A 110,991-nucleotide genomic window follows, 5' to 3' on the forward strand; every position below is an offset into this window, starting at 1 on the left:
GCGCGGTTGAACTGGCTGGCCTTGTAGTCGCGGCCGCCGACCATGGCCACGACGCGGCCGTCGGTGCGCATGGCCACGATCGCGCCCTGGGTGACGTTCAGCACCTTGCCGTCGCGGGCGATGGCGTCGTTGAGGATCTTCTCGGCCTTGGCCTGCAGCTTGGCGTCCAGGGTCGTCTTGACGATGGTCTCGCCGTAGCGGGCGTCATAGGCGGCGCGAGCCTGCGGGAACACCCAGTCGGCGAAGTACGAGCCGGTCGGCAGCTTGTCGCGCGGCGGGATCGGATGCATGTCGCGCTTGGCCTTGTCGGCCTGGGCCTGCGTGATCACCTCGGTCTCGACCATGGCGCGCAGCACCACGTCCATCCGCTCGCGGGCGCCTTCGAAGTTCTCGGTCGGGGCCAGGCGCGAGGGCGCCTTGACCATGCCGGCCAGCATGGCGGCCTGGCCGACGGAAAGCTTCTCGGGCGTGGTGTCGAAATAGTGCCGGGCCGCGGCCCGCAGGCCGAACGCGCCTTCGCCGAAATAGACCGCCGACAGGTAGCGGGACAGGATCTCTTCCTTGGAGAGCCGCGCCTCCAGCCACAGGGCGATCAGGGCCTCCTGCGCCTTGCGGCGCAGATTGCGGTCGTTGCTGAGGAAGGCGTTCTTGGCCAGTTGCTGGGTGATCGTCGAGCCGCCTTCGGACACCCCGCCAGCCTTGGCGTTGGCCCCCACGGCCCGGGCGATGGCCTTCGGGTCGATGCCCATGTGCTTGTAGAAGCGTCGGTCCTCGATGGCGATGAAGGCGCCGGGCACGTAGGCCGGCAGCTTGGCGGCCTCGATCGGGGCCTCCTTGTACGAGCCACGCCGCGCGATCGGCGTGCCGTCCGAGGCCATCAGCACCATGGTCGGGTTGCTGGCCGGCTCCAGGGCCCGGCCCAGCGGCAGCGACCACAGGAGCCAGGTCACGACCGCGACGATGGCCAGCACGAAGACGCCGGCGCCGATCTGCCAGGGCCGCTGCTTCCAGATCGGAACGCGCGGGGCGGGGACGGGCGCTTCCGTCGCGGGCGCCGCCTCGATCTCTTCCGTTTCGGGAGCGGCCGCGTCCACGGTCTCCTCGACCTTGGGGGCGTCGTCGTCGGAACCGGTGTTCGGAGCGGCGGGGTCGGACATGCGCGATGGAACTCGAAAGCGGCCGAGGGAGGCGAAGGCGCGTCAATAGCACAGGCGTGGCGGCCGCCCAGCGTCCGCGTGCCAAATAGGGAAACGCCCGTTCAGGCCGGAGCGCTCCGCCGACGCTCCAGCAGCAGCAGGGTCAGCGCCGCTAGGAAGCCGAAAACCAGCAGCAGGGCCGACAGCTGATGGGCCTTGTCCCATTCCAGGCTCTCGACCAGGCGGTAGATCGCGATCGACAGCACTTCCGTCTCGCCCGGAATGCCGCCGCCCAGCATCATCACCACCCCGAACTCGCCGATGGTGTGGGCGAAGGCCAACAGGGCGGCGACCGCATAGCCGGGCAGGGCCAGCGGCAGGGCCACTCGCCAAAAGGTCGCCGCCTTGCCCGCGCCCAGGGTCGCGGCGGCTTCCAGCGGCTCGTCGCCGATGGCCAGGAAGGCGTTGCGCAGCGGCTGCACGGCGAAGGGCAGGGAATAGACCAGCGAACCGATCACCAGCCCCTCGAAGGTGAAGGCCAGGGTCCGCACGCCGAACGGTTGGAGCAGAAGCATCAGCGGGCTCTTCGGCCCAAGGGCGATCAGCAGATAGAAGCCCAGCACCGTCGGCGGCAGCACGATCGGCAGGGCGACCAGGGCTCCGACCACCGGCTTCAGCATGGAGCGTCCCCGCGCCAGCCACCAGGCCAGGGGCGTGGCCAGCACCAACAGCAACACGGTGACGACCGCGGCCAGCTTCAGGGTCAGCCAGACGACCTCCGCCATGGCCGTCAGCGCACCTCGTAGCCGTAGCGGCGGATGATCGCCTTGGCCTCGCGCCCTTTCAGGAAGGCCAGGAAAGCCTTGGCGGCCTCGCTGCTCTCGCCGGTCTTCAGCAGCACGGCCTGCTGGTCGATCGGCGTGTGGTCGGCCTTCGGCACGATCCAGCGCGAGCCACCCTTGTCGTCGATCACCTGCGACAGGGCCACGAAGCCGAGTTCGGCCGCGCCGGTCTGGACGTACTGGTAGGCCTGGGTGATCGACGAGCCGGTGACGATCTTGGGCTTCAAAGCGTCTTGCAGCTTGAGCTTGGTCAGGGTCTCGACCGCCGCCAGGCCGTAGGGCGCAGCCTTGGGATCGGCGATCGACAGCTTCTGGAACTTGCCGCCGGCCAGCACCGCGCCCTTGCCGTCAACGAGGCCGGGGATCTTGCTCCACAGCACCAGGCGCCCGGTGGCGTAGGTGAAGCGGGAGCCAGCCACGGCCAGGCCTTCGGCCTCGGCCTTCTGCGGTCGTTCGACGTCGGCCGACAGGAAGACCTCATAGGGCGCGCCGTTGGCGATCTGGGCGTAGAACTGGCCCGACGAGCCAAAGCTCAGCGTCGCCTTGTGTCCAGTCTTCTTCTCGAACTGGGCGGCGATGGCCTTGGCCGGCTCGGTGAAGTTGGCGGCCACGGCCACCTTGGTCTCGCCCGCGAAGGCCGCCCCGGCGACCAGCGACAGCGCTCCGGCCACGATGGCGGCGAGCAGGGGGCGGTGGGCGAGGAACATCGGCGGCTCGGTTCGGCGGTTATGCATCGCGAGTACATAACGAGGTTTCGCCGACTGTCAGGCTGTTTTTTCGGCGCTAGCCGGGCGACAAGCGGGCGAACGGAGTCGAAAGGCGTCTCGATGAGCGAAGCGGGCGATCTCAGCGCCAGCCTGATCCTGAGGCGCGGGGCCCTGGCTCGCGTCGGCCTCGAGCGCATCGCCCTGGTCGAGGCGGTGGCCGAGCTTGGCTCGATCAGCGCCGCCGCCAAGCGCCTGGGCCTCAGCTACAAGGGCGCCTGGGACGCCGTGCAGGCGCTGAACAACCTGTTCGACGCCCCGCTGATCGCCGCCAGCGCAGGCGGCAAGTCCGGCGGCGCGGCCCAGGTCACCGCCCGCGGCCACGCGGTCATCAAGGCCTTCCGCGACATGGAGCGCGAGGTCGGGGCGGCGCTTTCGCGGCTTGAGGCGGGATTGGCGTCGGAAGACGGCGCCGACCTCTTCTGGAGCCTGGGCCTGCGCACCAGTGCTCGCAACGCCCTGCGCGGAACCATCGTGGCCCTTGTCCCGGCCGGCGTCACGGTCGAGGTGCGCCTGGCCCTGGGCGGCGGTCTGGAGGTCGCCTCGGTGATCACCCGCCGCAGCGCCGAGGAGCTCGGTCTGGCCGTCGGGCGGCCCGCCGTGGCCCTGATCAAGTCGAGCTTCGTGCGCCTGGCCGCCGAGGCGCCGGCCGCGTCCGGCGACAACCGGCTGTCAGGTGTCGTCCTCGACCGCGAGGACGGCGAGACGGCCAGCGAGGTCGTCGTCGCCCTGGCCGAGGGCAAGACCCTGGTCGCCACGGTCGCGCGAGACCTCGCCGGAGCGTTCGAATCCGGGGCCGGCGTCCACGCGCTGATCGCGCCGTCGGACGTGATCCTGGCTGTCGACTAGGCCGGCGCCACCCTTGGTCGCAGAGGCGAGGGGCCTGATCTGCACTAGCACTATGCAGCGGCGCCTCATGCTTGAGCGGAACTATGTTCAAGCATGGCCATGGGCGCAAAACGCTCCCCCCGCGCCGTCGCGGTCCTTAGGGCGATAGCCATGCGCGTTCTCGTCATCGATCCGGATCCGGCCCGCGCCGCCTTGGTGGCCGAGGGGCTGGAGGGCGTGCACCCGCTGGAGGTCCGTCGTTCGGCTCGCTTCGACGAGCGCGAGGCGATCGAGTTCGCGCCCGACGTGGTGGTGATCGCTGCCGAAAGTCCTGATCGCGACACGCTGGAAAGCCTGCGCGAGGCCAGCCAGGCCAATCCGCGTCCCGTGGTGATGTTCGTCGACCGCTCCGAGCCGGGCCTGGCCGAACAGGCCGTGCGGGCCGGCGTGGCGGCCTATGTCGTCGACGGCCTGGCGCCGGCGCGCGTCCGGCCGATCCTCGACGTGGCCATGAGCCGCTTCGCCCTGACCCAGCAACTGCGCGGGGACCTGGCCAAGGTGAAGGCCGACCTGGAGGCCCGCAAGACGGTCGAGCGGGCCAAGGGCCTCTTGATGAAGGAGCGGGGGCTGGACGAGGACGGCGCCTATCGCCTGCTGCGCAAGCTGGCCATGGACCGCGGCAAGCCTATTGGCGCGATCGCGGCCGACCTGCTGGCTTTCGCGGGCGTGTTGAAGGGGGACGCCTCTTGAGCGGGCTCGCCGATCTGAAGCTGGGCTTCATTCCTCTGACCGACTGCGCGCCGCTGGTGGTGGCCAAGTCCCTCGGCTTCTTCACCGAGGAAGGGCTCGACGTTTCTCTGAGCCGTGAGGCCTCTTGGGCGACGATCCGCGACAAGGTCGCCGTCGGCGCGCTGGACGGCGCCCACATGCTGGCGCCCATGGCCCTGGCCGCGGCGGCCGGCGCCTCGGGCGGGCTGACGCTGGACGTCGGTCCCTCGCTGATCGCCCCTATGGCCCTGAACCGCAACGGCAGCGCCATCACTGTCTCGATCGCCCTCGCTGACGCCATGCGCGCGGTGGATCCCGAGGCCATGGCCGAGCAGCCGGTTTCGGCGCGGGCCCTGGCTCGGGTGATCGCGCAGCGGGCGGGGCAGGGTGCCGCGCCGCTGACCTTCGCGGTCGTGTTTCCGTACTCGATGCACAATTACGAACTGCGCTACTGGCTGGCGCAGGCCGGAATCGATCCGGACCGTGACGTGCGCCTCGTCGTCACCCCGCCGCCGCGCATGGTCGAACAGATGCGGGCCGGCGACATCGACGGCTTCTGCGTCGGCGCGCCCTGGAACGCGGTGGCCGTGCTCGAAGGCCTGGGCGAGGTGCTGATCAGCGCCTCGGCCTTCTGGCCGGGCGGTCCCGACAAGGTATTCGGCGTCACCGAGGCCTGGGCCCACCACTATCCTGACGAACTGCGCGCCGCCTTGCGGGCCATGATCCGCGCCTCGGCCTGGGCCGACGATCCCGCCAACCGCCAGGACCTGATCGACCTGCTGGCGCGTCCCGACCATGTCGGCGTCGCGCCCGAGGCCCTGGCCCGCGCGCTGAACGACGAGATCGTCTTCCATCGCGACGGCGCGGGCTTGCCGCGCCGCGAGCACGCCCTGTGGTTCCTGTCGCAGATGGTGCGCTGGGGGCAGGTCGCGGCCGATGTCGATCTCGAGGCCGCGGCCGACGCGGTCTATCGCCCGGACATGTTCCGCGCCGCCGCTCTTAGCGCGGGGCCGGTGGTCGATCCCGCCCAGGTGTTCGACGACGCACCGCCGGAACTGGCGCCGCTGTTCGAAGGGCCGGCCTTCGATTCCACGCTCGCCGGCCGTTACGCCGCTGGGTTTTCGATCGGCCGCGCTCGCGCCTGAGGCGCTTTCGTCTCTCGCATCTGCACAATGCCTGGGCGCCGTCGGCGCCCTTTTGCTGAGCAATCATGCTGTGGCGACGTTGTGCAGGGCGGCGCCTCTTCGGTTCGTGACATCCGTCCCCGGACCGTTGTTCTGTTAGCTCAAGCCTTCGGACAACGGCGTCCGTGGCTGCCAGAGACGACCGCTCGGATGCGGTCACCCGACGAGGCGACGACGCCTCGCTCTCGCAGACACGCAACACTCCGAGGCGCATCATGATCTCTCGTGACTTCCTCAAGGCCGGCCACACGCCGACCCTGTTCGCCGCGTTCCTCTATTTCGACCTGTCGTTCATGGTCTGGGTGATCCTGGGTCCGTTGGGCGTGGCCATCGCCAAGGACTTCGGGCTCGACCCGGCCCAGAAGGGTCTGATGGTCGCCATTCCCGTGCTGGCCGGCGCCCTGCTTCGCCTCGTCAACGGCATCCTGGTCGACCGCATCGGTCCCAAGAAGACCGGCATGATCGGCCAATTGATCGTGCTCACCGGCCTGGCGGTCGCCTGGGCCCTGGGCGTGCACACCTATCATCAGGTCCTGGCCCTGGGCGTGATCCTGGGCGTGGCCGGCGCTTCGTTCGCCGTGGCCCTGCCGCTGGCCTCTCGCTGGTACCCGCAGGAGCACCAGGGCCTGGCCCTGGGCATCGCCGGCGCCGGCAACTCCGGGACCGCCCTGGCCGCCCTGTTCGCGCCGATGCTGGCCAAGACCTTCGGCTGGCAGAACGTCATCGGCCTGGCCGCCATCCCTCTCGCTGTGGCCTTCGTCGTCTACATGCTGCTGGCCAAGGATGCTCCCGAGCAGCCCGCGCCCAAGAAGCTGGCCGAGTATCTCGACGTGCTGAAGGTTCCGGACGCCTGGTGGCTGATGCTGCTCTACGGCGTCACCTTCGGCGGCTTCGTCGGCCTGGCCTCGTCGCTGACCATCTACTTCAACGCCGAATACGGCCTGGATCCGGTGATCGCCGGCTTCTTCACCGCCGCCTGCGTCTTCGCCGGCTCGTTCATCCGCCCGGTCGGCGGGGGTCTCGCCGACCGCTTCGGCGGGGTGCGCACCCTGACCGTCGTCTACGCCCTGGCCGCCTTCGGCCTAGCGGTGGCCAGCTTCAAGCTGCCCTCGCACTGGCTGGCCCTGGCGGTGCTGATGTTCTCGATGCTGGCCCTGGGCGCCGGCAACGGCGCGGTGTTCCAACTGGCCCCGCAGCGCTTCCGCAAGGAGATCGGCGTCATGACCGGCCTGATCGGCATGACCGGCGGCATCGGCGGCTTCTACCTGGCCTCGACCCTCGGCCTCGCCAAGAAGCTGACCGGCGACTACCAGATCGGCTTCCTCGGCTTCGCCGCCTTGGCGCTGTTCGCGCTCTTCGCCCTGCACGGCCTCAAGGCCCGCTGGCGCGCCGTCTGGCCGACCCTGCACGGCGCCGAAGCCGCTCCGGTTCGCGTCTGATCCTCTTTTCCAAGTGAGCAAAGTCATGACCAAGGAAAAGCTGGTCGTCATCGGCAACGGCATGGCCGGGTGCCGGGCGGTCGAAGAGATCCTCAAGCGCGATCCCTCGCGCTACGAGATCTCGATCTTCGGCGCCGAGCCGCGGGTCAACTACAACCGCATCATGCTGTCGCCGGTGCTGGCGGGCGAGAAGACCTTCGACGACATCGTCATCAACGACGAGGCCTGGTACCGCGACAACGGCATCACCCTGCACGCCGGCCGCTGGGTCACCGGGGTCGACCTGGAAGGCCGCAAGGTGATCGCCGAGGGCGGCCTCGAGGTCGCCTACGACAAGCTGATCCTGGCCACCGGCTCGGATCCGTTCCGCCTGCCGCTGCCGGGCGCGGACCTGTCGGGCGTGGTCACGTTCCGCGACCTCGACGACGTCGACGCCATGATCGCCGCCTCGGCCAAGCCCGGCGCCCGCGCTGTGGTCATCGGCGGCGGCCTGCTGGGCCTGGAAGCCGCCTATGGCCTGGCCCGCAGGGGCATGGGCGCCACCGTCGTCCACCTGATGGACGTGCTGATGGAGCGCCAGCTCGACGAGAGCGCCGGCTACCTGCTGCGCGAGGCCCTGCTGGAGCGCGGCGTCGAGACCGTGCTCGGCGCCCACTCCGAAGCCATCGTCGGCGAGGACGGCAAGGTCACCGGCCTGAAGCTGAAGGACGGCCGCACCCTGCCTTGCGACATCCTGGTGATGGCCGTCGGCATCCGTCCGAACGCGACCCTGGCCAAGGCGAGCGGCCTGCAGGTCAATCGCGGCATCATCGTCGACGACGCCATGCGCACCTCCGATCCGGCGGTGTTCTCGGTCGGCGAGTGCGTCGAGCACCGCGGGAACTGCTATGGCCTGGTGGCTCCCATCTGGGACATGTGCCGAGCCCTGGCCGAGGAACTGACCGACGGGGCCGGCGCCTATGCCGGCTCGGTGCTGTCGACCCGCCTGAAGGTTTCGGGCGTCGACGTCTTCTCGGCCGGCAAGTTCGCCGGTGGCGAGGGCTGCGAGGACATCGTGTTCCGCGACGCCGGCCGCGGCGTCTACAAGCGCGTGGTCATCGAGGACGGCAAGGTCGCCGGCGCGGTGCTGTTCGGCGATGCGGCCGACGGCGGCTGGTACTTCGACCTGATGAAGGCGGGCACCGACGTCGCCGACATCCGCGACACGATCATCTTCGGCCAGGCGATCACGGAAGGTCTGTCCGGCCTGGACCCTAGTGCGGCCGTTGCGGCCATGCCCGATACGCAGGAAATCTGCGGCTGCAACGGCGTCTGCAAGGGGGCGATCACTTCCGCCATCACCACCCAGGGCCTGACCAGCCTGGATGACGTGCGCGCCGTCACCAAGGCCTCGGCCTCGTGCGGTTCGTGCACCCCGCTGGTCGAGCAGGTCATCCGAGCCACGCTCGGCGACGGCTTCAAGGCCCAGACCGGCCCGAAGCCGATGTGCAAGTGTACGCACCACCCGCACGGCGTGGTGCGCGAGGCGATCCTGGCCCAGGACCTGAAGTCCATGCCCGCGGTCATGCAGGCCATGGAATGGACCACGCCCGACGGCTGCGCCTCGTGCCGTCCGGCCCTGAACTACTACCTGCTGTGCGCCTGGCCCGACGAGTACAAGGACGACAGCCAGTCGCGCTTCATCAACGAGCGCGTCCACGCCAACATCCAGAAGGACGGCACCTATTCGGTCGTTCCGCGCATGTGGGGCGGCATGACGACGCCGGACGAATTGCGCGCCATCGCCGACGTCGCCGACAAGTACGCCATCCCCTCGGTCAAGGTGACCGGCGGCCAGCGCATCGACCTGCTGGGCGTCAAGAAGGACGACCTGCCGGCGGTGTGGGCCGACCTCAACGCCGCGGGCATGGTCAGCGGCCATGCCTACGCCAAGGGCCTGCGCACGGTGAAGACCTGCGTCGGCAGCGACTGGTGCCGGTTCGGCACCCAGGACTCCACGGGCCTCGGCATCAAGCTCGAGAAGTTCATGTGGGGCTCGTGGGCGCCGGCCAAGGTCAAGCTGGCCGTGTCGGGCTGTCCGCGCAACTGCGCGGAATCGACCTGCAAGGACATCGGCGTGATCTGCGTCGACAGCGGCTATGAGATCCATGTCGGCGGCGCTGCCGGCCTGCATATCCAGGGCACGCAACTGCTGACCAAGGTCGCCACCGAAGAGGAGGCGATCCAGCTGATCTCGGCGGTCATGCAGATGTACCGCGAGGGCGGCTGGTACCTGGAGCGGATATACAAGTGGATGGCCCGCATCGGCCTGGAAGCCATCCATGCCGCCACGGTCGAGGACCTCGACAACCGCGCGGCGCTCTTCGCCCGCTTCGTGAAGTCGCAGGAGACCGCTCAGGTCGACCCGTGGGCCGAACGCGCCTCGGGCGGCGTCGAGGCCGGTGAATTCAAGCCGATGGCGACGCTTCCGATGGGGATGGCTGCGGAATGACGATCCAGACTTTCGACATCGACCCCGACTGGCACGACGTCGGCGCCGTCACCGACATCCCGGAGCGCGGTTCGCGTCGGGTGGCGACGGCGCAGGGCGACGTGGCGGTGTTCCGCACCAGCGACGGCCAGGTCTTCGCCCTGGTCGACCGCTGCCCGCACAAGCACGGACCGCTGAGCCAAGGCATCGTCCACGGCCACGGCGTGACCTGCCCGCTGCACAGCTGGGTCATCGACCTGAAGACCGGCCATCCCACCGGCGCCGACGCCGGCAAGGGCTGCACGCCGGTGGTGCCGGTGCGGGTGCAGGACGGCCGCGTCCTGCTGGCCCAGCCGGTGATGGCGGACTGACGCCATGGCCGACGGCTCCGGCGTCATCGCGACGGTCAGGACCACCTGCCCCTATTGCGGCGTCGGTTGCGGCGTCGCGGGCGCGGCGGGCGGCGGCAGGACGCTGGCGGTGTCCGGCGACGCCGCTCACCCGGCCAACAAGGGCCGGCTGTGCTCCAAGGGCTCGGCCCTCGGGGCCACGGTCGGCCTGCAGGGGCGTCTGCTGGAGCCGACGATCAACGGTCGTGTCGCGACCTGGGGCGAGGCCACCGCACTGGTAGCTAAGCGCTTTCGCGACACCATCGCCCGCCACGGCCGCGATAGCGTCGCCTTCTACGTCTCCGGCCAGCTGCTGACCGAGGACTACTACGTCGCCAACAAGCTGATGAAGGGCTTCATCGGATCGGGCAACATCGACACCAACAGCCGGCTCTGCATGGCCTCGGCCGTCGCGGCCCACAAGCAGGCCTTCGGCGCCGATCTGGTGCCGGGCTGCTACGAGGATCTCGACGAGGCCGACCTGGTGGTCTTCGCCGGCCATAACGCCGCCTGGACCCATCCGATCCTGTTCCGCCGCCTGGAGGCCGCCAAGGCTCGCGGCCAGAAGCACGTGGTCATCGACCCGCGCCGCACCGATACCGCCGAGGGCGCCGACCTGCACCTGGCCCTGGCCCCGCAGAGCGACGTGCGCCTGTGGAATGGCCTGCTGGCCGAGCTCGACCGTCGCGGCCAGCTCGACCTCGACTACATCCGCGAGCACGTGAACGGCTTCGACGCCGTCCGCGAGGCTCTAGCCCAGGATGATCAGTCGCCCGCCGCCGTCGCCGCCGACTGCGGTCTGGCGATCGAAGACCTGCTGGCCTTCTACGACCTGTTCGCCGCCCATCCGAAGACGGTCAGCCTGTTCTCGATGGGTTCCAACCAGTCGGCCCAGGGCGTGGCCAAGGGCCTGGCGATCATCAACACCCATCTGGCCACGGGCCGGATCGGCAAGCCGGGCGCCTGCCCGTTCTCGATCACCGGCCAGCCCAACGCCATGGGCGGCCGCGAGACCGGCGGCATGGCTAACACCCTGGCCGGCCACATGGACTTCGCTCCCGAGGACCGCGACCGTGTCGCCCGCTTCTGGGGCGCGCCCAACACCGCCCGCGCGCCGGGCCTCAAGGCCGTCGAGATGTTCGAGGCCGTGCGGTCGGGCAAGATCAAGGCGATCTGGGTGATGGCGACCAACCCCGCCGTCAGCCTGCCCAACGCCGGCGCGGTGCGCGAAGCCCTCGAAGCTTGCCCGTTCGTCGTCGTTTCCGACTGCGTCGAGACCGACACCACGGCCTACGCCCACGTGAAGCTGCCGGCCCTGGCCTGGGCCGAGAAGGATGGCACGGTCACCAATTCCGAGCGCCGCATCTCGCGCCAGCGGGCGCTGTTCCCGGCGCCGGGCCAGGCCCGCGCCGACTGGCGGATCATGGCCGACGTCGCGCAAGGGATGGGTTTCGACGGCTTCGGCTGGCCCTCGCAGGCCTCGATCTTCCGCGAATGGGCCCGCCTGACGGCCTATGAGAACAAGGGCTCGCGCCTGCTCGACCTCTCGGGCCTGTCGGCCATGACGCCCGACGACTACGCCGCCATGACGCCGATCCAGTGGCCGGTGCGCACGGCGGGGCAGGGGACGCCGCGCCTGTTCGTCGACGGTCGCTTCCAGACGCCCGACGCCCGCGGCCGCATGGTCCCGGTGCGTCCCAAGGGGCCGGCCGACGCGGTCAGCGACGCCTATCCGATGTCGCTCAACACCGGCCGTATCCGCGACCAGTGGCACACCATGACCCGCACGGGTCTGGCCCCCGACCTGTGCCGTCACGCACCCGAGCCCTTCGTCGAGATCCACCCGCGCGACGCCGAGGCGGCCGGGATCAAGGACGGCGCCCTGACCCGCGTTTCCACCGTGCGCGGCGAGGCCGTCGCCCTGGCCAAGGTCACCGACCGCCAGCGGCCGGGCGGCCTGTTCATGCCGATGCACTGGACCGACGCCTTCGCGCCGTCGGGCAAGTCCAACCACCTGATCGCGCCGAACCTCGACCCCACCTCCGGCCAGCCGGAGTTCAAGCACACCCCGGCCCGGGCGCGGCCCTATCGCGAGACCTGGAAGGGCTTCTTCCTGACGCGTGACAGCATCGCCGCGCCGGCCAATCTCGATCTCGTCTGGCGACGCATCCCGCAGGACGCCGCCCAGCTGCATGAGTTCGCCGGGCGGGGCGACGCCTCCGAACGCGACGCCCTTCGCAAGCGCCTGACCAAGGGTCTGACGGGCGAGACCACGGTGTTCGAGGACGTCGGCGCCGGCTCGCGCCGCGAGGCCTGGATCGAGGACGGCCGCCTGGTCGCCGTGCTGTTCCAGACCGCCGCCGGCCGCCTGCCGCCGCGCGACTGGCTGGCCGATCTGTTCGCGCTCGATCAGCTGTCCGCGCAGGACCGCTCGTCGCTGCTGATCGGCCGTCCGCCCGGCGCGCCGGTCGACAAGGGGCCGATGGTCTGCGCCTGCCTGAAGGTGGGCGCCAAGGCCGTCGACGCCGCCATCGCCGCCGGAGCCGCCACCGCCGATGCGGTCGGCGCGGCCACCGGCGCCGGCACCAATTGCGGCTCGTGCCGTCCGGAGATCGCCCGGATGATCGCCGCCGCCGCCGCCGCTTCCCTCAAGGCCAAGGAAACCGCCGATGCGTGACGCTGCTGCTCTGGGTGACGTCCTGCTGGTCGGCGCCGGTCCCGGCCCAGTCGACCTGATGACCCTGCGCGCCGCTCGCGCCGTCGAGGGCGCTCAGGCGCTGCTCTATGACGCGCTGGTCTCGGATGAGGCCATCGCCCTGGCCCCGGCCGGCTGCGTGCGCATCCTCACCGGCAAGCGCTCGGGGCGGCCCAGCATGAAGCAGGAGGCGATCAACCGCCTGATGCTGCGCCTGGCCCGTCGCGGCCTGCGCGTGGTGCGGCTGAAGGGCGGGGATCCGTCGGTGTTCGGCCGGGTTGGCGAGGAGGCCGAGTTTCTCCGTGCGCACGGCGTGTCGGTCGAGGTCGTGCCCGGCGTTACCGCCGCCAGCGCCGCCGCCGCCCAGTTCAACTTCCCGCTCACCCATCGTGGCGAGGCCCGCCGGGTGATCTTCACCACGGCTCGGGTCGGCAGCGGCGACGTCATCGAGGACTGGGCCGCCGCTTCGGATCCCGAGGCCACGGTCGCGGTCTACATGGGCGGAGAAGCCGCCGCCGAGCTCGGTCGCCGTCTGATCGCCGCCGGGCGTTCGCCCAGCACCCCGGCCCTGGTCGTCGAGCGCGCCGGCGATCCGGCCGCGGCCCTGCGCACCGGCCGTCTCGACACGCTGCCGCAACTGCTGGCCGGCGGAACGGGCGGCCCCGTGCTGATCGTCATCGGCGCCGTCGCCCGCCGGGCTCAGGACCTGCGCTGGACGCCGGAACTGGCCCAGATAGAGGCCGAGGCCATCCGCGCCTGAGGCTTCAGGCCGCCGCCATCGCGGCGGTGCTTTCTTCCTCGTCCTCGCGACGGCGCGGCTGCGGACCGGCCGCACGGCCATAGGCTTCGCGCAGCAGGCGCGAGGGCGATTGCTCGCACGGCGCGACCAGCAGGCCCCGCTTGCGCAGGGCCATGCCCCAGCGTGCGCTTCCGGTCAGCACCGAGGCGGCCGGCGCGATCAGCAAGCCCACGGCGGCTGGCAGGATCCAGATTCCCAGCGACGGGCCGGCGATCGCGGCGCAGACCAGCAGCACGAGGCCGGCGATCATCTCCGGCGCATGCCGCTTCAGGGCCTCGCGCCAGGCCATCTTGTCGACGTCGCGACGTTGGGCGGCCCAACCGGAATCTCGGCCGGCCAGTATGTCGAGCAGGCAGCGGGCGTGGCCGAACAGCACTGTCGGCGCCGTCAGGGTCGAGTGCACGGTCTCCAGCGCCACCGAGGCCCATAGGCGCCGGACGCCGCCGAAGCCGTCGGCGCGGCCCTCCATGCAGGCAAGAACGACGGCCAGCAGCTTGGGGACGGCGAGGAAACCCAGCGACACGGCGAAGGCCGCGCCGGCGCCTTCCTCGAGAAAGAGTTCTTCCTGCGCGCCGCCCAGCACGGGGAAAGCGGCCAGCAGGGCGCTCAGCACCACCAGCAGCAGCCAGACGGGCGCCAGCGCATAGGCCAGGGCGCCGCGCAGCAGGTGCAGGCGGCTGACCGGATGCAGGCCCTTCACGCCCAGGATTCCCAGGTGCTGCAGGTTGCCCTGGCTCCAGCGGCGGTCGCGCACCAGCATGTCCGACAGGGTGGGCGGGGCCTCCTCGTGCACGTCCTCCAGCGTCGGGGCCATGCGCACGGCCCAGCCGCCGCGGCGCAGCAGGGCCGCCTCGACGAAGTCATGGCTGAGGATCGCGCCCCCGAACGGCGCCTTGCCCGGCAGGTGCGGCAGGCCGCAGCATTCGGCGAAGGCCCGAGTGCGGATCATGGCGTTGTGGCCGAAATAGTTGGCCTCGGCCCCGCTCCACCAGGCCAGCGCCCAGGTCGCCAGCGGCCCATAGGCCCAGGCGGCGAACTGCTCGACCCGGCCGAACAGGGTGTTGCGGCCGACGATGGTCGAGCCGGCCTGGAGGACGCCCAGCGTCGGGTCGGTCTCCATGGCCCCGGCCATGCGGCGCAGCGAGCGGGCGCTCATCAGGCTGTCGGCGTCGAGCACCGCCATGCACTCGTAGGCCCCGCCGAACCGGCGTACCCAGTCGGCGAGGTTGCCGGTCTTGCGGTCGGTGTTGGCCTCGCGGCGGCGATAGTAGAGGCGGGTGGGCGAGGGGCCGGCGCGGGCGGCGAGCACCGCGCGGCGCTCGGCCTCGGCGATGTCCGGATCGCGGGTGTCGCTGAGCACGAAGACGTCGAAGGTCGACGATAGCCGCTCGCGGTCGAGATCGGCGCGCATGGCCTCGATGCGGGCGAAGACCGCCGAGACGTCCTCGTTGTAGATCGGCGCCAGCAGGGCGACGCGTTTGCGCAGATGCGGCGGCGGATCGTCCAGCCGCCGCTCCCAGCTGTCGGGGTTCAAGGCCAGCTGGAAACCGCCCAGGGCCGCGGCGCAGGAAAAGCCGGTCCAGGCGAGCAACGCCGCGACCAGCAGCGCGTCGATCCATTCCAGCAGGGTGACCCCGCCGCCCACGAAGGCGTCGAGCATGGTCGTCAGGCCAAAGCCGAAGGACAGCAGGGTGAAGGCGGCCAGCGCCAGCCGTCGTCGCTGGCGCGAGCGCGCTAGCCGTCGCCTGGAGGGCGGCGCCGACAGCGGCCGGACCGGCATGTCGAGCGCGGATTCCTGCGGTAGCCAGGCGTCCGGCGTCGCCTCGTGGGGAATGTTGCAAGGCGGAAGCCGGTCGGCGAGGCGTATGTCCATCGAGGGTCCTTTCGCGCGAAGAACCCTCACCCAGGCAATGGGTTGCGATGCGAAGGAAATATAACCACGGTCACGTTTCGCGAGCCGTGATCAGGCTCTCAATCTGCTGAAACGAGCAGCAGATTCAGCGATTTGGCCGCAATCGCGCCTTGTTCTCGGCGATGGTTGCGGCGCGGAAAAGAAGGTGGGCGCGGACGAATTCGCGCCCTGTCAGGCCGCCGCTAGGGCCGTGAAGCCACGCTCGAGATCGGCGATCAGGTCGGTCGGATCCTCCAGCCCGATGTGCAGACGCAGCAGCGGTCCTTCCAGGTTCAGCGGCGTCGAGCGGCTCTTCAGTTGCGGGTCGCAGTGGATCGCCAGGCTCTCGAAGCCGCCCCAGGAGAAGCCGAGGCCGAACAGGGTCAGGGCGTCGAGGAAGGCGTGCACCGACTTCTGCGAGGTCGGCTTCAGCACCAGGCCGAACAGGCCGCAGGCGCCGGAAAAGTCGCGCTTCCAGATCGCGTGGCCGGGATCCTCGGGCAGGGCCGGGTGCAACACGCGGGCGACTTCAGGGCGCTGTTGCAGCCAGCGGGCCAGGGCCAGGCCGTTCTGCTCGTGGCGCGGCATCCGCGTGGCCAGGGTGCGCAGGCCGCGCAGCATGGCGTAGGCGTCGTCGGGCGACACCGACCAGCCCACGTCCCACATGGCGTTGCCCAGCTCGTCGCCGATCACCGGGTCCATGGTCGTGGCGCTGCCCATGAAGCAGTCCGAATGGCCGCCGACATATTTGGTCAGGGCCTGGACGCTGATCGTCACCCCGTGGGCCAGCGGCTTGAAGAGGAGGCCCGCGCCCCAGGTGTTGTCGATCAAGGTGATAATGCCACGCGCGTTAGCGGCGGCGGCGATGGCCGGCACGTCCTGCATCTCGAAGGTCAGGGAGCCCGGGGCCTCCAGCAGGATCAGCCGGGTCTTCGGGCCGGCCAGGGCCAGCAGGGCGTCCGCGTCCAGGGCCGGATCGTAATAGCGGGTGGTGACGCCGAAGCGGGTGAGGAAGCGGTCGCAGAACCGGCGCGTGGGCTTGTAGGCGCTGTCGACGACCAGGACGTCGTCGCCGGCCTTGAGCACCGCCATCATCGCCCCGGTGATCGCCGCCAGGCCCGACGGATAGAGCGTCACGTCCGGCGAGCCCTCCAGCTCGGCCAGGGCCGCCTGCAGGGCGGCGGGCGAGGACAGGCCGGTGATGCCGTAGGTCAGCTGGCTGTCGTCGTACAGCGAGGCGGCGTTGGGCAGCAGCACGGTCGAGCCGCGCTGGATCGGCGGGTTGACGGTCCGCGCCAGCGACTGGGCCTGCAGGCCCGAACGGATCAGGCGGGTCTTTTCGTCCATGGCGGCGGGACTCGTGAGCACGGGAAGGAACGCCTCGTTTAAGAGCGCCGGCGGTTGCGGTTCAAGGCTTTGATCGTCGCCGTGGCGGCGGGCCGTGAGAATCTGCCATCCAGGCGCGAGCGCGTCGGCGGCGGCCGGCGCATGAGGGGTGATGGCATGAGAGTTTCGGGTCTGGTCTTGGCGCTGACTTGGGCGCTGTCGTCGGCGTTTTTCGGCGGTGTTGCTATCGCTGACGAGGCGCCCGTCGGGCCGCCTGCGCAGGTCAAGGCGTTGGCCGGCTGCTGGAGCGGCGAGGGCGCGGTGATGGGCAAGCCGGTGACCATCGACCTGACGGTCGGGCCGACGGCGGGCGACGCCATGATCCTGGTCGAGGCCGACAGCCGCGCCAAGGCCGATCCAGCGGATGCGTACGCGGCCCACCTGCTGTTCGGCGGCCGTACGGTGAAGGCTGGCCAGCCGGCGGCGATTGTCGGCCTGTGGGCCGACAGCTTCGGCGGCGACGGAGCCTCGATGGGAACGGGTGCGGTCACCGCCGATGGGTTCGAGGTGGCGTATCCCTATGGCGCGTCCAGCTTCGTCAATCGCTGGGCGGTGAAGGGCGGCAAGCTGGCGTGGTCGATCGTGGTGCGTGATGCGATTGGCAAGGAGCAGACCTTCGCGAGCTATGAGCTGGCCAAGACGACGTGCGCGGCGAGGCAGAAGTAGTCCCTTCTCCCCTTGCGGGAGAAGGTGGCGGCGAAGCCGACGGATGAGGGGTCTCTCAGACTTGAGACGCCTACCCAGCCCGACCGTCGCATGCGGTTTTGAGGTCTGAGAGACCCCTCACCCGACCTGCTTCGCAGGCCACCCTCTCCCGCAAGGGGAGAGGGAACGGGTGGGCGATCTCACGCGCGATTGCGCTGAGTTGGTGAAGGAGAGCGGAGCGCCCGGGCGACGCCCGGAGTGCTTTGTGTTGTTACCGTTTCGACGAAGCCCGTTCGCTCCGCGCGGTCGTTGGACTGCCGGCTTCCCGGGCGGCGGCGCTCTTAACGCCTTACCAGGGCCGCCTTCGAGGTTTCCCTGTTGGGCGGCGACGAGGAGAGGGGCGCTCTGTAATCCTCGTCCAAGCCGACGGCGGGCGGGCCTGGCCAGCGCCAGGTCCCCGGACACGACGGATCTTCCCAATCCGCCCCAGTCCCGCTCGATCGCATCCCGCCGCCGCATGGTCGCTGGCCGCGCGCCCCTTCGGTGCGGCGAGACCCAGTGATTATGCAGGTGGTTTGAGCGCGTCTGATCCAGAGCGGTGAGAAAGTTTCAAGCGGTTGGATTGGTTGGGGTTTGCCGTCCGCCCGACGGGGATAGAGCGCCGTTTGTCCCCGTCCGTAGACCCCCCAACCGTAAAATCCCCGCGAAAGCGGGGACCCAGGCTTTTTCTGAAACCCAGGGCGCTCGACGATAAAACACCTGGGTCCCCGCTTTCGCGGGGATTTTACGGGGGAGGGGCGGCCGGCGGTTTTGAAGCTGAAAACGGCCCCCTCCGGCCCTTCGGGCCACCTCCCCCAGAGGGGGAGGATCAGGCGTCTGCCCGGATTCCGGCCAACAGCCCTCGGGCCTGCTCGATCAGCGCCCGGCGGCGTTGAGCGGCTTCGGCGTGCTGGCGTTCGACCAGGTCGAGGTCGGCCGCGCAGTGGGGGCAGTCGGTCTCGTGGGGCCAGACGTACTGGTCGCAGGAGCGGCAGACCTTGAGCTTGGGCGGCAGGGCGCCGCCGGCTTCCGAGCGCTCCCGATGATGCACGTGCACGGCGGCCGGGTCGCGGACGGGCAGGGGGACGGTCTGGGCGCCGGGGATCGGCTCGCGCACCAGGGCGAACTCGCCGATGGCGAAGCTGGCGGCCGGGGCGTCCTTGACCTTGGTCACCCGCTCGCGCCAGCCATGCCTGGCCAGGTCGAGCACTCGGTGGTGGCAGTAGGGATTGTCGCCGCGCTTGCCCAGCAGCGACTCCGAGGTCCAGGTGCAGCCGGCCCGGCAGACGTCGGCGTAGTAGCAGGTGCGGCAGTAGCCGTAGAGCTCCTGGACGTCGCGCACGCGGCCGAAGGCCATCTTCTCGCTGTAGCGCCAGATGTCCTCGATGCTCATCTCGCGCACGTTGCCGGCGGCGTAGAGCGAGGTGGCCAGGGACGGGCAGCCCTTGATCGTGCCGTCGGCCTCGATGCCGATGCCGCCCTGACCGGCGGCGCAGCCGGTCCAGTGGTCGGTGTCGTCGCCCAGCCCGCGCCACATGCGCTCGTAGGGGCCGAAATAGCCGACATTGTTGCCGACGATCATCAGCAGGCCGCGTTCCTGCCCCTCGCGATAGAGGCGGGCCAGCAGGGGCATGACCTCCAGCAACTGATAGGGCTGGAGCAGAAGGTCGGGATTGTCGACCGCGTTGCCCATGGCGACGGTCAGCTGGATCTGCCAGTGCGTCGCGCCCGCGGCGATAATCCGCTCCATCAGTTCGGGCAGGTGCTGCGCGGTCTCGGCGCCGATCTGGGTGTTGACCGAGACGGCCAGCCCCCGGGCCTTGGCCCGGTGCAGGGCGCTGATCGCCTGGTCGTAGGAGCCGGGCACGCCGCGCACCCGGTCGTGCAGGTCGGGCAGGCCGTCGATCGACACCCCGATCCCCTGCAGCCCGGCCTCGGCCGCCTCGTCCAGGCGCTTGTCGGTCAGGTTGCGGGCGCCGGTCTGGACGGCCGTGCGGATGCCGTTCTGGCGGCTGCGGCGGATCAGCTCGATCCAGTCGCGGCGCAGATAGGCCTCGCCGCCGATCAGGGTGATCTCGCGCGTGCCCAGGGCCGCCAGGTGGTCGATCAGGTCGAGGGCTTCCTGGGTGTTCAGTTCGTCCGGCCGGGGGCGGCCGGCGCGCGAGCCGCAGTGCTGGCATTTGAGATTGCAGGCCAGGGTCACTTCCCAGACCACGTGCACCGGCACCAGGTCCATATGGTCGCGCTCGGTGCGGAAGCGCACCGACTTGCCCTCGGGCGGCGCCCGGACGACGGATGGCTGAATGGCGGATGGCAGGGTGTCGGTCATGCGCGGTCCTCCCCTGGGACGCGGGCCCTAGAAAGCGGGCTCTGGCGCGGGCCCCCAGACGAGGGGCGTGGGGCGCTTCCGCCGGCTCGACGCGGAGCCACGGAAGCGCCGGCGCGTCAGTAGCTGGACTTGGCTTCCAGCTTGGCGATCTCGAGCTTCAGCAGGGTCAGGGCCGTGGCGACGTCGCCGTACTCGGCCAGATGGGCCTCGGCGGCGGCGTGGGCTTCCTTCAGGCGCGAGAGGTCGCCGGAGGCGATGGCGTCGGTCACGGCGACGCCATAGGGCTTGATGTTCATGGTGATCAGCCCCCGAGCTTGGCGATTTCGATCTTCAGGGCCGCCAGCAGGGTGGGCACGTCGCCATACTGCTGGATGTGGGCCTCGGCCTCGGCCTGCAGCTTCTTCAGTTCTTCGAGCTCGCCGGAGGCGATGGCGTCGGTGATGGTGACGGCGTAGAGCGGTCGGAACGAGGACATGACGGTCTCTCCCCACGGGCGCGCCGGTCGGTTCGCCGGTCGCGCGGTTGCGTGCTCGGCGCGGCTGGCGCGCCGATGGTCCTTAAGCTGACGGGCACTGGTGGGAGAGGCTCGCGGCATGGCCGCGGTCCGACGCGGCGCATGGCCGACCCCACGCATCGAGGGTCAGCCAGCCATCTCGGATTGTCAATTTAAGATTGTATATCGAAAATGTGTAATCTTGAGTGTTTTTACACAGCCGAGGCGTTGGCGGGCCCGGTTTCCACTGGCGCGTCGTCGCGGCCGCCCCATTCGGTCCACGAGCCGTCGTAGACCGCCGCCCGGGGCTTGCCGAGGCGGTGCAGGGCCAGCGACACCACCGAGGCGGTGATGCCCGAGCCGCAGGTGGTGGCGATCGGCTTTTCGATGTCGACGCCGGCCTCGGCGAAGACGGCCTTCAGCTGTTCGGCGGGCAGCATGGTCGCGTCGGCCGCTAGGATCGCCGCCAGCGGAATGTTGCGCGAGCCGGGGATGTGGCCGCTCTTGAGGCCGGCGCGGGGTTCGGGAACCTCGCCGTTGAAGCGGGGCGCGGCGCGGGCGTCGATCACCTGCTCGCGGCCGGTTTCCAGGTTACGCTTGATCTGGTCGAAGCTGCGGACGAGATCGGCCTGCAGGCGCGGGGTGAAGTGGCGCTCCTGCGGGGCGGCGGGACCATCTTCCAGCGGACGGCCCTCGGCGACCCACTTGGGCAGTCCGCCGTCCAGCACCACGACGTCCTCGTGGCCCATGACGCGGAAGTTCCACCATACCCGGGCGGCCGGCAGTATGCCGGTGCTGTCGTAGACGACGATGCGGGCGCCGTCGCCGAGGCCGAGCTTGCGCACCCGCGAGGCGAACTTCACGCCGCTGGCCAGCATGTGCGGCAGGGGCGAGGTCTGGTCGGAGATCTCGTCGATGTCGAAGAACACCGCACCAGGGATGTGGCCGGCCTCGAACTCCTCTTTCGGGTCGCGCGGCGTGCCGGGCATGAACCACGAGGCGTCGACGATGCGCACGTCCGGGGCGTCGAGATGGTCGGCCAGCCAGGCGGTCGAGACGAGCGGATCGATGAGCGTGGCGGACATGACGGGCCTCTTGCGGGCTTGGGAACGCGAGGGCGGCAACTTCACGTGCGTCGCTCGCCCACGCAAGCGCGCCCTTACAGCCAGGGCGGCGTCGGCAGGCCCTTTTCGGCCAGGAAGGCGGGGTTGAAGAGCTTGCTCTGGTAGCGGGAGCCGTGGTCGCAGAGGATGGTCACGATGGTGTGGCCGGGGCCCAGGTCGCGGGCCAGGCGCACGGCGCCGGCGACGTTGATCCCCGTGGAGCCGCCCAGGCACAGGCCCTCGTGCTGCACGAGATCGAAGATCTGCTCCATCATCTCCTCGTCGGAGACGCGGTAGGGATGGTCGATGGCCAGGCCTTCGAGGTTGGCGGTGATCCGGCCCTGGCCGATGCCCTCGCTGATCGAATTGCCCTCGGCCTTCAGCTCGCCGGCGGCGTACCAGTTGTAGAGCGAGGCGCCGCCCGGGTCGGCCAGGCCGATCTTCACGTCCGGCTTGCGCTCGCGCAGGGCCTGGGCCACGCCGGCCAGGGTGCCGCCCGAGCCGACCGCGCAGATGAAGCCATCGACCTTGCCGCCGGTCTGCTCCCAGATCTCCGGGCCGGTCGTGCGGTAGTGGGCCTCGCGGTTGGCGACGTTGTCGAACTGGTTGGCCCAGATCGCGCCGTTGGGCTCGGTCTTGGCCAGCTCTTCGGCCAGGCGGCCGGAATAGCGGACGTAGTTGTCGGGGTTGGAGTAGGGGACGGCGTCCACCTCGACCAGTTCGGCGCCGAGCAGGCGGATGGCGTCCTTCTTTTCCTGGCTCTGGGTGCGTGGGATGACGATGGTGGTCTTGTAGCCCAGCGCCGAGGCGACCATGGCCAGGCCGATGCCGGTGTTGCCGGCCGTGCCTTCGACCACCCGGCCGCCCGGACGCAGCAGGCCCTTGGCTTCGGCGTCGCGGATGATGCTGAGCGCGGCGCGGTCCTTCACCGACTGGCCGGGGTTCATGAACTCGGCCTTGCCCAGGATCTCGCAGCCGGTGGCCTCGCTGGCGCGGTTCAGGCGGATCAGCGGCGTGTTGCCGATGGCTTCGAGAACGTTGGGCGTGACGGGCATGGTCGAAATCTTGGGTCTTCGCGCGGGAAAGCGCCGTTAGGGCCAGGGTAGATCGCGATGCGGCCGCCCGGATCAATCCAGATTTCCTGAAAGCGCCGGTTCGGGCTCCAGCTTCAGTGCGTGGTCGGCTGGGTCTGGATGACGTTGAGTAGGGCAAGGCCCCCGGCCGTGGCCGTGGCCGCGCACCAGGCCCCGCACAGCCCTTCTATGCCCACGAGGCTGTTCTCGACGGCGTCGGCCATGATGCCCTCGGCCACCAGAGACGAGGGCTCGCCCAGTAGCTGGTTGTCGTGCAGCTCGCGGCACCAGGCGCCGACCGCCTCGGTCGGCGTGTCGGCGTCGAACTGCGAGAGGTAGGTGCCGCCGTGATAGTCCAGGACCAGGGTGAAGAGCGACACGGCACGTCTCCTAGCTGCGGCTCATCCTAATTTCGGCTCAGGCCCAATTGAATGACATTGGTCCGCTCCGTGCGGAAGCCCGCTTCGCAATAGGCCAGGTAGAACTTCCAGAGCCGGCGGAAGCGTTCGTCGAAGCCGAGCGGGCGGATGTCGTCCCAGGCGGCCTCGAACCGCTTGGCCCATTCGGAGAGGGTGTCGGCGTAGTCCTGGCCGAAACGGCGGACGTTTTGCCAGGAAAGGCCGGCCCTGTCGGTCTCCTGCTTCAGGCGCTGCTCGCTGGGCAGCATGCCGCCGGGGAAGACGTAGCGCTGGATGAAGTCGGTCTGCCGCCGATAGTGGGCGAAGAGCTCGTCGCGGATGGTGATGATCTGCAGGCCGGCCAGGCCGCCGGGCGCCAGCAGGTCGTGGATCCTGCCAAAATAGGTCGGCCAGTATTCCTCGCCGACCGCCTCGAACATCTCGACCGAGACCACCCCGTCGAAGCGGCCCCGGACGTCGCGGTAGTCGATGAGCTGGATGTCGACCTTGTCGGCCAGGCCCTGGGCGAACAGGCGCTTGCGGGCGAACTCGTGCTGGGCGGGCGAGATGGTGATCCCGGTGACCTTGGCGCCGACCGCCTTGGCCGCATACTCGGCGAAGCCGCCCCAGCCGCAGCCGATCTCCAGCACGTGCTTGTCGGGCGTAAGGGCGATGGACTGGGCGAGAGCCTCGTACTTGCGGGTCTGGGCGGCCTCCAGCGAGGCGTGGCGGTCCTGGTCCCAGAGGGCCGACGAATAGGTCATCGTCGGGTCCAGCCACTGCGAATAGAAGGCGTTGCCCAGGTCGTAGTGGGCGTGGATGTTCCGCCTGGAGCCTTCGCGGTCGTTGCGGCGCGAGCGGTGGAACAGCAGGTTCATCAGCCGCGTCAGCGGATTGCCCTGCACCAGGGCGGCCAGCTTGTCGAAGTTCAGGGCGAAGGCGGTCAGCACGGCCGGAAGGTCGGGCGTGTCCCACTCGCCGGCCATGTAGCCCTCGGCGAAACCGATGTCGCCCGAGGCGAAGGCCCGCCGGATGAAGCGGTAGTCGCGCACCCGCACGACGGCCTCGGGACCCGGCGTGCGCCCGTCGATGCGGATGGGCTGTCCCGTAGGAAGGACGAAGGTCAGGGACCCGATCGCCCAGTTCTCGCACGCGACGCGGATGGCGGCGCGGAAGGCCGCCGGCGCGGCGCGGAGGTGATCGTTACGCCAGCGGGCGTGCAGGGTGTCGGTCATCGGCGCTCCCGTCCTGTCACTAGGACAACTCAGACCCCCAAGAACCGTATCCTCAGATGGGCGCGCACGCGGCCGTTCGCCAGGGGATCAGTCCCCGGCAGGTTCGCCGCGTAGCTGGCGGTAGGCTTCGAGAGCCCGCGCCCGCGCCCGTCCATGGTCGACGATGGGTCGAGCATAGCTACGCTTGGCCTCGGCGGAAAGATGCGCGGGCGCCGTCCAGGGCTGATGAATGACGCTGTCGGGCAGGTTGGCCAGCTCCGGAACCCACTTGCGGACATAGGCGCCCTTGGGGTCGAACTTCTCGCCCTGGCCGATCGGGTTGAAGATCCGGAAGTAGGGCGAAGCGTCGGCGCCGCTGCCGGCCACCCACTGCCAGTTGCCGACATTGTTGGCGAGGTCGGCGTCCACCAGGGTGTCCCAGAACCAGGACTCGCCGTCGCGCCAGTCGACCAGCAGATGCTTGATCAGGAACGAGGCGGTGATCATCCGCACCCGGTTGTGCATGAAGCCGGTGGCCCACAGCTCGCGCATGCCCGCATCGACCAGCGGATAGCCGGTGCGGCCCTCGATCCAGGCCTGCAAGCCCTTGGGGTTCTCGGCCCACGGAAAGGCGTCGAACTCCGGCCGGAAGTTGCGCTTGGGAAGCTCCGGCCAGTTGAACAGGATCGAGTGGTTGAACTCGCGCCAGCCCACCTCGGACAGGAACTTCTCGATCTCGCCGTGGGGCGCGTCGCCGGCCTCGGCGGCGTTGCGGGCGGCCATCCAGACCTGGCGGGGGCCGATCTCTCCGAAATGCAGGTGCGGCGACAGGCGGGAGGTCGCCTCCAGCCCCGGAACGTTGCGGCCCTCGCCATAGCCGTCGACGGCGCCTGACAGAAAGTCGTCCAGCCGTTGCAGGGCGCCGGCCTCGCCGGGCGTCCAGATGGAGAAGCCCTTCGACCAGTCGGGCTTCTTCGGATGCAGGCCCCAGCCGTCGAGCGCGTCGCTATGGGGCCAGTGCTCGGGCGCTTCCAGACGCCTGGGCGCGGGCTCGACCTCGACATGGGTCAGGTGCGCGCGAGCCGCCCGCCAATAGGGGGTGAAGACCTTGTAGGGCTGCTTTGAGCCGTTCACGACGGTCCAGGGCTCGTTCAGCAGGCCGGCGAGGCAGCTTTCCACCACGACGCCGTCGGCTTTCAGCGCGGCCTTGATCTCGGCGTCGCGGGCGATGGCGGCCGGTTCGTAGAGGCGGTTCCAGACCACGCCGGCCGCTTCAGCGCGGGCGACCACGTCCTTCAGCACGTCCATGGCTGGTCCGCGCCGCAGCACCAGCTTGGAGCCGACAGCCTTGAAGCTTTCGGCGAGCGCCCGCAGCGACTTGTCGAGCCACCACAGAGAAGCCGCGCCCATCGGCCGCACGCCGCTCGTCTCGTCGAGGATATAGAGCGGGATCACCGGCCGGCCCGTGTCGGCGGCGGCCTTCAGGGCCGGGTTGTCGGCCAGGCGCAGGTCGTTGCGCAGCCACACGATGACGGGTCCGGGGACGCCTGGATCGATCCGCACTTGCACCTTTCCGCCGTTGGGGCCACCTGTGGGCCAAATTCTGCGCCCACCCTTATTCGCCACTCTCTAACTCGGAAGTCCTGCCTTGAGTCAGCCCGTCGCCCCGAACGCCGTCGTCGAAGTGAAGACCGAGACCGGCAAGGCCGTCCGCATCGGCAACGCCGAACGCCTGACCTTCATCGCCGGTCCGTGCCAGATGGAAAGCCGCCAGCACGCGCTGGAGACGGCCCACGCCCTCAAGGAGATCGGCGAGCGCCTGGGCGTCGGCCTGATCTACAAGACCAGCTACGACAAGGCCAACCGCACCTCGGCCACGGCCGCCCGCGGCATCGGCCTCTATGACAGCCTGCCGATCTTCCAGGAGATCCGCGAGGTCACCGGCCTGCCGACCCTGACCGACGTGCACGAGATCAGCCACTGCGATCCCGTCGCCGAGGCCGTCGACGTGATTCAGATCCCGGCCTTCCTGTGCCGCCAGACCGACCTGCTGCTGGCCGCCGCCCAGACCGGCCGGGCGATCAACATCAAGAAGGGCCAGTTCCTGGCCCCTTGGGACATGAAGAACGTCATCGCCAAGGTCACCGGCGCTGGCAATCCCAACGTCCTGGCCTGCGAGCGCGGCGCCTCGTTCGGCTACAACACGCTCGTCTCCGACATGCGGTCCTTGCCGATCATGAAGGAGATCGGCTGCCCGGTGGTGTTCGACGCCACCCATAGCGTGCAGCAGCCGGGCGGGCAGGGCACCTCCTCTGGCGGCCAGCGCGAGTTCGTGCCGGTGCTGGCCCGCGCGGCCGTCTCGATCGGCGTGGCCATGGTGTTCATGGAAACCCACCCCGACCCCGACCACGCCCCGTCGGACGGCCCCAACATGGTGCCGCTGAGCCAGTTCGAGGCCCTGGTCGCCGAACTGCTGGAGTTCGACGTCCTGGCCAAGCGCAAGCTGGCGGCTTGAGGCAGGGCTGCTGGGCGGCGCGCACTCGCGCCGATCGGTGGCTTCTCGATCCAATCTATCCAAACAAGTTCGCCTCCCTCGCCCTTGTGGCGAGGGCCCATGCCGGCGGCCGCTCAAACCTCGGTCATTCTGACAAGGTCTGAGCGGCGGAACCATGGATCCTGGGCACAAGGCCCAGGAAGGCGGGATTGGGTTAGTCAGGGGGAGGGGAAGCTCCTTCACGAGAAGCCCTCGCTATTGCCCCTCCATTCCCCTGTGCCATAACCCGCCCATGTCCAGACGCATCGTTCTCGTCACCGGCGGCGCCGGGTTCATCGGCTCCAACATCGTCGCCAAGCTTTGCGAGGATCCGGCGCTCGACGTCGTGGTCTGCGACTGGCTGGGCCAGGCCGCCGAGGGCAAGTGGCGTAACATCGCCAAGCACCCGATCGCCGACTTCGTCGCGCCCGAGCAGCTGTTCGACTGGCTGGCCGTACGCGGCGACGAGGTCGAGCTGGTGATCCACATGGGGGCGATCTCCTCGACCACCGAGCCGGACGCCGACCTGATCGTGCAGTCCAACTTCGTGCTGTCGCGCGACCTCTGGCGGTGGTGCGCCAAGAACCAGACCCGCCTGATCTACGCCTCGTCGGCCGCCACCTATGGCGATGGCGACCAGGGCTTCGACGGCAAGGACGACATCGACAGCCTGATGGCCCTGCGGCCGCTGAACGCCTACGGCTGGTCCAAGGCTCTGTTCGACGTCTTCGCCGTGCGCGAGGCCGCCCGGGGCCATGCGCCGCCGCAGTGGGTCGGGCTGAAGTTCTTCAACGTCTACGGCCCCAACGAGGACCACAAGGGCGGCATGAAGTCGGTGGTCTGCCAGATCTGGCCGAAGATCGCGGCTGGGGAAGGCGTGCGCCTCTTCAAGTCGCACCACCCGGACTACGAAGACGGCGGCCAACTGCGTGACTTCGTCTATGTGCGCGACGTGGCCGACGTGATCGCCTGGCTGGCCAAGAGCCCGCACGTCAGCGGGGTCTACAACCTGGGCTCGGGCCACGCCCGCTCGTTCAAGGACCTGGCGCTGGCGACCTTCGCCGCCGTCGCCCGCGAGCCCGAGATCACCTATTTCGACATGCCCGAGGTGCTGCAGGGCAAGTACCAGTACTTCACCCAGGCCGACATGAGCCGCCTGCGCGCGGCGGGATACAATGCGCCCATGACCTCGCTGGAGGACGGCGTCGCCGACTACGTCGCCGGCTTCCTGAACACGGACGACCCCTACCGTTGAGGTTGACCAAGGGGCACGCTTGCGGACGCTTGCCGCGCGCGTAACCTGAACCCTGATAAGTCGCCGGAACAGGCGTGCGTCAGGGAGTGGAACATGGTCGGCATCGCCGCCTGGGGCGCCTATGCGCCGCGCCTTCGCCTCAGCCGCAAGGCGGTGGTCGCCGCCAACGCCTGGATCGCGCCGGGCCTGGCCGGCAAGGCCAAGGGCGAACGCTCGATGGCCAACTGGGACGAGGACGCCCTGACCATGGCCGTCGAGGCCGCTCGCGACGCCTTGGGTCCGGAAGACGAGGGCCGTGCGGCGGTGGACACGGCGATCTTCGCCTCGACGACCGCGCCCTTCGCCGATCGCCAGAACGCCGGAATCCTGGCCGCCGCCCTGACCCTGGAGCCCTCGATCGCCTCGGCCGACGTCACCGGCTCGCAGCGCTGCGGCCTGACGGCCCTGGGCCAGGCCCTGGACGCGGCGGCCGCCGGCAAGCGGGTGCTGGTCGCCGCCGGCGAGCACCGCCGGGCGCGCGCCGCTTCGCCCCAGGAGCTGGACTTCGGCGACGCCGCCGCCGCCTTCGTCGTCTCGCCCGACGGGGGTGCCGCAACGTTCCTGGGCCGGGGCACGGTCACCGACGACTTCGTCGATCACTTCCGGGGCTCGGACGCGGAGTTCGACTATGCCTGGGAGGAGCGCTGGATCCGCGACGAGGGGATCGTCAAGCTGGTCCCTCCGGCGATCCGCGATGCGCTGGACGTGGCTGGCGTCTCGGCCGCGCAGGTGGATCACTTCTGTTTCCCGTCGGTCTTTCCCGGCATGGGCGCGACCCTGGCCAAGACGCTGGGCGTTCGCCCCGAAGCCGTCCGAGACACCCTGGCGGGTCAGTTGGGAGAGGCCGGCGCGGCCCACGGTCCGCTGCTGCTGGCCCATGCGCTGGAGCAGGCCAAGCCGGGCGAGATCATCCTGGTCGCCCAGTTCGGCCAGGGAGCCGAGGCCCTGGTGTTCCGCGCCGGCGATGGCGTCGGAAACGGCGCGCCGGCCCGCGGCGTGACCGGCGCGCTCGCCGACCGCCAGGAAGAGACCAACTACCTGAAGTTTCTCGTCTTCAACGACCTGGTCGAATGGGACCGGGGCATGCGGGCCGAGAAGGACAACAAGACGGCCCTGACCACGCTCTACCGCAATCGCGACCAGATCCTGGGTCTGGTCGGCGGCCGCTGCCGCGAGACAGGCGTCGTGCAGTTCCCCCGCACCCGCATCTCGGTGGCCCCCAACAATCCGGCCGTCGACACCCAGGAGCCGTACCGCTTCGCCGAGCGCCGGGCGCAGGTGCTGACCTATTCGGCCGACTACCTGACCTTCTCGATGAGCCCGCCCAACCACTACGGCATGATCGTCTTCGAGGGCGGCGGGCGGATCATGCTCGACATCACCGACGTGGCCCTCGGCGAGGTCGAGACCGGCCTGCCGGTGAAGATGGTCTTCCGCATCAAGGACCGCGACGAGAAGCGCGGTTTTACCCGCTATTTCTGGAAAGCCGCGCCGGACCGGGCGGCGGTGGCGGCGTCGACCGCCCAGGCGGCGGAGTAGGCGGTGTCAGAGCGCGCGCTTCACGTCCGTGGCGGCGAAGTCCTCGCCCTTGAACAGCAGGGGCAGATCGCGCGCCTTGGCCAGGGCGTAGCTGAAGCAGTCGCCGAAGTTCAGGCCATGGCGGCCGGAGCGATATTTCTCGTAGGCGGTCTTGGCGATCGTCAATTGGTCCTCGTCGAAGGGCTCGATGATCACGCCGAGGTCGGACATGAACCGCTCGATGATTTCGGTGTCACCTCGGCGGCGCAGGCAGACGGCGTGGAGTTCAAGCCGCGTGCTGGCCGACATGAGCACTCCTGCGGCCACGGAGACGGCCCGCATGAAGTCTTCCGCCTCGGGCTCGTTCCAGATGATGGCGAGCACCGCCGAGGTGTCGAGTACGATCACTTCGGCAAGCCGTGTTCGTCGTACAGGATATCGTCGGGGTCGCGCGGGTCGAGCACCGGCAGCTTGGCGCTGCGCTCCTGCAGCATGCGCATGAAGGCCATCTTTTCCTCCGGCGTGCGCGGCTTGGCGGACGTGCGGTCCAGCCGCTCACGCAGGGCCAGAACGACCGCCTGCGTCAGGCTTTCTCCCGTTTGTTCAACGAGTTGTCGTGCGAGGCGATCAGCCTCCGCATTACGGATATAGAGCGTCATGGCTCCGTATATACACCTGATCAATACGCCCGAGAAGGCGAGCTAAGGGAAACCCACGATGGCCAGCGGCATCCGCGACAAGGTCGCCATTCTCGGCATGGGCTGCAGCAAATTCGGCGAGCGGTGGGACGCCGGGCCCGACGACCTGATGGTCGAGGCCTATGTCGAGGCGATGGCCGACGCCGGGATCGAGGCCAGCCAGCTCGACGCGGCCTGGTTCTCGACCCACATCGACGAGATCGGCACGGGCAAGGGCGGCACGCCGCTGTCGATCGCGCTTCGCCTGCCCAACATCGCCGTCACCCGGGTGGAGAATTTCTGCGCCTCGGGCTCGGAGGCCTTCCGCGGGGCGGTCTACGCCGTGGCGGCCGGCGCCGCCGACATCGCGCTCGCCGTCGGGGTCGAGAAGCTGAAGGACACCGGCTATGGCGGCCTGCCGTTCGGCGCGCCTGGCACCCTTACGCCGCAGGTGATGCCCAACGGCTCGGCTCCCGGCAATTTCGCCCAGCTGGCCAGCGCCTATCGCGCCAAGCACGGGGTCTCGAAGGAGGACCTCAAACGCGCCATCGCCCACGTCTCGGTCAAGAGCCACGCCAACGGCGCCAAGAACCCCAAGGCCCACCTGCGTAAGCCCATCACCGCCGAGCAGGCCCTGAACGCGCCGATCATCGCCGAGCCGCTGGGCCTGTTCGACTGCTGCGGCGTCTCCGACGGCGCGGCCGCGGCCATCGTCACCACGCCGGAGATCGCCCGGGCCCTGGGCAAGCACGACCTCGTCACGGTCAAGGCGCTGCAGCTGTCGGTCTCCAACGGCTACGAGAGCCAGTACAACGGCTGGGACGGCAGCCACTTCCACACCGCCCGCATCGCCGCCGGCAAGGCCTACAAGGAGGCCGGCATCGAGCGCCCGCGCGAGCAGATCTCGATGATGGAGGTGCACGATTGCTTCTCGGTGACCGAGCTGGTCACGATGGAGGATCTCTTCATCTCGGCCGAGGGGCGGGGCTGGCGCGACGTGCTCGACGGCTTCTACGACGCCGACGGCGGGGTGCCTTGCCAGATCGACGGGGGGCTCAAGTGCTTTGGCCATCCGATCGGCGCGTCTGGCCTGCGCATGCTCTACGAGATGTACCTGCAGCTCCAGGGGCGGGCCGGCGAGCGCCAGCTGCGTGATCCCATAATCGGCATGACCCACAACCTCGGCGGCGCGCCGGCCAGCAATGTCTGCTCGGTGGCCATCATCGGGCGGGAAGGGGCGTAGTGCGCCGCCGCGCTCTGGTGTAGTCGAGGGGCATGGCGGGACGCTTCAAGGGTTTCAAGCGCTGGATCTTCGTCGGATGCGTCCTCTTCTTGGGGACCGTCCTGACGGCGGCGTTCTATTGGCGCTACGACATCCTGCGCACCACCCTCGACCCGAAGGTGCCGTTCCAGACCTACGATCCGCCGCCAGCCCCCAACTACGCCGATCCGGCCGCCTGGGCGCTGCTGCCGCGCGGGGCGACCGGCATGGACCGCGCCGCCGACGTGTTCTTCGTGCACCCGACCACCTTCGACGGCGGGCGCGACTGGAACGCGCCCTACGACCAGCCGAAGGCCAGCCGCTATCTGAACCGGGTGGTGCTGCCCAACTACGCCGCGCCGTTCGCGCGGGTGGGGCGGATCTTCGCGCCGCATTACCGGCAGGCCAGCCTCTACACCTTCCTGACCCTGCGCGACGACGCCCGCGAGGCCCGCCGCTTCGCCTATGGCGACGTGCGCGAGGCCTTCCGCGCCTGGCGCGACCGCTACGACAAGGGCCGGCCGCTGGTGATCGTCGGGGTGGAGCAGGGTGGAAGCCTCGCCGCCCGCCTGGTCGCCGAGGAGATCGCGCCCGATCCGGTGATGAAGGCGCGCCTGGCCGGGGTCTATCTGATCGAGACCGCCGTGCCGGCCGACGAGTACGTCTCGACCTCGCCGGTCCCGGCCTGCGTGCGCCGCGACGAGGCCGGCTGCGCGGTGGCCTGGGCCTCGTTGACCGACGGCGACTTCCAGAAGGCCCAGGAGCTGCTGGCCCGCTCGCTCACCTGGATCGGCGGGGACCAGCTGGAGAACCTCAACGGCCGCCAGCCGCTGTGCGTCAACCCGGTGTTCGGCGCCCGCACCGACGAGCGTGCGCCGGCTCGCCTGAACCTCGGCGCGGTCAACGCCACGGGCCTGGAATGGGGCGCGCGCCCGGCCTTCCTCAAGCGCCAGGTCTGGGCCCAGTGCGAGAACGGCCTGCTGCATACGGGGCGCCCCAAGTCGCCGTCGCTGCGGGACACCGGCTCGTGGACGGATCGCCGGAAGGTGGACGGTTACAACCTGTTCTGGGCGGATATCGAGGCGGATGCGGCGGCGCGCGTGGCGGCGCTGGGGAAGCGGTGAGCGGCTGAGGTCCTAAGGGATCTCTCCTCCCGTAAAATCCCCGCGAAAGCGGGGACCCAGGCTTTTTCTAAAGCCCACGGCGCTCGACGATAAAACACCTGGGTCCCCGCTTTCGCGGGGATTTTACGGGGTGGGGGACTGACGGGAGTGGGGTCGCCGTAGGCGGCTACCCCGCGTCGTTCAGGCCTGAGGCGGGCTTCCAGTCGAACAGGGCCTGCAGGGTGCGCACCGCTTCGCCGCGCGGCGAGGTCAGGCCAGGATCGCGGGCGAGGATCAGGCGGGCGTCGTCGGCGGCCACCGCGATCAGGTCGCGGTGGGCGACGGGGTCGGCCAGGCGGTAGGCGGGGAAGCCGCTCTGCTTGAGACCCAGCGGGTCGCCGCCGCCGCGCAGCTCCAGGTCCTTCTCGGCGATCTCGAAGCCGTCGTCGGAGCGGCGCAGGATGTCGAGCCGCTGCTGGGCGACTTCCGACAGCGGCGGGTCGTAGAGCAGCACGCAGGAGCTTTCGCGCATGCCCCGGCCCACGCGCCCGCGTAGCTGGTGAAGCTGGGCCAGGCCGAAACGGTCGGCATGCTCGATGACCATGATGCTGGCGTTGGGCACGTTGACCCCGACCTCGACCACGGTGGTGGCGACCAGCACCCCGACCTCGCCATCGACGAAGGCCTGCATGACCGCGTCCTTCTCGGCCGCCGGCATCTGGCCGTGAACGAGACCGACGCGCGAACCGAGGATCTTCTTGAGGTCGGCCGCGCGATCCTCGGCGGCGCGCAGGTCGACCTTTTCGGATTCCGAGACCAGCGGACAGATCCAGAAGGCCTGTGCGCCGCCCTCGATGGCGACCCGCAGGCGATCGACGATCTCGGGCACGCGCGGCGTCGGCGCGGCGCGGGTGGCGACCGGCGTGCGGCCCGGCGGCTTTTCGTCGATGCGCGAGACGTCGAGGTCGCCGAAGACGGTCAGTTCCAGGGTGCGCGGGATGGGCGTCGCTGACATCGCCAGCAGGTGCACGCCGTCACCCTTCTCCTGAAGCCGGCGGCGCTCGTTGACGCCGAAGCGGTGCTGTTCGTCGATGATGGTCAGGGCGAGCGACTTGAACGCCACGTCGTCCTGGAAGAGGGCGTGGGTGCCCACGGCCACGGCCGCCGAGCCGTCGGCCAGCTTTTGCAGCTTGGCGGCCCGCGCCGCGCCCTTGTCGCGGCCGGTGAGCAGCACCACGGCCAGGCCCTGGGCTTCCAGCGGCGGGGCGAGGGTCTCGTAGTGCTGGCGGGCCAGGATCTCGGTCGGGGCCATCAGGGCCGACTGGAAGCCGGCGCCGGCCGCGTCGGCCATGGCCAGCATGGCCACGACGGTCTTGCCCGAGCCGACGTCGCCTTGCAGCAGGCGGCTCATCCGCTCGCCATGGGCCAAGTCGCCGCGCACTTCCGACAGCGCCCGCACCTGGGCGCCGGTCAGGCGGAAGGGGAGGGCCTTTTCCGCCGCTTCGGCCAGGTCGCCGGAGACGATGCGCGGGCCCGGCTGGGCGCGCTTGCCGGCCTTGCGCTGGGCCAGAGCCAACTGGTGGGCCAGCAGCTCGTCATAGGCCAGGCGCCGGCGGGCGCGCGACAGCGGCGACAGGTCGGCTTCGCTTTCCGGGCCATGCAGCCGCTCGAAGGCCTCGCGCCAGGGCGGCAGGCCCTCGCGCTCCAGCCAGGCGGGGTCCTGCCACTCGGGCAGCTGCGGCGCGCGCGACAGGGCCTCCAGGGCGAACTTGCGGAAGGTGCGCGAGGGCAGGCCGGCCGTGGCGGGATAGACCGGCTCCACCGGTGGGATCTCGTCGACCCGCTCGGCCTCGAGCATGTAGTCGGGGTGGGCGACCTGGATCTCGGAACCGTAGCGCTCGACCTTGCCGCTGACCGCCCGGCGGGCGCCCACCGGATGCTGGCGCTCCAGGTGCGGTCCATGGCCCTTGAACCAGGTGAGGGTGACGAAGCCCGTCTCGTCCCAGCCCCGGATCCGCCAGGGCTGGCCCGCGCGCTGGGGCGGCAGGTGGGCGTCGATGGTGACCACAAAGGTCGCCACTTGGCCATCCTGGGCCAGGGCGGCCGTGGTCGGGGTGCGGCGGATCAGAGCCTGGGGCAGGCTGAACAGCACGTCGCGCACCAGCGACCCGGCCAGCCTCTCGACCAGGGGCGCGACGCGAGGCCCCACGCCCTTGAGGGTGGAGATCGCGGCGTACAACGGAAAGAGCGACTCGGGGCGCATCGGCGGCAGGATAGCCAAGCCGCGCTGTTCCCGTCCCGTTCGCCTTGCGCGAATTTGTGGATCGGCTCGACTGGCGCCTCATTCCACCGAGAATCGTGCATGCCCTTCGCCACCCATCGCGGCCAGAAGATCCACTACACGGTCGAGGGGCATGGGCCGCTCGTGGTGCTGCAGCACGGCCTGTTCATGGACGCCGCCAGCTGGCGCGCCAACGGCTTCGTCGCCGCCTTGGCTGGGCGCTTCACGGTGGCCTGCGTCGACTCCCTTGGCCATGGGCTCAGCGACAAGCCGTCGGATCCCTCGCTTTACGGCCAGGAGCAGCGGGCGGGCGACATCATCGCGGTGCTCGACGCGCTGGGCGCTGAGAAAGCCCATCTGGTCGGCTATTCGATGGGCGCTTGGATGGCGGTGGGCGTGGCCAAGCATTACCCCAAGCGTCTGGCCTCGCTGACGGTGGGCGGCTGGGATCTGGTGGGTGGCGTGCCCAAGGGACCGGCCGGGCCGATCCGCTTCGACATCTTCTGGGGTTTCTCGCAGCAGGTCGCGCCGGCGCTGGTGGCCTGGGTCACGCCGGAGATCGTTCCGGCCATGCAGGCCTGCTTCGAGGCCCTGGGCCAATTGGACGGGGCGCCCGAGGCGGTGCTCGGGGCGGGCGTTCCGGTGCTGCTATGGGACGGGATCGCCGATCCCTATCACGGGCCGTCCCAAGCCTTCGCGGCGGAGAACGGTCTACCGTTCGTGTCGACGGCCGGCGATCACCTGGGGGCGATCATCACGCCGGCCTCAGACGTGGTCGAGCGGCTCGGCGAGTTCTTCGCCGAGGCTCGGGATTAGTCTTCGGAGTTTTCGGGATTGCCGACAGGAGACAGCGCCGCCAGCAAGTCGGCCAGTTCGTCGGCGCGGGCGGCGCCCGACACGTTTAGGCGGATGTAGAGATATTCGGCCGCGTGCTTCTCGGCGGCTTCGGAAAAGCCGCGCGTGGAGTCATGCAGATTGTTGGCTTCACCAGCGAACACCACGTCGCCTTCGGCGTTGAGATACAGGTAATTGCCGGCGATCGTGGTCCGCGGGTCGCGATCCTCGGCCAGCTTGTAGCGATAGACGGCGCCGGAAGCGCCTTTCAGGTCGATATAGGGTTTCACGAATCCTCGCCTCTAGACACACGGCGTAGCCCGGAGGCGTGCCGGGCGCCAGAGGCCAAATTATGGCTGCAAGCTTCGCAATTTACTGAGAAACCTTTGGGTACGTTCCTGGCGGGGCGACGCGAAAAGCTCCGCCGACGGTCCCGCTTCGAGAATGCGGCCCTCGTCCATGAAGATCGTGCGGTCGGCGACCTCGCGCGCGAACTCCATCTGGTGGGTGACGATGACCATGGTTCGCTTCTCGGCGGCCAGGTCGCGGATCACCGCCAGGACCTCGCCCACCAGCTCCGGATCGAGGGCCGAGGTCGGCTCGTCGAACAGGATGACCTCGGGGTCCATGGCCAGGGCCCGGGCGATGGCGCAACGCTGTTGCTGGCCGCCGGAGAGGGCGCGGGGATAGGCGTCGGCGCGGTGGGCGAGGCCGACCTTGGTCAGCAGGGCCAGCGCCTTCTCGCGGGCCTTGGCGGGCGGATCGCCGCGCACCACGATCGGCGCCTCGGCGACGTTCTGCGCCGCCGTTTTGTGCGGGAAGAGGTTGAAGCTCTGGAACACGAAGCCGACCCGGCCCTTCAGCGCCCGGGCCAGCGGAACCTTTCCGCCCGCCGCGACGCCGGCGATCGACAGGGTTCCGCCGTCCAGCGCCTCCAGCCCGGCCAGGCATCGCAGGAGCGTGCTCTTGCCCGAGCCGCTTGGGCCGATGACGGCCACCACCTCGCCGGGGGCGACATCCAGGTCGACGCCGTCCAGCACCGTCGTGTCGCCGAACCGCTTGACGAGGCCCTGGGCCAGGATGGCGCTCATCGGCGGGCCTCCGCGCGGCGTTCCAGCCAGCCCTGGCCCAAGGCGAGCAGGCTGGAGACGATCCAGTAGATGGCCGCGGCGCTGAGATACATGGCGAAGATCTCGTAGGTGCGGGCGGTGATCAGCTGGGCCTGGCGGAACAGTTCGGGCACCTGGATGGTGGCGGCCAGCGAGGTGTCTTTCACCAGGCTGATGAAGCTGTTGGACAGCGGGGCCACGGCGGTGCGGGCGGCCTGGGGCAGGATGATGCGGCGCATGGCCTGGCCGCGGGTCAGGCCCAGCACGGCGGCGGCTTCCCACTGGCCTTTGTCGACCGCCGCGATGGCGCTGCGCAGGATCTCGCCGGCGTAGGCGGCCACGTTCAGCGAAAAGCCGATACCGGCCGCCACCAGCGGCGGCAGCTCCAGCCCCAGCTGCGGCAGGCCGTAATAGATCAGGAAGAGCTGCACCAGCAGCGGCGTGCCCCGAAAGGCCGAGACATAGACCGCCGCCGGCCAGCGCAGCAGCGGCGATCGCGACAGCCGCATCAGGGCCAGGCCAAAGCCGAGCACCAAGCCCAGGCCCATGCCGATCAGGCTGAGCGCCACGGTGTAGACCGCGCCCTTCAGCAGCAGCGGGGCCGACTGGGCGATGAGCTCGGCGGCGGTCATCGACTACTTCGTCACGTCCTGGGCGAACCATTTCTGCGAAATGGCGGCCAAGCGGCCGTCGGCCCGCAGGGCGTCGATGGCCTGGTCGACCAGCACCTTCAGGGCCGGGTCGCGCTTCATGACCACGCCCTGGCTCTGTGGGGCGAAGGGCGGGCCGGCGGCCACGAGGTCGGGCGCGGTCTTCAGGAAGTCGGCGGCGACCAGGCGGTCGTTCAGCACCGCGTCGATGCGGCCGGCCCGCAGGTCCTGGTACTTGGTGGGATCGTCGTCATAGGTGCGGATCTCGGCCTTCGGCTGGTTGTCGCGCAGCCACTGCTCGTAGTGGGTGCCCAGGCCCACGCCGACCTTCTTGCCGGCCAGGTCGGGGGGACCGACGACGCCGCCCTTGCCCTTGGGGACGATGATCAGGATGCCCGAGACCGTGTAGGGCTTGGAGAAGTCGTACTTGGCCTCGCGCTCGGGCGTGATGGTGATCTGGTTGATGACGACGTCGGTGCGGCCCGATTCCAGCGCGCCCAGCAGGCCGGCGAACGGCGCGGCGACGAATTCGGCCTTCACCTTCATCTGCTCGGCCAGGGCCCGGGCGAAATCGACGTCGAAGCCGGTCAGCTGGCCGTCGGTGCCTTGGAAGTTGAACGGCGGATAGGTGCCTTCCAGGCCGATGCGCAGGGTCTTGGTCGCCTCGACCCGGGCCGCGCCGCTCTGGCCCGCGCCGGCGTCCTTGCCGCCGCAGCCGGCCAAGGTGAGGGCGCTTCCGGCGCCCAGGCCCAGCAGGACGTCACGACGGGCAAGGAATCGCATGGCGGGCCTCGAAGCAAAGGTCATCCGCGCAGTTCTATACCGAGGCTTCGCCGCCGCCAGGGGGAAGACGCTTGTATGACCGTCGACGCGCGACCTGACGGCGATTTAACCTGACGCGGACGATCAGCTCTGGCTTCCTGCCGCCAGTTTGTTTGCGGGGGAACGCATATGGCTCAGACCTTCGACCCGGCCGCGGCCACCGCCGCCTATCTGGCGCAGTTGCCGCCGGAGGCCCACGCCAAGGCGACGGCCTACACCCAGGGCGGCCACTGGCTGCTGCTGTGGGGCGCGTTGGTCGCCGTGCTGGTCTCGTTCCTGATCGTGCGCAGCGGCCTGCTCACCGGGCTGCGGCGCAAGGTCGAGGGGCGGCGCACGCGGCCCGTCCTGGCCAGCTTCGTGGTCGGGGTGGTCTATCTGGTGGTCGACAGCGTGCTGTCGCTGCCGTGGGCGGTCTACAGCCAGTGGTGGCGGCAGAAGCAGTACGGCCTGACCAGCCAGGCCTTCAGCGGCTGGCTGATCGAAGGGACGATCTCGCTGGCCATCACCGCGGTGATCGGCGGCCTGTTCTTCACCGCCCTCTACGCCCTGATCCGCAAGGCCCCGCGCACCTGGTGGGCGTGGAGCGGCGGCCTGACGGCGGTGTTCATCGCCGCCAGCCTGCTGCTGGCCCCGCTCTACATCGAGCCGATCTTCAACCACTACACGCCCGCGCCCGCCGGTCCGGTGCGCGACGAGGTCGTGGCCATGGCCAAGACCGTCGGCGTGCCGTCCGACAAGATCTTCGTCTATGACGGCTCCAAGCAGTCCAACGCCTATACCGCCAACGTCTCGGGCCTGTTCGGATCGGCGCGCGTCGCCATGAGCGACACCATGTTCAAGAAGGGCGCGGACATCGCCGAGGTGCGCGGCGTGGTCGGCCACGAGATGGGCCACTACGCCCATCAGCATTCGATCTGGATCGCCGGGGTCATGAGTTTGCTGGCGATCGCCGCCTTCTTCCTGGTCGACCGCCTGTTCGCGCCGGCCGCGCGCCTGCTGGGCGCCGACCAGGTCAGGGGCGTGGCCGATCCGGCCGGCCTGCCGGTGCTGAGCGCCGTGCTGACCGTGCTGTTCCTGCTGGCGACGCCGGTGACCAGCAGCCTGATCCGCATCGCCGAGAGCGACGCCGACCGCTTCAGCCTGACGCATTTCAACGAGCCGGACGGCCTGTCCAAGGCCCTGGTCAAGACCATCGAGTACCGCGCCGCCACGCCGGGCCGGCTGGAGGAGATCATCTTCTATGACCATCCCGCCGTCGGCCGCCGCATCCAGCGGGCGATGGAGTGGAAGGCGGCGCATCCGAAGGCTTCGCCGACCGCGGCGCTCGACGCGGCGGCCAGGGCGGCCTTCGTGGGGCGGATGGTCGATCAGTCGTCGCCCGCGCCGGCCGGCTACGGGCCGCTGATCCTCAAGCCGGACGGCTCGTGGTTCCAGCGCTACGACTTCGGCTCGGGCCAGGGGAAGTACGTCATCGAGGGCGGCAAGCTGTGCCTCAGCGCCGACGGCGCCGCCACCCATTGCCGCGACCTGGTTCGCCTTGGCGAGGGCTGGGCGCTGCGCGGCGAGGACGGCGTTCCCGCGCCGGTCGTGTTGAAACCGATCGAAGAGACCGCTCGGGCGGGCTGATCGCTTCGCGGCCGTGCGCGTTCTCCTCGCCGAGGAGGACCTGCATGGCCGCAAGCATCGTCAGCGAGATCACCGTAGAGGCCCTGCCGGCCGAGGCCTTCGCCCGCTTCGTCGGCGACATGGGGCGCTGGTGGCCGATGGCCTACAGCCGCAGCGGCGCCCGTTTCGCCGCCGTGCACGTCGAGCCGGTGGCCGGCGGGCGCTGGTTCGAGGTCGACAAGGAAGGCGGGGAAAGTCCATGGGGCGACGTCCGCGCCTATGATCCCGGGCACCGTCTGATCGTCGGCTTCAACATCGCGCCCGATCGCGGCGTCGAGCCTCTGGAGCGTCAGAGCGAGGTCGAGTTCCGGTTCGAGCCGTCGGGTGAGGGGACCCGGATCGTGGTCGAGCACCGCGACCTTGACCGTCACGGCGAGGGCGCGCAGGCCATCCGCCAGGGGATGGCCTCCGACCATGGCTGGCCATTGATCCTGGCCAGCTTCGCCCGCGAGCTCAAATACCCGCGGGCCGCGCCTTTGAGCGCGTGAGGGGGAGCGCGTGAAGGGGCTCAGCGCTTCCTGACGAACACCGTGCCGGCCGAATAGCCGGCGCCGAAGCTGCAGATTAGGCCCGTGTCGCCGGCGACGAAGTCGTCGTTGGCGGTGTGGAAGGCGATGATCGAGCCGGCCGAGGAGGTGTTGGCGTACTCGTCGAGGATGATGACGTTCTCGCCGGCCTCGGGATCGCGGCCCAGCACCTTGCGGGCGATCAGGTCGTTCATGTTGATGTTGGCCTGGTGCAGCCAGAGGCGCTTGAGGGCGGTGGCGTCCAGGCCGATGTCGCCGGCGTGCTCGACGATCATCTCGCTGACCATCGGCACGACCTCGCGGAACACCTTGCGGCCTTCCTGCACGAAGAGCTTGTCCCGCGCGCCGATCCCTTCGGGAGCGGCGTTGTTGAGGAAGCCGAAGTTGTTGCGGATGTTGTTGGAGAACTGGGTCTTCAGGCGCGTACCCAGGATCTCCCAGCCGCCCGTGGCCTGCGAGGCCTCTTCGATGATCACGGCCGTGGCCACGTCGCCGAAGATGAAGTGGCTGTCGCGGTCCTTGAAGTTCAGGTGGCCCGAGCAGATCTCGGGATTGACCATCAGCACGGCCTTGGCGCTGCCGGTGGCGATGAAGTCGGCGGCGGTCTTGATGCCGAAGGTGGCCGACGAGCAGGCCACGTTCATGTCGAAGGCGAAGCCCTCGATGCCCAGGGCCTGCTGGACCTCGATGGCCATGGCCGGATAGGCGCGCTGCATGTTCGAGGCCGCGCAGATCACCGCGCCGATCTCCGACACCGGCTTGCCCCAGGCGGCGATCGCCTGCTGCGCCGCCTTCACCGCCATCTCGGCCAGGATCGAGATCTGGTCGTTCGGGCGTTCGGGCAGGTTCGGGCGCATGACCTCGGGGTCGATGATGCCGTCCTTGTTCATCACGAAGCGCGACTTGATGCCCGAGGCCTTCTCGATGAATTCGGGCGAGGAGGGCGCCAGGGCGGTCACTTCGCCGGCTTCGATGGCCTGAGCGTTGGCGGCGTTGAAGCGCTCGACATAGGCGTTGAAGGCGTCGACCAGTTCGGTGTTCGAGATGCTGAACGGCGGGGTGAAGAGCCCCGTGGCGGCGATGACGGCTTGATGCAAGGCGACTGTCCCGATGGCCGGCGCGCGACATGGGCGCGCCGATCTGATCACTGTTTGGTCGGGATCAATAGCACGCCCCGCGCCCGCGTCACCTGCTAGCGACCGTGTCCCCGGCGCATCGGCCGCGGCTATTCGCCCTGCCGTCGGGGAACCTTCCGGGGCCGGCCACAATCCCCGGTGCAAATGTCGGAAACGACACGCAATGGCCCCAAACAAGTCCGCGGACGGTCAAATACGGGCCGCGTTGGCCCCATACCCAGAGGAGGCTGAGGGAGCACAAGAAATCCCAGTACCATGGAGTAAAAAAATGAAGGTTCTCATGTCTGCGGCCCTGGCCGCCGCGTCGGTCACTGCTGTTCCGGTTCTGGCCCATGCTCAATCGACGTCGCCGGAGATCTACGGCAACCTCGGTTACAACAGCTCGCGCGCCGAAGGCGCCGACACCGGCGCGATCCAAGGCCGCCTGGGCGCGAAGCTGACCCCGCACTTCGGCGTCGAGGGCGAACTGTCCGGCGGCGTGAAGGACGACAACATCGACCGCGCCGGCGTCCGCTCCAACCTCGAGCAGACCCACTCGGCCGCCGTCTATGGCGTGGGCTTCCTGCCGGTGACCCCGAACATCGACCTGATCGGCCGCGTCGGCTACGGCAACACCCAGTTCAAGCAGACCACGGCCGGCGTGCAGAGCAAGTACGACGCCGACAGCGTCAACTACGGCGTCGGCGCCCAGTACAAGTTCGACGACAAGAACGGCGTGCGCGTCGACTACACGCGCCAGCAGTTCCGCGACAACGACGCCGACGACGCCAACGTCGTTTCGGTGGGCTACGCCCGGAAGTTCTAAGCTCCAGGCCTGAAATGAAGAAAGGCGCGTCGTCCTCGCGGGCGGCGCGCCTTTTCGTGTCCGGCTTCCGAGAGCGCGGTCAGACCACGGGCGGAGCCTGTTCGGCCGTCGGGTAGTGATAGTGGTGATGGACGGTCCCGGGACCGTTGAAGCCGTCGCGACCCTTCGGGTCTGGCCCGTAGCGGTTCGGACCGGGCGTGCCGTCCAGCAGGTCGAAGATGAAGACCACGAAGCCGCCGAAGGGGATGAAGCCGAGCAGCAGCCAGAAGCCCGACTTGTCGCTGTCGTGCAGGCGGCGGACGCTGACGGCCAGGGTCGGAATGAACAGGGCGAGGGTGACGAGGCCGAAGACGCTGAACAGCAGCACGGCGGCGACGCCCGCGGCGGTGTCAGGCTGCGTCGATCCGTTGACACCCAGGCCGGTGAACGAGATGGCGACGACGCCCGCCACCGTCAGAGCCAGGTACACCAGCGTACGGAACAGAAAGAACAGCCAGTATTCCGAGCGCGTGGCCCGACCCTCGAACTCGGCGTACTTGCGCAACGGCTCCAGCATCTGCATCGAAAAGGTCCAGAATTTCGCGCGGAACGCGCATGGGTCGGTTTCGTCAAGTCTAGGGGGTTGCAAGCCTCGCCGTAAAGCCGCCTTCGTCGCCGAGGCTTGACCCGGCGGTTCCCGCGTCCGAACGTTCTTGGAAAACAAGAGCATCGGGGGAAACGTTGAGCTTGATCATGGTCATTCAGCTGGTCGGTTCGGCCGTGGCCGTAGCCGCCTTGGTGGCGCTGGCCGCCTGGGCGCGACTCGCCCGGCCCACGCCGCCGCTCGATGTCGACGCGGCCATGCGCCTGCTGGCCGAGGAGTTTCCGGATCACCGCATCGACAGCGTCTGGCTGGCCGGCGACGGCGCCGGGCTGGTCGCCCGCTCGGGCGCCGAGGCGCTGGTGCTGTGGCGGCGCGGCGACGGCTATGTCGCCCGCAGCGCGCCCTGGGCCGGGGTCGTCGCCAGCGGGGCCCGGGACGGGCGGATCAGGCTGCCCGGCGTCGATGGCGCGCCGCGCCTGGTCCTCGGCGACCGGCCCTGGCCGCCGGTGGAGACGGCCGCGTGAAGCCGGCCTTCGATCCCGTCCAACTGGCCATCCCGTTCTTCGTGATCGCGATCGTGCTGGAGGTGCTGCTGGCCCGCTTCGGCAAGGCCAAGGCCAATTACGAGCCCCGCGATGCGGCCACCTCGCTGATGATGGGGCTGGGCAACAGCATCGTCGGCCTGCTGACCGGCGGCGTCATCTTCGCCGCCAGCCTTTGGGTCTACGAGCATCGGATCTTCACGATCCCCATGGGCGCCGTCTGGGCCTGGGTGGCGCTCTTCTTCGCCGAGGACCTGACCTACTACTGGTTCCACCGCCTGAGCCACGAGCGGCGGTTCTGGTGGGCCAGCCACGTCAACCACCACAGCTCGACCCACTACAACCTGACGACCGCCCTGCGGCAGACCTGGACCGGCGGCGTGGCCGGCACCTGGCTGCTGTGGCTGCCGCTGTCTTTCCTGGGCTTTCCGCCGGCCATGGTGGCGATCCAGAAGGGGATCAGCCTCGTCTACCAGTTCTGGATCCACACCGAGGCCGTGCGCCGCATGCCGGCCTGGTTCGAGGCGGTGTTCAACACGCCCTCGCACCATCGGGTGCACCACGCCCGCAACGCCCGCTATCTCGACGCCAACTACGCCGGCATCCTGATCATCTGGGACCGCCTGTTCGGCACCTTCATCCCCGAGGACGACGCCGAGCCGTGCCGGTATGGGATCGTGCGGAACCTGGCGAACTTCAACCTCTTCACCAACGTCTTCCACGAGTGGATTGGGATCGGGAAGGATCTGGCGGGGAGCCGGTCGCCGCGCGAGGTGCTGGGTTATCTGTTCGGGCCGCCGGGGTGGAGCCCCGACGGTTCGCGCGAGACCTCGCATACGCTGAAGGCGAGGTGGCGGGCGCGGGAAGAGAAGGCGGCGGCTGCCGACAACCTCCCGTAAAATCCCCGCGAAAGCGGAGACCCAGGTGTTTTATCGTCGAGCGCCGCGCGTTTCAGAAAAAGCCGAGGCCCCCGCTTTCGCGGGGGTTTTACGGATTTTGGAATGGCCTCACTTAGCCGGAGCGGGCTTCGCCAGCTCCACCGCATAGACCTGCTGGCCGCCGTGCATGTTGGAGCGGAACACCAGCCACTTGCCGTCGGGCGTGAAGTTGACGTTGGGCTCCAGGCGGTAGTCGTGGCCGCTCATGTTGACCAGGCGCTCGGCGTCGATGACGCCCGGGCGGATCAGGTGCTCGGAGTCGGGGGCGTGGATGCCGGCGACGTCCGGGATGCCGCGCGGATGCATCAGGTACAGCCACTTTCCGTCCGGCGCGTGGGCGACCATCTCGGCGTCGCCACCGTCGCCGGCGAACAGCTTGCCGTCGGGGCTGGAGTTGAAGTGCACAGACCAGGCGTTGCGCTCGACGTGGTACCAGGTGCGCTTGCCGGTGGCGATCTCGTAGCCGGCCACCCAGAAGTCCTCGCCGCGCGGGGTCTGCAGGTCGTACCAGACGGTCTTGCCGTCGGCGCTGAACCATTCGTGCCCGGCGATCTCCATGTTCATGGTGCGGGTGTGGATCTTCACCGGCTTGGCGTTCGCCTCGTCAGTGCGCAGCAGCCACAAGCGGTCGACCTTGTGCCAGGGACCCTCGTGGCAGAACATCAGAAGGTTCGGGTCGGTCGGCGAGAACTGCAGGTGGTTCAGCCAGTCGGTGGCGGCGTGCACCACGCGCTTCTGGCCGGTGCGCAGGTCGATGACGAACATCTCCATCGGGATCTTCGAGTCGAGCCGCTCGTTCAGCCGCACCTCCTTGGCCTCGGCGAAGGGCAGGGGCTTGCCGTCCGGACCATTGGCGGCGTAGGCGGCCTGATCATAGCGGTTGTCGCGCTTGAGCACGCCGTCGGGGCGGGTCTCGATCTTGGGGTCGCTGACCACCACCCCGCCCAGCAGGGTCTCGTCGGAATTGATGGTCTGGATGTCGCCGCGATCGAATTTGGCGACGACGCGGACCTTCTTGCTGTCGATGTCGACGGCCTTGACCACGCGGGTCTCGCCCTCGGTGACGATGAAATAGGCCGAGCGCGTCTTGCGGCCGACGAACAGGAACTTGCCGTTCTCCTCGACCAGCGGCGCCAGCTTGCGGGTGGCCAGGTCGACCGTGCTCAGGCCCTTGGGCGTGGAGATCACCAGCTTGTCGCCCTGGGGCGTGTAGCCGTTGAAGTTGAAATAGAGGCTGCTCGAGCCCGGCTCGTCCGACAGGCGCACGACGCGGTGGCCGGTGTCCTTGTCGATCCACTCGCGCGGCGGCTCGGCGGCCGGCGTTTGGGCCAACGCGGAGGGGGCGAAGGCGGGCAGGGCGATGGCGAAGGCGGTCGCCAGGCCGATCAGGGCGTTCTTCACGGCTTCACCTTCACGATGGCGATGTTCGGACGGTCCGGGTTCTTCATGCCGTCGCCCAGGAAGAAGCTGGTGTGCGGCGGCTGGTTGTAGGCGGTGTTCTGCCAGGCGATCCCGGCGCGATAGACCGGATCGTGCATCAGGGTCACCAGACGGCGGTCGGTCGGGTAGGGCGTGACGTAGATCCGCAGGAAGGTGTTGTCCTCCGAGCGTAGGATCAGCTCCTCGCGCCAGTCGCCCAGGATGTCGGCCGACAGGGTCGGGGTGGCCTTGGTGCCGTTGTTGGACAGCATGCCCTCGGCGGTGAACAGCACCTTGGTCTGGCCCGTGGTCCAGTCCCACTTGGAGATCTGGTTCTTGTCGAGTAGCTCGCGCAACTCGTCGCCGTCCCACCAGATGCCGAAATTGGTCTGGCGCGGATGCTTCACGCCTTCGATCGGCTTGCCCTTCACGGTGTAGAGCACGTCGGAATTGCTGGCCCAGACCTCGGCGCCGGGGAAGCGCGGGTCGATGTCGAAGGCCACGCCCCGGCCGGTGTCGCTTTCGGTGGGCGTGGTCCACAGCACTTCGCCGGTCCTGGCGTCGACCATGGCCGAGCCGATGCCGCCGTTCATCTTCGGGCTCTCGTTGACGCCGAAGCGCTCCAGGCCCGGACGGGTCGGGTCCAGGTCGCCCAGGTGCAGGGTGTCGCCGTGATAGAGCTTGGCGGTCCACAGCGGCTTGCCGTTGTCGTCGATGGCCATCGAGCCGTAGACCACCTCGTCGCGGCCGTCGCCGTCGACGTCGGCCACCGCCAGCTGGTGGTTGCCCTGGCCGCCGAAGCCCTCCGGCACGCCGGGGGCGGCGCTGTCGAACAGCCAGCGCTGGACGATCTTGCCGTCGCGGAAGTCCCAGGCGCTGACCGTGGTGCGGGCGTAGTAGCCGCGGCCCATGATGATGCTGGGGCGCTGGCCGTCGAGATAGGCGGTGCCGGCCAGGAAGCGGTCGGAGCGGTTGGCGTAGCCGTCGCCCCAGAGCTTGGTCATCTGCTCGGCGGTCGGCTTGTCGGTAGTGGGGTCGCGCGGAGCCGAGAACGGAACCGAATCGAGCGCCGCGCCCGTGCGGCCGTCGAACACGGTCAGGAACTCGGGACCCTTGAGGATGCGGCCGGTGAGCTTGGCCACCTTGGTGCCGTCCGGCTTGATCTCGGAGCCGGTCTTGTCGTTGGTCGGCCGCTCTTCTGGGCCTTCGCGCCAGTCGGCGTTCGGGTCGCCCAGCACCTTGCCGGTTCCGTCCACCGTGCCGTCGGAGGTGCGCACGGCGATCTCGGCCCGGCCGTCGCCGTCATAGTCGAAGACCTGGAACTGGGTGTAGTGGGCGCCGGCGCGGATGTTGCGGCCCAGGTCGATGCGCCACAGGCGCTTGCCGTCCAGGGTGTAGGCGTCCAGCAGCACCGGGCCGGTGTAGCCGGCGAAGGCGTTGTCCTTGGAGTTGGTCGGGTCCCACTTGAGGATGATCTCGTAGCGGCCGTCGCCGTCCAGGTCGCCCACCGAGGCGTCGTTGGCGGTGTATTCGTAGGCCTGTCCGTCCGGAGTGACGCCGCCGGGGGGCTTCTGCAGCGGGATGGTCAGGAAGCCGTCCTTCAGGGCGGCGGTCTCGCCGGCCAGGGCGACTTCCTTGCCCTTGATCACGGTCTTGAGGCTGTAGTGCGAGCCCGCGACGCCGGTCTTGTCGACGAAGTTGGTGGCGAAGGCGAGCGGCTTGGCGTTCAGCTTCTTGCCGTCGCGATAGAGGTTGAAGGCCAGGCCCAGGGCGTCGTCGCCGCTGAGCCGCCAGGACACCAGCACGCCGCCGTCGATGGCGGGGGCGGCGACCAGGCCGCGGTCGAGGCGTTCGGCCTGGCGGGGCGCGGCGAGGACGGGAAGCGCCAGCAGCGAGGCGGCGGCGGACGCCAGCATGGCGGCCTTGCGGAAGCGACGAGGCATGATTTCCCCCCAAAGGGATCTTGAACTTTGTTGCCGCGATCTTCGCACGACGGCCGAAACGCGCAACACATTTCCCATAAATTGCATCATGACTTCACATTGTGAAACTTGTCTGGCGGCGGTTGAGCGATCGGCCGAATTCGCTTCGCGGTTTCGAGGCGCGAGGGCAGGGTGGCGGCGAGACAGATTTTCTGCGGGGTTCGCCCGCTAAATCTCAATTGACCCCACAGAGGTGGTGGGGATTTAAGCGGTCCAGCTTGACGCCGCGCCGGCGCCGGGAGGATGGCTGGCGCATTCTTATCTTCCAAGGCCTTCGGCCGCAGACGGATCCAGGACGACGATCAGACGATGACCGCCGATTCCCCCGCCGCGCAACGCCCCGTCGCGGCGCGCCGTCCCTTGTTCCGCCGTCGTTCGGCCATCCCGGGTTTCGGCCTGACCCTGGGCGTGACCCTGTCGGTGCTGTCGCTGATCGTGCTGATTCCGCTGTCGGCCGTCGCGCTGAAGGCCGCCGAGCTGTCGCCGAGCGAATTCCTGGCCGCCGCCTTCTCGCAGCGGGCGCTGGCCGCCTATCGCCTGACCTTCGGCGCGGCCCTGGTCGCCGCCGTCGTCAACGGCGTGTTCGGCGTGCTGACCGCCTGGGCGATGGTGCGCTACGAGTTTCCGGGCAAGACCATCCTCAACGCCCTGGTCGACCTGCCGTTCGCCCTGCCGACCGCCGTGGCCGGCATCGCCCTGGCCACCCTATACGCTCCCAACGGCTGGGTCGGGCAGTTCCTGACGCCGCTGGGGATCAAGGCCGCCTACAACCCGATCGGCGTGACCATCGCCCTGGTCTTCATCGGCCTGCCGTTCGTGGTGCGCACCATCGAGCCGGTGATGCGCGACCTGTCGGCCGACGTGGAAGAGGCCGCCGCCAGCCTTGGCGCGGGGCGCCTGGCCACCATCTGGCGGGTGATCCTGCCGGCCCTGGGGCCTGCCTGGCTGACCGGCTTCGCCATGGCCTTCGCTCGGGGCGTGGGGGAGTACGGCTCGGTGATCTTCATCGCCGGCAACATGCCCTACAAGTCCGAGATCGCGCCGCTGCTGATCATCATCCAGCTGGAGCAGTTCCAGTACGCCCAGGCCGCCACGATCGCGGTCGTGATGCTGGTGGTCTCGTTCGTGATGCTGCTGGTGATCAACGCCATCCAGGCCTACTCGCGGAGGTTCGTCTGATGGCCCGCGCCCGTCACCCCACCGAGGATCCGACCTGGGTCAAGGCGCTGGTCCTGGCCGTCGTCGCGGCCTTCCTGGCGCTGGTTCTCATCCTGCCGCTGGCCGCCGTGTTCGCCGAGGCCCTGCGCAAGGGCGTGGGCGTGGCCATCGACGCCATCGCCCACGAGGACGCCCTGGCGGCGGTCAAGCTGACCCTGCTGACGGCGGCGATCACCGTGCCGTTCAACGTGGTCTTCGGCCTCTGCGCCGCCTGGGCCGTGGCCAAGCACGACTTCCCCGGCAAGCCTTTCCTGATCACCCTGATCGACCTGCCGTTCTCGGTGTCGCCCGTCGTGGCCGGCCTGATCTACGTGCTGGTGTTCGGACTGCAGGGCTGGTTCGGCGAATGGCTGCTGGACCACGACATGAAGGTGATCTTCGCGGTGCCCGGCATCGTGCTGGCCACGATCTTCGTGACCTTCCCGTTCGTCGCCCGCGAGCTAATCCCGCTGATGCAGGAGCAGGGCGTCAGCGAGGAGGAGGCCGCCATCTCGATGGGCGCCTCGGGCCTCTACACCTTCTGGCGGATCACCACGCCCAACGTGCGCTGGGGCCTGCTTTACGGCGTGTTGCTGTGCAACGCCCGCGCCATGGGCGAGTTCGGCGCCGTGTCGGTGGTCAGCGGCCACATCCGCGGCCTGACCAACACCATGCCGCTGCACGTCGAGATCCTCTACAACGAGTACGACTTCGTGGGGGCCTTCGCGGTCGCCGCGCTGCTCTGCCTGCTGGCCATCGTCACCCTCGTGCTCAAGACCGCCCTCGAAGTCGCCCAACCGGCCGTGCGCCGGGGCGGCCACTAACGGAACGCCGCCATGACCATCTCCATCCGTTCCGTCCAGAAGCAGTTCGGCCGCTACCCGGCGCTGAACAATGTCGACCTTGAGATCGCCGACGGCGAACTGCTGGCGCTTCTGGGGCCGTCGGGCTCGGGCAAGACCACGCTGCTGCGCGCCATCGCGGGCCTTGAATTCCCCGACAGCGGCCAGGTGCTGTTCCACGACAACGACGTGACTTACGCCTCGGCCGCCGCGCGCCGGGTGGGCTTCGTCTTCCAGCAGTACGCGCTGTTCAAGCACATGACCGTGGCCAAGAACATCGCGTTCGGCCTCGATGTGCGGAAGGGCAAGGACAAGCCGCCGAAGGCCGAGATCGCCAAGCGCGTCGACGAACTGCTGAAGCTGGTCGAGCTGGACGGCCTGGGCGGCCGCTATCCCTCGCAGCTGTCGGGCGGTCAGCGTCAGCGCGTGGCCCTGTCGCGCGCCCTGGCCGTGCAGCCCAGCGTGCTGCTGCTGGACGAGCCGTTCGGCGCCCTCGATGCGACGGTCCGCAAGTCGCTGCGCAAGGAGCTGCGCCGCGTGCACGACGCCACCGGCGTCACCACCATCTTCGTCACCCACGACCAGGAAGAGGCCCTGGAACTGGCCGACCGCGTGGCCATCCTCAATAAGGGCAAGATCGAGCAGATCGGCACCCCGCGCGAGGTGCACGACAATCCGGTCTCGGCCTTCGTCTGCGGCTTCGTCGGCGAATCCAGCCGTTTCACGGGCAAGGTCGAGGGCGGACGCTTCGTCGCTGGCGGCCTGACCCTGCCGGCGCCCGGCCTCGCTGACGGTCCGGCCGAAGCCTTTGTCCGTCCGCATGATTTCGTGCTGGCCGATGACGGTGTGGAAGCCAAGGTCGAGCGGGTCAACGTCCAGGGCGCCCTGGTGCGCGTCGACGCCGTCCTGGCCGGCGGCGCCCGGATCGAGATCGCCGCCTCGCGCGCCGACGCCGACCGCTTCACCGGCACGGTGAAGGTCGCGGCCGCCAAGAGCCACGTCTACGCGGCCTGATCGGCGCCTCTTCGGGCTCTTTGGCCGAAGATTAAATCGCGGCAATTTCTGGGCGCCCTGATTGCAGGGGCGCCTTCCCCTGCCTAGCTATTGGATATCGCCCGTCCATGAGGGCTGAGGGGATGTTGGGGAAAGCTGTCGCTCTTCTTACGATCTGGGTGGTCCTTGCGGTCGTCCTGGTGCGTGTCGTCGTGGGTCCTCTGTGGGGCTCCGGCACGGACCTGGGCCTGATCGCCGCGCCGCTCGTCTTCGCGCTCGGCACGGCCGGATTGATCTTCCTGGCCAGGCGCTTCGTCGCCATCGCGACGCGCCCGCCGAACGCTTCCAATCGCGCGCCCAAGGCGCATTGAGGGAAATCATGACCGCCATTCATTCGCCGCTGAACAAGCGGGCGATCCTGCTCGTCGTAACCGCTGCCGCCGTGCTGGTGCTCGGCTCTTGCTCGGTGATCTCGCAGGGCACCACGGTCGAGCCCGGCAATGTCGGGGTGAAGATCAAGACGTTGGGCTCCGGCGCCGGCGTTGCGCCCGAGTCGCTGCCGGCGCGCTGGTACTTCCGGGGCATCGGCGAACGGATCGTCCAGTTCCCGGTGATCCAGCGCACCTACAGCTACACCCGTGACCGCGACGAGCGGGGCAACGAGAACGAGGAGTTGCAGTTCAGCGACAACACCGGCCTGCCGATGACGGCCGACGTGTCGGTGACCTTGCAGGTCAATCCGGCCTCGGCGCCGGCGCTGTACCAGACCTATCGCCTGACCTTCGATCAACTGCTCGACGGGCCGATCCGCAACGACGTCCGCTCGGCCATCGCCGCCGAGACCGAGAAGGTGTCGGTCGAGACGCTCTACAGCGGCGGCCGCCAGATGGTGGTGCAGCGGGCCCTGGCGCGCGTCTCCAACAAGTGGGCGCGTCATGGCGTGGCCGTCTCGCAGATGGATTGGATCGGCTCGATCCGCTATCCGGCCGCCGTGGTCGATCGCATGCAGGAGAAGACCAAGCTCGAGCAGGAAGCCCTGGCGGCCAAGGCCCTGGAAGCCAAGGAAACCGCCCTGGCCAACGCCGCCATCGCCAAGGCCCGCGGCGAGGCCGAGGCCATCCGCATCAAGGGCGAGGCGATCCGCGCCAATCCGCAGGTTCTGCAGCAGCAGGCCATCGAGAAGTGGAACGGCGAACTGCCCAAGGTCACCAGCGGCGCCACGCCGTTCGTGAAGATCGACTGACGCGAGGCGGCCCCGGCGGGGGATTGTTGGTGCTGAACGCACTCCAATCTCCCGTCATTCCCGCCCTTGTGGCGGGAACCCCTGGTTCCGCTTCCACGTGAGGGGCAAGCGGCGTGCTGAGCACGCCGCCTCATCCGCCCTTGCCGCTGACAGAGAGGTTCCCGCCACAAGGGCGGGAATGACGGGCTCAAGGGGTGGGGGCGACGCTACTACTGCTGCTGTTGTTGCTGCTGCTGGCGCTGCTGGTCCTGGTGGACCGCGGCAGCGTCGCCGCGGCGGCGGGCGCCGAAGGCGGCGGGCTTGGCCAGGCGCAGGAACTCGGGTTCGGCCAGGGCCGCGCGGGCCCTGCGCACCGTCACGCCGACGGCCAGGTGGCTCTCGGCGTCGCCCTTGTAGACCCCGCGCGAAGGCGTGACGTCGGCATAGTCGCGGCCCACGGCCACGGCCACGTGGCGCTCGCCCGTCAGGCAGTTGTTGGTCGGATCGAAGCCCACCCAGCGCAGGCTGGGCAGGAACACCTCGATCCAGGCGTGGGTGGCGTCGGGATCGGAGCGATCGCCCGCGTCGCGGTCGGTGAACAGGTAGCCCGAGACGTAGCGCGCGGGCAGGCCCCAGCTGCGGCAGATGGCCAGCATGATGTGGGCGAAGTCCTGGCAGACGCCGCTGCCGGCCTCCAGCGCCAGGTCGATCGGGCTGTCGGCGTCGGTGACGCCGGGCTGGTAGCCGAACGACTGGTAGAGGGTCTCGTTCAGGCGCTTCAGGGCCGTCAGTGGGTCCTGCCGGCGAAGGTCTTCCAGGTCGTGCTTGGCGATGAACGCCAGCAGCGCCTCGGTGGTCTGGACGAAGCCGTGCGGCCGCAGGAAGTCGAAGCACTCGCCGCGCACGAACTCGCTGCGCAGGCGGTCCCACTCGCCGGTGTCGAGCCGGTCGGGCAGGTCGGCGGCGCGTTCGGTCTCCACCGCCGAGCGGGCGATGATGGTCAGGCGGTCGTGCGGCTGGGGCACGTCGAAGTGATAGACCGCATTGCCGAAGCTGTCGGCGTAGGAGAACAGCTGGCCGGCCGGATCGATGTCCAGCTCGAAGCTGACCAGCCGCTGGCGCGCGCCCTTCTGGGGCTGCATCCACAGCTCCATCAGGCTTTCGCGGACCGGCCGCTCGTAGTGGTACTGGGTGACGTGGCGGATTTCGAGCAGCATGGGATCAGGCCGGCAGTCGCAGTTCGAGGGGATAGGAGACGAAGGTTTCGTAGATGGCTTCGTGGATGCGGGCGCACTCGTTGACCACGGCGGTCAGCAGCGAACCGGCCCCGCCGGCCTCGAGCTCGTCGACGTCGGCGAACTGCAGGCGGGCCTTCAGCTTGCCGGCCAGGCGCTCGGGCGCGGCGCGGCCGGCGGCCTCGACGTGGCGGGCCAGGGTCGCCAGGTGCTCCTCGATACGCGAGGTGGCGAAGCGGATCGAACGCGGGAAGTCCTCGTCGAAGACCAGGAACTCCAGGATGTGCCGGGGCTCGATCTCGGCGGTATAGACCCGCAGGTACGGCTCCAGCGCGCAGGCCATGCGCAGCAGGCTGACCAGCGCCAGGTGGTCGTTGATCTCGCGGCCGGGAGCGGGGGCGAAGCACACCTCCAGCAGGCTGGAGACCAGCTGCGCCCGTTCCAGGTACATGCCCAGCATCATGAACCGCCAGCTTTCGCCATGGCTCATGGTGGCGTCTGCCGCGCCCTTGAACAGGTGCACGTCGGCGATCACGTCGTGCAGGAAGGCCACCGAGTTGTCGGCGAACTCGGCCTCGGCGTTGGGATCGGTGACCCGCAGATAGAGGACGTTCAGCCGTTCCCAGGTCTCGGTGGTGATCTGGTCGCGCACCTGGCGGGCGTTCTCGCGGGCCATGGTCAGGGACGAGACCACCGAATTGGGGTCCGATCGGTCGAGCACCAGGGCCAGGGCGGCGTCGTACGGCGAGACCTTGCCGGTCTCGCTGTCGCCGACGGCGGAGAGAGCGATCCACACCGCCTGGACGCCGGAATCGGTCTGGTCGAGGGTGGCGTTCAGCATCACGCTGGACAGCCGCGACAGGTGTTCGGCGCGCTCGATATAGCGGCCCAGCCAGTAGAGGCTGTCTGCGACCCGAGCCAGCATCATTGGCCGTTCCCCTTATGACCGTTGGAGTGGCCGTTTCCGTTTCCGTTGTGATGGCCGTTCTCCTCGGCCAGCACCCAGGTGTCCTTGGAGCCGCCGCCCTGGCTGGAATTGACCACCAGCGAGCCGCGCTTCAGCGCCACGCGGGTGAGGGCGCCGGGCGTGACGATCGTCTTCTCGCCACACAGGATGAACGGACGCAGGTCGACGTGGCGCGGTTCGATGCGGCCGTCCACCAGGCAAGGCGCGGTCGACAGCTGGATGGTCGGCTGGGCGATGTAGTTGGACGGATCGGCCTTCAGGGCTTCGGCGAACTCGGCGCGTTCCTGAGCCGAGGCGTGAGGCCCCACCAGCATGCCGTAGCCGCCCGAGGCGCCCACGGCCTTGACCACCAGCTTGTCGAGATTGGCCAGCACGTGGCTGAGCTGGCTCTTCTCGCGGCAGAGATAGGTCTCGATGTTGGGCAGGATCGGGTCTTCGCCGAGGTAGTAGCGGATGATGTCCGGCACGAAGGCGTAGACGGCCTTGTCGTCGGCGACGCCCGTGCCCGGCGCGTTGCAGATCACCACGTTGCCGGCGCGATAGGCGTTGAACAGGCCCGCCGCGCCCAGCGACGAATCCCGGCGGAAGGTGAGGGGGTCGATGAAGTCGTCGTCGACCCGGCGATAGATCACGTCCACCCGGCGCAGGCCGGTGGTGGTGCGCATGTAGACCATGTTGTCGTGCACCACGAGGTCGCGGCCCTCGACCAGCGGCACGCCCATCAGGCGGGCGAGGTACGCGTGCTCGTAATAGGCGCTGTTGTAGACGCCGGGCGTCAGCACCACGACCTGCGGGTCCGACCGCCAGTCGGCGCTCATGCTCTTCAGCGTGGCCAGCAGCAGGTCGGGATAGCGCTCGACCGGGCGCACCCCGGCTTCGCGATAGGTGCCCGGGAAGGTGCGCTTGGCCGCGTCGCGGTTGGCCAGCATGTAGGACACGCCCGAGGGGACGCGCAGATTGTCCTCCAGCACGGCGAACTGGCCGTCCTGGCCGCGGATCAGGTCGCTGCCGCAGACATTGGCGTACGACTTGTGCGGCACGTAGAGGTTCTGCATCTCGCGCCGGTACGAGGGCGCGCCCAGCACCAGGTCGCGGGGCACCACCCCGTCCATCAGGATCTTCTGCTCGCCGTAGATGTCGGCGAGGAACATGTTAAGCGCCTGCAGGCGCTGGGTCAGGCCCGACTCGATCTTGGCCCATTCGGCCGCCGGGATGATTCGCGGAAAGAGGTCGGTGGGAATGATCCGCTCGGTCGCGCTGCCCGCGCCGTAGACGGTGAAGGTGATGCCCTGCAGCAGGAACGAGCGCTCGAGGGTCTTCTGGCGATCGGCCAGGGCCGAGGCGCCCAGGGTCGCCATCCGCGATTGCAGCGTGGCGTAGTGGCCGCGCACTTCGCCGCCCGGGGCGAACATCTCGTCATACGCCACGCCGGGCAGATAGGCCGCCCCCGTCATCGGCAGGTTAGGGGCTTCGTCCAGGCTCTGTATTTTCGCCGCCACGCCTGTATCCACCTTGGTTGTCCGTCTCTTGGACCCGCGCCGAAGCGGCGCTGGTCGATGGAAACCTAGAACGCCTCGAAAAGGTTCGCGGCGGATTTCGCGCTCCGCCGCGCCAATGCGCACGACTGCTCATCATTTGGGCGCCAATTGCCGGGCCTGAGAAGGCGCCATCGTTCGCCCTCGCAGCATTTCGCGGCGTGACAGGCGTGAAGCGCCCGACTACACGAGGCCTGGGGGCGCTCCGCGCGGGGACTAAGCTTGGTGCGTAAGACGACAGTCCTGGGCCTGGCCGCCGTTATGGCGGCCTTCGCGGCCCAGGCGCATGCGGACGAACCATCGGCGACCATCACGGGCGTCGAGGATCGCGCCCTGCGCGAGGCGATCCAGCGCGCCTTGACCGAATCTGACGCTCCCCCGGGAAGCCGCTCCGAAGCCCGCCGCCGCGCCCGCGACGCCGCCGACGACGCCGTGGCCGTGCTGCGCGCCGAGGGCTACTACGCCTATGTCGTCGAGCCCGACGTCACCGAGACCGATCCGCCGCGCGGCGTGGTCAAGGTCACGCCCGGGCCGCTGTTCGTCTTCGCCGACCCCCGCATTGACTGGTCGGGCGAGCCGCCGGACGAGGGCGTGCGCGAGCGGGCCTTCTCTGTGCTGGGCCTGACCGAGGGCTCGGCCGGCCGCGCCGCCGAGGTGCTCGGGGCCGAGGGGCGCGCGGTCGCCCAGGTCCAGAAGCTGGGCTACGCCGACGCCATGGCCGATCCGCGCAAGGTGATCGTCGACCACGCCGACCACACCGTGCGTCCGACCTTCGTCATCGCTTCGGGCGAACTGGTGAAGGTCGACGGCGTGGAGCTTTCGACCAAGGGTCGCACCAACATCGCCTGGCTGCGCCGTCTCGCGCCCTGGAAAGAGGGCGACGTCTACGATCCCGAGGACGTCGCCGAACTGGAGCGCAGGCTGCGCGACACCGGCGTCTACGACACCGTCTCGGTGGCCCTGGCCCCCAAGGACAAGGCCCTTGAGAACGGCCTGCGCCCGATCCAGGTGACCCTGGCCGACCGGGCCTCACGCACCCTGGAACTGGGCGCCGGCTATTCGACCAGCGAAGGCCCCGGCGTCGATGTCAAATGGATCCGCTACAACCGCCTGCGCCGGGCCGACACCACGACCATCACCACCCAGGTGGCCAAGCTGGAAAAGAGCCTGGAAGGGTCGGTCGCCCTGCCGCACTGGGGGCGGCCGCAGCAGACCCTGAAGCTGACCAGCAAGGTGTTCGGCGAGACGACCGACGCCTATGACGAAACCGGCGCCACCATCAGCGCCGATCTGACGCGCCGTCTGCAGGCCACGCGCTACCAGACCTACGGTGTGTCGCTGGACCTGTCGCAGACCACCGAACTGACCTCGGCTAACGGCGGCACGGTGGGCCAGCGGCTGAACCTGGCGACCTTCACCACCCTGGCCGCCTACGCCTGGGATCACTCGGACAACATCCTCGATCCCAAGCAGGGCTGGCGGATCGAGGCCCGGGCCGAGCCCACGGCGATCACCGGCGACACCAGCCTCGTCTACATCCGCACCCAGGCCCAGGGCGCGGCCTACATTCCGTTCGGCGAGGACGCCAAGACCGTGCTGGCCGGTCGGCTGAAGCTGGGCGCCATGCTGGGCGGCACCATGCCCGAAGTGCCGGCCTCGCGGCGCTTCTATTCCGGCGGCGGCGGCTCGGTGCGCGGCTATTCCTATCAGGCCATCGGTCCGCGCCTGTCGGACAACACCCCGCAAGGCGGCCTGTCGCTGTTCGAGGCCTCCCTCGAAGTGCGCCATCGCTTCACCGAGCGCTGGGGCGGGGTGCTGTTTCTTGACGCCGGCGCCGTGGGCGTCGAGCCCACGCCCAGCGCCGACGACTTCAGCGCCGGCGTCGGCTTCGGCGTGCGCTACGACCTGGGCTTTGGCCCCATCCGCGCCGACTTCGCCGTACCGCTGGAAAAGCGCAAGGGCGACCCGGCCTTCCAGATCTATCTCAGCATCGGGCAGAGCTTTTGACCGACGCCGCACCGCCGCCAGAGCCCGTCGAACAGGTCGCCGAAGCCGCGGCCAAGGTCGCGCGCCGCATTGGCGGGCCCGGCTGGCTGATCATCGTCTCGGTGACCCTGGTGGCGATCGTCGCCCTGTTCCTGGGCGTGGTCCGCTACGGCGTGATCACGCCTCAAGGGCGGGCGTTCCTCGAAGCCCGCACCAGCGGCCTGAAGCTGGGCCGCATCGGCACGCTGAAGATCGAGGGCCTGTCGGGCGACATCTGGCGTGACTTCGGCGTGCGCCGGCTGACCATCTCCGACGAGAAGGGCGTCTGGCTGGAGGGCGCCGACCTGCACGTCGTCTGGCGGCCGCGCGAACTGTGGTGGCGCCGGTTCCACGCCGACAACATCGAAGCCCGCCAGGTGACGCTGGTGCGCCGCCCCACACTCGGTCCCAAGGGCAAGTCCAGCGCCGCGCCGGTGTCGGTCGATCTCGACGCCTTCAGGCTGCGCCTGGTCTCGCGGCCGGCGTTCAGCAACGTGGCTGGCGATTTCGACGTCTCGGGCGCGTTCGAGATGGCACGTGCGGGCGGCCAGGCCGGCCGGCTGTCGGCCGCCAGCCGGCTGCATCCGGGCGATCACCTCGACCTCGTCTTCGACCTGGGCCGCGACCAGACCCTGCTGCTGACCGCCACGGGACGCGAGGCCAAGGGCGGCGCCCTGGCCGGCAGCCTTGGCTTGCCCGCCGACCGTCCGTTCCTGCTCGACGCCAAGGCCAACGGCACCACCCAGGCCGGCGCCTTCACCGTGCGGGCCCAGACCGGCGACACCGTTCCGCTGCGGGCCGGCGGCGCCTGGACCGCCCAGGGCGGCTCGGCCAGCGGCCATGTGGACCTCTCGGCCTCGACCCATACCGACCTATACGAGCGGATGTTCGGCGCGGCGGTGAACGTCGATATCGTCGGCCGCAAGGCCGGGGCCTCCACCGATCTCTCGCTGAAGGTGAGGGCGCCGAACCTGAACCTCGACGCCCAGGGATTGGCCGACCTCAGCCAGCGCCGCACCGCGCCGGAAGGCGTGACCTTCTCGGCTTCTGTTCGCGACCTCTCCAAGATCACCCCGATCCCCAAGATGGGCGCGGCCAAGGCGCAGGGCGTCTTCAAGCTGGGCGCCGACGGCTTCTCGGTCGAAGGGCCTGCGGACGTGGCCAATCTGGAACTGCTCGGCTACCGCCTGGCGCGGGCTCGCGGCCCGGCCTTCGTCGGCTGGAAGAAGGGCGAACTGACCATCCGCGCTTCGGCCACGACCGAGGGCGGGGCGGGCGAGGGCCTGCTGGCGCCGTTGGGCCGCTCCCCTAAGGCCGAGTTCGAAGGGACGCGGCTGAAGGACGGCCGCTTCCTGATCAAGCACGCCAAGATCGTCGCGCCCAACATCGTCGTCGACGGCAAGGGCGAGCGCGGCATCCTCGGCGGGCTGTCGTTTGACGGCTCGGCCAAGGTCGCCTCCCTGGCCCCGATCCGCCCGGGCATGAAGGGCGCCGCCGACATCAAGTGGTCGGCCAGCCAGGCCCGCAACAAGCCCTGGAACTTCACCGCCGACGCCAAGGGCGCGGGCTTCGCCACGGGTCTGTCCGAGCTCGACCGCCTGCTGGGCGCCGCGCCCAAGCTCAGCGCCCGCGCGGCCTGGGACAACGGCAAGCTGTCGGTCGCCGACGCCAAGCTGGACGGCGCCTCGGCCAACGCCCGGCTTTCGGGCGTGATGAATCCCGGCAACACCCTCGCCTTCAAGGTGGACTGGTCGGCCCAAGGGCCGTTCGGGGCCGGGCCGGTCGAGGTCAGCGGCAAGGCCTCGGGCACGGGCGCCATCACCGGCACGCTGACCGCTCCCCGCGCTGATCTTCAAGCCGCCTTCGACAGCATCGACCTGCCTCGCCTGCCGCTGAAGGACGCCAAGCTGGCCCTGACCTTCGCCAAGCTGCCCGACGGCGGCGACGGGACGGCGTCGTTGCAGGCGACCAGCCAGTACGGACCGGCGCGCGGCAAGACCGCCTTCCGGTTCGCGCCGGGCGGGCTGGAGCTTTCCGATCTGGACGTCGACGCCGGCGGGCTGAAGGCCCTGGGCGGCGCCAGCTTGCGCGACGGCCGCCCCGCGACCGCCGACCTGACTGTCGCTATCGGTCCGGGCGCGTTCCTGGCCCAGGGGTCGGTGAAGGGCGCGGTCAAGCTGGTCGACGCGCCCGGCGGGCCGAACGCCACGCTGGATCTCGTCGCCCAGGACGTCGCCGGCGGCGCCTGGAAGCTGCGCACCGCCACCATCAAGGCCAATGGACCGATGAGTCGCCTGCCGCTGACCCTCGACGCTCGCGGCGAGGCGCCGGCCGGTCGCTGGAACCTAGCTGGGACCGGCGTGCTGGCCCAGCAGACCGACGACTACCTGCTGACCCTCGACGCCAAGGGGCGCATGGCCCGGACCGACATCTCGACGCGAGAGTCCGCCCAGATCCGCTTCGGGGGGCCGCGCACGACCAGCAGCCTGCGCCTGAACCTCGGCGATGGCCGGGCCGACCTCGATCTCGATATCGGCGGCGAACTGGCCAACCTGCGCGCCGACCTGGTGGGCGTCAGCCTGACCGCGCTCAATCCCGATCTCGCGGGACGCATCGACGCCCGTGTTTCGATGCGCGGACAGGGCGAGGCGCTGGACGGCGAACTCGACGCCAACCTGTCGGGCGCCCGCGAGCGTGGGGCCAAGGAAAACCAGTCGCTGGACGCCACGATCCATGGCGACCTGCGCGACCGGGTGATAACCATCAAGGCCAGCGGCTCCAACCCGCAGGGTCTCAAGGCCGAGGCCGACCTGACCCTGCCGACCGAAGCCTCGGCCAAGCCGTTCCGCCTGGCCATCGACCGCCGCCGGGCGGTGCAGGGCCGGTTCCTGGCCCAGGGCGAGATCAAGCCGCTGTGGGACCTGCTGATTGGTCCGGAACGAGGCCTGTCGGGCAAGATCGACGCCGAGGGCTCGCTGGCCGGCACCCTGGCGGACCCGCGCCTGATCGGCCGCGCCGCCCTGACCGGCGGCAAGTTCGAGGACGGCGGCACGGGTCTTCGCCTCCAAGATGTCGCCATCACCCTGGCCCTTGCCGACAACGCCATCGACGTCAGCCAGGCCCAGGGCGCCGACGGCCGGGGCGGCACGGTGTCGGGGGCTGGAAGGATCAGCCTGGCGCGCGACGGCGTCGGCAGCTTCCGCCTCGACATGAAGAACTTCCAGGTCATCGACAACGAGCTGGCGAAAGCGTCCGCCACCGGCCAGACGACGATCAACCGCGACTCCGCCGGCAAGGTGAAGCTGACCGGCGCCCTGACCATCGACCGCGCCGACGTCTCGGCCCAGTCCAAGACCCCGGCCGGCGTCGTCTCGATGGACGTCATCGAGCGCAACCGTCCGCAGGACCTGGTCCAGGGCGTCGAGGTCCGCCAGCGGCGGGCCGATTCCGGCATGGCGCTGGATGTCACCCTGAAGGCGCCGCGGCGGATCTTCGTGAAGGGCAGGGGCCTGGACGTCGAACTTTCGCTCGACGCCCATGTCGGCGGCACCACGGCCGCGCCCAGTCTCGACGGCGTTGCCCGCGTGGTGCGCGGCGAATACGACTTCGCCGGCAAGCGCTTCGAGTTCGACGACGACGGCGTGGTGCGCCTGGCCACCCAGCTGGAGCGCATCCGCCTGGACCTGACCGCCACCCGCGAGGACGACGCCCTGACGGCCGTCATCAAGATCTCGGGAACGGCCGCCAAGCCGGAGATCACCCTGACCTCGACGCCGGAACTGCCGCAGGACGAAGTGCTGTCGCAGGTGCTGTTCGGATCGTCGGCCGCCCAGCTGTCGCCGATCGAGGCCGCCCAGCTGGCCTCGGCCTTGGCGTCGCTGGCCGGCGGCGGCGGGTTCGACGTGATCGGCAACCTGAGAAGCTTCGCCCGCCTCGACCGCCTGGCCTTCGCCGAAAGCACCACGGGGATGACCGTGTCGGGCGGCAAGTACGTCACCGACGACGTCTATGTGGAGATCATCGGCGGCGGCCGCGAAGGGCCGGCGGCGCAGGTCGAATGGCGCATCCGCCGGGCCCTGTCGCTGGTCTCGCGCCTGGGCGGTGACGGCGACGCCAAGCTTTCCGTGAAGTGGCGAAAGAACTACAAGTAGAGCAAGGCTGTTGCGCGGGCCTGCGGTTTCCTCGCCAAAGGAAACAACGTTTTGCCTGCGGCCCTTGGATTAGGCTTGCCCCCAAGGAGACAGCGAATCCATGCGGATCGACGACGAAGATCGGGCTGTCCTGGGGAGTTTGGCCGCCGACGGGCCCCGGATGATCGACCGGGCCGTGGCCTGGTGCGCCATCAACTCGGGCAGCCGACACATCGCGGGCCTGGAGCGGCAGCGGCAGGTTCTTGCCGAGGCCTTCTCCGCGTTGCCCGCCGCCCCGACCGAGATCCCGCTGACCGCCTCGCCGGAGATCGCCGCCGACGGGCGCGAGGTCACGCAGGCCCATCCCCCGGCCATCGCCGTCGTCGTGCGCCCCGAGGCGCCGGTCCAGGTCGTGCTGACCGGGCACTACGACACCGTCTATCCGGAGACCTCGGCCTTCCAGAGCGTCAGCACCCGTCCCGACGGCGCGCTGCATGGGCCTGGGATCGCCGACATGAAGGGCGGGATCTCGGTGATGCTGGCGGCGCTGGAGGCCTTCGAGCGCCATCCCAAGGCGGCCAATCTCGGTTACCGCGTGCTGCTGTCGCCCGACGAGGAGATCGGCTCGATCGCCTCGGCCCCGGTGCTGGCCGACTTCGCGCGGCTGGGCCATGTGGGCCTGACCTATGAGCCGGCCCTGGCCGACGGGGCCCTGGCCAGCGTGCGCAAGGGCTCGGGTAATTTCCACGTCGTGATCCACGGCCGCGCCGCCCATGCCGGCCGCGACTTCGCCTCGGGCCGCAACGCGGTGATGGAGGCCGCGCGCCTGGCCCAGGCCCTGCACGCCCTGAACGGCCGGCGCGAGGGGGTCACGCTCAACGTCGCCAAGATCGACGGCGGCTCGCCGCTGAACATGGTGCCCGATATCGCCGTGCTGCGCTTCAATGTCCGCTTCCCCTCGGTCGCCGACGCCGCCTGGCTGGAGGGTGAGATCGCCGCCATCGTCGCCTCGACCTCCGCGGATGGCCTGCACGCCCACCTGCATGGCCGCATCACCCGCGGCGCCAAGCCGTTCAACGCCGCCCAGGAGCGGCTGTTCGGCGCGGTGAAGGAGGTCGGCGCGCTGCTGGGCCAGGACATCGCCTGGAAGCCGTCCGGCGGCGTTTGCGAGGGCAACAACCTGTTCGCCTCGGGCCTGCCCAACATCGACAGCCTGGGGGTGCGCGGCGGCGACATCCACAGCGAGGCCGAGCACGCCTGGCCGGCCAGCTTCGTCGAGCGCGCCCAGCTCTCGGCCCTCACCCTGACCAAGCTCGCGAGCGGCGACATCGACGCCCACGCGATCCGCGCGGCCATGGCCGCCGTACCGGAGACCCTCTGAATGCTCGTGGTCCGTCCCGCCGGTTCGGCGGATTTCGACTCCCTGATGGAGCTGGCCGTGCTGTCGGGGCGGGGCTTCACCAGCCTGCCCGAGGACGAGCCGACCCTGCGTGAGCGCCTGGCCCTGTCCGAAGCCAGCTTCCAGGCCGGCGTCGCCCCGCCCGAGGCTTGGTACACCCTGATGCTGGAGGACCTGGAGAGCGGCGTCATCGACGGCGTCGCGGGCGTCAAGGCCAGCGTCGGCCTGAAGCGGCCGTTCTTCTCGTTCCGCGTCGTGACCCTGGCGCAGTCGTCGCCGGTGCTGGAGATGCGCTTCGACCACAAGGCCCTGGTGTTGGTGAACGAATGCGCCGGCTGGTCGGAGGTGGGCTCGTTGTTCCTGCGGCCCGAAAAGCGCAAGGGCGGCGCGGGGCGGCTGCTGGCCCAGTCGCGCTACATGCTGATCGGAATCGAGCCGCAGCGCTTCGCCGAGATGGTGCTGGCCGAACTGCGCGGCTGGTTCGACGAGGATGGCTCGTGTCCGTTCTGGGAGCACGCGGCCAGCAAGTTCTTCCGGCTGGACTTCGACCAGGCGGATCTGATGAGCGCCTCGACCAACGGTCAGTTCATCCTCGACCTGGCGCCCCGCCATCCGATCTATACCGAGCTGCTGGCGCCGGCCGCGCGCGACGTGATCGGCAAGGTGCACCGCGACGGCGAGGCCGCCCGGGCCATGCTGGAGCGCGAGGGCTTCCGCTACCAGGGTCTGGTGGACCTGTTCGACGCCGGCCCGACCGTGGCCGCGCCGCGCGACGACATCCGCACGGTGCGTGACGCCCGCCGGCTGCGCGTGAAGATCGGCGAGGATGCGTTCGGCGAGGAGGCCCTGATCTCGACCACCGACGTCGCCCGCTTCCGGGCGGTGCGGGCCGCCGTGCTGATCGACGGCGAGGCGGCGATCCTGGACCGCGAGGCGGCCGACGCCCTGGGCGTGGCCGAGGGCGATTATGTGCGAGTGAAGGCATGAGCGGCGTCTATATCGACGGGGTCTGGAAGAGCGGGCAGGGGCCGCAGGCCGTCTCCACCGATCCGGCGACGGGCGAGGTCGTCTGGCGCGCGGCGACGGCGTCGTCCGTCGATGTCGAGGCCGCCGTGGCGGCGGCTCGCAAGGCCTTCCATCCCTGGGCCGACCTGCCGCGCGAAGAGCGGATCGCCATCCTCTGCCGCTACAAGGAGGTGCTGCTCGATCGCGCGGGCGCCTATGCTGAAGCCCTGAGCCGCGAGACCGGCAAGGCGCTGTGGGAGACCAAGGCCGAGATCGGCTCGATGGCCGGCAAGGTGGACGCCTCGATCAAGGCCTATGACGAGCGCACGGGCGTGGCCGAAAACGCCATGCCCTTTGGCCGCGCCGTGCTGCGCCACCGCCCACACGGGGTCATGGTGGTGCTAGGGCCGTTCAACTTCCCGGGCCACCTGCCCAACGGCCACATCGTGCCGGCCCTGCTGGCCGGCGACACCGTGGTCTTCAAGCCCTCCGAAGAGACGCCCCTGGCCGGCCAGCTGCTGGTCGAGGCGCTGGAGGCGGCGGGCGTTCCGGCCGGCGTCGTCAATCTGGTGCAGGGCGGGCGCGAAGTCGGACAGGCCCTGATCGACCAGGAGATCGACGGCCTGCTGTTCACCGGCTCGGCCCAGGCGGGAACCTTCTTCCGCCGTCACTTCGCCGACCGGCCCGATGTGATCCTGGCCCTGGAGCTGGGCGGCAACAATCCGCTGGTGGCCTGGCAGGCCGGGGATCCGGCCGCCGTCGCCGCCCTGGTGGCGCAGTCGGCCTTCATCACCACCGGCCAGCGCTGCTCCTGCGCCCGCCGGCTGATCGTGCCGGACGGTTCGGAAGGCGAGGCGATCATCGAGGCCGTGCTGGCTCTGGTTCCGAAGCTCTCGATCGGTCCGTGGAACGGCGAGGAGCCCTTCATGGGGCCGCTGATCTCCGAACGCGCCGCCGGCCACGCCCTGGCCGCCGCCGGGCGCATCGAGGGCCGGCGCCTGCTGGAGCCGGGCCGCGTCGAAGGCCTGTCGGGCGCCTTCGTCTCGCCGGGCCTGATCGACGTCACCGGCGTCGACGTGCCCGACGACGAGATCTTCGCGCCGATCCTGCAGGTCCGCCGCGTGGCTTCGTTCGACGAAGCGCTCGTCGCCGCAAACGCCACCCGCTACGGCCTGTCGGCCGGGCTCGTGACCGAGAACCCGGCGCTGTGGGAGCGCTTCCTGGCTCGCATCCGGGCCGGCGTCGTCAACCTCAACCGCCCGACCACGGGCGCGGCCGGGACCATGCCGTTCGGCGGCCTGGGGGCCTCGGGCAACCACCGTCCCAGCGCCTATTACGCCGCTGACTACTGCGCCTATCCGGTGGCCAGCTTCGAGGCCGGGGCGGTGCTCGACACGACGGGCGACATCAAGGGCCTGCGTCCATGACGGCCGTCGAGGCCAATTGCGACGGCCTGGTCGGGCCGACCCACTCCTATGTCGGCCTGTCGCCCGGCAACATCGCCAGCCAGGTCAACGCCGGCCAGGTGTCTGACCCGCGCGCGGCGGTGCTGGAGGGCCTCGACAAGATGCGTCGTCTGGCCGACTGGGGCGTGCCGCAGTTCGTGCTACCGCCGCATGAGCGTCCGGCCGTGGGCTTCCTGAAGTTGATCGGGTTCACGGGCTCCGACGCCGCCGTCATCGAGAGCGCCTGGAAGACCGCTCCGGCCCTGGCGGCGGCCGCCTGCTCGGCCTCGCCGATGTGGGCCGCCAACGCCGCCACGGTGACGCCCAGCGCTGATGCGGCCGACGGCCGCGTGCACTTCACGCCCGCCAACCTGCTGACCAACCTGCACCGCAGCCTGGAAGGCCCGCAGACCGCCCGGGCCCTGCGCCGCCTGTTTCCGGACGAGACCCGCTTCGCCGTCCACGACCCGCTGCCGGGCCAGCCGCACTTCGCCGACGAGGGCGCGGCCAATCACGTGCGGCTCTGCGTCGAGCACGGGGCTCCGGGCGTGAACCTCTTCGTCTGGGGACGCGAGGCCTGGGAGCATTGGAGCGGCGCATATCCGGCCCGCCAGACTCGCGAGGCCTTCGAGGCGATCCAGCGCCGCCACGCCGCCTCCCGGGCCGTCTTCCCCCGTCAGGGTCGCCGCGCCATCGCTGGCGGGGCCTTCCACAACGACGTGGTGTGCGTCGGCACGCGCGAGACCCTGTTCTTCCACGAAGCCGCCTTCGAGGACCGCGCCGCCATGGAGGCCGAAGTCCGCTGCGCCGCCAGGGGCCTGTTCGAGCCGATCTTCGTCGAGGTCTCCGAGGCCGACCTGCCGATCGAGGACCTGGTGAAGAGCTATCTCTTCAACTCCCAGCTTCTCGTCCTGCCCGGTGAGGATCGGCTGGTGCTGCTGGCCCCCGGCGAGACCCGCGACAATCCCCGCGCCCGCGCGGTCGCCGAGGGTCTGGTCGCCTCCAACGGGCCGATCGGCCGGGTAGACTACGCCGACGTCCGCCAGAGCATGCGCAATGGCGGCGGCCCGGCCTGCCTGCGCCTGCGGGTGGTGCTGAACGACGACGAACTGGCCGCCGCCAATCCGGCCCAGCGTTTCGACGCGGCCCTGCACGAGCGCCTGGCCGACTGGGGCGCGCGCCGCTACCGTGACCGCCTCGCGCCCGCCGATCTGGCTGATCCTGCATTGCTGGTCGAAAGCCGCGAGGCGCTCGACGAACTGACCGCCATCCTCGACCTGGGCGGCGACTTCTATCCTTTCCAGAGAGATGGCCAGAGGGACGGATGAGCTTCTCGATCCGCCCGACCCGGCCCTACGACGCGATCCCGGTCGCAGCTGTGCATCGCGCCACGGCCGCTATCGCCGGCGGCATTGCCCGCCAGCCGGAAGAGATCACCGACGCCTATATCGACCGGATCCTGCACGAGGCCCTGGCTGACGGTGTAGGCCTGGTGGCGGTCGATGAAGGCGGCGTCGTCATCGGCGAGATCCACGCCGTGCGCATCCCGGTGAAGCTGTTCTCGCACGTGCTGTCGGACCTGACCGTCGCCGTGCATCCCGACTGGCGGGGCAGGGGCGTCGGCTCGGCCCTGTTCCAGGCGCTGTTCGCGGCGGCGCGGGCCATGGACCCGCCGATCGTGCGCGTGGAACTGGGGACGGGTGCGGGCAATGCGGGCGCGATGCGGCTCTATGAGCGGCTTGGCTTCCGCATCGAGGGCCGGCTGGAAAAGCGTGGGCGCTTTCCGGACGGCACGTTCGAGGACGATATCGCCATGGGATTGATCCTCTGATCCCTCTCCCCTTGCGGGAGAGGGTGGCCCTGCGGAGCAGGGTCGGGTGAGGGGTCTCTCAGAACCGTCCGCACGACCCCTCATCCGTCGGCTTCGCCGACACCTTCTCCCGCAAGGGGAGAAGGATCAGGGGGTGATCTCGCTCGCCGTCATCGCCTTGACGCCGATCTCCCCAAGCCCCGCCAGCAACCGCCGCAGGGCCGAGATCCGGAACGGCTGGCCCGTCACGTACGGCGTCAGGGTGAAGCCCAGCACCCGCCCGCCGAACCGCTCGGCGCCGTCGACCAGATACGCGGCCGCCTCCACCACCTGGTTCGCCCATTCGTCCTCGGTCTGGCGGCGGTCGATCATCAGCGCGCGGTCGTCGAGTTCGTTGGACAGCGGTAGGCCGATGACCTCGCCGGCGTCAGTCTTCATCGCCACGGGAACCTCGTCCTGCTCCCAGTCGAGGCAGATGTCGAAGCCGACCGCGCGGATCAGGTCCAGCGTCGCGAACGACTGCTGCCGGGCCGGGCTGAGCCAGGCGCGCGGCTTCAGACCCGCCGCGTCGAACCGCGCCCGCACCTCGGCGATCCATGCGCTTTCCGTTTCGCGATCCAGGCCGCCCCAGTGGATGTGGGTGGTCGAGAGGCCATAGGCGGCGATCTCGTGGCCGTCGGCGAGAATGGCCTGGACCAGCGGCTTCAGGCGCTCAAGCTGGTCGGCGTTGACCGGGAAGGTCGCCTTCAGCCCTGCCGCCTTCAGGGCCTCGAGGATGCGATAGACGCCCACCCGGTTTCCGTAGTCGCGCGTCGTGTAGTGGCGCAGGTCCGGATAGGGCGTGACCATCGCGCCGGGGTGCTTGAACGGCTTGCCCGGCGGATTGAGCGGATGGTGCTCGATCGGCACGACGATCATCGCCGTCACGGCCGCGCCGCCCGTAAGCGCGATCGGCGCGCGTTTGGTCGAGGGCCGCCAAGCGTAGCGGTCCTGGTCCATACCGTAGGAGCGATGCGGGTAGATCAGGTGTTCGTCAGGCAGCGGCATTGTCGAACCCCGTTCCCGGCGTGGCCAGGCCGCGCGCGGCAATGTCGGCGACGGTCTGGTCGAAGTAGTTGTCGCGATAGTGCTGCGCGATCTCGCGGGCCGTGGTGATCCACACCTCGTCGTGGCCGGCGATGTGGCGCAGGGCCTCCTCGAACGGCCGGATGCGATGCGGCTGACTGACGAGATAGGCGTGCAGCGGGATGCACATTACCGTGCCCGACTTCTCGCCTTCCTCCAGCAGCTGGTCGAAATGTCGCTTGAGCACGTCGGCATAGCGCCAGGGGCTCATCGACAGCGCGCCATAGGTGATGACGTCGTTGACCTCCAGCGAATAGGGCATCGAGATCAGCTTGCCGGTCTTGGTCTTCACCGGCTGGGGCTGGTCGTCCTGGAAGAGGTCGCAGGTGTACCAGAAGTCGTTTTCGGCCAGCAGGTCGAAGGTCTTCTCGGTGTGGGTCAGGGCCGGCGCCAGATAGCCCCGGATGCGCTGGCCGGTGGCGGCCTCGACCGAGCGGATCGAATCCTCGATCACGGCCCGCTCCTGGGCCTCGTCCATGCCGTAGGAGAAGCGGGTGTTGTAGATGCCGTGGCTGAAGAACTCCCAGTTCCGCGCCACGCAGGCCTCGATGATCTCCGGATGGTGGTCGAGCAGGCCCACCGACAGCGAGATCGAGCCGCGCATGCCGTACTTGTCGAGCAGCTCCATCAGCCGCCAGTGGCCGACCCGGTTGCCCCAGTCGCGCTGCGAGTAGCCCACCACGTCCGGCGAGGGCTTGGGCCAGCCGGGACGCTGCGGGTTCTTGGGCGGATCGAACTCGTAATATTCGATGTTGGGCGCGATCCAGAAGGCCAGCTTCTTGCCGTCCGGCCAGACGATCTTGGGCCGGTCGCGATAGGGCCAATGGTCGTAGAGATTGGGATCGGCCTGCATCTGACGCTCCACTCAGCCGGCGGCGTAGGCCGCGCCGGTCTTGACCATGTCGGCCAGGCCGATGCGGTCGTTGACGCCGCCCATATCGATCATCCGGTCGGCGAAAGGCTTGCTGGCGCCGTTGGTCTTCAGGCTGGCCAGGAAAGCCTCGGCCGCCGGCACCATCGCGCGGACCAGGGCGCCGGGCGAGATCACCAGCTTGAAGCCGATGCGGCCCAGTTCGGTCACGTCCAGCAGCGGGGTCTTGCCGCCCTCGACCATGTTGGCCAGCAGCGGAACCCGGCCAGCGAAGGCATGGGCAATGGCGCTCATCTCGCCCAGGGACTGCGGGGCCTCGACGAACAGCACGTCGGCGCCGGCCTCGACATAGGCGTGGGCGCGGTCGAGCGCGGCTTCAAAGCCTTCGACGCCGATGGCGTCGGTGCGGGCGATGATCAGGGTCTGGTCGCTGGCCCGAGCGTCCAGCGCCGCGCGGATCTTGCCCGACATCTCCTGGGTCGAGACCAGGCCCTTGTCCGACAGGTGGCCGCACTTCTTGGGGAAGGTCTGGTCTTCCAGCTGGATGGCCGAGGCGCCCATGCGCTCGAAGATCCGCACCGTGCGCTGCACGTTGACGGCGTTGCCGAAGCCGGTGTCGCCGTCGACGATCAGCGGCAAGCCGACCCGCTCGGACACCCGGCCGACCACGTCGGCAACGTGGTCGAACGACACCAGGCCGATGTCGGGCCGGCCTAGCTGGGTGTAGGCGATCGAGGCGCCAGAGAGGTACACGGCCTCGAACCCGGCCTGTTCGATCAGCAGGGCCGACAGGGCGTCATAGGCGCCGGGGGCCAGCAGCGGCGTGTCTTGGGCGAGGCGGTCGCGCAGGCTCATGCGGCGGCTCCCTTCAGTCGGCGTTTCAGGTGCGGAATCAGGCCGCCGTCCTCGATCATCGCCATCAGGTGCGGCGGGATCGGCGTCAGGGCGTAGACCTTGCCCGTGGTCAAATTCTCGAGACGGCCGGCGACCGGATCCAAAGAGATCCGATCGCCGTCGCTCACCTCACCGACCTGGGGAAACACAAAGGCCGGCAAGCCGAGGTTGATGGCGTTGCGGTAGAAGATGCGGGCGAACGAGGTCGCCAGCACCGCGGAGACGCCAAGAAGACGTAAGGAGACGGCCGCCTGCTCGCGCGACGAGCCGAGGCCGAAATTAGCGCCGGCGAACACCACGTCGCCGGGCTGGACGCTGGAGGCGAAGTCCGGCGCGATGGCCCGCAGGCAGTGCTGGGCCAGCTCGGCCGGCGGCAGCTTCATCAGGTTGCCGGGGGCCAGAAGGTCGGTGTCGATGGCGTCGCCGAAGACGAAGGCGCGGGACATCAGGCGGCTCCCGTCAGATAGGGGCGGGGATCGACGATGCGGCCGGCCGTCGCGGCGGCCGCCACGGCGTAGGGCGAGCCGAGATAGACCTTGGCGCCCGCATGGCCCATGCGGCCCTGGAAGTTGCGGTTGGTCGACGAGATGCAGGTCTCGCCTTCGGCCAGGATGCCGGCGCCCATGCCGGCGCAGGCCCCGCAGCCCGACGGCATCAGCACCGCCCCGGCCGCCAGCAGGGTCTCCATCACCCCTTCGCGCGCCGCCAGTTCTGCGGTGCGGGCCGAGCCCGGGGCCACCAGCAGCCGCACGCCCGGCGCCACGCGACGGCCCTTCAGCACGGCGGCGGCCATCCGCAGGTCCTCGATCTTGGCCCCGACGCAGGCGCCGATATAGGCCTGGTCGATACGAACCTCGGAGAACTCGGTCGCGTCGCGGGTGTTGGCCGGCGAGTGCGGGGCGGCGATCTGCGGCGAGAGGCTTGAGGCGTCGAAGCGGTGCACGGCGGCGTAGGTCGCGTCGGCGTCGGAATGCAGGGCCAGGGCCGCGGCCTGGTCCGTCACCGGCGCGCCGCGGGCGGCCAGATAGGCGAAGGTCGTCACGTCCGGCGCCACGACGCCGGTCTCGGCGCCCAGTTCGGCGGCCATGTTGGCCAGCACCATGCGCTCGGCCATCGGCATGGCCTCGACCAGGGGACCGGCGAATTCCACCGCCTTGAAGGCGTTGTCCATGCCCAGTTCCCGACACAGGAACAGCATGACGTCCTTGGCCGTCACGCCCGGCTGGAAGGCGCCGGTCCACTCGACGCGGATCGTCTCGGGCACGGCCAGCCAGGTCTCGCCCGTTGCGGCGATGGCGGCCATGTCGGTGGCGCCGTAGCCGGCCGCATAGGCCCCGAAGGCGCCGGCCGTGGGCGTGTGGCTGTCGCCGCCGGCGATGAAGGCGCCCGGACGGATCAGGCCGTGTTCGGGCAGGACGAGGTGGCAGATGCCGACCATGTCGAAGAAGGCGCTGACGTCATAGTCGCGGGCGAAGTCGCGTGTCCCCTTGAGGATCGCTGCCGATTCCGCGTCCACGGCCGGCACGTAGTGGTCCGAGACGATGGCCACCTTGGACGGGTCCCACAGGCCCACGCCCAACTCTTCGAGCAGCGGACGCCAGCGGCGCGGGCCGCTGCTGTCGTGCGCGAAGGCCAGATCCACCTTGGCCGTCACGAGGTCGCCGGCGCGCACGCTCGGCAGGCCCGCGGCCTTGGCGATCACCTTCTCGACGAGGGTACGTCCGTTACTCTGGGCGCCCAACCTAATCGCCTCCCGGTCAAATCCAGCGGCGACCGGGGTAGGCGCGGGGCCCCCGGCTAGAAAGGCGGAAGTTCAGATCAATTGCTGTGCGGTCATTTCCGGCCGCCGGAGGACTACGATGCCCCTCGACGCCGCTCGCACCATTCCCGCCTTCGACTGGAAGGACCCGCTCGCCCTCGACGCCCGCCTGACCGAGGACGAGCGCCTGATCCGCGACGCCGCCCGCGCCTATGCGCAGGAGCAACTCCTGCCGCGCGTGGTCTCCGCCTATGCCGAAGGCCGCTTCGATCGCGAGATCATGACCGAGATGGGCGAGCTTGGCCTGCTGGGCTCGACCCTGCCGGAAGAGTACGGCGGCGCGGGCGTCAGCCATGTGGCCTACGGCCTGGCCGCCGCCGAGATCGAGGCCGTCGACAGCGGCTATCGCTCGGCCATGAGCGTGCAGTCGTCGCTGGTCATGTACCCGATCTACGCCTTCGGTTCGGAAGAGCAGAAGCGCAAATGGCTGCCGGGCATGGCCCGCGGCGAGCTGATCGGCTGCTTTGGCCTGACCGAAGCCGACGGCGGCTCCGACCCCGGCTCGATGCGCACCGTGGCCCGGAAGGTCGACGGCGGCTACGTGCTGAACGGCGCCAAGATGTGGATCACCAACAGCCCGATCTCCGACGTCGCCCTGGTCTGGGCCAAGCTCGACGGCGAGATCCGCGGCTTCCTCGTGGAGCGCGGGACCGAAGGCTTCACCACCCCGAAGATCGACGACAAGCTCAGCTTGCGCGCCTCGATCACCGGCGAGATCGTCCTACAGGACGCGCTGGTGCCGGCCGACGCCATCCTGCCGAACGTGAAAGGGCTGCGCGGTCCGTTCTCGTGCCTCAACAAGGCTCGCTACGGCATCGCCTGGGGCGCCATGGGCGCGGCGCGGTTCTGCCTGGAGACCAGCGCGGCCTATGTCGCCGACCGCGTCGTCTTCGGCCGCCCGCTGGCCGCCCGCCAGTTGATCCAGAAGAAGCTGGCCGACATGCAGACCGAGATCGCGCTGGGCTTCGAAAGCGCCCTGGCGCTCGGCCGTCGCCTGGACGCCGGCGACTGGGTGCCCGAGGCCATCAGCCTGATGAAGCGCAACAACTGCGGCAAGGCCCTGATCATCGCCCGCGAGGCCCGCGACATCCACGGCGGAGCCGGCATCTCCGGCGCCAGCCACGTGATGCGCCACGCGGCCAACCTCGAGACGGTCAACACCTACGAGGGCGCGGCCGACGTCCACGCCCTTATCCTGGGTCGGGCGATCACCGGCCTGGCGGCGTTCTGAGGAGCAGGGCGATGAAGCACCAGACCATCCGCGGCAAGATCCTCTACACCTCGCGCAAGCCGGGCCGGGAGGGGCAGGAGCGGGGGCGTGAGCACTTCTCCATGACCCGTCACACCGACGGCAAGGTGACCATCCGCGCCCAGTGCGAGATCGAGGAGCCGGATCCCACCGTCCTGCGCGACGCCGTCTACTCCCTCGACGAGCACAACCGGCCGATGGACTTCCATCTGCGCCTGACGGTCGGCGACAAATTCATGGGCTCGGGCTGGTTCCGCTTCGGCGAGGACTTCATCGAGTGCGAGAGCTACGGCCCGTCGATCGGCCGTCTGTCGCAGCGCGTGCCGATGAACGGCCATTTCGATGGCTTCGGCACCCACCCGATCATCGGCGACGCCTACATGTGCAAGGTGATGGACGTCGCCAAGGGGCCGCACAAGCGCAAGCTTCGCGTCTTCCTGCCCTCGGTCGATCACCGCGGCGCCACCCCGCCGCAGATCGTCGAGAGCGGCATCACCCTGGAATATGTCGGCGAGGAAGAGGCCACCACGCCGGCCGGAACCTTCGCCTGCCGCCACTTCCGCTTCCTGGGCGAGGACGGCGGCATGGTCAGCAAGGACGGCGAGCACCCGACCTACGACATGTGGGTTACGGCCGACGAAGACTCCCTGTTCGTGAAGGGCGGCGTCGGGGGCTACATGCAGACGTGGTACGAGCTGGTGGAGTTGGAGCGGTAATTCCTGCTGCTTCAACTCCCAAAATGTCGTCATCCCGGAAGCCGCGAAGCGGCTATCCGGGACCCAGGGGGACGGGGCGCCGTGGCGGCTCCACCGCTCAAGCGGTTGCCCATGCATTGCGGTGGCCCCTGGGTCCCGGCTCTGCGCTTCGCTTCGGCCGGGATGACGAGCATTGTAGTTGTCGTGCAGTGGATTAGCGCCTCATCCTGAGATGGGGCGGCAGCGCTCACCGCTCCGGAAACACCGGCTTCCGCTTCGCCAGGAACGCCGAGCGCCCTTCCAGGAAGTCGGGTCCCGAAACCGAGGCCACGAAAGCCGCTCGCGTCGCTGCATCGTCCTCGACGGCGCCGGCCAGGATGGCCCGGATCGTCGCCTTGATCGCCCGCACGGAGTGCTGCGACGCCGCCGCGATCTGCTCGGCCTTGGCGGCTGCGGCGGCGGGGACATCCGCTTCGACCGCATCGATCAAGCCCAACCGCAGCGCCTCGTCCGCCCCCAGCAGCCGGCCCGTGAACAGGATGTCCCTGGCCGCCGAAGCGCCGACGGCGTCCACCAGCCGCTTGGTGTCTTCCAGGCTATAGGTCAGGCCCAGCTTGGACGGCGTGATGGCCAGGCGGGCGTCCGAGGCGGCGATCCGCAGGTCGCAGGCCAGGGCCACGGCCAGGCCGCCGCCGACGCAGGCGCCTTCGATGGCGGCCAGCACAGGCTTTTCCAGGCCCGCGATCGCGCCGATCCCGGCCGCGATGGCGGCGTTGTAGCCGGCGGCGCTCTGCGGTGTCGCGTAGACGGCCTCGAACTCGCCGATGTCGGCCCCGGCGGCGAAATGGCCGCCGCGACCGGTGACGACCAGAACCTTGGCCTTTGAAGCTGAGACGGCCGCGCAGGCGTCGGGCAGGGCGCGCCACATGGCCAGGGTGATGGCGTTGCGCTTGGCCGGCCGATCGAAGGCCAGGGTCGCGACGTCGCCGTCGATGGTCAGGGTCAGCGCCCCGTCGGCGAAAACGGTCATCGGAAGGCCTCCGGAACGGCGGCGGCAGGCAGGGCTTCGGACAGCCGCGCGGCCAGCGCCTGGGTAGCGCCGTCGGTCATACCGATCACCTGCAGCGACAGCGGCAGGCCGTCGACCTCGCCGGACGGCAGGGCGAAGGCCGGGGCGCCCAGCACGTTGCCCAGGGCCGTGAGGTCGGCTTGGTAGGCTGGAACCGCGCTGCCGAAAGCGAAAGCCTGCTGTGGCGTCGTCGGCGTCAGAAGTCCGGCATAGGGCGCTGTGACAGCGAGGATTTTCCGCCTGGTTTCAGCCAGCAGGCGGTAGGCCTCGGCCAGCTTGGCCGGTGTCTGCCTGGCGCCCCAGGCCAGCAGCGACCGAAGCTCCGGCGTGAAGCCTTCCGGATCCAGGGCCAGGGCCCGACGGTGCTCGATCCCGCCCTCGATCTCGCTGAGCAGCAGGCCGGCGCGGCGCAGGGCGCCCAGGTCGAGGTCGTCGATCCGCAGCTTCTCCAGCCGCCAGCCGGCGCGAGCCAGGTCGTCGAGCGTGCGGGCGAAGCCCTCGGCCACCGCCGGCTCCAGCTGCACCAGGCCGTCGAGGTCGAGCACCGCCAGCGGCCGCTCGTCCGGCGCGGTTGAGGCGTCTACGCCGCAGGCCTGGGCGACCAGGGCCGCGTCCGCCGCTGAGCGGGCGTGGACGCCCACATGGTCCAACGTCCAGGACAGGGCCGTGACACCGTCGGTGGCGATCGCGCTCAGGGCCGGCTTGTAGCCGACGACGCCGCAATAGGACGACGGCAGGCGCACGCTGCCCATGGTGTCGGTGCCCAGGGCCGCCGCGCACAGCCCCGCCGCCACGGCCGCCGCCGAACCGCCCGACGAGCCGCCGGGGGTGAAGCCGGCGCGATGCGGGTTCTCGCAGCGGCCGAGGAAGACGTTGTCGTTGGTCGCGCCCAGCGCCGCCTCGTGCATGTTCAGCGCGCCCAGGATCACCGCCCCGGCGGCCCGCAACTGGGCCACGCAGGCCGCATCGGCCGGCGCGACGTTGCGGGCATAGGCCTTGATGCCGGCGCTGTGCACCAGGCCCTCGACGGCGATATTGGCCTTCACCGCGATCGGCGCGCCGTCGATCGGCGACAAGGGCTTGCCCTCGGCCCAGCGTCGGGCGCTGGCGCGCGCCTCGGCTCGCGCGCCCTCGGCGTCGAGCTCGACCACGGCGTTGATCGCCGGGTTCAGCCGTTCGATCCGCGCGAGATAGGCCTCGGTCACGTCGATGGGACTGACGCCCGCCGCGTAGAGCGCCGGCAGGCCCGAGACGCCCGCCGCGATGATGGGGTCGGAGAAGCCCGCCACCTCAGTAGCGCTCGTCGATCAGGCGGATCGGCTTCTGGCGCACGTCGATCTGGGTCAGGCCCGCCGTTGCGCCCTTCGGCGCCAGCTCGACCTCGACCTCGATGCCGATCTTCCGCTTCAGGATTTCGCCGTAAAAGCTTGCGATATCTCGCCATTCGGCGGCGTCGGCCGTGGTCTCGGCGGTCACCGCGAAACTGTCGCGGCCGGTCGCGTCGCGGCGCGCGCGACAGATGAACTCGCCGGCGAAGGCCGGCGCATGCTCCAGCATCGCCCCGACGCCCTGCGGGAAGATGTTGATCCCGCGGATCTTGACCATGTTGTCAGAGCGACCCAGGAAGCCCTCGATCCGCTGGAACACCACGTCGATCAACGACGGCTTGGGAATCGCCCGCGTCACGTCGTGGGTGTTGAAGCGGATCAGCGGATAAAGGTCGTCCTTGAAAAGGCAGGTGACGATCATGTCGCCCAGCTCGCCCGGCGCCACGGCCGCGCCGGTGTCAATGTCGCAGATCTCCAGGTAGTGCGCGTCCTCATGCACGTAGAGGCCGTCGCGGTCGGGGCCTTCGCCGGCGATCAGGCCGGTGTCGCCGACGCCGTACCAGTCGAAGCACTTGGCGCCGCCCCACACCTTCTCCATCGCCGCCCGGTCCTCGCGGCCCAGGTGCGCCGAGATCAGCCGCACGGGGATGTCGCGGCCCGGTTCGATGCCCATCTCCAGCGCCGTGTCGGCCAGTTTCTTGAGGTAGTCGCCGAAGCCCACCAACACGGTGGCCCCGAAGCGCTTCATGACCTCGACCTGCTGGGCCGAGCGGGTCTCGACCCCGGTGCCGGCCGACAGGAAGGTCGCGCTGGTCCAGCGGGTCACGGCCTCGCGCACATAGTGGCCGCCGTTGATCATGCCGTGGCCGTAGACCGAGTGGATCACGTCGTCCGGCCGCAGGCCCTGGAACTGGTAGTTGCGGGCCAGCAGCAGGTTCTGCACCTCGCGGCTTTTGGGGCCGAACAGCAGCACCTGGGGCGATCCCGTGGTGCCCGAGGTGGTGTGCAGCATCACCGGCGGCCGCTGGCTGTCCGGATAGCCCTCGAAGCCGGCGAAGTCGCCGAACGGCGGCTTGCGCTCCAGCGAGGCCATGATGTCGGACTTGTCGAAGCTGGGCAGGCCCGGCAGGTCGTCGAGCGAGCGGATGTCGCCGGGCTGGACGCCCGCCGCGCTCCAGAGGCGCTGGTAGAAGGGCGTCTTCCAGGCCCGCTCGACGCAACGCAGGAACAGGCGGTTCTGCCGCCAGCGCAGTTCGTCGCGGCTGGTGGTGGTGGCGAACTGGGTGAAGGCCTCGCCGATCGGGTGGTCGGCGACGAGGGCGGGGTAGTCGAGCGACTGCCAGTAGGTCTGGTGGGACATGAGAACCTTGGGGAGAGAGCTAGCCGCCGCTGGCGAGGAGGAAGGCCTCGCGGGCGTCGGCCAGGGTGTCGAAGCGGTCGAAGAGGTCGGTCAGGGGGGCGTGGACGGCCTCCATGCCGACGAAGGCCAGGCACGAGCGGGCCTTTTCCAAGTGCTCGTCGCGGCTCATCGGGAAGTCGGGCGAACCGAGCTGGGCGGTGACGTCGAGAACGATCTCGCGGCCGTCCTTCAGGCGGGCGATGGCGCGGGCCGGCACGAAGGCGGCGGGATCGGGATTACCGTCGCTCTCGACCACGATGCGGGCGGCGAGCGCCAGGACGTCGGGCTCGTTCAGGCGCTCGGGGGTGTAGTCGTCGAGCCCGACGCGACCGCGGGTCAGCATGACGGCGGCTAGGTAAGGCAGGCAGAGACGGGCGTAGGCCGTATCCATCTCCGGCTTGGCGACGCGGCCCACCAGGTGGCGGATCAGCGGCGGGGCCGAATAGGTCAGGCTTTCGAGGTCCGCGGGCGTCACGCCGTGCTCGGTCGCCAGCTTGCGCACCGCCACCAGGCCGCCGTGGCAGGCGCGTCCCGTGGGGAAAGGTTTGCAGGAGACTTCGGCGATGCGGCGGCGGTCCTTGAGATCGGCCAGAACGGGGGCGAGGTCGAACCCGGCCTCGAACAGCGGCAGGTAGCCGAACGGCCCCTCCAGCCAGTCGCGCGGTCCGGGCAGGCCAGCCTGCGCGACGTCGATCGCCTGCAGGGCCGAGCGGGCGGCGGCGGCGATCTGGACAGGCAGGGCGGGCTTGCCCTCGGTGTGGGCCTGCATGGTGCCGCTGCTGAAGGCCAGGGCGTAGCCCATGGCGTCCATCGCCGTCTCGCGCGGCAGGCGCTTCAGCCGCGCCAGGGCCGCCGTCGCGCCGAACACCCCCGCCGTCGCCGGCCGGAAGAAGCGCAGGGCGGTCGTCGCGGCGACCCCCAAGGCGATGGCGACGTCGACCCCGGCGACCATGGCGGCCAGCACCTCTTCGCCGCTGTACGGACCCGAACGGTCCAGCTCTGCGATCAGGGCCGGCGCGATGGTCGGCAGCGGGTGCAGCACGGCCTTCTCGTGGACGGAGTCGTACTCCTGGCCGTGCAGCTGGAAGGCGTTGACGAAGGTGGCCTGGGCCGGCGGCAGGCGCACGCCGGGGCGGCCGAGCACGAGGCCGTCGCCTTCACCGCCCCAGCCGCGCGCGGCGGCCAGGATCGCGTCGGAATAGGCCGCGCCCGCGCCGGCCGCGCACACCGCCACGGCGTCGTGCAGCAGCCGGCGGGCGTCGGCCTGGACGGCGTCCGGCAGGGCGTCCCAGCGCAGGGAGAGGGCGTGGTCGACGAGGGCTTCGGCGGCGATCATGTGGCGACGCTAGCAGCGGCGCCGGCCGCCTTCGGACGCGGCGTTCGGGTTTGCGCGCACAGCGGACAACGGCGCGGCTGTCCGCCAGTCGGCCAAACGCGAAATCCCCGTCGCGCCTGGGCGGGACGGGTTCAGCCTTCTGTTCGCGGACTATCGGGGGATCGTCCGCAAGCCAGGAGAGCCGCCATGCTGATGCGTGTTCTGTTGCTGCTGACCAGCGCGTTTCTGCTGATGGAAGCCGGACCGATGCTGCTCGACCAGATGGAACGCGAGCGGGCGGAGTCCTGACGTCTTCCTCTTCCAACTTGCCCGTCGTCCCGCGCTTTGGACGGAGCGACGGGCTTTTGGAAGGGGGAGGCCCGGCAAGCGTCTGCCGGCACCCCCTCAATCCGACTTTCCCCGCGAAGGCGGGGATCCAAGCGGACGTTCAGGATGGGGCGAGGCCGTGGACGAGCCGCGAGCTCGGCTTGGATCCCCGCCTTCGCGGGGATGCTCGGTGAAAATATAACCGAGAGTTTCTGAAGCCCGCCTCAGTCTAGCGCGCCCGCCACCCCGCCGGACCGGCGCCCAGCGCGGGCGGAACCGGGTCGATCACCGCCGGCTCATTCGAGAACAGGATCGGCGTGCCGACGATCTCATTGCCGTCGGCGTCACGCGACAGCATGCCCCGCGCTTCCAGGGCTGGATCCTCGAAGGTCTCCTTCAGCGTGCGCACCGGCGCGAAACAGACGTCGCGGCCCTCGAACCAGGCTTCCCATTCAGCCCGGGTCTTGGTGACGAAAGCCTCGCGCAGGAAGGCTCGGAGCGGCTCCTGGCCGGGACCGGGCTGAAGCTCGGCATAGGGCAGCAGGTCCAGGCGATCGAGGCCCGCCAGAAGGTTGCGGGCGAACTTCACCTCCGAGCCGCCCAGGCAGATCCACTGGCCGTCGGCGCATTCGTAGAGGCCGTACATGGCGTTGCCGCCCCAGGAGCGTTCGTCCTTGGGAACATGCGCCCGCCCGGTCGCGAAGATCTTGCCGGTGACGTTGGGCGTCCAGGCCAGCACGCTGTCGAACATGGCCACGTCGACATAGTCGCCCTGGCCCGTCTTCTCCCGTCGCAGCAGGGCCATGAGCACGCCCGACAGGGCGGTGAGGCTGGCCAGGGCGTCGGCGGCGGGCATGTTCGGCGGGGTCGGCTTGCCATCGAACCCTTCGCTCAACGACACCATGCCGGCCAGGGCCTGCACCGCGATGTCGTGGGCCGGCTTGTCGCGATAGGGACCGGTCTGGCCGAAAGCCGAGATCGCCACATAGACGATGCCCGGATTGCGGGCCTTCACGGCCTCGTAGTCGAAGCCCAGTCGCTGGATGACGCCGGGCCGGAAGGCCTCGACCACCACGTCGGCCTCGGCGGCCAGATCGAGCAGCAGGGCGCGGCCCTCGGCGGACTTGAGGTCCACTTGCAGGCTGCGCTTGCCACGGCTGGTATTGCGAAACCAGACGCTCGTCCCGTTCTTGCGATAGCCGATCTCGCGGGCCGGATCGCCTTCGCCGGGTGGCTCGATCTTCAGCACGTCCGCGCCGTGGTCGGCCATCATCAGGGTCAGCATCGGCCCCGGCAGGAAGAACGACAGGTCTAGAACGCGGACGCCTTCCAGCTTCACGAGGCAGCTCCCAGAATTTCGTCCGTGTGTTCGCCCAGCTTCGGCGCGCGGGCGCCTGGCATCCGCTCGCCGTCGATCTTCACGGGGCAGGCCAGCATGGCCAAGCCTTCCGCACGGTCAGGATGGGCGACGACGTCGCGCATGCCCACCTCGGCCACGAACGGGTTGTCGAGCGCGTCCATCATCTCGAGGATCGGAGCGAACGGAACCTTGCCGCCCAGCAGAGCGGTCCACTCGGCCGTGGTGCGCTGGCCGAACAGCACGTCCATCGCCTCGCTCAGCGCGGGTCGATTGGCGTGGCGGCTGGGGATGTCGGTAAAGCGCGGATCGGCCTTCAGTTCGGCGGCGCCGGCCAGGTCGCACAGCGCCTCCCAGAACTTCGGGGTCTGGCACATGACGAGGCCCCAACCGTCGGCCGTTTTCACCGCCTGCGAGGGCGCGATCGACGGGTGGGCGCCGCGCGGCAGGCGCTGGACCTTGTAGCCCTCGTTCATCGCCCAGACGGCGGGATAGGAGAGCTGATGCAGGGCCACGTCGAACAGCGAGACGTCGACGTCGCAGCCTTGCCCCGTGGTCCGCGCCGACAGCAGGGCGCTGACCACGCCGAAGGCCAGCATGGTGCCGGTCATGAAGTCGACCATCGACACGCCCAGCCGGGCCGGCGGCGTATCAGGCTCGCCGGTCAGGCTCATCAGCCCGGCCTCGGCCTGCATCAGGTAGTCGTAGCCCGGCCACCCGGCCCGGCTGTTGCCGCGCCCGTAAGCGGAAAGGTGGCCGCAGACGATGGCGGGATTGACGCCCTTCAGGTCGTCGTAAGTTAGCCGCATCTTGCCGGGCTGGTCGCCACGCAGGTTGTCGACGACCATGTCGGCCTCGCGCACCAGACCCTCGAAGGCCGCGCGGCCCTCGGGGGTCTTGATGTCCAGCGCGATGGACTTCTTCGACCGCGAGAAGGTCTGGAAGAACTGGCTGTCGGCCGTTCCCAGAAAGAACGGGCCGGTGGCGCGGCTGACGTCGCCGCCCATGGCCGGGGCCTCGATCTTGACGACCTCGGCGCCCAGTTCGGCCATCAGCTGGGTGGCGTAGGGGCCGGCGCCGTACTGCTCGACGGCCAACACCTTGATCCCGGCGAGCGGGCGGCGAACGTCTCCCATCAGACCGGGTTCCGGGCCACGAGCTGGCGGGCGATGATGATCCGCTGCATCTCGTTGGTGCCTTCGCCGATGCACATCAGCGGGGCGTCGCGGAACAGACGCTCGATCGGATATTCCTTGGAATAGCCGTAGGCGCCGTGGATGCGCATGGCCTCGGTGGCCACCTCCAGCGCCGTCTCCGACGCGAAGTACTTGGCCATGCCCGCTTCCATGTCGACGCGCTCGCCGCGGTCGTAGGCCTTGGCGGCGTCTTCCACGAGCAGCTCCGAGGCGCGGGTCTTGGCCCCCATCTCGCCGAGCTTCAGCTGGATGGCCTGGTGCTGGGCGATCGGCTTGCCCATGGTCTTGCGGACCTGGGCGTACTTGACGCTTTCCATCAGCGCGCGCTTGGCGATGCCGACCGAGCGGGCGGCGACGTTGATGCGGCCGATCTCCAGGCCGCCGGTGGCCATGACGAAGCCCTGGCCTTCCTCGCCGCCGACCAGGCACAGCTCGGCGTCGCAGCGATAGTCCTCGAAGATGAACTCGCCGCTGTCGATGCCCTTGTAGCCGAGCTTCTCCAGCTTTCGGCCGTTCGTGACGCCGGCGATGGGGGCGCGGGTCTCGGGATCGATCTTCGGGGTGATGAGCATGCTCATCCCCTTGTGGCGCGGCTGGGCTTCCGGATCGGTCTTCACCAGCAGGGCCGAGACATGGCCCTCGATGGCGTTGGTGATCCAGGTCTTGGTCCCGTTCACGACGTAGTCGCCGCCGTCGCGCTTGGCGACCGTGCGGATGCCCTGCAGGTCTGTGCCGGCGTCCGGCTCGGTCAGGCCCAGACAGCCGCGCATCTCACCGCTGGCGAAGCGGGGCAGCCAGAAGTCCTTCTGCTTCTGCGTGCCGAACTTCTGGACGACCATGGCCATCATCAGGTGCGAGTTGAACACGCCCGTCAGGCTCATCCACTCGGCGCTGATCTTGGTGACGATCCGCGAATAGGTCAGGGCCGAAAGGCCCAGGCCGCCGTATTCCGGGTCGATCAGGGCGCCGAACAGACCCAGTTCCTTCATGTCCTCGACGAGGGCGTGAGGATACTCGTCGTCGTGCTCGAGCTGCATCGCCACGGGGGCGACCTTCTTCTCCAGCCACTTGTCGATGGCGTCGAGGATGGCGCGTTCGTCGGCTTCCGAGATCTCGCTCATCGTCAGTAGTTCCCGACCTTGTCCTCGACGGCGTGGCCGCGCGCCGGGATCAGCATGTTGCGCTTGAAGGTGCAGACGACGGTGCCGTCCTGGTTGATACCCGTCGTCAGGATCGTGACGATGCCCTGGCCGGGGCGCGACTTGCTCTCGCGCTTGGCCAGCACTTCGCTCTCGCCATAGATCGTGTCGCCGGCGAACACCGGGGCGCTGAACTTCACCTCGTCCATGCCGAGGTTGGCGATGGCCTTCTGCGAGACGTCGGTCACGCTCATGCCGATCAGCAGGGCCAGGGTGTAGGGGCTGACCACCAGGTTCTTCTTGAACTCCGAGGCCTTGGCGAACTCGGCGTCGAAGTGCATCGGATGGGTGTTCAGCGTCAGCAGCGTGAACAGGTGGTTGTCGTACTCGGTCACCGTCTTGCCGGGGCGGTGCTCGTAGACGTCGCCGACGATGAAGTCCTCGAAATAGCGGCCGAAGGTCTCGCGGTAGCGCTGAGGACCGACCTCTTTCCAGTTCTGCGACACGGGCATTCTCCTACGAATTCAGATGCGGTCGAGCACGCGCCGTGCGGCGCGGATGACCGGCAGTTCGATCAGCTTGCCGTCCAGCAGGGCGGCGGCCCCGCCGGCGGCGTCGAAGGCCTCGACCACGCGCCGGGCGCGCTCGATTTCGGCGGGCGAGGGGGTGTAGGCGGCGTTCACCGCGGCCACCTGGGCCGGGTGGATGCAGGACCGGCCGGTGAAGCCCAGGGCCTTGGCCCGCAAGGTCGAGGCAGTCAGGTCGTCCGGATCGGCGATGTTCAGGTGCGGCACGTCCAGCGAGGCGACGCCAGCGCGGCCGCAGGCGGCGATCAGCGTGCCTCGGCCCAGCAGCAGGGCGTCCCAGTCCATGGTCGAGCCCAGGTCGGCCGACAGGTCCGCCCCGCCGAACAGGGCGCCGGCGACGCCAGGCGCGGCGCAGATCTCGAAGGCGCGACGAAGGCCCTCGGCGGACTCGACGACCGGCCAGAGCGCCATGCCTGGCAGGATCTCGCCGGCGGTTAGCAGGTCTTCCGGCGCAGCCACCTTCGGGATCATCAGAAAGGCGGGGCGGGCCTCGCTCTCGACCAGGGCCACGAGGTCCTTCAGGCCCTCCAGCGTGCGCACGCCGTTGATCCGCAGGCCGACCACGGCGGTGTGGAATTGGCTAAGGAAGGCGAGGGCGGCGGCCCGCGCCTCGGCCTTGCCGGCCGGCGGCACGGCGTCTTCCAGGTCGATGCAGACCGCGTCGGCCCCGGCGTCCAGCGCCTTGCCGAAGCGGTCCGGACGCGTGCCGGGCACGAAGAGCAGCGAGCGATAGGTCATGATCGGCAAAGCCGCCCGTGTCGTTGAAATGTCAGGACAATCGCCCTGGCCGTCAATCGCCGATCGGGACCCCTTGCGCGAACGCCTCGGCGATCTTTCTCCGACAGGCGATCCAAACGCCGTCGTGGGCGGCGACGTGATCCAGGAACTTGCGGAAGGCGCCGATGCGGCCCGGACGGCCGATGATCCGCAGGTGCAGCCCCAGGCTCATCATCCGCGCCCCGACCTCCTGGCTCTCGGCGTGCAGCTCGTCGAAGGTGGCCACGGCGTAGTCCAGCCAGTCCTTGGCGGTCAGCGACGGGGCCAGCCAGAACTTCATGTCGTTGGAGTCCATGGCGTAGGGCAGGATGACCATCGGCTTGCTCGTGCCGTCGGCCGTCTCGACGCGGTCCCAGAAGGGGAAGTCGTCGGAATAGTCGTCCATGTGATAGCTGAACCCGGCCTCGGCCAGCAGACGGCGGGTGTGGTCGGTGTGCAGGTAGCGCGACAGCCAGCCCGAGGGGCGCGCGCCAATCGTCTGTTCGATCGAGTCGGCGGCCTTGGTGATGAACTCGCGCTCCTTGGTCTCGTCCATCCAGAACTGGTGGGTCCAGCGATAGCCGTGGGCGGCCACCTCGTCGCCGCGGGCGCGGATGGCGGCGGCCAGCTCCGGGGCGCGCTCCAGGGCCAGGGCGGCGGCGGTCCAGGTGGCCTCGATGCCGTGCTGATCCAAGATCCGCAGGATCCGTGGTGCGCCGGCCTTGACGCCATACAGATAGTTGCTCTCGCTGCCGTGCATCCGCATCGGCTTCTTGGGAACCGCGCCTAGCTCGTCGACGGGCTCGGGGCCCTTGTCGCCGTCGCGGATGTTGTGCTCGGCGCCTTCCTCGACATTGACGACGATCGACAGGGCAAGGCGAGAGCTGTCCGGCCAGCGGAAATCGTCAGGTGCGGGCATGGGGGCTTTCTCCAAGAGGCGAACAGTCTGAGCGCGGCGCTCGCGCCCATCGGGGCGGCGATCCAGCATGCGGCTTCAATCTTCACGGCGGCGCTGGAGCCGCAACGGAGGGAGCGCTTCATGGCCGTCACGCGGATTGTCGCCCTGTTCAACCTGAAGCCCGGCGTCTCGGCCGCCGACTACGAGGCCTGGGCCAAGGAAAGCGACCTGCCCACGGTCAACGGCCTGAAGTCGATCGACAAGTTCGAGGTCTTCCGCTCGGCCGCTCTGCTCGGGTCCGAGGCCGCGCCGCCCTACCAATATATCGAGATCATCGACGTCGCCGACATGGACGCCTTCGGGGCCGACGTGGCGAGCGAAACGATGCAGGCGATCGCCGCCCAATTCCAGGCCCTGGCCGACACCACCTTCATCGTCACCGAAAAGGTGGGTTGAGCATGGCGGGACGTTTCGAGGGCAAGACGGCGGTCGTCACCGGGTCCGGCCGGCGCGGGGGCCTGGGGGAGGCCATCGCCCGGCGCCTGGCGCAGGAGGGAGCGGCGGTTGTCGTCTCCGATCTTGGTCGCCCCGTCGATCCCTCTACCCCAGCCGGTATGATCGGCGGGACCGAGGAGATGGAGGCGATCGCCGCCGATCTGCGCCAGTACGGCGGGTCGGCCAGCACCCAGCCCTGCGACGTGCGTCGCTGGGAGGAGGTCCGGGCGCTGGCCGACCATGCCAAGGAAACCCACGGCTCGCTCGACATCTGGGTCAACAACGCCGGCATCGGCTACATCATGAAGCCGCTGATGGAGGTCCGTCCCGAGGACTGGTCGGCGGTCATCGACGTCAACCTGACCGGCTGCTTCTTCGGCCTGAAGGCCGCCGCCGAGGTGATGATCGCGCAAGGGCGGGGCGGACGCATCGTCAACATCGCCAGCCAGGCGGCCAAGTCGGGCTTCCCGCACGCCCAGGCCTATACCGCTTCCAAGCACGGCCTGGTGGGCCTGACCCGCTCGGCCGCGATCGAGCTGGGCGCGCACCAGATCACCGTCAACAACGTCTGCCCTAACCACGTGACCACGGGGTTGGGCGTCTGGCAGAACGAATACTTCGCCAAGGTCACCGGCGCGGCCTCGGTCGAGGCCTACCTCGCCGCCATGGCCGCCCGCATCCCGCTGGGCCGTCCCGGCAAGGCCGAGGACACCGCCGACGCGGTGGCCTTCCTGTGCTCCGACGACGCCAAGTACATCACGGCGGAGAGCTTGAACGTCTCGGGGGGCGAGGAGCCGCACTGAGGCGCTCTACGCTTACCTTCTTCCGTAAAATCCCCGCGAAAGCGGGGACCCAGGCTTTTTCTGCAACCCGCGGCGCTCGACGATAAAACACCTGGGCCCCCGCTTTCGCGGGGGTTTTACGGTTTGAGGGGCGTGGACAGCCTCAATACTCCAGCCGCCCCTCCAGCTCCCCGAACGGAATCATCACGTTCGCCCGATACCCCGGCCGCGCCTGCAGCCGCTCGTACCAGGCGACCACGTTCGGCACGTGGGGGCGGTCGATCTCTAGCTCGAAATACCGATAGAGCGCCGTGCCCGCAGGAATGTCGGCCAAGCCGATCTCGTCGCCGCCCAGCCAGGGCTGGTCCGTCAGCACCTGGTCCAGCAGCCGGAAATGCGCCGCGCATTTGGCGATCGCCGCCTCTACCCGCGGCATGTCCCGCCGCGCCGGCGGCGTGCGGTAGAAGCCCCAGAACACGCCGTTGAGGAAGTCCGGCTGCAGGCTGGCCTGCGACCGGTCCATCCAGCGGTCCTGCCGCGACCGCGCCGCCGGGTTCTCCGCCCACCAGCGCGCACCGCCGTGGCGGGCGGCCAGATAGCGCAGGATGGCGTGCGACTCCCAGACCACGACGCCGTTGTCGTCGATCACCGGCACGCGCCCGTGCGGATTGCGCGCCAGGAAGTCCGCATAGTCCAGCCCGCCGAAGCCGCCGCCCGCTGGAACGTGCTCGTAGGCCAGGCCCAGTTCGTGGGCCAGCCACAGCACCTTCTGCACGTTGAACGAGTTGCGGCGGCCCCAGATGGTCAGCATGTCGTCCTCCCCTCGGGCATCAAGGAGCGGAACGGCGTGGCTGGCAATGCCGGGCGCGCTAGAGCCTGACCGTCACCTTGCCCATCGACTTGCCCGAGTTCAGCCAGTCCACCGCGTCGTAGATCGCCTCGACGCCCTCGAACGCCGTGTCGTCGGCCACGGCCTTCAGCTTGCCGGCCGCCTTCAGCGCCGTCAGGTCGGCCCGGGCCGCCGGCCAGCGTTCGGTCAGCAGGCCGTTCATGAAGCCGCGGATCGAGGCGGCCTTGTAGTAGAGCTTGTGGGCGATGCGCGGAGCGCTGACGATCTCGGCGCCGCCGTCCATGTCTTGCGCTACCCCGGCCACCACCAGGCGGCCGTGGCGGGCCAGGTTGTCGGCGAACGCGTCGAAGATCTCGCCGCCGACGGTGTCGATGGCCACGTCCAGGGCCTCGGGGAAGTCGCGGGCCAGGGCGGCGGCGACCGGCTCGGCGCGGTAGTCGATCACCGCGTCGGCGCCCAGGCTGCGCACGAACGCCGCCTTCTTCGGCTCGCCGCAGACGGCGATGACCCTGCAGCCGTGGGCCTTGGCGATCTGCACCAGGATGTGGCCAAGGCCCCCGGCAGCCGCCGAGATCGCCACGGTCTCGCCGGGGCGGGCCTGGCCGATCTGGTGGAAGGCGACGTGGGCCGAGACGCCGGTCGAGGCCAGGATCAGCGATTCCTGGTCGGCCGCCGGCACCTTCACGAAGGTGCTCGCCGCCGCGATGTTCATCTGCCGATAGCCGCCGCCGAAGCGCACGCTGGCCACTGCGTCGCCGACCGCCAGATCGGTCACGCCGTCGCCCACGGCTTCGACGATCCCGACCGCCTCGACGCCCATCGGCATCGGCGGGGAGACCTTGACGTAGCTGACGGCGTTGCGGGCGATCTGCACGTCGAACAGGCCGTTGATCCCGCACCAGGCGTTGCGCACGGCGACCTCGCCGGGACCGGGGGCGCGCATGGGGATCTCCACCACGTCGGCGGCCTCGCGCAGGGTGCGGGCGAAGCGGCGCAGTTCGAGGGCGCGGTAGGTCATTGCGGGGCTCCGAGGCCGAGGACGCCGGGATTGATCAGACCCTGCGGATCCAGCGCGGCCTTCACCGCCTGCAGCAGCGCTCGGGAGGCCTCGTCGCGGCTTTCGGCGTAAGGATAGACGCGGCCGATCTGCAGGTGGCCGACGCCCTCGGCCTGGAAGATCGTCATCACCCGCGCGCGGGCCTGGCTGACCACGGTGAAGGCGGCCGGGTCGTGGGGCTGGGCCGGCAGCTTGGCCAGCAGGTGCGGCTCGATCGTCGCCTCGTGCAGGGCGTGGCGGGCGCCGGGCCAGTAGAAGGTCGGCTCGATGACGAAGGCGTTGGTCGACAGCGCTGTGAACATGAAGGCCGTGTCGATCCCGTGCTCGGCGAAGGCGGGCGCCATCTCGGCATAGACGGCCTCGATCGCCGCGTGGATCGCCACCGCCCGCGACAGCGGCGCCACGCACTGCAGCGTCGCCCACCGCTCGCCGCCCGGCCCGAGGATCGAATTGGCGGCCGGGAAGGGCTGGGCGCGGATGATGCGCGGGATGCTGTTCTCGATCTCGCGCCCCGAGAAGCGCCTGGCGATGGCCTTGGCTTCGGCGAGGTCGGCCTCGACGCCGGCCTTGCTGCGGCCCTCGCAGATCACGTGCAGCGGATAGTCGTCGACGCCGACGAAATCGCGGCCGGCCAGGGCCACTTTGGCGGCGGCCACCGCGCCCTTGATCACGGAGCCCTGCTTGGCGGCGACGTCCTTCAGCACCTTGACGTCGCTCAGCAGCGACGAGCGGCGCAGGCGCACCTTGGTCAGGTTCGGATCGAAACCGCACAGCTCGCTGGCGATCCCGGCCCGGGTCATCTCGGCCATGGCCCCGATGATCGAGGCCGCGTCGGCGAAGGCGAAGGACGCGTAGGCCTCGTGCGCCGGCCGGCGGATCAGGCGCAGGGTCACCTCGGCCTTGATCCCCAGCGCCCCGCAGTCGCCGCCGAACAGGCCCGTCAGGTCTGGCCCGTAGAACCGCCAGAACGGTTGCTCACCGTCTTGGCCGCGCGCGCCGGTGCGCAGGATGCGGCCGTCGCCAGTCACCACGGTCACGGCCACGACGCTCTCGCTGGTGGTGCCGTAATGGCCGGCACCGAAGAAGGCGTTCTGCTGCGACAGGCCTCCGCCGATGGTCGAGGAGAGGCCCGACATTGGCCCCCAGAACGGCGCGCGCAGGCCCAGAGGCTTGAGAGCGTCGTCCAGCGTCTTCCAGGTGCAGCCCGCCTGGACGGTGGCGACCATGTCGGCCGCGTCGATGCGCACAATCTGGTCGAGCTTGGAGAGATCCAGGCTCAGCGTGCCGGCTCGCGCCGGAATGTAGCCCTTGGTGTAGCTCATGCCGCCGCCGCGCGGGGCCAGGGCCAGGCCCTCTCGCGCAGCCAGGGCGGCGATGGCGGCCAACTGCCCCACGCTGGTCGGCGCGACCACGGCCAGCACCGTCTCGTCGGCGATGGCGAAGATGTCCTGGCTGAAGAGGACGCGGGCCGCCTCGTCGTCGCGGACGCCGGTTTCGCCGACGATGGCCCGCAGGGCGGCGAGCGCGGAAGTTCGGCTGGCGGATGGATCGAATTCGGCGGCGGCCACGGGCAGGTCCGGAAAGCTAGGGTTCGCGCCATCGATAGTCCCAACCGCGGGGCGGCCGGGCAGGGGGCGCATGCTCTCTCCGACAGGCGGCGCCCGCCGGAGCGAAGCTGACCATGAGCAAGACCCTGGAAGTCGTCATCAAGCGCCCGATCGAGGACGTGCCCGTCGCCGCCGATTTCGAGGTGATCGAGCGCGCCGCGCCGACCACGGCCCCGGCCGGCCAGCTTCTGGTGCGGGTGCTCTACCTGTCGCTCGACCCCTATCTCGGCTCGCGCTTCCGTGGGCGGCACATGGGCGAGCCGCGCCCGGCCCCGGGCGAGACCCTGCCGGGCTCGTCGGTCGCCGAGGTGATCGCCTCGGGCCATCCGGACTTCGTCCCGGGCGATCACGTGGTCGGCGACGCCGGCTGGGCGCAGGTTGGCCTGATGGACGCCAAGTTCGCCCGCAAGGTCGACGCCTCGCTGGGCGTCTCCAATCACCTGGGCGTGCTAGGCATGCCGGGCCTGACCGCCTGGGCCGGCGTCACCCAGTTGGCCAAGGTCGGTCAGGGCGACGTCTTCACGGTAGATGCAGCCGCTGGCAGCGTCGGCGGCACAGCCGGGCAGATTGCGAAAATCCTCGGCGCCAAGGCCGTCGGCATCGCCGGCGGGGCCGACAAGGTCGCCCAGGTGGTCGAGCGCTACGGCTTCGACGCTGCCGTCGACTACCGCAACGAAGGCTGGGTCGATGAACTGAAGGCCCTGACCGACGGCGGCCCGACCGCTCACTTCGAGAATGTCGGCCTGCCGATCCTCAATCCAGTGTTCGGCCTGCTGAAGACCTATGGCCGGGTGGTGATCTGCGGCCTGTCGGCCCACTATCACGCCGACGGCCCGCCGCCGCAGTTCGGCCTTGGCCCCATCGTCGGCAAGCGCGCCGCCGTCATGGGCCTGGTGGTCTACGACTTCTATCCGCGCTGGAGCGAGTGGGTGAAGACCGCCGAGCCGTGGCTCAAGGAAGGCCGCCTGGTGCAGGTCGAGGACCTGGGCGAAGGCATCGAGTCGGCCCCGGCCCAGTTCGAGCGCCTGATGAAGGGCGCCAACGCCGGCAAGACGCTGGTGAAGGTCGCGTAGCTTTCGACTTCAATAAGTACGTCATCCCGGAAAGCCCGCAGGGCTTATCCGGGATCCAGGGGTCGGCGCACTGCGTCGGCCTCTGTTCGTTTGTGAGCCTTACCGCCGAGCCCAGTCGCCTGGGTCCCGGCTCTGCGCTTCGCTTCGGCCGGGATGACGAGTTGGGTGGATTAGGCCCTCCCGAACCGCGCATAGAGCGCCGCCGCAGCCAGGTTGAAAGCCGCCGGTAGATAGGAGAACGCCATCGCCACGCCCACCAGCGCTGAGCCGGGCTGGGGCGCGCCGGTCACCGCCAGGGCGCTGGAGAAGCCGAAGGCCGACAGAACGAGACCCGTCAGCAGCGTGCCGCCCAAAGCAAAGCCGATCTTGTCGGCCCCGGTCCATAGCGCCGAGAACACCCCGGCCCGGCTTTCGCCGTGCTCGGCCTCGTCCTTGGCGATGACATCCGACAGCAGGCTGTAGCCCATCAGGCTCCAGCCGGAATTGAACAGGGCGAACAGCACCACGACGGCGTAGATGGCGGGCAGGGGCGCGCCGGCCATCACGCCCCAGGCGGCCTGGACCACGGCATGGCCCAAGGCGGCGGCGATGTAGACGCGCTTGCGGCCGAAGGCGGTTGACAGCCTGATCCACAGCGGCTGGGCGGCGATGACCACGGCGCTCATCACCAGCACGATCATGCCGATCTGGGTCAGGGCGTCCTGGCGGCCCATGTTGTAGCTGAGGAAGTAGACCATGGCCGCGTAGCCCAGGCCCGAGCCGATCAGCTGCAGCACATAGGCGCCCAGCAGCGGTCGGAAGGTCGGGTCGGCCACGGCGCTGAGAATCGCCTTCAGCCGCATGGCCGGGGCGCCGGCGGCCTGCACCACGGGGCGCGGCGAAGCGAGGAACGCGATCAGCAGGCTGACCGAGCACACCGCCGCCAGAACCAGCGACATCTGTGAATAGGCCGGCCGCCCGCCGCCCCAGGTCTGCACCAGCACCGGCGCCAGGGCGCTGCCGACCAGCAGGCCGATGGCCGAGAAGCCCATCCGCCAGGCCATGACCACGGTGCGCTCCTTGGGATCGTCGGACAGCTCCGTGCCGATCGCCAGGTACGGCACCGAGAAGGCCCCGAACACGATCATGTAGACGCTGAAGGCGGCGGCCACGTAGCCGGCCTTCAACGCGGGGCTCCCTTCCGGCACGTGGAACAGCAGGATAAGCGCGGCCGGCGCCAGCAGCGCCCCGACCAGCAGCCACAGCCGGCGCGGAACCTGGGCCTTCCAGCGGTCCGACACCAGGCCGACGGTCAGGTCCGAGATCAGGCCCCAGAACAGCTTGGGAAAGAAGATCGCCGCTCCGGCCAGCGCCGGCTCGACGCCCAGCGCATTGGTCATGAAGAACAACAGCAGCAGCGAGGGGGCGTCGCGGAACACCTGGCCGGCGATCTGGCCCGCGCCATAGCCGGCGTGGACGAGCAGGGGCAGGCGGGGCGAGGGCGGCTTGGCGGCGGTCATGGCGCGGATCCGATGAAAGGGATCGGCGACGCTAGGCGCGAAACGGAGGTTCAAGGGGGCGTGGGCGGCGGCGCCCGACAGTCGGACAAGCGCGGAGCGTTTTCGCGCAAACTCACACGCGAGAGTTCGAAAAACTCACACGGAGGCGCACCGCTCTGGCGTCCCCGAAGGGAAAAGACTTATTTTTCAAGGAAGAGAGAATGGTGGGTGTACAAGGATTCGAACCTTGGACCCGCTGATTAAGAGTCAGCTGCTCTACCAACTGAGCTATACACCCGTTCGCGTTTCGAAGTCGCTTTCGCGTCCCCGACGGCGAGGCGCGATACATACCCCAAGACGCGGGGAGCGCAATCCACTTCAGAACATTAGGTGTGGATATATTCGTCGCACCTGACGCCAGGCGCGCAAACACAGCAAGAGGGCCCCGGAGGGGGAATTCTTTACTGGATCAAGTTTTGAGGAGAATGGTGGGTGTAGTAGGATTCGAACCTACGACCCGCTGATTAAGAGTCAGCTGCTCTACCAACTGAGCTATACACCCATTCGCGATTCCGAAGCGCTGAAGCGCCCCGGCGGCGAGGCGCGGAACATACGCAATGAATTTGAGAGCGCAAGGACTTTTTCGATGGCCAGGCGAGATATCAGCGGAGCCGTGGATTTCGCCTATCTGGAAGGGTTCGCGGCCGGCGACGCCACGGTGATCGAAGAGGTGCTGGCGCTGTTTCGCGAACAGGCCGCGCTGTGGACTCCGATGCTGTCTCCCGACCATCCCGGCTGGCGCGACGCGGTGCATACGGTCAAGGGCGCAGCGCGGGGCGTCGGAGCCAATGCGCTGGGCGACGTCTGCCAGCGCGCCGAGGCCGGCGAGGCCAGTCTGGACGAAGTCATCACCGCGCTTGACGCGGTGCTGCTCGACATCGCCGCCTATGTCCACGAGCAGGCGCTGCGCTCGCTCAAAGGTTAGAGGTCAGGCGCGCGCTGGGTGGCGTTCGGCCATGTAGCGACCGGGCGAGGCGCCCAGCGCCTTGCGGAACATGGTCACGAAGCTGGGCGTGCTCTCGTAGCCGAGGTCGGCGGCGACGCTCTGGATCGACGCGCCGGCCGCCAGCCATTTGACGGCCAGCACCACGCACAGCTGCTGGCGCCAGCGTCCGAAACTCATGCCGGTCTCGCGATCGATCAGGCGCATCAGGGTGCGCTCGCTCATGCCGGCGCGCTTGGCCCAGGCGGCGAGGCTGCCCCGCGCCGCGGGCTGGGCCATCATCTCGTCGACGATCCTGCGCAGGCGCGGATCGGCGGGCATCGGCAGGTGCAGGTCCTCGACATGGGCGGCCGCCACCTCGTCGAGCAGCACCGACACCAGGCGGCAATTGGCCCCGCTCTCGTCGTAGAGGTAGGGCAGGTGCGCCGCGCGAGCCAGAAGCTCCCTCAGCAGCGGCGTCACCGACACCGCGCAGCAGGCCCTGGGCAGGCGCGCGTCGATCCGCGGGTCGATGAAGGCGTTGTAGCCCTCCAGCGCGCCGCTGGCCCTGATGGCGTGCAGCGCGCCACCGGGAATCCAGATCGCGCTCCGGGGCGGCACGACCCATAGTCCGCCCTCGACCTCGCAACTGAGCGCGCCTCGCTGCACCAGGATGATCTGGCCCTTGCGGTGACGGTGCGGGTCCAGCTCGATGCCGCCGACCTCGTCCATCATCGCGCCGAACACCACGATCGGCCGGGGAACCTCGTCGGGTTCGATCCAGTCGTCCTTGGCCGTCAGGTCGCTGATGATGGGCACGGCCGGCTCCGAACGAGGGTGTGGCGGAATTCGATAATAATCTGGCGATCCTTCGGAATGACGCCATCGCCGCTTCTGGCTATCCGATCACTGGAGGCAAGTCGAGATCGGTTCGGCTTGGCGTTTCGAGAAGGATGCAGCGGCCATGACCATGTCGATCGACGCACGCACGGACCCGTCGCGGGGCGGTCTTGGCCAAGCCTTGATCCGCCTGATGATGCGGCCGGCCAGGATCGCCGCCTGCCAGCCGATCGGCGACCGCTTCCGGCTCGTCACTCTGGAGGGCGCGGCCTTGAAGGGCGTCTCCTGGGCCCCGGGGCAGAAGATCCAGGTCGCCATGGGGTCGGCCTTCGTGGCCCGCACCTATACGCCGATGGACTGGGACGCCGGCCAGGGCCGGGCGCGCATCCTGGGCTATGCGCACGGCGAGGGGCGGGGCAGCGATTGGCTGCGGTCGCTCGCGCCCGGCGCGTCGTGCGACCTCTTCGGTCCGCGCGCCTCGCTGAGCGCGGCGCCGCTGGCCGGGCCGCTGGTGGTGTTCGGCGACGAGACCTCGATCGGGCTGGCCTGTGCGCTGGCCGCGCAGCATCCCGCGCGGAGCATGTCCTGCGTCTTCGAGGTCGCCGATCTGGCGGAGGCGGAGATCGTCGTCGAGCGGCTTGGGCTTTCGAAGGCCGCGCTGTTCAGGAAGGCGGCCGACGAGGCCCACCTCGACACGATCGGCGAGGCGCTTTCGTCTCTGGCCGGCGTGGGCGCGTCCTTCGTCCTGACGGGGCGGGCGGCGGCTGTCCAGAAGCTGCGGCATGGCCTGAAGCGACGCGCGGTCGAGTCCAGGCGAATCCTCACCAAGGCCTATTGGGCCCAGGGCAAGACGGGGCTGGATTGATGTCGATCACCTGGCGCTCCGTCGGCTTCTTCCGGGCGGATGCCGGCGCGCCACGGAGCGATCGCCCGAAAGAGGGATCGGAGTGCGGGCCTATGTCGGGTTCGGAATCGAGTCCGTCAGGTCCTCGAACTCACCGACCTCCAGGCCGGCCGTCTCCTTGCGGGTGATGACCTTGGTGTCGTAGCTGCGCGACACGAACACCCTCACGCCGCGATAGCGCTGGCCGCGCTTGGCCGACACCGTCTCGGTGCGGATCTCCGTGCCGTACGCCCGGTCGCTCAGATAGATCAGGCCCGGACGCAGGTCGTCGTCGCCCTTGGCGAGCGCTTCGGCGACCATCTCGTCCAGCAGCTTGTCGATCTCTTCCTTGGTCACGCGGCGCCCTTGGTCCGGTCCCAGCTGTCGTGCTCGTAGGCGATGCAGCGGTCGATCAGGGTGCGCCACACCGGCTCGGCGATGGCTTCGGACAGGCCGGCGTCGCGCGCGGCGGCCTTGACCTTGTCGACCACGTCCTCGATGCGGGCGCGGTCGAACACCTTGCTGCGGTCGGTCTTGATGCGGGCGGCGGCGTCCATGTAGCCCTGGCGTTCGGTGAGCAGGGCCACCAGGGCCCGGTCCAGGGCGTCGACGCCCTGGCGCACGTCGACCATGGTCTGGCAGTCGGCCGGCGCGAGGCGCTCGTCGACGTTGAGAGTCGTCTTGATCATGCGCCCCTTTAAGCCGGTTTGACGGGGCTGTTCCAGCCTAGATGCCGGCCCCGTTGTCGATCGTCAGCAGGGCGGCTTCGTGGGCGGCCGCCTCGTCCTTCAGCCAACCGACGAAGGCCTTCACCTGCGGCAGGCGGCCCTTGGCCTTGGGGTGGACGACGTAATAGGCGAAGTCGACCGAGGTCGCGATGTCGAACGGGATCACCAGGCGGCCGGCGTCGAGGTCGGCCTGGGCCAGGGTGCGCTTGGCCAGGGCGATGCCGCGGCCGTTGGCGGCGGCTTCGATCACCAGGCTCGACTGGTTGAAGCGCGGCCCCCGGGCGCCGTCGACGCCCTTGATGCCGCGCGCGGCCAGCCACATGGCCCAGTCCGGGCACGAATCGTCGGCGTCGGGCGAGCCGTCGTGCAGCAGGATGTGGCGCGACAGGTCTTCGGGGCTTTCCAGCGGCGTCTCGGCCAGCAGTTCGGGGCTGGCGACGGGCACGACCGTCTCGTTGAGCAGGCGGATGACTTCCAGGCCCGGATAGCGGCCCGAGCCGTAGCGGATGGCGAGATCCACCTCGCCGGCGGCGAAGTCGACGACCTCCATGCCGGCCGACAGCCAGACGTCCACCTGCGGCTGGGCTTGTTCGAACTTGCCCAGGCGCGGCACCAGCCACTTGGCGGCGAAGGACGGGGCGGCCGTCAGCGTCAGGCGGCGGCCGTCGACGGCGGCGGTCAGCAGGGAGGCGGCCTCGGCCAGGCGGTCGAAGGCTTCGCGCAGGGCGGGCAGGGCGGTCTGGGCCGCGTCGGTCAGCAGCAGACCCTTGGGCGTGCGCTTGAACAGGGCCGCGCCGACATAGTCTTCCAGGTTCTGGATCTGCTGGCTCACTGCGCCGGGCGTCACCGACAGTTCGTCGGCGGCGCGGCTGAAGTTCAGATGGCGCGCCGCGGCCTCGAAAGCCCGCAGGGCGTTGAGAGGCGGAAGGCGGCGCCGTTCGTTCTGTCGTTCCATGAGTTTTACTGAACGCCCCGGCAGAAGTCCTTGTTTGCGAATTGGCCTGCCCGCGCCCAGTTTGCAAGCGTTCGCTGACGGATTGGCCCTTTTCGTCGGCGGGCAAGAGCGGGGCGAGCTTTCGGGTTCGCCCCGTATTTCATTGGGTTTGGACGGCGAGGGTCGATCGGCTCGCGCTGCTTTTGCGCGTCCATCGACGCTTTTAGAGGACCTGGGATCGCGCATGGCGTCACCCTCTGACCGCAGGATTGGGGATCGCAAGGCTGAACCCCGTCTCGTCGCGCTTCGCGGCGGCGAGGGCGTGCGGCCGGCGGTCGGGCGCGTGACGCTGGTCGGCGCCGGTCCCGGCGATCCCGACCTGCTGACGATCAAGGCGCTGAAGGCCCTGCAGGCCGCCGACGTGCTGGTGCACGACGGTCTGGTCTCGGCCGAGATTCTCGACCTGGCCCCCCAGGCCCGCCGCATCGACGTGGCCAAGCGCAAGTCGCGCCACACCCTGCCGCAGGACGACATCAACCAACTGCTGGTGGCCCTGGCCCGCGAAGGCCTGGAGGTCGTGCGCCTGAAGGGCGGGGATCCCTTCCTGTTCGGCCGCGGCGGCGAGGAGCTGTCCGCCTGCCGCGAGGCCGGGATCGACTGCACGGTCGTGCCCGGCGTCACCGCGGCGCTCGCCGCCAGCGCCGGCGCCGGCGCGCCCCTGACCCATCGCGGCAGCGCCCAGGCCGTCACCTTCGTCACCGGCCACGCCGCCCACGGCGAACCGGATCTGGACTGGGCCGCCCTAGCGCGTCCGAACCAGACCGTCGTCGTCTATATGGGCGTCTCGACCGCGGGCTTCATCGCCGAGCGCCTGACCGCCGCCGGCCGCGCCGGCTCGACCCCCGCCCTGGTGGTCGAGAACGCCAGCCGCGCCGACGAGCGCCGCATCCTCACCACCTTGGCCGGTCTGGCGACCGCGACCGAGGGGCTGAAGGGACCGGCCCTGCTGATGGTTGGCGAGGCCATGGCCATGGCCGAAATCCCCCATATATCGGGGCAAGTTCCCGGCAGCGTCGCAACCGCCGCCGTCTTCGAAGTTCAAAACGTGAGTTCGGGCCAATGAAAGCCGTGACCGCCAATCGCCTGATCGACGGGGAGGTCGTCTTCTGGAAGGAAGGCGCGTGGGTGGACGGCTTCGGCGACGCCCAGCTGTTCGACGATGAGCAAGGCGAGCAGGTCGAGGCCGCCGTCGCCGCCGGCAAGGCCGCCCCGACCGTGATCGTCGATCCCTATCCGATCGACCTGATCACCGTCGAAGGCCTGGGCCTGGCCCCGGTCAGCTACCGCGAACGCATCCGCGCGCTCGGCCCCACCAACGAACTTCTCCACGGCAAGCAGGCTGAAGGCGGCGCCGTCGTCGAAGCCATCCGCCACGCTTCCGGCGCCGCCCGCTCGACGGGCCGCGTCGACCTGATCCGCCGCAAGTAGGCCGACCCTATGTATCAGTACGACGTCATCGACCGTGAATTCCTGACGGACCGCTCCAACGAGTTCCGTCACCAGGTGGCTCGCCGCCTGGCCGGCGACCTCACCGAGGACCAGTTCAAGCCGCTGCGGCTGATGAATGGCCTCTACCTGCAGCTCCACGCCTACATGCTGCGGGTCGCCATCCCTTACGGCTCGCTCAACGCCCGCCAGGCCCGCCGTCTGGCCTGGATCGCCCGCACCTACGACAAGGGCTACGGGCACATGACCACGCGTCAGAACGTCCAGTTCAACTGGATCAAGCTGAAGGACGCGCCGGACATCCTGGACGCCCTGGCCGAGGTCGACCTGCACGCCATCCAGACCAGCGGCAACTGCATCCGCAACACCACGGCCGATCCCTATGCCGGCGCCACCGCCGAGGAGATCGACGATCCGCGCGTGTGGTCGGAGGTGATCCGCCAGTGGTCGACCCTGCACCCGGAATTCAGCTACCTGCCGCGTAAGTTCAAGATCGCCATTACCGGCGCCCTGACCGACCGCGCGGCGGTGAAGGTGCACGATATCGGCCTGATCCTGCGCCGTGCCCGCGACGGCTCGCTGGGCTTCGAGGTGATCGTCGGCGGTGGGCAGGGGCGCACGCCCTATGTCGGCCCGACCATCAAGCAGCACCTGCCGGCCTCGAGCCTGCTGAGCTACCTGGAAGCCATCCTGCGCGTCTACAACCGCCACGGCCGCCGCGACAACATCTACAAGGCCCGCATCAAGATCCTGGTCGCCGCCCTCGGCGCCGAGGAGTTCGGCCGCCAGGTCGAGGAAGAGTGGGCCAAGATCGATCAAGGCCGCGCCGATCTCGGCGACGTGGAGCTGGCCCGCATCCGCGGCGCCTTCGCCCAGACCCCGTTCGAGACCCTGCCGGCCCGCTCGGAAATCTTCGAGGCCGCCAAGGCCGCCAGTCCGTCGCTGGCTCGCTTTGCGCGCAACAACGTCAAGCCGCACAAGAAGCCGGGCTACGCCATCGTCGAGGTTTCGCTGAAGGCCATCGGCCAGACGCCGGGCGACGCCACCGCCGACCAGCTGGACGTCGTGGCCGACTTGGCCGAGCGCTACGGCCTGGACGACCTGCGCGTGACCCACGCCCAGAACCTCGTCCTGCCGCACATCAAACTTGACGACCTGCCCGCGGTGCACGCGATCCTCGAGGCCAACGGCCTGGCCACGGCCAATATCGACCTGGTCAGCGACATCATCGCCTGCCCGGGCCTCGACTACTGCGCCCTGGCCAATGCGCGCGCGATCCCGATCGCCCAAGACATCGCCAAGACCTTCGCCGACCCTGACCGGGCCGAGACGATCGGCGAGCTGAAGATCAAGATCAGCGGCTGCATCAACGCCTGCGGCCACCACCACGTGGCCCACATCGGCATCCTGGGCGTCGACAAGAAGGGCGAGGAATTCTACCAGCTCTCGCTCGGCGGATCGGGCGCGGAAGACGCCACGATCGGCAAGATCCTCGGCCCGGCATTGCCGGCCGACAAGGTCGCTCCCGCCATCGACACCCTGGTCGACACCTATCTGGCCGCGCGCCAGGGCGAGGAACGCTTCCTCGACACCTATCGCCGCGTCGGCCTCGAGCCCTTCAAGGAAGCGGTCTATGCCCAAGCTGATTAAGCTGATCGACGGCGCGACCCAGTTCGCTGAAAACGCCTTCGTCAACGTCGCCGACGAGGACGCCATTCCGGACGCCGGCGACGTCATCCTGTCGCTGACCCGCTTCCAGGCCGAGGGCGACGCGCTGCTGTCGTCCAACAGCCGCCGCGTCGGCGTGCGCATCGAGCCGGCCGAAGAGGTCGAGGCCCTGGCCTACGACCTGCCGCGCCTGTCGGTGGTGGCCCTGGCCTTCCCGAAGTACCGCGACGGCCGCGCCTACACCTCGGCCCGCCTGCTACGCGAGCGCTTCAAGTACCAGGGTGAGATCCGCGCCGTGGGCGACGTGCTGCAGGAGCAGGCCGGCTTCATGGTGCGCGTCGGCTTCGACGCCTTCGAGCCCAACGACGGTTCGTCGCCTGAGGCTTGGGCCAAGGCCGCCAACCGTTTCCGCCATGTCTATCAGCGCGCCGTCGACGCCCGCCCGATCGCGGCGGACGAGCGCGCGCAAGCCGAGGAAGGCGCTCTCTGATGGCCTACGACCAGACCGACGCCGCGCCGACCCTGGCGGCGCGGCTGGACGCCGAACTGCGCGACGCCCATCCGCTGACCATACTTCGCAAGGCCTACGAGACCTTCGGCGACAAGCTGGCTCTGGTCAGCTCGTTCGGCGCGGAGTCGGCGGTGCTGCTGCACCTGGCCTCGCAGGTCTCGAAGGACATCCCGGTGCTGTTCCTCGACACCGGCATGCTGTTCGGCCAGACCCTGGACTATCGCAAGAGCCTGGCCGCGCAGCTTGGCCTCACCGACGTGCGCGACCTGCGCCCGGCCTTCGCGGATATCGCGGTGACCGATCCCAAGTCGGACCTCTGGCGCACCGACACCGACGCCTGCTGCCACATCCGCAAGGTGCTGCCGCTGGATCGTGCGCTGGAAGGTTTCTCGGCCTGGTGCACGGGCCGCAAGCGCTTCCACGGCGGCGACCGCCTGCGCCTGGCCGTGGTCGAGGAGACCGAGGGCCAGATCAAGTTCAACCCGCTGGCCAACTGGAGCAAGGCCGAGCTCGACGCCTATGTCGCCGAGCATCAGCTGCCGACCCACCCGCTGGTCGCCCAGGGTTTCCCCTCGATCGGCTGCTGGCCGTGCACCAAGCCGGTGGACGACCCCAACGCCGACGTCCGCGCCGGCCGTTGGCAGGGCCAGGACAAGACCGAGTGCGGCATCCACGTCGCCCGCGCCCCGGGCGTGGCCCCCAATGTCGGCGGCGACATCTGAGACGCTGAGGTTCAGGCGCTGGACGAGAAGCCCTTGCGGGTCATCTTGCCCCAGCCCTGGGCCCCGGTCAGGAACTGCCAGGTGCCGCGCAGCCGCCAGAAGTTGTTGATCTGGCGATAGCCGAAGTTCTCCAGGATCGCCGCGCCCATCAGCACGGCGAGACTGCGGGCGTTGGGAAAACGCCGCAGCTCGGTCTCCTCCAGCGCCAGGGCGCCGACGCTGATGACGATGCCGAAGCCGAAGGTCACGGCCAGCAGCGCCCACAGGTAGTCGACGTCCAGCACGCCCAGCAGCCAGAAGGCCGGGATCAGCACGTAGCCGAAGATCTCGATCAGCGGCCCTAGCACGTCGACCACCAGGATGTGGCCGAAACCGATCAGCCCGATCCGGCCATAGCGCGGATTCAGGATCATGTCCCTGTGCCGGAAGAAGGTCTCCAGCGCCCCGCGATGCCAGCGCGCCCTCTGGCGCGACAGCACGGCCATGGTCTCGGGCGCTTCGGTCCAGCACACCGGCTCGGGCGTGAAGGCCACGCGATAGGGTTTGCCCAGGCGGCGGTAGTGCTTGTGCAGCTTGACCACCAGCTCCATGTCCTCGCCGACCGTGCCGTGGCTGTAGCCGCCGACGTCGAGCACGGCCTGGCGGCGGAACAGGCCGAAGGCGCCGGAGATGATGGTCAGGGCCGAGATGCGGCTCCAGGCCAGGCGGGCCATCAGGAAGGCGCGCAGATATTCGACGGTCTGCAAGCGGGCCAGCAGGTTCTTCGGGACGCCCACCTCGACCACCCGCCCGAACGAGATCTTGCAGCCATTGGCGATGCGGATCGTGCCGCCCACGGCCACCGTGCGATCGGGATCCTCGACGAACGGCGCCACCGCTCGCAGCAGGGCGTCGACCTCCAGCAGGGAGTCGGCGTCCATCGAGCAGACGATCGGCGAGCGCGACAGGTTGATGGCCGCGTTCAGGGCGTCGGCCTTGCCGCCGTTGTCCTTGTCGACCACCAGCAGGCGCGGCTGGTTGGCGGCGGCGTAGAGGCCGCGGATGCGCTGGCACGAGGCGGCCAGGTCGTAGTGGCGCTCGACGGGATGCAGCTCGAAGGCGTCGATCAGCACCTGCAGGGTTTCGTCCTTGGAGCCGTCATTGACCACCACGACCTCGAAGTGGGGGTATTGCAGGGCCAGCAGCGAGCGCACGCTTTCGACGATGGTCAGGGCCTCGTTATAGGCCGGGGCCATCAGGGTGATCGGCGGGGCGGCCTCGGCGTAGCGCCGCCAGAGCAGGGCGGCCTGGTTGACCGGCGGGGCCTGCGACAGCGCACGGGCCGCCAGGATCAGCTGGTAGAGATAGAGCGCGTTCTGCAGCAGGCCGGTGGCGATCACCGCCCAGGCGATGGTCTCGGCGAAGCGGACGACGACGAGAGCCAGGACCTCCAGTTCGGGCAGCATGGTCAGGCGCCCTCCGCCAAGGCGCGCTCGGCCGCCCGTTGGGCCACGGGGCGCGTATCGTCTCCGGCGACGGCCTCCAGCAGGGCGCGACCGGTCTTGCCCAGCTTTCCAAGGGCGTCGCCGGCCCGGAAGCGCACCCACCATTCCGGATCATCCAGAAGCGCGGCCATCGGGGCCGCGAGCTTGGCCAGTCCCGCGGCCCCGACCGCCTCGGCGGCGGCGGCGCGAACTGTCCAGGCCTCGTCGGTGAGCGCGGCGGTCAGGGGCGCGGCGGCGGCGGGGTGTTGCAGCCGGCCAAGGCCTCGCACGGCCGCCGTGCGCACGTCGAGATCGGGATCGCTCGCCGCCGCCGCCAGCGCCGGCACCGCCTCGTAGGCGCCCGAGCGGCCCAGGGCGTCGAGCAGCAGCGCCCGCATCAGCGGCGTCAGGCCCTGGCGGTCGAGCGCCAGCAGGCCGTCGGCCGGCCGGGCAGCCACCGCCTGGCGCATCAGTTCAGCATAGACCCGCGAGGGCGCCAGCTCGCCCGAACCCGCATAGTCGAGCAGGCGCGAGGCCGAGGGCGGCGCTCCAACCGCCGCCAGGCCCTTCACGGCCGCCATCCGCACGTTCGGATCCTTGGAACCGATGGCGCGGCGCAGAGCGGCCTTGGCTTCCTCGCCGCCCAGGGCGGCCAGGGCCTCGACGCTGGTCAGACGTTCGTCGCGCGATCCGCGGGTCGCGCGCTTCTCCAGGGCGGCGACGAGGCCCAGCCGCTTGAGCGCGGCCATGGCGCGATCCTGGTCGGCGCCGCGGATCATGCCCTGGAAGTCGAGTATGGCCTCGGCCAGCACTTCCGGCCGCCGCACGAACCGGCCCAGTTCGTCCGCCGCCTCGGCCTGGCCGCGCAGCAGACCGGAGAGGGCCTGGATGATGATCCGGCGTTCGCTGGCGCGATCGGCCGCGCCGGCCTCCTTGAAAAGCCGCGCGACGATCAGCGCGCTCATCCAGGTCAGCGCCCCGGCGATCAGGACGAGGGCGACGACCCAGATCAGCGTCAGCGACGACATCTAGAACCGTCGGGTGACGGCGACGCCGATCTCGTCGCGGTCATAGGCCGTGCGCTTCTCGTGGGCGCCGGCGATCTGCACCGTCCAGCGCGGCGCAAGGTCGAAGGCGACCCCGGCCGACACGGCCTCGACCGGCACGGTGGCGCCGTCGGCGCTTTCCGGCGCGTCGGCCCAGCCCAAGCGCAGGCGCAGGCGCTCGGTCGCCGCCCATTCGCCGTTCAGGGTGTAGCCGGACTGATGCTTGCCGCGCTCGTCCTCGGTGTTGATAGAGCGGGCCGTCAGTGACACCGGCCCGGCCGCCAGCACCAGATAGGGCTGCAGGCTCTTGACCTCGCCGACCGCGTAGCGCGACCAGACGCCGTCCAGGCCCAGCCGCGCCCGGAAGGTTCCGGTCGTCCGCAGCCCGGCCGAGCCGCCGGCCCGTACGGTGAACTCCGGCCGATAGTCGGCGTCCGGCGCGCCGCCGACGGCGATGAAACCATCCCAGCGCGGCGAGAAGGTGTGCGCCGCCAGCACCTCGCCATAGGTATCCGAGACGCCGAACCGCTCGGTGTGCTCGATGGAGCCGCCGATCGTCGTGCGCGGATCGATGCGGCGGGAGAGGGCGAGGGTGGCCGAACTCCAGTGACCCAGGTCCTGGCTGAGTTCGCTGCGGGCATAGGCGACGTCCAGCCGCCAGCTCGGCTCGCCCGGCATGGCCAGGGTGGCGGAGATCTGCTGGTCGAGCGCGCGGGCCTCCGCATCGTCGCCGGCGGCCAGCAGCGGTGTGAGTCGACGCCTGGCCAGTTCGGGGCGTCCGGCGAACAGCGCCGAGCGGGCGTAGGCGATGCGGGCGTCGCGATAGTCGGGGGCCAGGGCGAGGGTGGTCTCGAAGGCCCGGTCGGCCTCGGCGTAGCGCTGGGCGGCCATCCGCGAGAGGCCAAGGTTCAGCCAGACGTCGGGGTCCTTGGGGCGCTGCCTGGACAGCTGGTCGAAGGCGGCGATCGCCTCGCCCGTGCGTCCGGCCTGACGCGCCGCCACCGCCGAGGCGTAGGCGGGATCGGCCGTCTGGGTTTCCTGGGCTTCCTGGACCGCCTCGATCACGCGGCCACCGGGGCGATGCGGAACAGCCGCGCCAGCAGCTCGTCCGGATCGAACGGCTTGGGCAGGTAGTCGGCGGCGCCGAGGTTCAAGGCCGTGACGATGTCGTTTCGACCCTTGAGGGCCGTCAGCATGACCACGGGGATGTCGCGCAGGGCGTCGTCGCCCTTCATCCGCCGCAGCACCTCGAAGCCGTCGATGATCGGCATCATGCCGTCCAGCACCACGACCTGCGGCCGCGCGGTCCGGGCCGCCTCCAGCACGGCGCGGCCGTCCTCGAAGACGCTCACCTCGTAGCCGGCCATGCTGAGCTTGTGCTCCAGGATCTCCCGGAGCAGGGCGTCGTCGTCCGCTATCAGGACCGAAGGCGAGGACGCTTGGTTACTATCGGATCGCCTCGATGCCATGCCATGCCTGCAAGCTTAGCTATAGGGGAGTCGAAGAGCACCTATCCAGAGTGGTTCAGAACCGCGCGCGAGGCCAGCGCGAACATCGCGCGTTTGGTTAACCGGGGCGGCGTTGCGCGTCAGGCGCGCAAACGAAGCCGGCGCGTAAAGCGCCGGCGTCATCGAGAAATTGTCGGAAAAAGGCCGAAGCCTATTCGGGCGGGCAGCCCTTGAACTCGCCGACCTTGGTCACCGAGAGGTTGGCGAGGTTCAGGTCCGCCAGCGGCTTCATCGAGCCGGCGCCTTGGCCGCTGAACATGTCGATCTTGTTGCCCTTGATCGCCCCGCCGATGTCGGAGGCGTACCAGTAGCCGTCGTGCTTTTCGCCGTTGGGCATCGGCAGGCCGACGGTTTCCTTGATGAAGACCACGGTGCGGCGCGGGATCACCTTGGTGTCGACCGCCAGGGTGCGCATGGCCACCACCTTGCAGCCGAGGCTGTCGAGGGCTCGGATGCCCCGGGCGCCGGCGTGGTAGAGCGTCGCCTTCATCTTGTATTCGATCGAGCCGGGCAGGCTGCCGGTGAGGGCGCCGGCGATCAGTTCGCCCAGGGGGTCCTTGCGCTCGGAGTCAGGACCCGCGGCGGCGGGGAGGGCGGCGAACATGGCCATGAAGGCCAAAATTCCGGCGAGCGTGCGTCGCATCGAGGTTGTCCTCTTATCGGCGTATCTGTCGGTTCGGCGGTCTCCTTAAGCCGATCACGGCTCCGTGACAACCCGCTTAAAACCGCCCAAATGGGCCGGAATCGGATGAAAACTTCTGATCAAGCTCGGAACTCGGTTGAAAATTCAATCGTTTAGCGCGCCGTTTGAAAAGTGAGGGAGGGCGACGGAATGACGCTGCGGATCTTCGGCGACGGTAAGTCGGGCAACTGCCTGAAGGTGAAGTGGACCGCCGAGCGCCTGCGTCTTCCCTACGAATGGATCGAGGTCGACATCCTCAAGGGCGAGTCGCGCACCGAGGGCTTCCTGGCCATGAACCCGGCCGGGCAGGTGCCCGCGGTGATCCTCGAGGACGGCCGCGCCCTGGCCCAGTCCAACGCCATCATGCTGCATCTGGCCGAGGGCTCGGTGCTGATCCCGGCCGATCCCTACCTCAAGGCCAAGATGTACGAGTGGCTGTTCTGGGAGCAGTACAGCCACGAGCCCTATGTCGCGGTGGCCAGGTTCCAGGTCGCCTACATGGGCAAGCCGGCCGAGTCGCTGGACGGGAAGATCGTCGAGCGCGGTCACGCGGCCCTGGCGCGCCTGGAAAACGGCCTTTCCGGCAGCGGTTTCCTGGTCGGCGACCGCCTGACCCTGGCGGACATCGCGCTGGTGGCCTACACCCGTGTCGCCCACGAGGGCGGTTTCGATCTGTCGCGCTATCCGGCCGTCAAGGCCTGGGTGGGCCGCATCGAGACGGCCCTCGGCATCGATTGAAACGCCTCGGAGCGCGCATGACGTCGCCGTCTTCCACCGTCAAGATTCTCGTCCTCGCCGCCGCCCTGGCTGCACCGGCTCAATCGGCCCTGGCCTGGGGCGCCTCTGGCCACCGCATGGTCGGCGTGCTCGGCGCCTCGACCCTGCCGGAAGACGTGCCGGCCTTCGTGCGCAGCCCCTACGGCGTGGCCGCCATCGGTGAATACGCCCGCGAGCCGGACCGCTGGAAGGGCTCGGGCAAGGTGCACGACGCCGACCGCGACGCCGCCCACTTCCTGGATCTCGACGACGAAGGCCGCATGTTCGGCGGGCCGAAGTTCACGGTCGAGACCATGCCGGCCACCCGCGCCGACTACGAGACCGCCCTGCGCGCCGCCGGCCAGGACAGCTGGAAGGCCGGCTATCTGCCGTACGCCATCATCGACGGCTACCAGCAGCTGGTGAAGGACTTCACCTACTGGCGCATCCTGGTGGCGGCCGAGAAGGCGACCACCGACGCCCAGAAGAAGGCCTGGTACGCCGCCGACCTTAAGCGCCGCGAGGAGCTGCTGCTGCGCGACCTGGGCGTCTGGGCCCACTATATCGGCGACGGCAGCCAGCCGCTGCACATGAGCGTGCACTACAACGGCTGGGGCGACTATCCGAACCCCAACAACTACACCCAGAGCAAGGGCACCCACGGCGCCTTCGAAGGGCCGCTGGTCAAGGCCGTGGCCAAGGACGACGAGGTCAAGGCGCTGATGCCGGCCCCGGTCGACTGCGCCTGCAGCATCGAGACCCGCATGGTCGGCTACCTGACCACGACCTGGAAGCAGACCGAGCCGCTGTACCAGCTGGAAAAGGCCGGCGGCATGGTCGAGACCGATCCGCGCGCCAAGGCCTTCGTCGACGCCCGTCTGGCCGCCGGCGCCGCCGAGCTGCGCGACGTCGTGACCATGGCCTGGAAGGCCAGCGCCAACGGCAAGATCGGCTATCGCCCCGAGATCAGCGTCGCCGACGTCGAGTCCGGCAAGGCCGATCCGTGGAACGACCTGTTCGGCAAGGACTGACATCCTTGATCGCGTTCTACGCCCCCGACGCGTCCCTGGCCTACCAGGACCGTCACGCCGCCTTCGGCATCGCCGAGGACACGCAGGGGCGGATCGCCCTGGTCGAAGTGACCAAGCCCGGCAAGGCGCCCTATTTCGACCTGCCGGGCGGCGCCGTCGACGGTGACGAAACCGAGGGCGAGGCCCTGGTCCGCGAGTTCGGCGAGGAGACGGGTCTCGTCGTCGAGGTCGGCGCGCGCGTGGTCGACGTCTCCCAGCCGTTCCTGAAGTCCGACGGCCAGCCGGTGCGGAACTATGGCGGAATCTACGCCGTCAAAGCGATCGGCGAACGCCCCGACCTCAAGGTCGAGGACGACCACAAGCTGGTCTGGCTGGATCCCCGCGACGCCGTCGTCGCCCTGCGCCACGACGCTCACTCCTGGGCGGTCGCGGCGTGGATGCGGAAGGGTTTTATTTAGCGTGGCAGCGCTTGTTCCATTTCATTCATAAGTAGAATTAGGTCTCCGGGCCATATATCGGCGAAAAATACCTTTCGCCCATGATCCGCCTCAGTGTATTTTGTGTTGTGCCACTGTACTGTCGTGGGGAAGCGAATTTCGAGGTCGCCTCCATGTGAAAGTGCGTTGCGGATAACGCGGCCAAAATTCCATACTGTTGGCCAATTTTCGTAATCGCTTCGCTTTTTGCCGTAAGTTGAGTAAATTCTATCTACACTATTCTCGTAAAATGCAGTAAACATGGCTTGACTTAGGCCAAATAGAAAAGGGCCTGCATGGTCCCATGTCGATGGGGGCTGTGGGGGGGATTAATTCGATTGGTGAGCACTGGAATTGGATGGTTTCGGGAAGCCAGTTTCGGACGAACCGCATCAACAAATCGCGAGGGGCGCAGGTTAGTCGAGTTTTGCTCGCCACGGAATCGAGGGTTGCTGTATCTTCGATGCGCCACGGTCGTGCGATTTGATCTGGAGAGTTATAGGCCTCTGTGAGGGCCGAAAAGCTGGCTATGGCTGCAATGAATGTTGCTATGGGTTGAAATGTAAGATCGTTCTGATCGATCTTTAGTGTCAAACTTGTTTCTTCGGCGTCGAGGGCTTCGACCTCCTTTTCGCCGAGGAGCAGTCGTTTTGTCATAGCTCGTGCCAGTCTCAGATTGATTGTGCGCGATAATCCATTTTTCGACCTTGATATTCAACCTGCCGCCTAGTTCGCCTTCTTCTTCAGCAGGGCCTTGGCCTCGGCCGGGGCGACCTGGTCGAACAGCATCGACAGGTGCTGGTCCTTGGCGTGGTCGTTGTGCAGGTCCCAGGCCAGGGAGATCGGCAGGCGCAGGCGACCGCCGTCGGGCAGGCGGGCCACCAGCACGCGCCAGCTGAAGCCGTCGCCCGGATCGCCCAGCGGGCCGAACTCCAGCGGGGCCGGGTCGCGCAGGCGGAAGGCGCGGTCGGCCTTGGCGGCGAACCAGGCCAGGTCCTCGGCGGCGGTCGGGTCGGCGGCGGGCGGCGCGAGCTTGCCCTTGAGATTGCGGACCATGACGGCCTCCGAAGCGTTGAAGCGGGCGTCTCTAGCACTTCACGCCGGGACTTCCCATGTCCAAGGCTCGGGCTGGGCGTCCGAACACAACGAGGCTCGGGTGAGCAAGGATAGGCCGATCAAGCGCGTACGCGCCGACTGGAACGAGGTGGTCCTCGTCTGTCGCAAGTGCTCGCGCAAGCTGGACGGCGGCTTCGGCAAGGGCGGCGAGCAGAGCTTCGCCAAGGCCCTGCGCAAGGCCTCCGGCGGCGGCAAGGGCAAGGATCGCAAGGCGCCGCTGGCGGTGATCGAGGTCGATTGCTTCGACGTCTGCCCCAAGGACGCCGTGGTCGCCGTCAACGCCTCACGGCCGCGCGAATGGGTCGTCGTTCCGCGCGGCGCGCCGATGGACGCCGTCACCGCGCGCCTGGGTCTCGCCGCCAACGACGCTGAAGCCGCCTGAAGCCGAGTCTGCTATCAGGCGCGCCATGAGCCGCAAACGCGCCGATATCCTGCTGGTCGAGAAGGGCCTGTTCGACAGCCGCGCCAAGGCGTGCGCCGCCATCGAGGCCGGCCGCGTCACGGCCGACGGCAAGGTCGTGGCCAAGGCCTCCGAGGCTATCGCCGAGGACGCCGAGATCATCGCCGAGGCCGCCCATCCCTGGGTCGGTCGCGGCGCCCTGAAGCTGGTCCGCGCCTTGGAGCTATGGCCCGTCACCGTCGATGGCCGGATCGCCATCGATGTCGGCGCCTCGACCGGTGGCTTCACCGAGGTGCTGCTGTCGAAGGGCGCGGCCCGCGTCCTGGCCGTCGACGTCGGCCGCGACCAGCTGCATGCGAGCCTCAAGGCCGATCCCCGCGTCGAGGACCTGTCGCCGCTCGACGCCCGCGCCCTGACCGTCGAGCACGCGCCGGACGGCGTCGACCTCGTGGTCACCGACGTCAGCTTCATCTCGCTGGAAAAGGCGCTGCCGGCGGCCTTGGCTCTGGCCGGGCCCGGCGCTGACCTCGTCGCCCTGGTCAAGCCGCAGTTCGAGGCCGGCCGCGAGAACGTCGGCAAGGGCGGCCTGGTCAAGGATCCCGAGATCATCGCCGCCTGCGTCGAGCGGGTGTCGGCGTTCCTGGAGGCGTCCGGCTGGACGGTCCGCGAGCATGCCGACAGCCCGATCGCCGGCGGCGAGGGGCAGGTCGAGAAGCTGCTCTGGGCGGTGAAGGGTTAATCCCAGGGCTCGCCCAAATTCGTCATCCCGGGTCTGGGCTTCGCTGCGGCCGGGATGACGATGAAATTGGAGTTTGCAAAAAGAGCGGCACTAGGCCGAGGCCAGTCGTCCGCCGGCCGTCGCATAGGCTTGGCTGCCCCGCGTCAGCACCTGGTCGCCGCCGACGATCTCGGCGATGCCGATGTCGCGCGCGCCGGCCAGCCGCTCGTAGAGCGCGGCGAAGTCGCGCAGGGTCACTTCCTGCAAGGTCTGGATCGACGGGATG

Annotated in this window: 106 protein-coding genes, 2 tRNA genes and 1 pseudogene (2 of these 109 running past the window's edge); 49 read left to right on the forward strand and 60 right to left on the reverse strand. The window is 69.3% G+C overall.

Annotated features, from left to right (window positions below; all coding sequences use genetic code 11):
* From AC07NS_RS21015 to modA, 3 genes are all read right to left on the reverse strand, one after another.
* A protein-coding gene (locus AC07NS_RS21015; RefSeq protein ID WP_494606395.1) for a transglycosylase domain-containing protein crosses the window boundary here: on the reverse strand, positions 1–1,157 show its 5' portion. The gene continues 916 nt to the left of window position 1, outside the view; 1,157 of the gene's 2,073 nt are visible here — the first part of the coding sequence; the start codon lies at positions 1,155–1,157; its stop codon lies beyond the left edge, outside the window.
* Positions 1,158–1,258: 101 nt separating this feature from the next.
* The gene (modB, locus tag AC07NS_RS21020; protein ID WP_494606397.1) at positions 1,259–1,921 is read right to left on the reverse strand and encodes a molybdate ABC transporter permease subunit; all 663 of its coding nucleotides are present in this window, start codon (positions 1,919–1,921) and stop codon (positions 1,259–1,261) included.
* Positions 1,922–1,926: 5 nt separating this feature from the next.
* Entirely contained in the window at positions 1,927–2,685 is a 759-nt protein-coding gene (modA, locus tag AC07NS_RS21025; protein WP_494606399.1) for a molybdate ABC transporter substrate-binding protein, read from the reverse strand.
* A 120-nt stretch (positions 2,686–2,805) separates the two neighbouring features.
* On the opposite strand from modA, the gene AC07NS_RS21030 reads away from it, so the two are divergent.
* From AC07NS_RS21030 to cobA (AC07NS_RS21065), 8 genes are all read left to right on the forward strand, one after another.
* Complete coding sequence (locus tag AC07NS_RS21030; protein ID WP_494606401.1) at positions 2,806–3,591, forward strand: TOBE domain-containing protein; 786 nt, start codon at positions 2,806–2,808, stop codon at positions 3,589–3,591.
* A 150-nt stretch (positions 3,592–3,741) separates the two neighbouring features.
* Positions 3,742–4,320, forward strand: a complete 579-nt coding sequence (locus tag AC07NS_RS21035) for an ANTAR domain-containing response regulator (RefSeq protein WP_110121845.1) — start codon at positions 3,742–3,744, stop codon at positions 4,318–4,320.
* The gene (locus AC07NS_RS21040; protein WP_494606403.1) at positions 4,317–5,483 is read left to right on the forward strand and encodes a CmpA/NrtA family ABC transporter substrate-binding protein; all 1,167 of its coding nucleotides are present in this window, start codon (positions 4,317–4,319) and stop codon (positions 5,481–5,483) included. The genes AC07NS_RS21035 and AC07NS_RS21040 overlap by 4 nt, the downstream gene beginning before the upstream one ends.
* Before the next feature lie 254 nt (positions 5,484–5,737).
* The gene (locus AC07NS_RS21045) at positions 5,738–6,961 is read left to right on the forward strand and encodes a nitrate/nitrite transporter (RefSeq protein WP_494606405.1); all 1,224 of its coding nucleotides are present in this window, start codon (positions 5,738–5,740) and stop codon (positions 6,959–6,961) included.
* 25 nt (positions 6,962–6,986) lie between these two features.
* Positions 6,987–9,452: a nitrite reductase large subunit NirB gene (nirB, locus tag AC07NS_RS21050; protein WP_494606407.1), complete on the forward strand. Its 2,466-nt coding sequence runs from the start codon at positions 6,987–6,989 to the stop codon at positions 9,450–9,452.
* A complete protein-coding gene (gene nirD / locus AC07NS_RS21055) occupies positions 9,449–9,802 on the forward strand; it encodes a nitrite reductase small subunit NirD (protein ID WP_058350359.1) in 354 nt (117 codons plus the stop codon). The genes nirB and nirD overlap by 4 nt, the downstream gene beginning before the upstream one ends.
* Positions 9,803–9,806: 4 nt before the next feature.
* Positions 9,807–12,497 carry a molybdopterin-dependent oxidoreductase gene (locus tag AC07NS_RS21060; protein ID WP_494606411.1) on the forward strand — a complete coding sequence of 897 codons (2,691 nt, stop codon included), beginning with the start codon at positions 9,807–9,809 and terminating at the stop codon, positions 12,495–12,497.
* Positions 12,490–13,275, forward strand: coding sequence for a uroporphyrinogen-III C-methyltransferase (gene cobA / locus AC07NS_RS21065; protein ID WP_494606413.1), 786 nt, complete (start codon positions 12,490–12,492; stop codon positions 13,273–13,275). Before AC07NS_RS21060 ends, cobA (AC07NS_RS21065) begins: the two co-directional genes overlap by 8 nt.
* Positions 13,276–13,279: 4 nt before the next feature.
* Here the strand turns inward: cobA (AC07NS_RS21065) and mdoH are convergent, their stop codons facing one another.
* Together mdoH and metC are read right to left on the reverse strand one after the other, a co-directional pair.
* Positions 13,280–15,187, reverse strand: coding sequence for a glucans biosynthesis glucosyltransferase MdoH (gene mdoH, locus AC07NS_RS21070; RefSeq protein WP_494606415.1), 1,908 nt, complete (start codon positions 15,185–15,187; stop codon positions 13,280–13,282).
* Positions 15,188–15,397: 210 nt separating this feature from the next.
* On the reverse strand, positions 15,398–16,552 hold the full coding sequence (gene metC / locus AC07NS_RS21075; RefSeq protein ID WP_494606417.1) for a cystathionine beta-lyase: 1,155 nt from the start codon (positions 16,550–16,552) through the stop codon (positions 15,398–15,400).
* 156 nt (positions 16,553–16,708) lie between these two features.
* Between metC and AC07NS_RS21080 the strand changes: the two genes are divergently transcribed.
* Positions 16,709–17,257, forward strand: a complete 549-nt coding sequence (locus AC07NS_RS21080; protein ID WP_494606419.1) for a hypothetical protein — start codon at positions 16,709–16,711, stop codon at positions 17,255–17,257.
* A gap of 847 nt (positions 17,258–18,104) precedes the next feature.
* Here the strand turns inward: AC07NS_RS21080 and AC07NS_RS21085 are convergent.
* The 8 genes from AC07NS_RS21085 to AC07NS_RS21120 form a co-directional block, all read right to left on the reverse strand.
* Positions 18,105–19,604, reverse strand: coding sequence for a GDL motif peptide-associated radical SAM/SPASM maturase (locus AC07NS_RS21085; RefSeq protein ID WP_494606421.1), 1,500 nt, complete (start codon positions 19,602–19,604; stop codon positions 18,105–18,107).
* Positions 19,605–19,720: 116 nt separating this feature from the next.
* The gene (locus tag AC07NS_RS21090; RefSeq protein ID WP_494606423.1) at positions 19,721–19,900 is read right to left on the reverse strand and encodes a DUF1843 domain-containing protein; all 180 of its coding nucleotides are present in this window, start codon (positions 19,898–19,900) and stop codon (positions 19,721–19,723) included.
* 5 nt (positions 19,901–19,905) lie between these two features.
* Positions 19,906–20,079, reverse strand: a complete 174-nt coding sequence (locus tag AC07NS_RS21095; RefSeq protein WP_494606425.1) for a DUF1843 domain-containing protein — start codon at positions 20,077–20,079, stop codon at positions 19,906–19,908.
* Between the two features lie 230 nt (positions 20,080–20,309).
* Positions 20,310–21,182: a 3-mercaptopyruvate sulfurtransferase gene (gene sseA / locus AC07NS_RS21100; RefSeq protein ID WP_494606427.1), complete on the reverse strand. Its 873-nt coding sequence runs from the start codon at positions 21,180–21,182 to the stop codon at positions 20,310–20,312.
* Positions 21,183–21,256: 74 nt separating this feature from the next.
* Positions 21,257–22,255 (reverse strand): cysteine synthase A, encoded by a 999-nt coding sequence (locus AC07NS_RS21105; RefSeq protein WP_494606429.1) that lies wholly within the window; start codon positions 22,253–22,255, stop codon positions 21,257–21,259.
* A gap of 113 nt (positions 22,256–22,368) precedes the next feature.
* The gene (locus AC07NS_RS21110; RefSeq protein ID WP_494606431.1) at positions 22,369–22,653 is read right to left on the reverse strand and encodes a hypothetical protein; all 285 of its coding nucleotides are present in this window, start codon (positions 22,651–22,653) and stop codon (positions 22,369–22,371) included.
* Positions 22,654–22,679: 26 nt separating this feature from the next.
* Positions 22,680–23,906: a class I SAM-dependent methyltransferase gene (locus tag AC07NS_RS21115; protein ID WP_494606433.1), complete on the reverse strand. Its 1,227-nt coding sequence runs from the start codon at positions 23,904–23,906 to the stop codon at positions 22,680–22,682.
* An 87-nt stretch (positions 23,907–23,993) separates the two neighbouring features.
* Positions 23,994–25,454 carry a cryptochrome/photolyase family protein gene (locus AC07NS_RS21120; RefSeq protein WP_494606435.1) on the reverse strand — a complete coding sequence of 487 codons (1,461 nt, stop codon included), beginning with the start codon at positions 25,452–25,454 and terminating at the stop codon, positions 23,994–23,996.
* Positions 25,455–25,533: 79 nt separating this feature from the next.
* Between AC07NS_RS21120 and kdsA the strand changes: the two genes are divergently transcribed.
* The 3 genes from kdsA to AC07NS_RS21135 all read left to right on the forward strand — a co-directional run bounded on the left by kdsA (position 25,534) and on the right by AC07NS_RS21135 (position 29,251).
* Positions 25,534–26,400, forward strand: coding sequence for a 3-deoxy-8-phosphooctulonate synthase (kdsA, locus tag AC07NS_RS21125; RefSeq protein WP_494606437.1), 867 nt, complete (start codon positions 25,534–25,536; stop codon positions 26,398–26,400).
* A 271-nt stretch (positions 26,401–26,671) separates the two neighbouring features.
* Positions 26,672–27,673: an ADP-glyceromanno-heptose 6-epimerase gene (gene rfaD, locus AC07NS_RS21130; RefSeq protein ID WP_494606439.1), complete on the forward strand. Its 1,002-nt coding sequence runs from the start codon at positions 26,672–26,674 to the stop codon at positions 27,671–27,673.
* 93 nt (positions 27,674–27,766) lie between these two features.
* Positions 27,767–29,251, forward strand: a complete 1,485-nt coding sequence (locus AC07NS_RS21135) for a hydroxymethylglutaryl-CoA synthase family protein (protein ID WP_494606441.1) — start codon at positions 27,767–27,769, stop codon at positions 29,249–29,251.
* 6 nt (positions 29,252–29,257) lie between these two features.
* Here AC07NS_RS21135 and AC07NS_RS21140 read toward each other — a convergent pair whose 3' ends face one another.
* Together AC07NS_RS21140 and AC07NS_RS21145 are read right to left on the reverse strand one after the other, a co-directional pair.
* The gene (locus AC07NS_RS21140; protein ID WP_494606442.1) at positions 29,258–29,638 is read right to left on the reverse strand and encodes a type II toxin-antitoxin system VapC family toxin; all 381 of its coding nucleotides are present in this window, start codon (positions 29,636–29,638) and stop codon (positions 29,258–29,260) included.
* Positions 29,635–29,889, reverse strand: a complete 255-nt coding sequence (locus tag AC07NS_RS21145) for a type II toxin-antitoxin system VapB family antitoxin (protein WP_494606444.1) — start codon at positions 29,887–29,889, stop codon at positions 29,635–29,637. Before AC07NS_RS21145 ends, AC07NS_RS21140 begins: the two co-directional genes overlap by 4 nt.
* A 58-nt stretch (positions 29,890–29,947) precedes the next feature.
* On the opposite strand from AC07NS_RS21145, the gene AC07NS_RS21150 reads away from it, so the two are divergent.
* Positions 29,948–31,150: an acetyl-CoA acetyltransferase gene (locus AC07NS_RS21150; protein WP_494606446.1), complete on the forward strand. Its 1,203-nt coding sequence runs from the start codon at positions 29,948–29,950 to the stop codon at positions 31,148–31,150.
* A gap of 32 nt (positions 31,151–31,182) precedes the next feature.
* The gene (locus AC07NS_RS21155; RefSeq protein WP_494606448.1) at positions 31,183–32,292 is read left to right on the forward strand and encodes a DUF3089 domain-containing protein; all 1,110 of its coding nucleotides are present in this window, start codon (positions 31,183–31,185) and stop codon (positions 32,290–32,292) included.
* A 166-nt stretch (positions 32,293–32,458) separates the two neighbouring features.
* Here the strand turns inward: AC07NS_RS21155 and recG are convergent, their stop codons facing one another.
* Positions 32,459–34,534 carry an ATP-dependent DNA helicase RecG gene (gene recG, locus AC07NS_RS21160; RefSeq protein ID WP_494606721.1) on the reverse strand — a complete coding sequence of 692 codons (2,076 nt, stop codon included), beginning with the start codon at positions 34,532–34,534 and terminating at the stop codon, positions 32,459–32,461.
* 99 nt (positions 34,535–34,633) lie between these two features.
* On the opposite strand from recG, the gene AC07NS_RS21165 reads away from it, so the two are divergent.
* On the forward strand, positions 34,634–35,368 hold the full coding sequence (locus tag AC07NS_RS21165; protein ID WP_494606450.1) for an alpha/beta fold hydrolase: 735 nt from the start codon (positions 34,634–34,636) through the stop codon (positions 35,366–35,368).
* Here AC07NS_RS21165 and AC07NS_RS21170 read toward each other — a convergent pair.
* From AC07NS_RS21170 to tcyJ, 4 genes are read right to left on the reverse strand one after another with little or no spacing between them, the layout of a single operon-like run.
* A complete protein-coding gene (locus AC07NS_RS21170; RefSeq protein WP_494606452.1) occupies positions 35,365–35,676 on the reverse strand; it encodes a hypothetical protein in 312 nt (103 codons plus the stop codon). The two genes, AC07NS_RS21165 and AC07NS_RS21170, sit on opposite strands and share 4 nt — an antisense overlap.
* Before the next feature lie 60 nt (positions 35,677–35,736).
* Positions 35,737–36,477: an amino acid ABC transporter ATP-binding protein gene (locus tag AC07NS_RS21175; RefSeq protein ID WP_494606454.1), complete on the reverse strand. Its 741-nt coding sequence runs from the start codon at positions 36,475–36,477 to the stop codon at positions 35,737–35,739.
* Positions 36,474–37,127, reverse strand: a complete 654-nt coding sequence (gene tcyL, locus AC07NS_RS21180) for a cystine ABC transporter permease (protein ID WP_494606456.1) — start codon at positions 37,125–37,127, stop codon at positions 36,474–36,476. The genes AC07NS_RS21175 and tcyL overlap by 4 nt, the downstream gene beginning before the upstream one ends.
* A gap of 3 nt (positions 37,128–37,130) precedes the next feature.
* A complete protein-coding gene (gene tcyJ, locus AC07NS_RS21185; protein WP_494606458.1) occupies positions 37,131–37,928 on the reverse strand; it encodes a cystine ABC transporter substrate-binding protein in 798 nt (265 codons plus the stop codon).
* Between the two features lie 168 nt (positions 37,929–38,096).
* On the opposite strand from tcyJ, the gene AC07NS_RS21190 reads away from it, so the two are divergent.
* Positions 38,097–39,593 (forward strand): M48 family metallopeptidase, encoded by a 1,497-nt coding sequence (locus AC07NS_RS21190; protein ID WP_494606460.1) that lies wholly within the window; start codon positions 38,097–38,099, stop codon positions 39,591–39,593.
* A 44-nt stretch (positions 39,594–39,637) separates the two neighbouring features.
* Positions 39,638–40,120: an SRPBCC family protein gene (locus tag AC07NS_RS21195; protein WP_494606462.1), complete on the forward strand. Its 483-nt coding sequence runs from the start codon at positions 39,638–39,640 to the stop codon at positions 40,118–40,120.
* A 20-nt stretch (positions 40,121–40,140) separates the two neighbouring features.
* Here AC07NS_RS21195 and AC07NS_RS21200 read toward each other — a convergent pair whose 3' ends face one another.
* Entirely contained in the window at positions 40,141–41,256 is a 1,116-nt protein-coding gene (locus AC07NS_RS21200) for a beta-ketoacyl-ACP synthase III (protein ID WP_494606463.1), read from the reverse strand.
* A gap of 307 nt (positions 41,257–41,563) precedes the next feature.
* On the opposite strand from AC07NS_RS21200, the gene AC07NS_RS21205 reads away from it, so the two are divergent.
* Positions 41,564–42,100, forward strand: a complete 537-nt coding sequence (locus tag AC07NS_RS21205; RefSeq protein WP_494606465.1) for a porin family protein — start codon at positions 41,564–41,566, stop codon at positions 42,098–42,100.
* A 79-nt stretch (positions 42,101–42,179) separates the two neighbouring features.
* On the opposite strand, the gene AC07NS_RS21210 is transcribed toward AC07NS_RS21205, so the two are convergent.
* Entirely contained in the window at positions 42,180–42,662 is a 483-nt protein-coding gene (locus tag AC07NS_RS21210) for a DUF805 domain-containing protein (protein WP_494606466.1), read from the reverse strand.
* A 170-nt stretch (positions 42,663–42,832) separates the two neighbouring features.
* Here AC07NS_RS21210 and AC07NS_RS21215 point away from each other — a divergent pair, with 170 nt between their 5' ends.
* Both AC07NS_RS21215 and AC07NS_RS21220 read left to right on the forward strand, forming a co-directional pair.
* Positions 42,833–43,207, forward strand: a complete 375-nt coding sequence (locus tag AC07NS_RS21215) for a hypothetical protein (RefSeq protein ID WP_494606723.1) — start codon at positions 42,833–42,835, stop codon at positions 43,205–43,207.
* A complete protein-coding gene (locus AC07NS_RS21220) occupies positions 43,204–44,124 on the forward strand; it encodes a sterol desaturase family protein (protein ID WP_494606468.1) in 921 nt (306 codons plus the stop codon). Before AC07NS_RS21215 ends, AC07NS_RS21220 begins: the two co-directional genes overlap by 4 nt.
* Before the next feature lie 108 nt (positions 44,125–44,232).
* Here the strand turns inward: AC07NS_RS21220 and AC07NS_RS21225 are convergent, their stop codons facing one another.
* Both AC07NS_RS21225 and AC07NS_RS21230 read right to left on the reverse strand, forming a co-directional pair.
* Complete coding sequence (locus AC07NS_RS21225) at positions 44,233–45,564, reverse strand: oligogalacturonate lyase family protein (RefSeq protein WP_494606469.1); 1,332 nt, start codon at positions 45,562–45,564, stop codon at positions 44,233–44,235.
* A complete protein-coding gene (locus tag AC07NS_RS21230; RefSeq protein ID WP_494606471.1) occupies positions 45,561–47,525 on the reverse strand; it encodes a rhamnogalacturonan lyase in 1,965 nt (654 codons plus the stop codon). Before AC07NS_RS21230 ends, AC07NS_RS21225 begins: the two co-directional genes overlap by 4 nt.
* 348 nt (positions 47,526–47,873) lie before the next feature.
* Between AC07NS_RS21230 and cysT the strand changes: the two genes are divergently transcribed.
* From cysT to AC07NS_RS21255, 5 genes are all read left to right on the forward strand, one after another.
* Positions 47,874–48,743: a sulfate ABC transporter permease subunit CysT gene (cysT, locus tag AC07NS_RS21235; RefSeq protein ID WP_494606472.1), complete on the forward strand. Its 870-nt coding sequence runs from the start codon at positions 47,874–47,876 to the stop codon at positions 48,741–48,743.
* Positions 48,743–49,585, forward strand: a complete 843-nt coding sequence (cysW, locus tag AC07NS_RS21240; protein WP_494606474.1) for a sulfate ABC transporter permease subunit CysW — start codon at positions 48,743–48,745, stop codon at positions 49,583–49,585. The genes cysT and cysW overlap by 1 nt, the downstream gene beginning before the upstream one ends.
* A gap of 12 nt (positions 49,586–49,597) precedes the next feature.
* Entirely contained in the window at positions 49,598–50,617 is a 1,020-nt protein-coding gene (locus tag AC07NS_RS21245; protein WP_494606476.1) for a sulfate/molybdate ABC transporter ATP-binding protein, read from the forward strand.
* A gap of 158 nt (positions 50,618–50,775) precedes the next feature.
* Positions 50,776–50,967 carry a hypothetical protein gene (locus AC07NS_RS21250; protein ID WP_494606478.1) on the forward strand — a complete coding sequence of 64 codons (192 nt, stop codon included), beginning with the start codon at positions 50,776–50,778 and terminating at the stop codon, positions 50,965–50,967.
* An 8-nt stretch (positions 50,968–50,975) separates the two neighbouring features.
* Entirely contained in the window at positions 50,976–51,839 is an 864-nt protein-coding gene (locus AC07NS_RS21255) for an SPFH domain-containing protein (RefSeq protein ID WP_494606480.1), read from the forward strand.
* Positions 51,840–52,048: 209 nt separating this feature from the next.
* Here AC07NS_RS21255 and AC07NS_RS21260 read toward each other — a convergent pair whose 3' ends face one another.
* The 3 genes from AC07NS_RS21260 to AC07NS_RS21270 are packed head-to-tail and all read right to left on the reverse strand — an operon-like array spanning position 52,049 to position 55,519.
* Positions 52,049–53,035: a transglutaminase family protein gene (locus tag AC07NS_RS21260; RefSeq protein ID WP_494606482.1), complete on the reverse strand. Its 987-nt coding sequence runs from the start codon at positions 53,033–53,035 to the stop codon at positions 52,049–52,051.
* A 4-nt stretch (positions 53,036–53,039) separates the two neighbouring features.
* Positions 53,040–53,981 (reverse strand): alpha-E domain-containing protein, encoded by a 942-nt coding sequence (locus AC07NS_RS21265; RefSeq protein ID WP_110122103.1) that lies wholly within the window; start codon positions 53,979–53,981, stop codon positions 53,040–53,042.
* Positions 53,978–55,519, reverse strand: a complete 1,542-nt coding sequence (locus tag AC07NS_RS21270) for a circularly permuted type 2 ATP-grasp protein (RefSeq protein WP_494606484.1) — start codon at positions 55,517–55,519, stop codon at positions 53,978–53,980. Before AC07NS_RS21270 ends, AC07NS_RS21265 begins: the two co-directional genes overlap by 4 nt.
* A 261-nt stretch (positions 55,520–55,780) precedes the next feature.
* Here AC07NS_RS21270 and AC07NS_RS21275 point away from each other — a divergent pair, with 261 nt between their 5' ends.
* The 7 genes from AC07NS_RS21275 (at position 55,781) to AC07NS_RS21305 (ending at position 67,390) form a co-directional block, all read left to right on the forward strand.
* The gene (locus AC07NS_RS21275; RefSeq protein WP_494606486.1) at positions 55,781–57,562 is read left to right on the forward strand and encodes an autotransporter assembly complex protein TamA; all 1,782 of its coding nucleotides are present in this window, start codon (positions 55,781–55,783) and stop codon (positions 57,560–57,562) included.
* Positions 57,559–61,731, forward strand: coding sequence for a translocation/assembly module TamB domain-containing protein (locus AC07NS_RS21280; RefSeq protein WP_494606488.1), 4,173 nt, complete (start codon positions 57,559–57,561; stop codon positions 61,729–61,731). The genes AC07NS_RS21275 and AC07NS_RS21280 overlap by 4 nt, the downstream gene beginning before the upstream one ends.
* 100 nt (positions 61,732–61,831) lie before the next feature.
* Entirely contained in the window at positions 61,832–63,091 is a 1,260-nt protein-coding gene (locus AC07NS_RS21285) for a hydrolase (protein ID WP_494606490.1), read from the forward strand.
* On the forward strand, positions 63,092–64,096 hold the full coding sequence (locus tag AC07NS_RS21290; RefSeq protein ID WP_494606492.1) for an arginine N-succinyltransferase: 1,005 nt from the start codon (positions 63,092–63,094) through the stop codon (positions 64,094–64,096).
* Complete coding sequence (gene astD / locus AC07NS_RS21295; RefSeq protein WP_494606494.1) at positions 64,093–65,541, forward strand: succinylglutamate-semialdehyde dehydrogenase; 1,449 nt, start codon at positions 64,093–64,095, stop codon at positions 65,539–65,541. Before AC07NS_RS21290 ends, astD begins: the two co-directional genes overlap by 4 nt.
* A complete protein-coding gene (locus tag AC07NS_RS21300) occupies positions 65,538–66,887 on the forward strand; it encodes an N-succinylarginine dihydrolase (protein WP_494606496.1) in 1,350 nt (449 codons plus the stop codon). Before astD ends, AC07NS_RS21300 begins: the two co-directional genes overlap by 4 nt.
* On the forward strand, positions 66,884–67,390 hold the full coding sequence (locus AC07NS_RS21305; protein WP_494606498.1) for a GNAT family N-acetyltransferase: 507 nt from the start codon (positions 66,884–66,886) through the stop codon (positions 67,388–67,390). Before AC07NS_RS21300 ends, AC07NS_RS21305 begins: the two co-directional genes overlap by 4 nt.
* A 126-nt stretch (positions 67,391–67,516) precedes the next feature.
* Here the strand turns inward: AC07NS_RS21305 and AC07NS_RS21310 are convergent, their stop codons facing one another.
* The 5 genes from AC07NS_RS21310 to AC07NS_RS21330 are packed head-to-tail and all read right to left on the reverse strand — an operon-like array spanning position 67,517 to position 72,000.
* Entirely contained in the window at positions 67,517–68,416 is a 900-nt protein-coding gene (locus tag AC07NS_RS21310) for a polysaccharide deacetylase family protein (protein ID WP_494606500.1), read from the reverse strand.
* Positions 68,403–69,347, reverse strand: coding sequence for a polysaccharide deacetylase family protein (locus tag AC07NS_RS21315; protein WP_494606502.1), 945 nt, complete (start codon positions 69,345–69,347; stop codon positions 68,403–68,405). The genes AC07NS_RS21310 and AC07NS_RS21315 overlap by 14 nt, the downstream gene beginning before the upstream one ends.
* Before the next feature lie 12 nt (positions 69,348–69,359).
* On the reverse strand, positions 69,360–70,220 hold the full coding sequence (locus tag AC07NS_RS21320) for an isocitrate lyase/PEP mutase family protein (protein ID WP_494606504.1): 861 nt from the start codon (positions 70,218–70,220) through the stop codon (positions 69,360–69,362).
* Positions 70,217–70,705 (reverse strand): LeuD/DmdB family oxidoreductase small subunit, encoded by a 489-nt coding sequence (locus tag AC07NS_RS21325; protein ID WP_494606506.1) that lies wholly within the window; start codon positions 70,703–70,705, stop codon positions 70,217–70,219. Before AC07NS_RS21325 ends, AC07NS_RS21320 begins: the two co-directional genes overlap by 4 nt.
* The gene (locus tag AC07NS_RS21330; RefSeq protein ID WP_494606508.1) at positions 70,705–72,000 is read right to left on the reverse strand and encodes an aconitase/3-isopropylmalate dehydratase large subunit family protein; all 1,296 of its coding nucleotides are present in this window, start codon (positions 71,998–72,000) and stop codon (positions 70,705–70,707) included. Before AC07NS_RS21330 ends, AC07NS_RS21325 begins: the two co-directional genes overlap by 1 nt.
* A 118-nt stretch (positions 72,001–72,118) precedes the next feature.
* On the opposite strand from AC07NS_RS21330, the gene AC07NS_RS21335 reads away from it, so the two are divergent.
* Together AC07NS_RS21335 and AC07NS_RS21340 are read left to right on the forward strand one after the other, a co-directional pair.
* Positions 72,119–73,309 (forward strand): acyl-CoA dehydrogenase, encoded by a 1,191-nt coding sequence (locus tag AC07NS_RS21335; RefSeq protein ID WP_494606510.1) that lies wholly within the window; start codon positions 72,119–72,121, stop codon positions 73,307–73,309.
* An 11-nt stretch (positions 73,310–73,320) separates the two neighbouring features.
* A complete protein-coding gene (locus AC07NS_RS21340) occupies positions 73,321–74,043 on the forward strand; it encodes a hypothetical protein (RefSeq protein WP_494606512.1) in 723 nt (240 codons plus the stop codon).
* Positions 74,044–74,269: 226 nt separating this feature from the next.
* On the opposite strand, the gene AC07NS_RS21345 is transcribed toward AC07NS_RS21340, so the two are convergent.
* The 10 genes from AC07NS_RS21345 to AC07NS_RS21390 all read right to left on the reverse strand — a co-directional run bounded on the left by AC07NS_RS21345 (position 74,270) and on the right by AC07NS_RS21390 (position 85,414).
* Complete coding sequence (locus AC07NS_RS21345) at positions 74,270–75,052, reverse strand: enoyl-CoA hydratase/isomerase family protein (RefSeq protein ID WP_494606514.1); 783 nt, start codon at positions 75,050–75,052, stop codon at positions 74,270–74,272.
* Positions 75,049–76,380 (reverse strand): amidase, encoded by a 1,332-nt coding sequence (locus AC07NS_RS21350; protein ID WP_494606516.1) that lies wholly within the window; start codon positions 76,378–76,380, stop codon positions 75,049–75,051. Before AC07NS_RS21350 ends, AC07NS_RS21345 begins: the two co-directional genes overlap by 4 nt.
* A gap of 1 nt (position 76,381) precedes the next feature.
* A complete protein-coding gene (locus tag AC07NS_RS21355; RefSeq protein ID WP_494606518.1) occupies positions 76,382–77,779 on the reverse strand; it encodes a phenylacetate--CoA ligase family protein in 1,398 nt (465 codons plus the stop codon).
* A gap of 19 nt (positions 77,780–77,798) precedes the next feature.
* Positions 77,799–79,154 (reverse strand): MmgE/PrpD family protein, encoded by a 1,356-nt coding sequence (locus AC07NS_RS21360; protein WP_494606520.1) that lies wholly within the window; start codon positions 79,152–79,154, stop codon positions 77,799–77,801.
* Positions 79,155–79,689: 535 nt separating this feature from the next.
* Entirely contained in the window at positions 79,690–80,799 is a 1,110-nt protein-coding gene (locus AC07NS_RS21365) for a CaiB/BaiF CoA transferase family protein (RefSeq protein ID WP_494606522.1), read from the reverse strand.
* The gene (locus AC07NS_RS21370; RefSeq protein WP_494606524.1) at positions 80,796–81,953 is read right to left on the reverse strand and encodes a CaiB/BaiF CoA transferase family protein; all 1,158 of its coding nucleotides are present in this window, start codon (positions 81,951–81,953) and stop codon (positions 80,796–80,798) included. Before AC07NS_RS21370 ends, AC07NS_RS21365 begins: the two co-directional genes overlap by 4 nt.
* Positions 81,953–83,134 carry an acyl-CoA dehydrogenase family protein gene (locus tag AC07NS_RS21375; RefSeq protein ID WP_494606526.1) on the reverse strand — a complete coding sequence of 394 codons (1,182 nt, stop codon included), beginning with the start codon at positions 83,132–83,134 and terminating at the stop codon, positions 81,953–81,955. The genes AC07NS_RS21370 and AC07NS_RS21375 overlap by 1 nt, the downstream gene beginning before the upstream one ends.
* Before the next feature lie 2 nt (positions 83,135–83,136).
* Complete coding sequence (locus tag AC07NS_RS21380; protein ID WP_101715660.1) at positions 83,137–83,658, reverse strand: MaoC family dehydratase; 522 nt, start codon at positions 83,656–83,658, stop codon at positions 83,137–83,139.
* 18 nt (positions 83,659–83,676) lie between these two features.
* Positions 83,677–84,477 carry an HpcH/HpaI aldolase/citrate lyase family protein gene (locus AC07NS_RS21385; RefSeq protein WP_494606528.1) on the reverse strand — a complete coding sequence of 267 codons (801 nt, stop codon included), beginning with the start codon at positions 84,475–84,477 and terminating at the stop codon, positions 83,677–83,679.
* A gap of 52 nt (positions 84,478–84,529) precedes the next feature.
* Positions 84,530–85,414, reverse strand: coding sequence for a polysaccharide deacetylase family protein (locus AC07NS_RS21390; RefSeq protein ID WP_494606532.1), 885 nt, complete (start codon positions 85,412–85,414; stop codon positions 84,530–84,532).
* Positions 85,415–85,534: 120 nt separating this feature from the next.
* On the opposite strand from AC07NS_RS21390, the gene AC07NS_RS21395 reads away from it, so the two are divergent.
* Both AC07NS_RS21395 and AC07NS_RS21400 read left to right on the forward strand, forming a co-directional pair.
* Complete coding sequence (locus AC07NS_RS21395) at positions 85,535–85,849, forward strand: RedY/HapK family protein (RefSeq protein WP_494606534.1); 315 nt, start codon at positions 85,535–85,537, stop codon at positions 85,847–85,849.
* Between the two features lie 2 nt (positions 85,850–85,851).
* Positions 85,852–86,691 (forward strand): SDR family NAD(P)-dependent oxidoreductase, encoded by an 840-nt coding sequence (locus AC07NS_RS21400; protein ID WP_494606536.1) that lies wholly within the window; start codon positions 85,852–85,854, stop codon positions 86,689–86,691.
* A gap of 142 nt (positions 86,692–86,833) precedes the next feature.
* Here AC07NS_RS21400 and AC07NS_RS21405 read toward each other — a convergent pair whose 3' ends face one another.
* Genes AC07NS_RS21405 through AC07NS_RS21415 form a run of 3 tightly spaced genes read right to left on the reverse strand, consistent with a single transcriptional unit; the run spans position 86,834 to position 90,145 of the window.
* Positions 86,834–87,481 (reverse strand): glutathione S-transferase family protein, encoded by a 648-nt coding sequence (locus AC07NS_RS21405; protein WP_494606538.1) that lies wholly within the window; start codon positions 87,479–87,481, stop codon positions 86,834–86,836.
* 58 nt (positions 87,482–87,539) lie between these two features.
* The gene (locus tag AC07NS_RS21410) at positions 87,540–88,538 is read right to left on the reverse strand and encodes a zinc-binding dehydrogenase (protein ID WP_494606541.1); all 999 of its coding nucleotides are present in this window, start codon (positions 88,536–88,538) and stop codon (positions 87,540–87,542) included.
* Positions 88,535–90,145: an FAD-binding oxidoreductase gene (locus tag AC07NS_RS21415; RefSeq protein ID WP_494606543.1), complete on the reverse strand. Its 1,611-nt coding sequence runs from the start codon at positions 90,143–90,145 to the stop codon at positions 88,535–88,537. Before AC07NS_RS21415 ends, AC07NS_RS21410 begins: the two co-directional genes overlap by 4 nt.
* A 113-nt stretch (positions 90,146–90,258) precedes the next feature.
* On the opposite strand from AC07NS_RS21415, the gene AC07NS_RS21420 reads away from it, so the two are divergent.
* Positions 90,259–91,257: a zinc-binding dehydrogenase gene (locus tag AC07NS_RS21420; RefSeq protein WP_494606545.1), complete on the forward strand. Its 999-nt coding sequence runs from the start codon at positions 90,259–90,261 to the stop codon at positions 91,255–91,257.
* A gap of 44 nt (positions 91,258–91,301) precedes the next feature.
* On the opposite strand, the pseudogene AC07NS_RS21425 reads toward AC07NS_RS21420, so the two are convergent.
* From AC07NS_RS21425 to AC07NS_RS21440, 4 genes and pseudogenes are all read right to left on the reverse strand, one after another.
* Positions 91,302–91,428: pseudogene (locus AC07NS_RS21425) on the reverse strand (hypothetical protein).
* Positions 91,428–92,756 (reverse strand): MFS transporter, encoded by a 1,329-nt coding sequence (locus AC07NS_RS21430; RefSeq protein ID WP_494606547.1) that lies wholly within the window; start codon positions 92,754–92,756, stop codon positions 91,428–91,430. The pseudogene AC07NS_RS21425 and the gene AC07NS_RS21430 overlap by 1 nt, the downstream one beginning before the upstream one ends.
* Positions 92,757–92,957: 201 nt before the next feature.
* Positions 92,958–93,033 (reverse strand) — tRNA-Lys (locus tag AC07NS_RS21435).
* Positions 93,034–93,221: 188 nt separating this feature from the next.
* Positions 93,222–93,297, reverse strand: a tRNA-Lys gene (locus AC07NS_RS21440).
* 84 nt (positions 93,298–93,381) lie between these two features.
* Between AC07NS_RS21440 and AC07NS_RS21445 the strand changes: the two genes are divergently transcribed.
* Complete coding sequence (locus AC07NS_RS21445) at positions 93,382–93,720, forward strand: Hpt domain-containing protein (RefSeq protein WP_492856161.1); 339 nt, start codon at positions 93,382–93,384, stop codon at positions 93,718–93,720.
* Positions 93,721–93,723: 3 nt separating this feature from the next.
* Here AC07NS_RS21445 and AC07NS_RS21450 read toward each other — a convergent pair whose 3' ends face one another.
* A complete protein-coding gene (locus AC07NS_RS21450; RefSeq protein ID WP_494606549.1) occupies positions 93,724–94,536 on the reverse strand; it encodes an AraC family transcriptional regulator in 813 nt (270 codons plus the stop codon).
* A gap of 145 nt (positions 94,537–94,681) precedes the next feature.
* Here AC07NS_RS21450 and AC07NS_RS21455 point away from each other — a divergent pair, with 145 nt between their 5' ends.
* Positions 94,682–95,422, forward strand: coding sequence for a siderophore-interacting protein (locus tag AC07NS_RS21455; RefSeq protein ID WP_494606551.1), 741 nt, complete (start codon positions 94,682–94,684; stop codon positions 95,420–95,422).
* A 90-nt stretch (positions 95,423–95,512) separates the two neighbouring features.
* Here AC07NS_RS21455 and AC07NS_RS21460 read toward each other — a convergent pair whose 3' ends face one another.
* The 3 genes from AC07NS_RS21460 to gcvA are packed head-to-tail and all read right to left on the reverse strand — an operon-like array spanning position 95,513 to position 97,123.
* Positions 95,513–95,797: a hypothetical protein gene (locus tag AC07NS_RS21460; RefSeq protein ID WP_494606553.1), complete on the reverse strand. Its 285-nt coding sequence runs from the start codon at positions 95,795–95,797 to the stop codon at positions 95,513–95,515.
* Complete coding sequence (locus AC07NS_RS21465; RefSeq protein WP_487289506.1) at positions 95,794–96,129, reverse strand: chorismate mutase; 336 nt, start codon at positions 96,127–96,129, stop codon at positions 95,794–95,796. Before AC07NS_RS21465 ends, AC07NS_RS21460 begins: the two co-directional genes overlap by 4 nt.
* 37 nt (positions 96,130–96,166) lie before the next feature.
* A complete protein-coding gene (gene gcvA, locus AC07NS_RS21470) occupies positions 96,167–97,123 on the reverse strand; it encodes a transcriptional regulator GcvA (RefSeq protein WP_110120251.1) in 957 nt (318 codons plus the stop codon).
* A gap of 223 nt (positions 97,124–97,346) precedes the next feature.
* On the opposite strand from gcvA, the gene cobA (AC07NS_RS21475) reads away from it, so the two are divergent.
* From cobA (AC07NS_RS21475) to AC07NS_RS21495, 5 genes are read left to right on the forward strand one after another with little or no spacing between them, the layout of a single operon-like run.
* On the forward strand, positions 97,347–98,225 hold the full coding sequence (cobA, locus tag AC07NS_RS21475) for a uroporphyrinogen-III C-methyltransferase (protein ID WP_494606555.1): 879 nt from the start codon (positions 97,347–97,349) through the stop codon (positions 98,223–98,225).
* A complete protein-coding gene (locus tag AC07NS_RS21480; RefSeq protein ID WP_487289502.1) occupies positions 98,222–98,590 on the forward strand; it encodes a DUF2849 domain-containing protein in 369 nt (122 codons plus the stop codon). Before cobA (AC07NS_RS21475) ends, AC07NS_RS21480 begins: the two co-directional genes overlap by 4 nt.
* Before the next feature lie 9 nt (positions 98,591–98,599).
* Positions 98,600–100,258: a nitrite/sulfite reductase gene (locus tag AC07NS_RS21485; RefSeq protein WP_494606557.1), complete on the forward strand. Its 1,659-nt coding sequence runs from the start codon at positions 98,600–98,602 to the stop codon at positions 100,256–100,258.
* Entirely contained in the window at positions 100,242–100,766 is a 525-nt protein-coding gene (locus tag AC07NS_RS21490) for a DUF934 domain-containing protein (protein ID WP_494606559.1), read from the forward strand. Before AC07NS_RS21485 ends, AC07NS_RS21490 begins: the two co-directional genes overlap by 17 nt.
* The gene (locus AC07NS_RS21495) at positions 100,766–101,509 is read left to right on the forward strand and encodes a phosphoadenylyl-sulfate reductase (protein WP_494606561.1); all 744 of its coding nucleotides are present in this window, start codon (positions 100,766–100,768) and stop codon (positions 101,507–101,509) included. The genes AC07NS_RS21490 and AC07NS_RS21495 overlap by 1 nt, the downstream gene beginning before the upstream one ends.
* An 11-nt stretch (positions 101,510–101,520) precedes the next feature.
* Here AC07NS_RS21495 and AC07NS_RS21500 read toward each other — a convergent pair whose 3' ends face one another.
* The 5 genes from AC07NS_RS21500 to AC07NS_RS21520 all read right to left on the reverse strand — a co-directional run bounded on the left by AC07NS_RS21500 (position 101,521) and on the right by AC07NS_RS21520 (position 106,169).
* On the reverse strand, positions 101,521–102,954 hold the full coding sequence (locus AC07NS_RS21500) for a glycosyltransferase family 2 protein (RefSeq protein WP_494606563.1): 1,434 nt from the start codon (positions 102,952–102,954) through the stop codon (positions 101,521–101,523).
* A 2-nt stretch (positions 102,955–102,956) separates the two neighbouring features.
* Positions 102,957–104,000 carry a HEAT repeat domain-containing protein gene (locus AC07NS_RS21505; protein WP_494606565.1) on the reverse strand — a complete coding sequence of 348 codons (1,044 nt, stop codon included), beginning with the start codon at positions 103,998–104,000 and terminating at the stop codon, positions 102,957–102,959.
* Complete coding sequence (locus AC07NS_RS21510) at positions 104,001–105,083, reverse strand: YaiO family outer membrane beta-barrel protein (protein WP_494606567.1); 1,083 nt, start codon at positions 105,081–105,083, stop codon at positions 104,001–104,003.
* The gene (locus AC07NS_RS21515; RefSeq protein WP_494606569.1) at positions 105,080–105,487 is read right to left on the reverse strand and encodes a response regulator transcription factor; all 408 of its coding nucleotides are present in this window, start codon (positions 105,485–105,487) and stop codon (positions 105,080–105,082) included. Before AC07NS_RS21515 ends, AC07NS_RS21510 begins: the two co-directional genes overlap by 4 nt.
* A 190-nt stretch (positions 105,488–105,677) precedes the next feature.
* Entirely contained in the window at positions 105,678–106,169 is a 492-nt protein-coding gene (locus AC07NS_RS21520) for a 3D domain-containing protein (RefSeq protein WP_492856147.1), read from the reverse strand.
* A 189-nt stretch (positions 106,170–106,358) separates the two neighbouring features.
* On the opposite strand from AC07NS_RS21520, the gene AC07NS_RS21525 reads away from it, so the two are divergent.
* Genes AC07NS_RS21525 through AC07NS_RS21535 form a run of 3 tightly spaced genes read left to right on the forward strand, consistent with a single transcriptional unit; the run spans position 106,359 to position 108,453 of the window.
* Positions 106,359–106,946, forward strand: coding sequence for a glutathione S-transferase family protein (locus tag AC07NS_RS21525; protein WP_494606571.1), 588 nt, complete (start codon positions 106,359–106,361; stop codon positions 106,944–106,946).
* A gap of 17 nt (positions 106,947–106,963) precedes the next feature.
* Positions 106,964–107,995, forward strand: a complete 1,032-nt coding sequence (locus tag AC07NS_RS21530) for a phospholipase C/P1 nuclease family protein (protein ID WP_494606572.1) — start codon at positions 106,964–106,966, stop codon at positions 107,993–107,995.
* 5 nt (positions 107,996–108,000) lie between these two features.
* The gene (locus tag AC07NS_RS21535) at positions 108,001–108,453 is read left to right on the forward strand and encodes an NUDIX domain-containing protein (protein ID WP_494606574.1); all 453 of its coding nucleotides are present in this window, start codon (positions 108,001–108,003) and stop codon (positions 108,451–108,453) included.
* A 744-nt stretch (positions 108,454–109,197) separates the two neighbouring features.
* Here the strand turns inward: AC07NS_RS21535 and AC07NS_RS21540 are convergent.
* Complete coding sequence (locus tag AC07NS_RS21540) at positions 109,198–109,527, reverse strand: hypothetical protein (RefSeq protein ID WP_110120265.1); 330 nt, start codon at positions 109,525–109,527, stop codon at positions 109,198–109,200.
* 100 nt (positions 109,528–109,627) lie between these two features.
* Between AC07NS_RS21540 and AC07NS_RS21545 the strand changes: the two genes are divergently transcribed.
* Both AC07NS_RS21545 and AC07NS_RS21550 read left to right on the forward strand, forming a co-directional pair.
* The gene (locus tag AC07NS_RS21545) at positions 109,628–109,969 is read left to right on the forward strand and encodes a (2Fe-2S) ferredoxin domain-containing protein (RefSeq protein ID WP_233245263.1); all 342 of its coding nucleotides are present in this window, start codon (positions 109,628–109,630) and stop codon (positions 109,967–109,969) included.
* Positions 109,970–109,994: 25 nt separating this feature from the next.
* Positions 109,995–110,726, forward strand: coding sequence for a TlyA family RNA methyltransferase (locus AC07NS_RS21550; RefSeq protein WP_494606576.1), 732 nt, complete (start codon positions 109,995–109,997; stop codon positions 110,724–110,726).
* Positions 110,727–110,816: 90 nt separating this feature from the next.
* Here the strand turns inward: AC07NS_RS21550 and phhA are convergent, their stop codons facing one another.
* On the reverse strand, positions 110,817–110,991 hold the end of the coding sequence (gene phhA, locus AC07NS_RS21555; protein ID WP_494606578.1) for a phenylalanine 4-monooxygenase. It continues 701 nt past the right edge of the window; only the last 175 of its 876 coding nucleotides appear in the window; its start codon lies off the right edge, out of view; its stop codon occupies positions 110,817–110,819.

The sequence above is a fragment of the Caulobacter sp. GW821-FHT10A10 genome, assembly GCF_059415745.1.

Coding starts and splice junctions, on each gene's coding strand:
- AC07NS_RS21095 (WP_494606425.1), bottom strand. CDS start 20,079: ATGTCCTCGTTCCGACCGCTCTACGCCGTCACCATCACCGACGCCATC.
- AC07NS_RS21310 (WP_494606500.1), bottom strand. CDS start 68,416: ATGCCGCTGCCTGACGAACACCTGATCTACCCGCATCGCTCCTACGGT.
- AC07NS_RS21045 (WP_494606405.1), top strand. CDS start 5,738: ATGATCTCTCGTGACTTCCTCAAGGCCGGCCACACGCCGACCCTGTTC.
- AC07NS_RS21515 (WP_494606569.1), bottom strand. CDS start 105,487: ATGGCATCGAGGCGATCCGATAGTAACCAAGCGTCCTCGCCTTCGGTC.
- cobA (WP_494606555.1), top strand. CDS start 97,347: ATGGCGTCACCCTCTGACCGCAGGATTGGGGATCGCAAGGCTGAACCC.
- recG (WP_494606721.1), bottom strand. CDS start 34,534: ATGCGCCCCGAGTCGCTCTTTCCGTTGTACGCCGCGATCTCCACCCTC.
- AC07NS_RS21030 (WP_494606401.1), top strand. CDS start 2,806: ATGAGCGAAGCGGGCGATCTCAGCGCCAGCCTGATCCTGAGGCGCGGG.
- AC07NS_RS21150 (WP_494606446.1), top strand. CDS start 29,948: ATGGCCAGCGGCATCCGCGACAAGGTCGCCATTCTCGGCATGGGCTGC.
- AC07NS_RS21500 (WP_494606563.1), bottom strand. CDS start 102,954: ATGCTGCCCGAACTGGAGGTCCTGGCTCTCGTCGTCGTCCGCTTCGCC.
- AC07NS_RS21370 (WP_494606524.1), bottom strand. CDS start 81,953: ATGGGAGACGTTCGCCGCCCGCTCGCCGGGATCAAGGTGTTGGCCGTC.
- AC07NS_RS21165 (WP_494606450.1), top strand. CDS start 34,634: ATGCCCTTCGCCACCCATCGCGGCCAGAAGATCCACTACACGGTCGAG.
- modA (WP_494606399.1), bottom strand. CDS start 2,685: ATGTTCCTCGCCCACCGCCCCCTGCTCGCCGCCATCGTGGCCGGAGCG.
- AC07NS_RS21345 (WP_494606514.1), bottom strand. CDS start 75,052: ATGACCGTTTTCGCCGACGGGGCGCTGACCCTGACCATCGACGGCGAC.
- AC07NS_RS21090 (WP_494606423.1), bottom strand. CDS start 19,900: ATGAACATCAAGCCCTATGGCGTCGCCGTGACCGACGCCATCGCCTCC.
- metC (WP_494606417.1), bottom strand. CDS start 16,552: ATGGACGAAAAGACCCGCCTGATCCGTTCGGGCCTGCAGGCCCAGTCG.
- AC07NS_RS21540 (WP_110120265.1), bottom strand. CDS start 109,527: ATGGTCCGCAATCTCAAGGGCAAGCTCGCGCCGCCCGCCGCCGACCCG.
- AC07NS_RS21305 (WP_494606498.1), top strand. CDS start 66,884: ATGAGCTTCTCGATCCGCCCGACCCGGCCCTACGACGCGATCCCGGTC.
- AC07NS_RS21390 (WP_494606532.1), bottom strand. CDS start 85,414: ATGCCCGCACCTGACGATTTCCGCTGGCCGGACAGCTCTCGCCTTGCC.
- mdoH (WP_494606415.1), bottom strand. CDS start 15,187: ATGGACATACGCCTCGCCGACCGGCTTCCGCCTTGCAACATTCCCCAC.
- AC07NS_RS21375 (WP_494606526.1), bottom strand. CDS start 83,134: ATGAGCGAGATCTCGGAAGCCGACGAACGCGCCATCCTCGACGCCATC.
- AC07NS_RS21340 (WP_494606512.1), top strand. CDS start 73,321: ATGAAGCACCAGACCATCCGCGGCAAGATCCTCTACACCTCGCGCAAG.
- AC07NS_RS21205 (WP_494606465.1), top strand. CDS start 41,564: ATGAAGGTTCTCATGTCTGCGGCCCTGGCCGCCGCGTCGGTCACTGCT.
- modB (WP_494606397.1), bottom strand. CDS start 1,921: ATGGCGGAGGTCGTCTGGCTGACCCTGAAGCTGGCCGCGGTCGTCACC.
- AC07NS_RS21410 (WP_494606541.1), bottom strand. CDS start 88,538: ATGACCTACCGCGCCCTCGAACTGCGCCGCTTCGCCCGCACCCTGCGC.
- AC07NS_RS21360 (WP_494606520.1), bottom strand. CDS start 79,154: ATGATCGCCGCCGAAGCCCTCGTCGACCACGCCCTCTCCCTGCGCTGG.
- gcvA (WP_110120251.1), bottom strand. CDS start 97,123: ATGGAACGACAGAACGAACGGCGCCGCCTTCCGCCTCTCAACGCCCTG.
- AC07NS_RS21230 (WP_494606471.1), bottom strand. CDS start 47,525: ATGCCTCGTCGCTTCCGCAAGGCCGCCATGCTGGCGTCCGCCGCCGCC.
- AC07NS_RS21525 (WP_494606571.1), top strand. CDS start 106,359: ATGACGCTGCGGATCTTCGGCGACGGTAAGTCGGGCAACTGCCTGAAG.
- AC07NS_RS21550 (WP_494606576.1), top strand. CDS start 109,995: ATGAGCCGCAAACGCGCCGATATCCTGCTGGTCGAGAAGGGCCTGTTC.
- AC07NS_RS21215 (WP_494606723.1), top strand. CDS start 42,833: ATGGTCATTCAGCTGGTCGGTTCGGCCGTGGCCGTAGCCGCCTTGGTG.
- AC07NS_RS21495 (WP_494606561.1), top strand. CDS start 100,766: ATGGCCTACGACCAGACCGACGCCGCGCCGACCCTGGCGGCGCGGCTG.
- AC07NS_RS21210 (WP_494606466.1), bottom strand. CDS start 42,662: ATGCAGATGCTGGAGCCGTTGCGCAAGTACGCCGAGTTCGAGGGTCGG.
- AC07NS_RS21325 (WP_494606506.1), bottom strand. CDS start 70,705: ATGTCCCGCGCCTTCGTCTTCGGCGACGCCATCGACACCGACCTTCTG.
- AC07NS_RS21300 (WP_494606496.1), top strand. CDS start 65,538: ATGACGGCCGTCGAGGCCAATTGCGACGGCCTGGTCGGGCCGACCCAC.
- AC07NS_RS21195 (WP_494606462.1), top strand. CDS start 39,638: ATGGCCGCAAGCATCGTCAGCGAGATCACCGTAGAGGCCCTGCCGGCC.
- AC07NS_RS21335 (WP_494606510.1), top strand. CDS start 72,119: ATGCCCCTCGACGCCGCTCGCACCATTCCCGCCTTCGACTGGAAGGAC.
- AC07NS_RS21315 (WP_494606502.1), bottom strand. CDS start 69,347: ATGCAGGCCGATCCCAATCTCTACGACCATTGGCCCTATCGCGACCGG.
- nirB (WP_494606407.1), top strand. CDS start 6,987: ATGACCAAGGAAAAGCTGGTCGTCATCGGCAACGGCATGGCCGGGTGC.
- nirD (WP_058350359.1), top strand. CDS start 9,449: ATGACGATCCAGACTTTCGACATCGACCCCGACTGGCACGACGTCGGC.
- AC07NS_RS21190 (WP_494606460.1), top strand. CDS start 38,097: ATGGCTCAGACCTTCGACCCGGCCGCGGCCACCGCCGCCTATCTGGCG.
- sseA (WP_494606427.1), bottom strand. CDS start 21,182: ATGTCCGCCACGCTCATCGATCCGCTCGTCTCGACCGCCTGGCTGGCC.
- cobA (WP_494606413.1), top strand. CDS start 12,490: ATGCGTGACGCTGCTGCTCTGGGTGACGTCCTGCTGGTCGGCGCCGGT.
- AC07NS_RS21420 (WP_494606545.1), top strand. CDS start 90,259: ATGAGCAAGACCCTGGAAGTCGTCATCAAGCGCCCGATCGAGGACGTG.
- AC07NS_RS21530 (WP_494606572.1), top strand. CDS start 106,964: ATGACGTCGCCGTCTTCCACCGTCAAGATTCTCGTCCTCGCCGCCGCC.
- AC07NS_RS21255 (WP_494606480.1), top strand. CDS start 50,976: ATGACCGCCATTCATTCGCCGCTGAACAAGCGGGCGATCCTGCTCGTC.
- tcyL (WP_494606456.1), bottom strand. CDS start 37,127: ATGACCGCCGCCGAGCTCATCGCCCAGTCGGCCCCGCTGCTGCTGAAG.
- AC07NS_RS21505 (WP_494606565.1), bottom strand. CDS start 104,000: ATGTCGTCGCTGACGCTGATCTGGGTCGTCGCCCTCGTCCTGATCGCC.
- AC07NS_RS21285 (WP_494606490.1), top strand. CDS start 61,832: ATGCGGATCGACGACGAAGATCGGGCTGTCCTGGGGAGTTTGGCCGCC.
- AC07NS_RS21395 (WP_494606534.1), top strand. CDS start 85,535: ATGGCCGTCACGCGGATTGTCGCCCTGTTCAACCTGAAGCCCGGCGTC.
- AC07NS_RS21060 (WP_494606411.1), top strand. CDS start 9,807: ATGGCCGACGGCTCCGGCGTCATCGCGACGGTCAGGACCACCTGCCCC.
- AC07NS_RS21080 (WP_494606419.1), top strand. CDS start 16,709: ATGAGAGTTTCGGGTCTGGTCTTGGCGCTGACTTGGGCGCTGTCGTCG.
- AC07NS_RS21260 (WP_494606482.1), bottom strand. CDS start 53,035: ATGCTGCTCGAAATCCGCCACGTCACCCAGTACCACTACGAGCGGCCG.
- AC07NS_RS21485 (WP_494606557.1), top strand. CDS start 98,600: ATGTATCAGTACGACGTCATCGACCGTGAATTCCTGACGGACCGCTCC.
- AC07NS_RS21290 (WP_494606492.1), top strand. CDS start 63,092: ATGCTCGTGGTCCGTCCCGCCGGTTCGGCGGATTTCGACTCCCTGATG.
- AC07NS_RS21400 (WP_494606536.1), top strand. CDS start 85,852: ATGGCGGGACGTTTCGAGGGCAAGACGGCGGTCGTCACCGGGTCCGGC.
- AC07NS_RS21145 (WP_494606444.1), bottom strand. CDS start 29,889: ATGACGCTCTATATCCGTAATGCGGAGGCTGATCGCCTCGCACGACAA.
- AC07NS_RS21320 (WP_494606504.1), bottom strand. CDS start 70,220: ATGAGCCTGCGCGACCGCCTCGCCCAAGACACGCCGCTGCTGGCCCCC.
- AC07NS_RS21385 (WP_494606528.1), bottom strand. CDS start 84,477: ATGACCTATCGCTCGCTGCTCTTCGTGCCCGGCACGCGTCCGGACCGC.
- AC07NS_RS21105 (WP_494606429.1), bottom strand. CDS start 22,255: ATGCCCGTCACGCCCAACGTTCTCGAAGCCATCGGCAACACGCCGCTG.
- AC07NS_RS21355 (WP_494606518.1), bottom strand. CDS start 77,779: ATGTCCCACCAGACCTACTGGCAGTCGCTCGACTACCCCGCCCTCGTC.
- AC07NS_RS21115 (WP_494606433.1), bottom strand. CDS start 23,906: ATGACCGACACCCTGCACGCCCGCTGGCGTAACGATCACCTCCGCGCC.
- AC07NS_RS21430 (WP_494606547.1), bottom strand. CDS start 92,756: ATGACCGCCGCCAAGCCGCCCTCGCCCCGCCTGCCCCTGCTCGTCCAC.
- AC07NS_RS21445 (WP_492856161.1), top strand. CDS start 93,382: ATGGCCAGGCGAGATATCAGCGGAGCCGTGGATTTCGCCTATCTGGAA.
- astD (WP_494606494.1), top strand. CDS start 64,093: ATGAGCGGCGTCTATATCGACGGGGTCTGGAAGAGCGGGCAGGGGCCG.
- cysT (WP_494606472.1), top strand. CDS start 47,874: ATGACCGCCGATTCCCCCGCCGCGCAACGCCCCGTCGCGGCGCGCCGT.
- cysW (WP_494606474.1), top strand. CDS start 48,743: ATGGCCCGCGCCCGTCACCCCACCGAGGATCCGACCTGGGTCAAGGCG.
- AC07NS_RS21245 (WP_494606476.1), top strand. CDS start 49,598: ATGACCATCTCCATCCGTTCCGTCCAGAAGCAGTTCGGCCGCTACCCG.
- AC07NS_RS21520 (WP_492856147.1), bottom strand. CDS start 106,169: ATGCGACGCACGCTCGCCGGAATTTTGGCCTTCATGGCCATGTTCGCC.
- AC07NS_RS21155 (WP_494606448.1), top strand. CDS start 31,183: ATGGCGGGACGCTTCAAGGGTTTCAAGCGCTGGATCTTCGTCGGATGC.
- AC07NS_RS21480 (WP_487289502.1), top strand. CDS start 98,222: ATGAAAGCCGTGACCGCCAATCGCCTGATCGACGGGGAGGTCGTCTTC.
- AC07NS_RS21175 (WP_494606454.1), bottom strand. CDS start 36,477: ATGAGCGCCATCCTGGCCCAGGGCCTCGTCAAGCGGTTCGGCGACACG.
- AC07NS_RS21405 (WP_494606538.1), bottom strand. CDS start 87,481: ATGCTGACCATCTGGGGCCGCCGCAACTCGTTCAACGTGCAGAAGGTG.
- tcyJ (WP_494606458.1), bottom strand. CDS start 37,928: ATGCGATTCCTTGCCCGTCGTGACGTCCTGCTGGGCCTGGGCGCCGGA.
- AC07NS_RS21085 (WP_494606421.1), bottom strand. CDS start 19,604: ATGACCGACACCCTGCCATCCGCCATTCAGCCATCCGTCGTCCGGGCG.
- AC07NS_RS21135 (WP_494606441.1), top strand. CDS start 27,767: ATGGTCGGCATCGCCGCCTGGGGCGCCTATGCGCCGCGCCTTCGCCTC.
- AC07NS_RS21035 (WP_110121845.1), top strand. CDS start 3,742: ATGCGCGTTCTCGTCATCGATCCGGATCCGGCCCGCGCCGCCTTGGTG.
- AC07NS_RS21265 (WP_110122103.1), bottom strand. CDS start 53,981: ATGATGCTGGCTCGGGTCGCAGACAGCCTCTACTGGCTGGGCCGCTAT.
- rfaD (WP_494606439.1), top strand. CDS start 26,672: ATGTCCAGACGCATCGTTCTCGTCACCGGCGGCGCCGGGTTCATCGGC.
- AC07NS_RS21455 (WP_494606551.1), top strand. CDS start 94,682: ATGACCATGTCGATCGACGCACGCACGGACCCGTCGCGGGGCGGTCTT.
- AC07NS_RS21490 (WP_494606559.1), top strand. CDS start 100,242: ATGCCCAAGCTGATTAAGCTGATCGACGGCGCGACCCAGTTCGCTGAA.
- AC07NS_RS21465 (WP_487289506.1), bottom strand. CDS start 96,129: ATGATCAAGACGACTCTCAACGTCGACGAGCGCCTCGCGCCGGCCGAC.